An 88,196-nucleotide genomic window follows, 5' to 3' on the forward strand; every position below is an offset into this window, starting at 1 on the left:
GCGGGCCGGGTGGGCCCCGGGTGGGCCCAGGGCGGGCCGGGCGGAGGCCCGGTGTGGGGCGGCGGCGCCACGGACGGGCGGCCCGGGTACCGGCGGCGAGTCCGAGATGGCAGGCTTGTGCCCGTGACCGAGATTGACGCAAAGATCGATGCCCTTGTCCCCGCATGGCTGTACCTCCCCGACATCGCCGAGATGCTCAACGTCGAGGTGACCCGGGTCCGCCAGATGGTCAAGGAAGGTCAGCTGCTCGCCGTGCGCCGCGGCGAGAACCGCTCCCTCCAGGTGCCCGCCCCCTTCATCGACGGCGACAAGGTCGTCAAGGGCCTGGTCGGCCTGCTGACCGTGCTCCGGGACGACGGCTTCTCCGACGGCGAGATCCTGGAGTGGATGTTCACCGCCGACCCCACCCTGCCCGGCACCCCCGTGCAGGCACTGAGCGAGAATCGCGGCACGGAGGTGAAGCGCCGCGCTCAGGCGCTCGCCCTCTGACCTGATCCGCATCCGCTCCATCAGCGGTGTACGGGCCGAGAGCCCGGCCCGTACACCGCCACCACCCCGGGGGTACACCCATGCAGCAGCTGTCCGATGCCCGGCTCTACCTCTGCACGGACGCCCGCAAGCGGCAGGGTGACCTCCCCGAGTTCCTCGACGCCGCCCTGGCCGGCGGCGTGGACATCGTCCAGCTCCGCGACAAGGGCATGGAGGCGGGCGAAGAGCTGGAACACCTCCAGGTCTTCGCCGAGGCGGCCCGCCGCCACGGCAAGCTGCTCGCCGTCAACGACCGCGCCGACGTCGCCCACGCCATCGGCTCCGACGTGCTGCACCTCGGCCAGGGCGACATCCCCGTACCCGCCGCCCGCGCCGTCCTCGGCAAGGCCGTGCTCATCGGGCGCTCCTGCCACGCCGAGGCCGAGGTCGACGCCGCCGTCGCCGAGCCCGGCGTGGACTACTTCTGCACCGGCCCCTGCTGGCCCACCCCCACCAAGCCCGGCCGCCACGCCCCCGGCCTCGGGCTCGTCCGGTACACCGCCTCGCTCGCCCAGGACCGGCCCTGGTTCGCGATCGGCGGTATCGACGGCACGAATCTGGACGAGGTGCTCGACGCCGGCGCCACCCGCGTCGTCGTGGTTCGCGCCATCACCGAGGCCTCCGACCCGGGTGCCGCGGCCGCCGACCTGGCCAAGCGCGTACGGGCCCGCGTTTCCTCGTAAGTGTCCAAAAATGCGTCCAAGGGATGGACAGCACTTCGGAGTCCGTCGGCCCCCGTCTAACCTGCCCGTATGGCCCTTGGTACCGCTTCCACCTGGACGGATCGTGCACGCACGGTCCGTGACCTGCTGGCGTCCGGGAGCTCCTACTCGTTCGAGTTCTGGGCCCCCAAGACCGAGAAGGGCCAGCGCAACCTCTGGGACGCGCTGCGCCGCGTCGAAGCGGTGGCCCCGAGCTTCGTCTCCGTCACGTACGGGGCCGGCGGCTCCACCCGCGACGGCACGGTCCGGGCCACCGAGCAGATCGCCGCGAACACCACCCTGACCCCGGTCGCGCACCTCACCGCCGTGGACCACTCCGTCGCCGAGCTGCGCCACGTCATCGGCCAGTTCGCCGACGTCGGCATCCGCAACATGCTCGCGCTGCGCGGAGACCCGCCGGGCGACCCCATGGGCCCCTGGGTGGCGCACCCCGAAGGCGTGCACTACGCCGCCGACTTGGTCCGCTTGCTGAAGGAGTCCGGCGACTTCTGCGTGGGCGTCGCGGCCTTCCCCGAGATGCACCCGCGCTCGGAGGACTGGGACACGGACATCTGTCACTTCGTGGACAAGTGCCGCGCCGGTGCCGACTATGCGATCACCCAGATGTTCTTTGATCCGGAGAATTATCTGCGGCTGCGCGACAGCGTCCAGAAGGCGGGCTGCGAGACCCCTATCATCCCCGAGGTCATGCCTGTTGTGGGGATCAAGCAGCTCGACCGGCTGCCCCAACTGAGCACCGCAGTCTTCCCCGCGGCCGTGAAAGAGCGCATGCTCGCCGTCAAGGACGATCCGGCCGCTGTACGCTCCATTGGCATCGAGTTCGCCACGGAGTTCTGCGCGCGGCTGCTGTCCGAGGGTGTCCCGGGGCTGCACTTCATCACGCTGAACAATTCCACGGCGACTCTCGAGATCTACGAGAACCTGGGCCTGCACCAGCGGGCCTGATCGGCCGTCCCCCCGTTCCCGCGCCGGCGGCCGTACCGAGAGGGGCCTTGCATGGGAATGACGGTCCTCTACATCGCGTTCGGTTTCGTCGCGTTGTGGCTGCTTGCCGAGGTCCTGATGCAGTACAAGGCCCGGCTGCGCTGGCGCCTGCTCGCCTTCGCCGGCTTCCTCGGCGTGGTCGCCGGGGTGGTGCTGCCCTCAGTGCTCGTCATCGGCGTCGGCGCGGCCGCTTTCGCCGTGGGCCAGACCCTGGTGACGCTCTCCTTCCGCAAGGGTTTCGAGGCCGGCTGGGCGCTGCGCCGCGGCGGGGAGCCCGTACGGCAGAACAGGCGGCGCCGCGCGGGCGGTCCGCGCCCGGCGCCCGTCCTGGAGGTGACCGGGCTGGAGTACGGGTCCCAGGCCCCGGACGGGGACGGCTCCGACGCCGACGAGCGGGATCAGCAGCCGCAGTTCCAGGCCGCCGCGGCCGAGGACGTCTACAGCCCTCAGCCGCTGCCCGACGACACCGGCTCGTACGGGATCCAGAGCTTCGCCCCCACCGCCGGCACGGGGGAGACGGCGGGCTTCGCCTCGCCCTACACCACGGCCGAGCAGGACGCCCACCAGTACGCCGCGTACTACGACCCGCAGTCCCAGTCGCAGGGCGCCGGCTACGACTACACCACCGGCTACCCGGCGGGCGAGCAGCAGGTCTACGCCGCCTACTCGGACCCGTACATCGGCACCGGCGGCGCGGTCTCCCCGCAGCAGCCCGCCAACTACGACGACTACGCGGCCTACACGGCCTACACGGCTTCCTCGTACACCGACTACACCCCGGACCCCTACGCGACGCCCGCCGGGCAGCAGCAGTACTCCATGGACACCCCGCCCGGCGGGGTCTGGGTCCCGCACCAGCGGGATGTCGCGCAGCCCTACCCGGGCGAGGAGCAGGGTCAGTACCCGCAGCAGCAGCCGCAGGGGTACCCCTACCAGGGCGGCACGGGCGAGTACGAGCAGTACCGCTACTGAGAGCCACCGAGAGCTACTGACGCCGTCGGCGGTTACCGGCGGCTACGGCGGCTCACCGGCGCCTCACCGGCCGCTCACCGGGAGCCGCGGAAGTCCGCGCCCTCCACGATCAGCCCGGCCACCAGCGCCCCCGTCATCCCGGCGTGCGGGAGCCCGCCGCCGGGGTGCGCCCAGCCGCCCGCCAGGTACAGCCCGGGCAGGGCCGTGGTGTTCGCCGGGTGGAGCAGCCGGCCCCCGGCCCCCGCGAGGGCGGGCGCGGGGACGGAGCCGTCCACCGCGCCCGTGGCCTCGGCGATGTCGCCGGGGGTGCGCAGCTCGTGCCACAGCAGCCGCTCCCGGAGCCCGGGGACAGCACGGGCGGCCGTGGTCAGCAGCTCCTCGGCGGAGGGCGCCGGCGACCCGGAACGCACGACGGCGTGCACGGTGACCGCCTCGTGCTCCGCGTCGGGCCGGGTGGCCGGGTCGTCGGGGCGCAGCACGGTGACCGAGTCCAGCAGGGTGCGGTGCACGGCGTCCCCTGGACGGGCGCCGCGCAGGGCGAGGAACAGGGTGTACCAGTCGGCGAGGCCCGTGTTCCGGGCGGGCGGGGAACCGGGTACCGGCGGGATCGACGGCGCGATCGGCAGCTGCCTCGGGTCCACCCCGCAGACCACGGCGTCGGCCGCCGCCTCGGTACCGTCGGCCAGCAGCAGCCCGGCCGCCCGGCCGCCCCGCGCGAGCACCTCCCGTACCTCCGCGCCGAAGACGAAGGCCACCTTCCGCTCCAGGCACCGCTCGTACACGGCGGTGGCCAGCGCCCGGATGCCGCCGCGCACGTACCAGCTGCCGAAGGTCTGCTCCATGTACGGCAGTACGGCCGCCGAGGCGGGCGCGGTCGCGGGATCGAGCCCGTACGCGCCCACCCGCGCGGTGAGCAACTGCGCGAGCGGTCCGCCCAGCTCGCGGTCGGCCACCTCCGCGAGGGTCGGCGGCCGGCGGCGCAGCAGCCCGCTCTTGCGCAGCGCGGGGTACGGGTCGCCGCCCAGCGCCTGCCAGTCGGGGCGCAGCGGCTCCTCCAGCAGCGGGCGGCGGGTGGCGTCCCAGGCGTCCCGGGCGCGGCCCAGCACCGCGCTCCAGCGCTCCCCGGCGCCCGCGCCGAAGGTCTGGTCGAGGACGGCGGCGGCGCCGCCGCGCGAGGCGTTGGGGAGGGTGACCACCGTGGCGTCGGCCAGGACGTGCCGGACGGCCGGGTCCACCTGGACCAGCTCGACGCAGTCCTCCAGCGGCCGCTTGCCGGTCTTCACGAACAGGTCGCGGTAGACGGCGGGCAGATGCAGCAGCCCGGGCCCCGTGTCGAAGGCGAAGCCGTCGCGCTCGTACCGGCCGACCGCGCCGCCGTACGTCGTCCCGCGCTCGTACACCGTCACCTGGTGGCCTGCCACGGCCAGCCGGGCCGCCGTCGCCATCGCGCCCATGCCGGCGCCGATCACCGCAATTCGTGCCATGCGGCTGAGCCTACCGAGCGGGACCGAGCGGGACCGAGCGGGACCGAGCGGGACCGAGCGGGACCGGTGGGGGATCGAGGGAGGTCAGAAGGGCCGGCCGGGTGGTGGCGCCCCCGTGACGGCGCGGGCCTCGGCGGCCAGCCTCCTCTCCTCGCGACGCTGGGCGCGGCGGCGCAGGAACCGGCGGATCCGGCTCCAGAGGTAGATCATCAGAGCCAGGCCGATGGCCAGCAGGACACCCGCGATGATCGCGGCGGCCTCGGGGTTGAATATCGCGAAGGTGATCAGCCCGGCCACGCCGAGGTCCTCGGCGATGCTCACCGCCACGTTGGTGAACGGCTCGGGCGAGCTGTTGATCGCCATCCGTGTGCCGGCCTTGACGAAATGGCTGGCCAGCGCCGTGGAGCCGCCGACCACCCCGGCCGTGATGTCGGAGAGCGAGCCGCTCTGCCCGGCCAGCAGCGCGCCGATCACCCCGCCGGACACCGGACGGATCACCGTGTGGACGGTGTCCCATATCGAGTCCACGTACGGGACCTTGTCGGCCACCGCCTCGCAGAGGAAGAGCACGGCGGCGATGATCAGCACGTCGGTACGTTGCAGCGACGCGGGGACCTCGTCGGTCAGACCCGTCCTGCCGAAGATGCCGAGCAGGAGGACCACGGCGTATGCGTTGATCCCACTGGCCCAGCCGCTGGTGAAGACCAGAGGGAGCACACTCACCGGATCATCATGCCCGTAGAACGGGTGATCCAGTAGGCCCTGCGGAAAAGAAGAACGAGGGGACGGGCGCCTGGCGGCGGCCGTCCCCTCATCCACATCCTGTGGGGCTCACTGCCCCTGTTCATCGCGGCGGCGCTGCCACCGTTCCTCGATTCGGTTCATCATCGACCGACGCTGCCGGTTCTGGCCGTGGGCCGAACCGCTTGCACTGCCGGAGACGGGCTGCTCGCCAGGCTTGGGCGCCTTGCGCCAACCGGTGACCACGAGAACGGTGCAGCCCAGCATGACGAGGAAGCCCACCACGCTGATCCAGAGCACGTTCGGAATGATCACACCGGTCATGAGGAGCGCGATACCCACCACAATGCCTGCGACTGCCATGTAGACCCGTCGCCGGGTGTACGTGCGCAGTCCGCTTCCCTCAAGCGCTGTCGCGAACTTGGGATCTTCGGCGTACAGCGCTCGCTCCATCTGCTCGAGCATTCGCTGCTCGTGCTCCGAGAGCGGCACGGGAGTCCTCCTCATCCGTCGGTCGCGGGGGTAGCGACCAGGGGTCCCCTTCAGGATAGGCGGGGAATCGCCCCCGTGACACCCGCCCTCTACGCCACGTTTCGAAAACCGGCCTTGCCTGAAAACAAGCACGGCCTGAAAACAAGCACGGCCTGAAAACAAGCACGGCCTCAAAACAAGCACTGCCTGAATCCAGGTACTGCCTGAATCCAGGTACTGCCTGAATCCGGGTGCTGCGCCAAACCGTACCGCCGCAGGCGCGGTCACTGAGGCGCTTATTCCCCAATGACCCGGTCACCATGCCGGTCGGTGCCCCCGATCATACGGGGCGGACCGCCGGTTCGGCGGGTCTCCGGCCGACTGGCTCCCGGCATGCGTCGCAGATCAGGCGGGCTTCTCGCCAAGGACGTGCAGCTGCGTGGCGACCGCGTGGAAGGCGGGCAGCTCGGCGGCGGCCTCCTCCAGGCGCAGCAGTGCCTCGACGGCGCCCGGCTCGGTGTCCACCAGGACGCCGGGGACCAGGTCGGCGAAGACCCGGACGCCGTGCACCGCGCCGACCTCCAGGCCGGCCCCGCCGACCAGTTCGGCGAGCTGCTCGGCGGTGAAGCGGCGCGGCATCGGGTCGCCGGAGCCCCAGCGGCCGGCCGGGTCGGTCAGCGCGGTACGGGCCTCGGTGAAGTGGCCGGCCAGCGCGCGGGCCAGGACGGCCCCGCCGAGGCCGGCGCCGAGCAGGCTGAGGATGCCGCCGGGGCGCAGGGCGGCGACCGCGTTGGCCACACCCTCGGCCGGGTCGTCCACGTACTCCAGCACGCCGTGGCAGAGCACCACGTCGTAGGCGTCCCGGTCGACGACGTCCAGCAGGCCCTGGGCATCACCCTGTACACCGCGGACCAGGTCGGCCACGCCTGCCTCGGCGACGCGGCGTTCCAGCCCGAACAGCGCGTTCGGGCTGGGGTCGACCACGGTGACCCGGTGGCCCAGCCGGGCCACCGGCACCGCGAACTTGCCTGTGCCGCCGCCGGTGTCCAGCACGTCGAGCACATCCCGCCCGGTCGCCTTCACCCGGCGGTCGAGGGCCTCCTTGAGGACCTCCCACACCACGGCGGTGCGAAGGGAGGCGCGGGGGCGGGAAGTGTCCGACACGGCTGATGGCTCCTCGGCGCGGTAAGGGTGAGCGGTCCGAGCCCCACCCTATTGCCTCCGGCAGCCGGGCATCTCATCCCGCGTTCGGACGCTCCGGACGCGGCTGCGGCAAGGCCTGGGCGGCCGTCGGACGGAGGGCCAGCATCCGCTCCACCAGGCGCACGAACATCGCCACCTCGCGCACCAGGTCGTCCGCGTCCCGGCTGCTCGCCGCATCCCGTATGCCTGCCTCGGCCCGGGCCCGGCGGGCGGCGCCGGAGGCGAACAGGGCGCTCCACTCGGTCAGCTCCGGCGCTATCTCCGGGAGGACCTCCCAGGCGCTGCGGATCCGGGGCCGCCGCCGCGGGTTCACCGGTTCGGGCCGCCCGCGCGCGGCCAGCACGGCCGCGGCGGCGCGCAGCGCGGCGAGATGGGCGGTGGCGTACCGCTCGTTGGGCCGGGGCAGTCCCGCGGCCTCGGCCAGGCCGCTGCGGGCTTTGGCGAGCAGGTCGAGGGCAGCCGGCGGGGCCACCGACTTCCGGGGGACGGGGTGGACAGGGGACGGGGACGGTGTGGCCATGACGAACCTCCTGTCGTTGCGGTGTTGCTGTCGCGTTGTCCTGACTTGTCGTGGTGCGTGGATCCATCGTGACGGCCCCCACTGACAATCGCGCTGACCTGCGGTTTTGATCTCGCTGTCCGGGTAACTGCCCCCTTGCGCGCGGCGGGTTCGGACGGGGATGCTAGTTTTTGAACTGACCAGTCAGTTCAAAAGGGAGGGGACGGCGTGGACAGCCCGCACGGCGCGGCCGTCAAAGCCGAGGACTTCGGACTCAAGGGGCCGCGCGGCTGGGTCTTCCGGGGCGTCGGGATCGACGTGGCGCCCGGCTCGCTCATCGCGGTCGAAGGGCCTTCCGGCAGCGGCCGGACCTGCCTGCTCCTCGCCCTGACCGGCCGGATGAAGGCCACGGCGGGCCACGCCGAAATCGCCGGCCACCGGCTGCCGAAGCACATGGCCGCGGTCCGCCGGATCACCGCCCTCGGCCCGGTCCCCGGCGTCAACGACCTCGACCAGGCGCTCACCGTCGCCGAACAGCTCCGCGAGGGCGCCCTGCTCCAGCGCCACTACGACGGCCCGGTCCGCGCCCTGCTGCGCCCCCGCGCCGAGCGCCGCACCTCCAGCGAGGCCCGGATCGATGCCGCGCTGGCTGCCGCCGGCTTGGACCTCGCGACCCTGCCCAAGGGACCCCGTACCTCCGTGCGCGACCTGGAGCGCCTGGAAGCCCTGCGGGTCTCCGTGGCCATCGCGCTGCTGGGCAGCCCGCAGCTGCTGGCCCTCGACGACCTGGACCTCAAACTCTCGGACGCCGAGCGCGCCGAGGCCTGGGCCCTGCTCCACTCGATCGCGGCCCGCGGGATCACGGTCATCGCGGTGTGCAGCGAGGCCCCGGACGACGTGACGGTCCTGCGCACGGCCGAGGCCGACGAGCCGGCCCCCGAGCCGGCCGCGGAGACCGTCTCCGAGGACACCGGCGACGACACCGCCGAGGACACCGGGGAAGACACCGGGGAAGACACCGGCGACGACAACGCCGACGACACCGGGGAAGACACCGGCGACGACAACGCCGACGACACCGACGACGAAGACGAAGACGAAGAAACGACCACGAAGGGGGCGGACGATGCGCTCGCCGAAGCTCGCCGCGCTTGAGCTGAAGCGGTTCGGGCGGGGGAAGCTCCCCCGGGCCGCTCTCGTCGCGCTGCTCCTGCTGCCGCTGCTGTACGGCGCGCTGTACCTCTGGTCCTTCTGGGACCCGTACAGCCGCCTCGACAAGGTGCCCGTCGCCCTCGTCAACGCCGACAAGGGCGCCACCGTGGACGGCAAGCACCTCGACGCCGGCGGCGAGATCACCAAGAAGCTGCACGACAGCAAGACCTTCGACTGGCGTGAGGTCAGCGCCCAGGAGGCGGCGAAGGGGCTGGAGAACGGGACGTACTACCTGTCCCTCACCATGCCCGCCGACTTTAGCGAGAAGATCGCCTCCAGCTCGGGCGAGGACCCCGCCACGAGCGCCCTCCAGGTCCGCACCAACGACGCGAACAACTACATCGTCGGATCGATCTCCCGCACCGTCTTCTCCGAGGTCCGCTCGGCCGCGTCCACCAAGGCCTCCCGCGGTTTCCTCGACAAGATCTTCGTGTCCTTCTCCGACCTGCACGATAAGACGGCCGAGGCCGCCGACGGCGCCGACAAGCTGAAGGACGGCGCCGACAGGGCCCAGCAGGGCGCCAAGGCCATAGCCGACGGACTCGACACCGCCAAGGAGAAGAACGGCGAGCTCACCGGCGGGCTGAAGAAGCTCAACTCCGGCGCCGGCGAGCTGGAGACCGGTACGAGGGACGTCGCGAACGGCACCCAGATCGTCGCCGACAAGGTCAACGCCGCCGCCTCCAAGGCCCGCCCCTTCCTCAAGGACCCCAAGCAGCTGGCCGACACCGCCGAACTGGTCGCGGACACCGCCAAGGTCGTCAACAACCACCTCGACACCTTCTCCGACAAGGCCCCGAAGGCCGCCCGGCTCAGCAAGCAGGCCTCGGCCCTCGCCGACCGCGTCTACACCAAGACGTGCGTGACCCCCCTCATCAAGCCGCTCCCCGCGACCTGCCCCGACCTCAAGAAGCTGAAGGACACCACCGCCGAGGCCGCCGAGCTCTCCGGTGACGTCGACACCCTGGCCAAGGACTCGAACGGCGACCTCCGCAAGCTCAAGAGCCAGCTGGCCGACCTGGAGAAGGACGCCCGCGACCTCGCCGAGAAGGCCCCCGGCCTCTCCGGTGACCTCGAAACGGCCGTCGCCAAGGCCAACGCCCTCAACACCGGCGCCCACAAGGTCGCCACCGGCATGGCCCAGCTCCACACCGGCCTGACCAGCGCCTCCAAGGGCTCCGCGGCCCTCGGCGAGGGCGTCGGCAAGCTCGGCGACGGCGCGCACCGCCTCGACGGCGGCATGTACAAGCTCGTGGACGGCACCGGCGAACTCGCCGGCGGCCTGCACGACGGCGCCGAGAAGATCCCGGACTACGACGACCAGCAGCGCGACGCCCGCACCGAGGTCATGGCCGACCCGGTCAAGCTCGCCAACCAGTCCCTGCACAAGGCGCCGAACTACGGCACCGGTTTCGCCCCGTACTTCATCCCGCTCTCCCTGTGGGTCGGCGCGATGGTCGCCTACATGCTGATCGCGCCGCTGAACCGGCGGGCCCTGGCCGCGGGCGCCTCGCCCTGGCGGATCGCGCTCGCGGGCTGGCTGCCCGTGGCCGGCCTCGGCGCCGCGCAGGTGGCCGCGCTGATGTCCGTACTCCACTGGGGCCTCGGCCTGGAGATGGCCCGCCCGGCCCTCACCATCGCCTTCCTGATGCTGGTCACCGGCTGCTTCGCGGCCATCGTCCAGTGGCTCAACGCCAAGTTCGGCGCGGCCGGGCGGATCCTGGTGCTGGCCGTCCTGATGCTCCAGCTGACCTCGGCCGGCGGCACGTACCCCGTTCAGACCAGCCCGGACTTCTTCAACGCCATCCACCCGTACCTGCCGATGTCGTACATCGTCGAGAGCCTGCGCCGGCTCATCACGGGCGGCGGTCTCGGCCCGGTGTGGCAGGGCTGCGCGGTCCTGGTGGCCTTCACCGCGGGCGCCCTGGCCCTCACCGCTCTCGCCGCCCGCGGCAAACAGGTGTGGACGATGGACCGGCTGCATCCGGAACTGAGCCTGTAGGAAGCGGTTGACCTGTGAGAATCAGCGCCATGGAACGCAGCAGCACCGGTACGGGTACCGGGACCGGCGGCAGCCGCCGGCAGGCCACCCGGCAGAAGCTCTACGAAGCGGCCGTCACCCTCATCGCCGAGCAGGGCTTCTCCGCGACCACGGTCGACGAGATCGCCGAGCGGGCGGGCGTCGCGAAGGGCACCGTCTACTACAACTTCGCGAGCAAGAACGAACTCTTCGAGGAACTGCTCCGGCACGGCGTCGGCCTGCTGTCGGCGTCGCTGCGGACGGCGGCCGAGGAGACCGAGGCACGGGGCGGCAGCCGGGTCGAGGCCCTGGACGAGATGATCCGGGCGGGTCTGGTCTTCATCGACCGGTACCCGGCCTTCACCCAGCTGTACGTCGCGGAGCTGTGGCGGACCAACCGGGCGTGGCAGTCCACGCTGATGGTGGTCCGGCAGGAGGCGGTCGCGGTGGTGGAGACCGTGCTGCGGGAGGGTGTGGAGCGGGGTGAGCTGAGCGCGGAGATCGATGTGCAGCTCACCGCCGCCGCGCTGGTGGGGATGGTGCTGGTCGCCGCGCTGGACTGGCAGTCGTTCCAGAGCGAGCGCTCGCTGGAGGACGTGCACTCGGCGCTGTCGCTGCTGCTGCGGGGCCGGGTCAGCGGGAGCCGCTGACCCCCCAGTCGGCGGTGCCGCGCCGGGGCGGGGCCGAGTAGAACTGAGTATCCGTACCCAGGCGCGGAAATGAGTACGCGTACGGATGGGCTCCCACCTGCGGAAACGGCAGACTGGGGGTACGGGCGGGGGCGCTCGGCCCGCACCGCGGACACGGGGCCGCGGAGCGGGCCGGGTACCTCGTCCCTCACCGGGAGGGCAGGAGTACGGGCCACCCCGGTCGCGCGATACGCCGGTGCGGCGGGGCTCAGGAGGAACGAGCCCCGCCGCACCGGCGTTTTCGCGCAAGGGACGGGCCGCGCGGACAGGCCGCCCCGGTCAGCCGCACCCCCGCCCGCGCCCGAGTCACACCCGTCCGCGCCCCGTCACCCGCGCCCGCGGGACGGCAGCCGCAGCCGCATCGCGGCCACGCGGGCGGAGACCGCCGAGGCCAGGTTCGCCCACCAGGCGGAGACCGCCCAGGACACCCGCGCCGCCGACCGCGGGAAGAGCAGCGCCCGCAGCCTGCCCCCGCGCGACGCACCCGCCAGCAGGCCCGCCCGCGCCCGCAGGACATCGTCCGCGAGGTCCCCGTACACCGGCTCCGCGCCGCCCGCAGGGGCGTACAGCGCCCGCTCCACGGCGCCCGCGACCCGGTGGACCGCCTGCGCCGCGTCCGGCTCCAGCCGGCCCAGCTCCACCACACGCCCGGCGGCACGCCGCGGTGACAGCGCCTCGTCCGGGGCGATGCCCACGTCCCACGCCGCGTCACCCAGCTCCAGCCAGGCGGGCAGCACCGCACCCGCCGCCAGCCGCCGCGCACGCACCCGCGTCCGCCACAGCAGGGGGAGCAGGGGCAGGGACAGGACCACGAGGGCCGCCCCCGTCCAGCCGAGGAGCGTCAGCAGGAACTGCCCGCCCCCGCCGTCCCCGGTGTTCTGCTTGAGGGCCGTGCCGCCGCACTCACCCAGCTTCTTCAGCTCCGGCGGGCAGTCCTCGGCCTTCGACGGCTCCGCCGCCGGCTCCGAGGCGTTCTGCGAAGGCAGCGTCGACGGGGTGGACGGCTGGGCCGTCGGCGCCTGCGCCCGGCTGTAGTCGGGGATCGAGATCCCCGACCGGGGCGTCGGCTCGAAGCGGGTCCAGCCCACGCCCTCGAAGTACAGCTCCGGCCACGCGTGAGCGTCCCGCATCGACACGTTCCAGGTGCCGTCCGACTGCTTCTCGCCCGGCGTGAAACCGACCGCCACCCGCGCCGGGATGCCCAGGGAGCGCGACATCGCCGCCATCGAGAACGCGAAGTGGATGCAGAAGCCCTCCTTGTCCTCCAGGAAGCGGGCGACGGCCTGCGGACCCGTACCCGAGGCGGTCCGCGTGTTGTAGCTGAATCCGCCGCTCACGGCGAAGAAGTCCTGAAGCTTCACCGCACGCGTGTAGTCGTCCTTCGAGCCCCGCACGACCTTGCGGGCCGTCTCCGCGACGACCGGCGGCAGATTGTCCGGCAGCTTCGTGTACTCGGCCTGGATCGCCGGATCCGGCTCGGGGGCGCTCTGGAGCTGGCGCACCGTCGGCTTCAGCAGCAGGCTGCGGACCGTGTACTGCGCGCCCTGGACGTTCTGGTACTTGTCCTTGCCGAGCTGGTCCCCGACCAGGGTCCGGCCGGCCTGCTCGAACCGCCACTTCCCGGCGATGTCCACACCCGTCGCCGGGTACGGCATCGGCAGGTAGCGCTGCACATAGGTGTCCGCCGCCGAGAAGGTGGTGCGCACCTCGGTCGCGGTCGTCCGGATCTGCCCGTTCAGCCCGGGAGGGCTGGGCAGCCGCTCCGGGACATCGGTCAGGGGCCGCCCGGAGGCCTCCCACTTGACCCCGTTGAACTCGTCCAGCGCCAGGATCCGCACGTACTGGTCGCCGATCTGCGGGCTGTCCGTCCGGTACTTCAGGACCACCCGGTTGTCCTGCGCGTTCAGGCTGCTCTGCAGCGAGACCAGCGGGTTGACCGCCGAGATCGTCCCGCCCGTACCGCTGCCGCTGCCGTCGCTCGCGCCCTGGTCGCCCAGCAGGCCGCCGCCGAGCGCGGGCAGCGCCGCCGGCACCGCGAGTGCCAGCCCCAGGGCCACCGCGCCGATCCGGCGCCCGGTGCGTACGGGGGCCACCGCTTCGCCGCCGCCCCCGTAGCCGGAGGCGGCCGACACCCGGCCGCTCGGGGCCGCGCCGAAGACCCGGCCCCACTGGGCGAGCCGGTCCCGGCCCTCGGCCAGGAGCAGCAACAGGTAGCCGCAGCCGGCCAGCAGGAACGAGAACCAGGAGTCCCCCTGACCGGCGGACAGCCCGGCGGCCACCGAGTACAGCGCGAGCAGCGGCAGCCCGGCCGCGGCGGCCGTCCGCATGGTCACCGCCAGCATGTCCACCAGCAGCCCGATCAGCAGCACCCCGGTCAGCAGCAGCAGCCGGATGCCGTCCGTCAGCGGGGCCGGTATCGCGAACTCGCCCACGTCCGAGACGCCCTGCTCGAACAGCGCGCCGAAGTCCGTGACCAGGTATGCCAGCGGCCCGCTCCCGGTGGACTCGCCCTTCCCCGCGAACAGGAACGCCAGGATCAGCAATGACACCAGCAGCTGCGCCGCCACGGTCAGCGACCGCGCCAGCGGCACCCGCCGGGCCCCGGCGCCCACCGTGCTCTGCACGGCGAGCAGCAGCGCCGCCTGCCCGATCCAGCTCTTCGACTCGACCAGTCCGAGCAGCGACCACGAGGTGAGCAGCGTGGCCAGCAGCGCGAAGAGCGTCAGTCTCGCCCGCCCGCTCATCCCCAACCTCCGGAAGTACCCGTGCCCGTGGGGGCGTTGCCGGCCTGCCGCCACAGCTCCGCGAAGGCCACCCCGGGCGGGGCGGCCAGCGCGGTCCAGCCCGCGTCGCGCAGCCTGCTCAGCCGCTCCTCCAGCGGCGGCAGCGCGTGCCCCTGCGCGGGCCGTCCGGCCCACGTCGCGGAGTCCAGCAGGAAGGCCACCGCACCGCCGGCGCGTTGGCGCATCTTGGCCGTCAGTTCAGTCTGTACGTCGTCCAGATCGCCGAAGAAGCCGATGAGGAGCCCGTCGGACCCGGCTCCTCCGAAGGCGCCGCCCCCGCCCCGGACCGCGTCGTACGCCCGCGACAGCCCCGCCCCGTCGGAGTGCCCGACCACCGCGAGGGTGTCCATCATCAGTCCGGCGGCCTCCGCGGACTCCTGCCCGCCGGAGGAGAAGCCACCGCCGCCCTCGCCGGGCACCGAGTCGCCGGTGTCGGTCAGCAGCCGCACCGAGAAGCCCTGCTCCAGGAGGTGCACCAGGGCCGAGGCGGCCCCCGACACGGCCCACTCGAACGCGGAGTCGGGGCCGGCGCCCTCGAAGGCGAGCTGCCGGGTGTCCAGCAGGACGGTGGCCCTGCTGCGCTGCGGCTGCTCCTCGCGGCGCACCATCAGCTCGCCGTACCGGGCGGTGGAGCGCCAGTGCACCCGGCGCAGGTCGTCGCCGCGCCGGTAGCCGCGCGGGATCACGTCGTCGTCGCCGGCCAGGGCCAGCGAGCGGCGGCTGCCGTCCCCGTAGCCGGAGGCCTCGCCGGCCAGCCGGACCGGGGGCAGCGGCTCGGTGCGCGGTATCACGGTGAGGGTGTCGTACGTACTGAACGAGCGGGTCAGCTCGACCAGCCCGAAGGGGTCGCTGAGCCGCAGCTGGAGCGGGCCCAGCGGGTAGCGGCCGCGCAGGTCCGAGCGGACCCGGTAGGACACCTCGCGGCGCCCGCCGGGCTCGACCCGGTCCAGGACGAAGCGGGGCCGGGGGCCGAGCACGTAGGGCACCCGGTCTTGGAGCATCAGCAGCCCGGTCGGCATCCGGGAGGTGTTGTCCATCCGCAGCTGTACCCGGGCCTCGGCGCCGGCGGACACCCGCATCGGGGTCAGCCGGCGGCTGCCGGAGACCCGGTGGCGGGTGCGGTGCAGGGCGTAGACGCAGATCAGCGGCAGCACGGCGAGCAGCAGCCCGACCCGCAGCAGCTGGTCCTGGCCGAGGACGTAGGCGCACGCGGCGGCGGCGACTCCGGCGGCCAGGAAGGAACGGCCGCGGGTGGTCAGCCCGGCCAGCGACGCGCGCAGCCCGCCCCGGCCACCGCCCTGGCCTGCCTCGCCTGCCTCGCCTGCCTCGCCGCCGGCGCCGCGCGGGGCACCGGCACTCATCAGAAGCTCCGGATGCCGGCGCCGGGCGGCGTCTCGCCGCCGCGGGGGTGTGCGGCCGGGACGGGGGTGCGCTGGAGGATGTCGTGGACGACCTGCTCGGCGGTGCGCCGGTTCAGTTGGGCCTGCGCGGTGGGCAGCAGCCGGTGCGCGAGGACCGGGGCGGCCAGCGCCTGGACGTCGTCGGGCAGCACGTACTCCCGGCCGGACAGCGCGGCGGAGGCCTTCACGGCGCGCAGGAGGTGCAGGGTGGCACGGGGCGAGGCGCCGAGGCGGAGGTCCGGGTGGCTGCGCGTGGCGGAGACCAGGTCGACGACGTAGCGCCGGACGGGCTCGGCGACGTACACCTCGCGGACGGCCTCTATGAGCTTGACGATGTCGTGGGCGTGCGCGACGGCCGTCAGGTCGTCGAGCGGGGAGAGCCCGCCGTGCACGTCGAGCATCTGGAGTTCGGCTTCGGGGCTGGGGTAGCCGACGGAGACGCGGGCCATGAAGCGGTCGCGCTGGGCCTCGGGGAGAGGGTAGGTGCCCTCCATCTCCACCGGGTTCTGGGTGGCGACCACCATGAAGGGGCTCGGCAGCGTGTACGTCGTGCCGTCGATGGTGACCTGGCGCTCCTCCATCGACTCCAGCAGCGCGGACTGGGTCTTCGGCGAGGCGCGGTTGATCTCGTCGCCGATGACGATCTGCGCGAAGATCGCGCCAGGCTTGAACTCGAACTCGCGGCGCTGCTGGTCGTAGATGCTGACGCCGGTGATGTCGGAGGGCAGCAGGTCCGGCGTGAACTGGATGCGCTGCACCGTGCAGTCGATGGACTTGGCGAGGGTCTTGGCCAGCATGGTCTTGCCGACGCCCGGCACGTCCTCGATCAGCAGGTGGCCCTCGGCGAGCAGCACGGTCAGCGCGAGGCGTACGACCTCGGGCTTGCCCTCGATCACGCTCTCGACCGAGCGGCGGACCCGCTCCGCCGTGCTGGTCAGATCCGCGAGGCTCGCTCGGTCGTCATACGTCGTCACCTGGTTCTCCTAGGCCCTTTCTCAGGGCCCAACGCCTTTGGCGCATGCATGGCCCACCCCAACACCTCAACAACGCGGACGCCGGCCCGGAGGCTTTCCGGGTGACGTCTCCCCGCATTCTTGACGGCGCTACGGCCTTGTGTCACTCAAGAGGCGGGGTCGATCTCCCGCAGGAGCCCGGTGTGCACGTCGAAGACGAAGCCTCGCACATCGTCCTTGTGGGGCAGGAAGGGGTTCGTCCGGACCCGCTGCATGGACTGGCGCACGTCCTGGTCCACGTCGCGGAAGGCCTCGACGGCCCAGGCGGGGCGCTGGCCGACCTCGTCCTCCAGCTCGTGCCGGAAGTCCTCGGTCAGGGTTTCGAGACCGCAGCCGGTGTGGTGGATGAGTATCACCGCGCGGGTGCCCAGTGCCCGCTGGCTGATGGTGAGCGAGCGGATGGTGTCGTCGGTGACCACACCGCCGGCGTTGCGGATGGTGTGGCAGTCGCCGAGCTCCAGGCCGAGGGCGGCGTGCAGGTCGAGGCGGGCGTCCATACAGGCCACCACGGCCACCCGCAGGACCGGGCGGGCGTCCATGCCGGGATCGGCGAATTCCGAGGCGTAGCGCCGGTTCGCCTCGACCAGCCGGTCGGTGACGGAACCGCCACCGGACACCGGGGGCGCGGACTCGGCAGGCAGGGATGCGGAAGTCGTCATGGATACGACGTTAGTGGTCACAGCTCGGGGAGGCATGGAGTGAGGGTGGACAAAGAACGTCAACAGGACTTGTTGTGAGCTAACCCACAGGGGTGGGGCGGGGGAGGCTATTCGGGTGGTTCGCGGCTTTTGGGGGTTCGCCGGGAGAGGGGGAGCCCGGCGCGCGGGGCGGTTCGTTGACCGCGGCGACCGTTGCACTAAAGTGACGCGAACCGGCCGGAGCCCGGCCCTCACCGGCCGCCCGGCCCCCTGGTAAAACTCCGCGTGCGCGGCGCGGCGTACGCCTGCCGCGCCGTTATCTGAGAGGGCGCTTTGACTAGCGAGTCCCGACATGTCCCGGTGATGCTCCAGCGGTGCCTGGACCTGTTGGCCCCGGCGCTGGAGAGGCCGGGGGCCGTCGTAGTCGACTGCACCCTCGGCCTCGGAGGCCACAGCGAGGCCCTGCTGACCCGGTTCCCCGAGGCGCACCTGATCGGCCTCGACCGCGACAAGGAGGCCCTGCGGCTCTCCGGCGAGCGGCTCGCGCCCTTCGGCGACCGGGCCACCCTGGTCCACGCGATCTACGCCGACCTGGCCGAGGTGCTGGACAGCCTCGGCATCCCCACCGTCCAGGGCATCCTGTTCGACCTGGGCGTCTCCTCCATGCAGCTGGACGAGGCCGACCGCGGCTTCGCCTACGCGCAGGACGCGCCGCTGGACATGCGGATGGACCAGACGACCGGCATCAGCGCGGCGGAGGTCCTCAACACGTACGCGCCGGGCGAGCTAGTCCGGATCCTGCGCCAGTACGGCGAGGAGAAGCAGGCCAAGCGGATCGTGTCCGCGATCGTGCGCGAGCGGGAGAATGAGCCGTTCACCAACAGCGCGCGGCTGGTCGAGCTGATCCGGGACTCGCTGCCGCAGGCGGCGAAGCGGACGGGCGGCAACCCGGCGAAGCGGACCTTCCAGGCGCTGCGGATCGAGGTCAACGGGGAGCTGTCGGGGCTGGAGCGGGCGATCCCGGCGGCCGTGGACCGCATCGCGGTCGGCGGCCGGATCGCGGTGCTCTCCTATCACTCCCTGGAGGACCGCCTGGTCAAGCAGGTCTTCGCGGCGGGCGCGGCCTCGACGGCGCCGCCGGGGCTGCCGGTGGTTCCGGAGAAGTACCAGCCGAAGCTGAAGCTGCTCACGCGCGGGGCGGAGCTCCCCACCGAGGAGGAGATCGCCGAGAACCGACGGGCCGCCCCTGCCCGCTTCCGCGGGGTGGAGCGCATCCGGGAGGCGCGACTGTGAGCAAACGCGGGCCACGGTTCGGGCAGCGGGCCGCCGGACAGGCGGCCCGGATGCCGTTCGTCCTGCTGGTGGTGGCCCTGCTCGGCGGCGGTCTGATCAGCCTCCTGCTCCTGAACTCGGCGCTGAACCAGGGTTCCTTCCAGCTGACCAAGCTGAAGAAGGAGACCACCGCGCTGACGGACGAGGAGCAGGCGCTGCAGCGGGACGTGGACGGCTACTCGGCCCCGGACGCGCTCCAGCGCCGGGCGCACGAGCTGGGCCTGGTCCCGGGCGGCAGTCCGGTCTTCATCGGCCCCGACGGCAAGATCACCGGCACCGCGGCAGCCGCGTCCGAACCCCCGCCGCCGTCCGCCCCGCCGACGGCTGCCCAGAGCCCAGCCGGCCCCGCCGCCCAGGCCGCTCCCCCGTCCGGCTCGGCTGCCCAGGCCGCCCCGTCCGGTGGCGGTGCCGGGACGGCCACCCCGTCGCCCGCGCAGAACGCCCCCCAGAGCGCAGCCCCGGCCGACTCCCCGCAGGGCGCCCCGGCTGCGCCCACCGCAACCCCCCAGCCCAGCCAGACCCCCGGAAGGTGACGACGCCGTGACGCGGACCCCTGCGGGGCCTTCCCCCACCCCGCCCTTCCCCCGTTCCCCGGGCCCCGCCCGAACCCGCGCCTCAATCTCCGGCGGGGCCGAAGGCGCCCCGGCCCGGACAGATCCAGCCCCGTCGGCGTTCGTACGGCTCGGCGGGGTGGTGGCGTGAGGCCGTCAGAGCCGCGGCGGCGGGTGCCGGGGCCCGGGCGGGCCCGGGCGGCCACCGGCGCGCGGACCCCGGCGACCCGGCCCGCCACGCGCAGGCCCGCCCCCGCGAGGAAACCGCACACCATCCGGCTCGGGAGCCCCCGGCCCCGGCTGCGGCTGGTCAGCGTCGGGCTGACCCTCGTGATGCTGGCCTTCGTCGTGCGGCTGCTCCAGGTACAGGCCGTCGACGCCTCCTCGTACTCCGCCAAGGCCTCCGAGAACCGCTTCGCGAGCTACACCCTGGCCGCCGAGCGCGGCGAGATCACCGACCGCAAGGGCGTCGCCCTCGCCACCAGCGTCGACGCGTACGACATCACCGCCGACCCCAAGATGTTCACCCCCCAGGAGAGCAAGGCCCCCGACGCCCCCGAGCAGGCCGCCGCCCTCCTCGCGCCCATCCTCGGCAAGGACGCCAAGGAGCTCACCGGGCGCCTGAAGACCAAGAACACCCGCTACGTCGTCCTCGCCCGCCGCCAGACCCCCCAGGTCTGGAACCAGATCAAGGACCTCAAGCGGGTCTTCGCCGACAAGGCCGCCGCAGACCGCAAGAACAACGGCCCCGGCGCCAACGTCCTCGCCGGCGTGTTCAACGAGAACAGCAGCAAGCGCGTGTACCCGGGCGGAGACCTGGCCGCCGGGATACTGGGCTACGTCAACGCCGAAGGCAAGGGCGGCGGCGGACTGGAGTCCTCCCTCGACAAGAAGCTCGCCGGCAAGGACGGCGAGCTCACCTACGCCCAGTCCGGCGGCCGCCGCGTGCCCACCGCGGGATCCAGCGAGAAGCCCGCCGTACCCGGCGACGACATCGAGCTGACCATCGACCGCGACATCCAGTGGGCCGCGCAGAGCGCCATCACCGAACAGGTCGAGAAGTCCGGCGCCGACCGCGGCTACGTCATCGTCCAGGACACCCGCACCGGCGAGGTGCTGGCCATGGCCAACGCCCCCGGCTTCGACCCCAACGACCTGACCAAGGCGCGATCCACCGCCATGGGCAACGCCGCCCTCCAGGACGTGTACGAGCCCGGCTCCACCGCCAAGGTGATGTCAATGGCCGCCGTACTGGAGGAGAAGAAGGCCACCGCCGACACCCACGTGGAGGTCCCCAACCGGCTGCACCGCGGCGACCGGCTGTTCAAGGACGACGTCGACCACCCGACCTGGTACCTGACCCTCAACGGGGTCCTCGCCAAGTCCTCCAACATCGGCACCATCCTGGCCACCGGCCAGCTCGGCCCCACCCAGCCCGAGGCCAACAAGGTCCTGCACTCCTACCTGACCAGATTCGGCATCGGAGCGCCCTCAGGCCTGAACTACCCCGGCGAGTCCCGCGGCATCCTCGCCAAGCCCGAGGACTGGTCCACCTCCCAGCAGTACACGATTCCTTTCGGCCAGGGCCTGTCCCTCAACGCCATGCAGGCGACCTCCGTGTACTCGACCATCGCCAACGGCGGGGTCCGCATCGAGCCGACCCTGGTCCGCGGCACCAAGGGCCCCGACGGCCGGTTCACCCCGGCCCCCGCGCCCGGGAAGCACCGCGTGGTCAGCGAGGAGACCGCCAGGACCCTCTCCGCGATGCTGGAATCCGTGGTCGACGACCAGGAGGGCACCGGCACCAAGGCCCGCATCCCCGGCTACCGGGTCGGCGGCAAGACCGGCACCTCCAACCGGGTGGATCCGGCCACCGGCCGCTACAAGGGCTACACCGCCTCCTTCGCCGGATTCGCACCCGCCGACAACCCCCGCGTCACCGTGTACTGCGCCATCCAGAACCCCACGAAGGGCAGCTACTTCGGCGGACAGATCTGCGGCCCCATCTACAAGCGGGTCATGGAGTTCGCCCTCAAGACCCTCCAGGTCGCCCCCACCGGAACCGCCCCCGCCGGGCTGCCGGTCACTTTCGAACCGGGCACCCAGCCCGCTCGGTGACCCGCCCGTCCGGCCGGCCCGCCAGAAGAACCGTGAGGCACCATCAGTGACAACGATCACCCCGAAACCCGGGAACCAATCGGCCGCCGGCTCCGCGGCCGGGCCCTCGCTTCGCAACGGGCCCGCTGCGCCCGGTACGCTCACCGCCGTGCCCCACGCTGATCAGCCCAGAACCACCCAGAAAGACGCCCCGGCAGCGCCGCCGGGAGCGCCCCGGCCCGTGTCCGCGCGTCCGACACCCCTCGGCGAGCTGGCCGCCCTGCTGGGAGTCGAAGCCCCAGGCGCGGCCACCGCGGCGGAGTCCCCGCAGATCACCGGCATCACGCACGACTCCCGTGCCGTGCGCCCCGGCGACCTGTACGCGGCCCTGCCCGGCGCCAAGCTGCACGGCGCGGACTTCGCCGCCCAGGCGGCCGCCCTGGGCGCCGCCGCCGTGCTGACCGACCCCGCGGGCGCCGAACGGGCCGCCGCGACCGGGCTCCCGGTCCTGGCCGTCGCCGAACCGCGCGGCCGGATGGGCGAGCTCGCCGCCGCGATCTACGGGCACCCGGGCGAAGGCCTGCTCCAGCTCGGCATCACCGGCACCTCCGGCAAGACCACCACGGCCTACCTCGTCGAGGGCGGCCTGCGCGGGGCCGGACGTACGACCGGGCTGATCGGCACGGTCGAGATGCGCATCGGCGACGAGCGCATCAAGTCCGAGCGCACCACCCCCGAGGCCACCGACCTCCAGGCCCTGTTCGCCGTCATGCGCGAACGCGGCGTCGAGGCCGTGGCCATGGAGGTCTCCAGCCACGCCCTGGTGCTGGGCCGGGTCGACGGATGCGTCTTCGACGTGGCCGTCTTCAACAACCTGAGCCCGGAGCACATGGAGTTCCACTCCGACATGGAGGACTACTTCCAGGCCAAGGCGCAGCTCTTCACGGAGCGCCGCGCCCGCCTCGGCGTGGTCAACATCGACGACGAGTACGGCCGCCGCCTCGCCAAGGAGTCGGCGATCCCGGTCCTCACCTTCTCCGCCGCCGGCGACCCGGCCGCCGACTGGCGCGCCGAGGACGTGGTCTCCGGGCAGATGGACTCCACCCTGACGCTGGTGGGCCCGGAAGGACAGCGCGTGCGGGCCACCGCCCCGCTGCCCGGCCCGTTCAACGTCGCCAACACCGTCGCCGCGATCGTCACGCTCGCCGCGGCCGGCCTCGACCCGCAGACCGCCGCCGACGGCGTCGCCGCCGTGCCCGGGGTCCCCGGCCGGCTGGAGCGGGTGGACGCGGGCCAGCCGTACCTCGCCGTAGTCGACTACGCGCACAAGACGGACGCCGTCGAATCGGTCCTGCGCGCCCTGCGCGAGGTCACCACCGGCAAGCTGCACATCGTGATCGGCTGCGGCGGCGACCGCGACACCACCAAGCGCGCCCCGATGGGCGCCGCGGCCGCCCGGTTCGCCGACACCGCCGTCCTGACCTCCGACAACCCGCGCTCCGAGGACCCGCTCGCGATCCTCGCCGCGATGTTCGAAGGGGCCGTGTCCGTACCGCCCGCCGAGCGGGGCACCGTGCTCGTCGACGCCGACCGGGCCGCGGCCATCGCCGCCGCCGTCGCGCGCGCCGAGCCCGGCGACACCGTCCTGGTGGCCGGCAAGGGCCACGAGCAGGGCCAGGACACGGCCGGCGTCGTACGTCCCTTCGACGACCGCGCGGTGCTCCGCAGCGCCATCGAGACCCGAGCGCTCCATGCCCGACAGGCCGAGGTGAACCAGTGATCGACCTCTCCCTGGCCGAGATCGCCGACATCACCGGCGGGCGGCCCCACGACATACCGGATCCGTCCGTGCGGATCAGCGGACCGGTCGTCATCGACTCCCGCAAGGTGGAGCCCGGCAGCCTGTTCGCCGCCTTCGACGGCGAACACGTCGACGGCCACGACTACGCCGGGCGCGCGGTCGCCGCCGGGGCCGCCGCCGTCCTCGCGGCCCGGCCCGTCGGTGTCCCCGCGATCGTCGTCCCCGATGTGGAGAAGGCGCTCGGCGCCCTCGCCCGGGCCGTCGTCGAACGCCTCGGCACCGACGTGGTGGCGCTCACCGGCTCGGCCGGCAAGACCTCCACCAAGGACCTCATCGCGCAGGTCCTCCAGAGCCACGCGCCCACCGTGTGGACCCCCGGCTCCCTCAACAACGAGATCGGCCTGCCCCTCACCGCCCTCCGGGCCACGGCCGGAACCCGGCACCTGGTACTGGAGATGGGCGCCCGCGGCATCGGCCACATCGCCTACCTCGCCGGCCTGACCCCGCCGCGCATCGGCCTCGTACTCAACGTGGGCACGGCCCACATCGGCGAGTTCGGGGGCCGTGAGCAGATCGCCCAGGCCAAGGGAGAGCTGGTCGAGGCCCTCCCCGCCGAGGCCGACGGCGGAGTCGCCGTACTGAACGCGGACGACCTGCTGGTGCGCGCCATGTCCGCCCGCACGAAGGCCCGTACCGTCCTGTTCGGCGAGGCCGAGGACGCCGACGTACGAGCCACGGCAGTGCGTATGACTCCCGGGGGACAGCCCGCCTTCACACTCCACACACCGACCGGGTGCAGCGATGTGACCTTGCGGCTGTACGGTGAGCACCACGTGTCGAACGCGCTCGCCGCGGCCGCCGTTGCCCATGTCCTGGGCATGTCCGTCGAGGAGATCGCCACCGCGCTCTCCGGAGCGGGCACGCTGTCCCGGTGGCGGATGGAGGTCACCGAGCGGGCGGACGGTGTGACGATCGTCAACGACGCCTACAACGCGAACCCGGAGTCCATGCGGGCCGCTCTGCGCGCGCTTGCCGCGATGGGGGGCGCCGCCAGGGCGAACGGGGGGCGTACGTGGGCGGTGCTGGGCCCCATGGCCGAGCTCGGTGACGCATCGCTGGCCGAGCACGACGCGGTGGGACGGCTTGCCGTCCGGCTCAACGTGAGCAAGCTCGTCGCAGTCGGGGGCAGGGAAGCGTCCTGGCTGCAACTGGGCGCATATAACGAGGGTTCGTGGGGTGAGGAGTCGGTGCTCGTGTCCGACGCGCAGGCGGCGGTCGACCTGTTGCGCAGTGAACTGCGCCCGGGGGACGTCGTGCTGGTGAAGGCTTCCAGGTCGATCGGACTGGAGCGGGTCGCGCTGGCGTTGCTGGAGCGCGAGGGCGAGGTCGCCGACCGATGAGGCAGATCCTGTTCGCCGGAGTCATCGGACTCTTCCTCACGCTCATCGGCACCCCGCTGCTGATCAAGGGTCTGGCCCGCAAGGGCTACGGCCAGTTCATCCGGGACGACGGGCCACGCGGCCACGCCGGGAAGAAGGGCACGCCCACCATGGGCGGTATCTCCTTCATCCTGGCGACGCTGATCGCGTACGTCCTGACGAAGGTGATCACCTCCAGTGAGCCGACCTTCTCGGGTCTGCTCGTGCTGTTCCTGATGGCGGGCATGGGCCTGGTCGGCTTCCTGGACGACTACATCAAGATCGTCAAGCAGCGTTCGCTGGGTCTGCGGGCCAAGGCCAAGATGGCCGGCCAGCTGATCGTCGGCATCGCCTTCGCCGTGCTCGCACTCCAGTTCTCGGACTCGCGCGGGCTGGCCCCGGCCTCCACCAAGCTGTCGTTCGTCACGGACTTCGGCTGGTCGATCGGCCCGGTGCTGTTCGTCGTCTGGGCGCTGTTCATGATCCTGGCCATGTCCAACGGCGTGAACCTGACCGACGGTCTGGACGGCCTGGCCACCGGCGCCGCCGTAATGGTCTTCGGCGCCTACACCTTCATCGGCGTCTGGCAGCACCAGGAGTCCTGCGCCAACGCGGACAGCCTGACCAACCCGGCGGCCTGCTTCGAGGTACGCGACCCGCTGGACCTCGCGGTCGTCGCCTCCGCCCTGATGGGAGCCTGCTTCGGCTTCCTGTGGTGGAACACCTCGCCCGCCAAGATCTTCATGGGTGACACCGGTTCGCTCGCGCTCGGCGGCGCGCTCGCCGGCCTCGCGATCTGCTCCCGCACGGAGTTCCTGATCGCGCTGCTCGGCGGCCTCTTCGTCCTCATCACCATGTCGGTGGTCATCCAGGTCGGCTCGTTCAAGATGACCGGGAAGCGCGTCTTCCGGATGGCCCCGTTGCAGCACCACTTCGAACTCAAGGGGTGGTCCGAAGTCCTTGTGGTGGTCCGCTTCTGGATCATCCAGGGCATGTGCGTGATCGTGGGTCTCGGTCTCTTCTACGCAGGATGGGCAGCCGACAAGTGACCGCCTGGCAGGGCAAGAACATCACCGTCGCCGGCCTCGGCGTGAGCGGCATCAGTGCCGCCCGCGCCCTGGCCGGCCTCGGCGCGCGGGTGACCGTCGTCGACAACGGAGACGGCGATGCGCACCGCGCGCGGGCCGCCGAGCTGGCGCAGCAGGGCATCGAGGTCCGCCTCGGCCACCTGGACGGCGGTGCCCCGGCGGGCGAGGTCCTGCCCGAGGGCACCGACCTCGTGGTCACCTCGCCGGGCTGGAAGCCCGACAGCCCGCTGTTCGCGGCCGCCGCCGCGGCCGGCGTGGACGTCGTGGGCGACGTCGAGATCGCCTGGCTGCTTCGCGAGGTCGGCGAGGACCTGCGCGCAGCACGGTCCGGGGAGGCCGCGGCCGGTGCGTCCCGCAGGGAACCGGCGCCGTGGCTCGCCATCACCGGGACGAACGGCAAGACCACCACCACCCAGATGCTGGCGTCGATCCTGAAGGCCGCGGGCCTGAGGACCGCCGCCGTCGGGAACATCGGCACCCCGATCATCGACGTGGTCCTCGGCGAGGAGCAGTACGACGTACTCGCCGTCGAACTCTCCAGCTACCAGCTGCACTGGGCGCCCTCGCTGCGCGCCCACTCCGCGGTCGTGCTCAACCTGGCCCCGGACCACCTAGACTGGCACGGCTCGATGGAGGCGTACGCCGCCGACAAGGGCCGGATCTACGAGGGCAACCGGGTCGCCTGCGTCTACAACGTCGCCGACCCGGCCACCGAGGCCCTGGTGGTCGAGGCCGACGTGGAGGAGGGCTGCCGGGCGATCGGCTTCACCCTCGGCGCCCCCGGCCCCTCGATGCTCGGCGTGGTGGACGGCATCCTCGTCGACCGGGCCTTCGTGGAGAACCGGCAGAAGAACGCCCAGGAGCTCGCCGAGGTCAAGGACGTCAACCCGCCGGCCCCGCACAACATCGCCAACGCGCTGGCCGCGGCCGCGCTGGCCCGCGCCTTCGGCGTCGAGCCGCGTGCGGTCCGCGACGGCCTGCGGAACTTCCGGCCGGACGCGCACCGGGTCGCCCACGTGGACGAGGTCGGCGGGGTCACGTACATCGACGACTCCAAGGCCACCAACACGCACGCCGCCGAGGCCTCGCTCGCGGCCTTCGAACCCGTCGTCTGGATCGCCGGCGGCCTCGCCAAGGGCGCGACCTTCGACGAGCTCGTACAGAAGTCGGCGAAGCGGCTGCGCGGTGTGGTGCTGATCGGCGCCGACCGGGCGCTGATCGCCGATGCGCTGGCGCGACACGCCCCCGAGGTCCCGGTGGTCGACCTCGAACGGACCGACACTGGGGCGATGCTCGCAGCGGTCCGGGAAGCGGCCCGGATGGCCGAGCCCGGGGACACGGTCCTGCTGGCACCCGCCTGCGCCTCGATGGACATGTTCGCGAACTACAACAAGCGTGGGGACGCATTCGCCGACGCGGTGCGCGAACTGGCCGCCGAGAGCGCCTAGGTCGATCCAGGGTACGTGGTTCCCTTCCGACCGGCTGCTCGCCTCGTACGAGTGGAGGGGAAGATCACAGATGCCGGCCAAGCAAGTGCTGCCGGGGCGGCGGCCGCCCGCCGTGAAGGCACAAGGCCGCAAGCGCCCGCCGGTGAGTGTAAAGCGGCCCGCCGGGCGCGGGCCGCTGGCCCGGTTCCGGCGTACGCAAAGACAGTTGAGCAAGGCCTGGGACCGGCCGCTCACCGCGTATTACCTGATTTTCGGCAGCTCGTTGCTCATCACCGTGCTCGGTCTCGTGATGGTCTACTCGGCCTCCATGATCAAGGCGCTCCAGCTGGGCCTGGGCGACGCGTACTTCTTCAAGAAGCAGTTCCTGGCCGCCCTGATCGGCACCGGACTGATGCTGGTCGCCTCCCGGATGCCGGTCAAACTGCACCGGGCGCTCTCGTACCCGGTGCTCGCCGGCACGCTGTTCCTGATGGTCCTGGTCCAGGTCCCCGGGATAGGGGTGGCGATCAACGGCAACCAGAATTGGATCTCCCTTGGTGGTCCGTTCATGTTGCAGCCCAGTGAGTTCGGCAAGCTGGCCCTGATCCTGTGGGGCGCGGACCTGCTGGCCCGCAAGGGCGACAAGGACCTGCTGAGCCAGTGGAAGCACCTGTTGGTGCCGCTGGTTCCGGTGGCGTTCCTGCTGCTCGGGCTGATCATGCTCGGCGGGGACATGGGTACCGCGATGATCCTCGGGGCCATCCTGTTCGGCCTGCTGTGGCTGGCGGGTGCGCCGACGCGGATGTTCATGGGAGTGCTGGCGTTCGCGGGTGTGATCGTCGCACTGCTCATCAAGACCAGCCCGCACCGGATGGACCGGCTCGCGTGCCTCGGCGCGACCGATCCCGGCAGGAACGACCTGTGCTGGCAGGCCGTCCACGGGATCTACGCCCTCGCATCCGGCGGATGGTTCGGTTCCGGTTTGGGTGCCAGTGTGGAAAAATGGGGCCAACTGCCAGAAGCCCATACCGACTTCATCTTCGCCATCACAGGGGAGGAACTGGGTCTGGCGGGGACGCTGTCGGTGCTCGCCCTGTTCGCGGCTCTAGGCTATGCGGGTATCCGCGTGGCCGGACGCACGGAGGACTCCTTCGTACGGTATGCCGCGGGAGGCGTGACCACGTGGATCACGGCGCAGGCTGTGATCAACATCGGTGCGGTGCTCGGTCTGCTGCCGATCGCCGGGGTCCCGCTCCCGCTGTTCTCCTACGGAGGGTCAGCCCTGCTGCCGACCATGTTCGCGGTCGGACTGCTCATCGCCTTCGCGCGGGAGGAGCCGGCGGCGCGCGCGGCGCTCGCGATGCGCCAGCCGAAGACCGGCTGGAAGCGGACCGGGCAGAGATGGAAGTCGATGAGACGGCGCGTCAAGAAGCGTCCGTCCGGAGAGCGGTGAATTTCGGTGCATGTCGTACTCGCCGGTGGGGGGACCGCCGGCCACATCGAGCCGGCGCTCGCCCTCGCGGACGCCCTGCGCAGGCAGGACCCTTCCGTGGGCATCACCGCCCTCGGCACGGAACGCGGACTCGAAACCCGCCTGGTGCCCGAGCGCGGCTACGAGCTGGGGCTGATCCCCGCCGTACCGCTGCCCCGCAAGCCAACCCCCGAGCTGATCACGGTCCCGGGACGGCTCCGGGGCACGATCAAGGCCGCAGAGGAGATCCTGGAGCGCACCAAGGCGGACTGCGTCGTCGGCTTCGGCGGCTACGTGGCCCTGCCCGGCTACCTCGCCGCCAAGCGGCTCGGGGTGCCGATCATCGTCCACGAGGCCAACGCACGGCCGGGACTGGCCAATAAGATCGGCTCCCGGTACGCGCACGCCGTCGCGGTCTCCACCCCCGACAGCAAGCTGCGCGGCGCCCGCTACGTGGGGATCCCGCTGCGGCGCTCGATCTCCACCCTCGACCGGGCCGCGGTCCGCCCCGAGGCGCGCGCCGCGTTCGGCCTGGACCCCAACCTGCCGACCCTGCTGGTCTCCGGCGGCTCGCAGGGCGCCCGCCGCCTCAACGAGGTGATCCAGCAGGTCGCGCCGACCCTCCAGCGCTCCGGGATCCAGATCCTGCACGCGGTCGGGCCGAAGAACGAACTGCCGCGTGTCGACAACATGCCCGGGATGCCGCCGTATGTGCCGGTACCGTACGTGGACCGGATGGACCTCGCGTACGCCGCCGCCGACATGATGCTGTGCCGTGCGGGCGCGATGACCGTCGCCGAACTCTCCGCCGTCGGGCTGCCCGCCGCCTACGTACCGTTGCCGATCGGCAACGGCGAACAGCGGCTCAACGCCCAGCCGGTGGTCAAGGCCGGCGGCGGCCTGCTCGTGGACGACGCGGAGCTGACCCCCGAGTGGGTGCTCAGCCAGGTCCTCCCGGTGCTGTCCGATCCGCACCGCCTGTACGAGATGTCCCGCGCCGCCGCCGAGTTCGGCCGCCGGGACGCCGACGACCTGCTCGTCGGCCTGGTCTACGAGGCGATCGCCGCACGCAGAGCCCGCTGAGGCGGAAAGCACTGACCCAGGAGGCACAGGAGTGGCCGGAGCGACGACCGCACAGCGCGGCACCCCAGGCTCTGACCGGTCTGCCCGAAAGGGCTCCGGCTCTCCCAAGCCCCCGAAGTCGTCGAAGAGGTCCGGCCCGCGGGGCCCCGGCAGCCGTCTGCGCCGGGGGCCCGTGCTGGCCGCCCTCGCCGCCGCGGTGATCCTCGCCGGGGGCGGCACCTGGGTGCTCTACGGCTCCTCCTGGCTCCGCGTCGAGAAGGTCACGGCGAGCGGCACCGAGGTGCTCACCTCCGAGCAGGTGCTGTCCGCCGCGGCCGTGCCCGTCGGCGCACCGCTGGTGAGCGTCGACACGGACGAGATCGCGGGCCGGCTCCGCGGCAGGCTGCCCCGCATCGATTCGGTCGATGTGGTGCGGGCGTGGCCGCACGGAATCGGGCTGAAGGTGACGGAACGCAAACCCGTACTTCTCGTCAAGAAGGGCGCCGACTTCGTCGAAGTGGACGCTTCGGGTATGCGATTCGACACGGTGGCGAAAGCACCCGGAGGCGTTCCGGTCCTCGAATTGTCAGCGGAGCACTCGCCGAGCGGCCGCCGCTTCGACGGGGAGCGGCTGCTGCGCGAGGCGGTGGGCATCGCCGGGAGCCTCCCGGAAGCGGTCGCCAAGGAGACCGTGCAGGTCAAGGTGCGGTCGTACGACTCGGTCGTGCTGGAGTTGACCGAGGGCCGGACCGTCGTGTGGGGGAGCGGCGAACTGGGTGAGGCCAAGAGCCGCGCGCTGACCGCTCTGCTGAAAGCCGCGCCCGGGGCTGACCGCTTTGACGTGAGCGTCCCCACCGCCCCTGCGGTGTCCGGGAGTTGACGTCGAGTCGAACAGCGACACACCCTGGTTGGCCAGCGATACGGGTGATCACATAGGGTGAAAAGAAAAACGGGAGGTTCGGCGTGTTCGTTGAACACGCGCTACTTGTCGACTTAGTGTCCTGTTCGGAAGAGTCCAAGGAACAGACACAGTCTTAACCCTAAACTTCAGGGTTAGGGTTCGGGTCGGCGCGTTCGGACCGTCCCTATTTCGGCATCAGTCGTCGCAACGCAGGCCCGCGAGGCGGCGACACGTAACTCGAGGCGAGAGGCCTTCGACGTGGCAGCACCGCAGAACTACCTCGCAGTCATCAAGGTCATCGGTGTCGGCGGCGGTGGTGTCAATGCCATCAACCGAATGATCGAGGTCGGTCTCAAGGGCGTCGAGTTCATCGCCATCAACACGGACGCCCAGGCGCTGTTGATGAGCGACGCCGACGTCAAGCTCGACGTCGGCCGGGAACTCACCCGGGGCCTCGGCGCCGGCGCCAACCCGGATGTCGGCCGCAAGGCGGCAGAGGACCACCGCGAGGAGATCGAGGAGGTCCTCAAGGGGGCCGACATGGTCTTCGTCACCGCCGGTGAGGGCGGCGGCACCGGCACCGGCGGCGCACCCGTCGTCGCCAACATCGCGCGCTCGCTGGGCGCCCTGACGATCGGTGTGGTCACCCGGCCGTTCACCTTCGAGGGCCGGCGCCGCGCGAACCAGGCCGAGGACGGCATCGCCCAGCTCCGCGAGCAGGTCGACACCCTCATCGTCATCCCCAACGACCGGCTGCTGTCCATCTCGGACCGCCAGGTCAGCGTCCTCGACGCCTTCAAGTCGGCCGACCAGGTCCTGCTCTCCGGCGTCCAGGGCATCACCGACCTCATCACCACCCCGGGTCTGATCAACCTCGACTTCGCCGACGTCAAGTCCGTGATGTCCGAGGCCGGCTCGGCCCTGATGGGCATCGGCTCGGCGCGCGGCGACGACCGCGCGGTGGCGGCGGCCGAGATGGCGATCTCCTCGCCGCTGCTGGAGGCGTCCATCGACGGCGCCCGCGGCGTACTGCTCTCCATCTCCGGCGGCTCGGACCTGGGTCTCTTCGAGATCAACGAGGCCGCCCAGCTGGTGAGCGAGGCCGCGCACCCCGAGGCGAACATCATCTTCGGCGCCGTCATCGACGACGCGCTCGGCGACGAGGTACGGGTCACCGTCATCGCCGCCGGGTTCGACGGCGGACAGCCCCCGGCCCGCCGGGACAACGTCATCGGCGCCGCGTCCACCAAGCGCGAGGAGCCGGCCCCGGCGCCGGTCCGCGCGGCCGAGCCGGTCCGCCCGGCCTTCGGTGGCCTGGGCACCGTCACCCCGCGTGAGGAGCCCCCGGCCCCGGCCGAGATCCCGGTCGAGGCCGCGGCCCCCGCGCCGCAGGTCCCGACGGCCCGTCCGTACCAGGACAGCCCGGCCGAAGAGCTGGATGTCCCGGACTTCTTGAAGTGACCCTGGGGCAGCACATCGAGAACGGCGCCCACTTCGCCTTCACCGACCGGTGGGGCGGGGTGAGCGCCGTTCCGTACGAAGGGCTCAATCTCGGCGGTGCGGTCGGAGACGACCCGGCCGCCGTTCTCGCGAACCGGGCGATCGCCGCGAAGTCACTGGGCATCGAGCCGGACCGGGTGGTCTGGATGAACCAGGTGCACGGCCGGGACGTCGCGGTGGTGGACGCCCCTTGGGATTCCGCTTCCGCGCAGGGGGGCGGGCCGATCCCGTCCGTGGACGCGGTGGTGACCGCCCGTCGGGGACTCGCCCTCGCGGTGCTCACCGCGGACTGCACTCCGGTTCTGCTGGCCGACCCCGTTGCCGGGGTTGCGGGGGCGGCCCACGCGGGGCGGCCCGGACTGGTCGCCGGAGTGGTGCCCGCCGCCGTCGAGGCGATGGTCGCCCTCGGCGCCGAACCGGGGCGGATCGTCGCCCGTACCGGACCTGCAGTATGCGGTCGCTGCTACGAAGTGCCCGCCGGGATGCGGGACGCGGTGGCCGAGGTCGTGCCGGCCGCGTACGCCGAGACCAGCTGGGGGACACCCGCGGTCGACGTGGTCGCCGGGGTGCACGCCCAGCTCACCGAGGCGGGGGTGACGAACCTGCACCGCTCGCCGGTCTGCACACTGGAGTCGCGGGACCACTTCTCGTACCGCCGCGACCGGGTGACTGGGCGGCTTGCCGGATATGTCTGGTTGGACTGAGGAATGACGGATCGTAAGTCGGAGCTCGCGGAGAACCTCGCGCGGGTGGAGGAACGTATCTTGTCCGCCTGCGCCGCCGCCGGGCGCGAGCGGGAAGAGGTGACGCTCATCGTGGTCACCAAGACCTACCCCGCGAGCGACGTACGACTGCTGGCGGACCTGGGCGTCCGTCATGTTGCGGAAAATCGCGACCAGGATGCCGCCCCCAAGGCCGCGGCCTGCGCGGATCTGCCGCTCAGCTGGCATTTCGTAGGTCAGTTGCAGACGAACAAAGTCCGTTCCGTGGCGGGATACGCGCATGTGGTGCAGTCGGTCGACCGGCCCCGGCTGGTCACCGCGCTCTCGGCGGCCGCGGAGGGCGCCGGGCGGGAGCTCGGCTGCCTCGTGCAGATCGCACTCGACGCCGGGTCGGGGGAGCGCGGGACCCGCGGCGGCGCGGCCCCCGACCTGCTCCCGGAGTTGGCGGACCTCGTGGCCGCCGCGCCCGGACTGCGGATCGACGGTCTGATGACCGTGGCTCCGCTGGCCGGTCCGTACGCGGGCCGCGAACAGGCGGCTTTCGAGCGGCTGATGGAATTGTCATCCAGCCTGCGCAGGGACCATCCGGCTGCCACGATGGTGTCGGCCGGGATGAGCGCGGACCTGGAACAGGCCGTTGCGGCCGGTGCGACACATGTACGCGTCGGCACTGCGGTACTCGGCGCGAGACCCCGGCTCGGGTAACGTCGCCAAGAAAGTCTGACCACAGCAGAAAATATGGTCATTCCCGCAGATGAGCGGACAGACCACGTGGATCGCGGGCAGTTGGTGACTTTGGTGACACAGCGACACCTGCGACAGGGCGATCCACCACAGAGCGGAGGACTCAGAGAATGGCCGGCGCGATGCGCAAGATGGCGGTCTACCTCGGCCTCGTGGAGGACGACCGGTACGACAACCCGGGGTACGACCCCGACGACGAGTTCGAGCCCGAGCCGGAGCCGGAACGAGCCCGGGACCGGGATCGTCGGCAGCAGCCCGCGCACCAAACGCCCGTAACGGACGAACCGGTACGAGTCGCACAGCCTCCGGCCCAGCGGGAACCCGTCCCGCTGCCGGTAGAAAACGGACGTCCAGCGCGAATCGCCCCCGTGGCGTCCATCACACCTGACCGCGCCAACCTGGAGAAGAACGCCCCCGTGATCATGCCCAAGGTCGTCTCCGAGCGGGAGCCGTACCGCATCACGACGCTGCACCCCCGGACCTACAACGAGGCCCGTACCATCGGGGAACACTTCCGTGAGGGCACTCCGGTGATCATGAATCTCACGGAGATGGACGACACGGACGCGAAGCGTCTTGTCGACTTCGCCGCCGGCCTCGTGTTCGGCCTGCACGGCAGCATTGAACGCGTGACACAGAAGGTGTTCCTGCTGTCGCCTGCTAACGTCGATGTCACGGCGGAGGACAAGGCCCGCATCGCGGAGGGCGGGTTCTTCAACCAAAGCTAGACCGATCCGTCAGACACGGGACCGGGTACCGAGCGGGAGCAGGGGAGAGGGAAGCGCGGGATGGGCGTCGCACTGCAGGTGGTCTACATCGTGCTGATGTGCTTCCTTATCGTGCTGATCTTCCGACTGGTGATGGATTACGTCTTCCAGTTCGCACGTTCATGGACACCCGGCAAGGCGATGGTGGTCGTACTGGAGGCCACCTACACTGTGACCGATCCACCGCTGAAGCTTCTCCGGCGTTTCATCCCGCCGTTGCGTCTCGGGGGCGTGGCACTCGACCTGTCCTTCTTCGTTCTGATGATCATCGTTTACATCCTCATCAGTTTCGTGAGCACCGCTGCGAGAAGCGTGTGAACGATGAGCTTCTCCGCGCGCGCGGGGACAGTCCCGATACGGTCTTGCCGACTGCCGACGACTACGTAGAGGTGAAGAAGACATGCCGCTGACTCCCGAGGACGTGCGGAACAAGCAGTTCACGACCGTCCGCCTCCGAGAAGGCTATGACGAGGACGAGGTCGATGCCTTCCTCGACGAGGTCGAGTCCGAACTGACGCGCCTGCTGCGCGAGAACGAGGACCTGCGCGCCAAGCTGGCCGCCGCCACGCGTGCCGCCGCGCAGAACCAGCAGCAGCAGGGGATGCGCAAGCCGGAACCCCAGGACCAGCGCGGCCCCGGCGGCCCCGGTGCCCCCGTGCCCGCGGCCATATCCGGCCCGCCGCAGCAGCAGCAGCCGCAGATGGGCCCGCCCCAGCTGCCGGGCGGCCAGCCGCAGCTCCCCGCCGGTCCCGGCGGACACGGACCGCAGGGTCCGGGCCCGATGGGCGGCCCCATGCAGCAGCACACCATGGGCGGACAGCCGGGTATGCAGCAGCCGGGTATGCAGCAGCCGGGTATGCAGCAGCAGGGTATGCAGCAGCAGCAGGGCATGCAGCAGCAGGGCATGCAGCAGCAGTCCATGGGCGGCCAGAACCCGCTCGGCCAGCAGATGCAGCCCATGGGCCAGCAGATGCAGCCGATGGGGCAGCAGATGCAGCCCATGGGTCAGCCGATGCACCAGCAGCAGCCGCAGCTCCCGCAGCAGGGCCCCGGTGGCGACAGCGCCGCCCGCGTCCTGTCGCTCGCGCAGCAGACCGCGGACCAGGCGATCGCGGAGGCCCGTTCCGAGGCCAACAAGATCGTCGGCGAGGCGCGGAGCCGCGCCGAGGGCCTGGAGCGGGACGCCCGCGCCAAGGCCGACGCGCTGGAGCGGGACGCGCAGGAGAAGCACCGCGTCGCGATGGGCTCCCTGGAGTCCGCCCGCGCCACGCTGGAGCGCAAGGTCGAGGACCTGCGGGGCTTCGAGCGTGAGTACCGTACGCGTCTGAAGTCCTACCTTGAGTCGCAGCTGCGTCAGCTGGAGACCCAGGCCGACGACTCCCTGGCCCCGCCGCGCAACCCGGCCGGCCCGGCCCTGCCGCCGTCGCCGTCTCCGTCGATGGCTCCGGCCGGTGCGATGGGGCACTCCATGGGCGGCCCGTCCCCCATGGGCGGTCCCTCCCCGATGGGCGGCCCGTCCCCGATGGGCGGAGGGCCGTCCTACGGTGGCCAGCAGCAGATGTCCCCGGCGATGACCCAGCCGATGGCTCCGGTCCGGCCGCAGGCTCCGCAGCCGATGCAGGCGCCGGCGCCGATGCGGGGCTTCCTGATCGACGAGGACGACAACTAAGCGCCGCCGGTCTGTCGGCAGCGAGCAAGTCCGGGCCGGGCCCGGGTTCCTTCGGGAACCCGGGCCCGGCCCGTTCCCGTAGCCGCCTGCGTCGGGGCCAGGCCTGGGTATATGGCTGCGGCGCCCCCCGGGCTGCGCCCGGCCTCTGGGGCTCCGCCCCAGACCCCGCGCCTCAAACGCCGGCGGGGCTGGATTGGGCTGCGCCCGGGCCCCTGGGGCTCCGCCCCAGACCCCGCGCCTCAAACGCCGGCGAGGCTGGATTGGGCGCCCAGACGCTGGCGGGGCTGGATTGGGCGGTGCCCAGACGTCGGCGGGGCTGGATTGGGCTGCGCCCGGGCCCCTGGGGCTCCGCCCCAGAGCCCGCGCCAACGTCGGCGGGGCTGAAATGGCCCGGCCGAGCGCATTCTGGCGGCGTCGGCGAAATCCAGCCCCGCCGGCGTTTGAGGCGCGGGGGTTCGGGGGCAGCGCCCCCGCAACGGCGCCGCAGACGACCGGGGCCGGGGCTCGCCTCTGGGATTCCGCCGGACGAGACAGCTGTGGCCCGGCACCCCCACGGGGGTGGACCGGGCCACAGAGCGGCAGGCGGTTACGCCTTGCGGAGGCGGAACGTCAGGCCGAGGGGCTCGTCCGTGAACGGGTCACCGTACGCGGGGTCGGCTTCGCCCGACGCGAAGTCCGTGGCCAGCACCTCGTCCGCGATCAGCGACGCGTGGTCCGTCAGGGCCGTCACGACCTCCGGGTCCGACGAGGACCACCGCAGGGCGATCCGGTCCGCGACATCCAGGCCGGAGTTCTTCCGCGCCTCCTGGATCATGCGGATCGCGTCACGGGCCAGGCCCGCGAGGCGCAGCTCCGGGGTGATCTCCAGGTCGAGGGCGACCGTCGCACCGGAGTCCGAGGCCACCGACCAGCCCTCGCGGGGGGTCTCCGTGATGATGACCTCCTCCGGGGTGAGGGAGACCGGCTCGCCGTTCACGGAGACGACCGCCGTGCCCGAGCGCAGGGCCAGGGACAGCTCCGCCGCGTCGGCCGCCGCAACCGCCTTCGCCACGTCCTGGACGCCCTTGCCGAAGCGCTTGCCCAGCGCCCGGAAGTTGGCCTTCGCCGTGGTGTCCACCAGGGACCCGCCGACCTCGGACAGGGAGGCCAGGGAGGAGACGTTCAGCTCCTCCGTGATCTGGGACTGGAGGGCGGGCGACAGGGCGTCGAAGCCCGCCGCGCCGACCAGCGCCCGCGAGAGCGGCTGGCGGGTCTTCACGCCGGACTCCGCGCGGGTCGCCCGGCCCAGCTCCACGAGGCGGCGTACCAGCTGCATCTGCTGGGAGAGGGTGGGGTCGATCGCGGCCGTGTCGGCGACGGGCCACGTGGAGAGGTGGACCGACTCCGGGGCGTCCGGGGTCACCGGGACGATCATGTCCTGCCAGACCCGCTCCGTGATGAAGGGGGTCAGGGGGGCCATGAGGCGCGTGACCGTCTCCACCACGTCGTGCAGGGTGCGCAGAGCCGCCGCGTCGCCCTGCCAGAAGCGGCGCCGCGAGCGGCGGACGTACCAGTTGGAGAGGTCGTCCACGAAGGAGGACAGGAGCTTGCCCGCGCGCTGGGTGTCGTACGACTCCATCGCCTCCGTGACCTCGGAGGTCAGGGCGTGCAGCTCGGACAGGAGCCAGCGGTCCAGGACCGTGCGGTCCGCCGGGGCCGGGTCGGCCGCCGAAGGCGCCCAGCCCGACGTACGGGCGTACAGGGCCTGGAAGGCGACCGTGTTCCAGTACGTGAGGAGGGTCTTGCGGACGACCTCCTGGATCGTGCCGTGGCCCACGCGCCGCGCCGCCCACGGCGAGCCGCCCGCCGCCATGAACCATCGGACCGCGTCCGCGCCGTGCTGGTCCATCAGCGGGATCGGCTGGAGGATGTTGCCCAGGTGCTTGGACATCTTGCGGCCGTCCTCGGCGAGGATGTGGCCCAGGCAGACCACGTTCTCGTAGGACGACTTGTCGAAGACGAGGGTGCCGACCGCCATCAGCGTGTAGAACCAGCCGCGGGTCTGGTCGATCGCCTCCGAGATGAACTGCGCCGGGTAGCGCTTCTCGAAGATCTCCTTGTTCTTGTACGGGTAGCCCCACTGCGCGAACGGCATCGAGCCCGAGTCGTACCAGGCGTCGATGACCTCCGGGACGCGGACGGCCGTGAGGGAGCAGCCCTCCGCCGTGCAGGGGAAGGTGACCTCGTCGATGTACGGGCGGTGCGGGTCCAGGGAGGAGTGGTCCCGGCCGGACAGCTCGCTCAGCTCCGCACGCGAGCCGACGCACGTGAGGTGGTTCTCCTCGCAGCGCCAGATCGGCAGCGGGGTGCCCCAGTAGCGGTTGCGGGACAGCGCCCAGTCGATGTTGTTGTTCAGCCAGTCACCGAAGCGGCCCTGCTTGACCGAGTCCGGGAACCAGTTCGTCTTCTCGTTCTCCCGCAGCATCGCGTCCTTGACGGCGGTGGTGCGGACGTACCAGGACGGCTGCGCGTAGTAGAGCAGCGCGGTGTGGCAGCGCCAGCAGTGCGGGTAGCTGTGCTCGTAGGCGATGTGCTTGAAGAGCAGGCCGCGCGCGTCGAGGTCGGCCGTCAGCTTCTCGTCGGCCTTCTTGAAGAAGACGCCGCCGACGAGCGGGACCTCTTCCTCGAAGGTGCCGTCGGGGCGGACCGGGTTCACGACCGGCAGGCCGTACGCGCGGCAGACCGCGAGGTCGTCGGCGCCGAAGGCGGGGGACTGGTGGACCAGACCGGTGCCGTCCTCGGTCGTGACGTACTCGGCGTTCACGACGTAGTGGGCCGGCTCGGGGAATTCCACCAGCTCGAAGGGGCGCTGGTAGTTCCAGCGCTCCATCTCCTTGCCGGTGAAGGACTCCCCGGTGGCCTCCCAGCCCTCACCGAGGGCCTTCTCCAGCAGCGGCTGGGCGACGACGAGCTTCTCTGAGTCCTCGCCGCTGGTACGGCGGGCGACGACGTACGTGACCTCCGGGTGTGCGGCCACGGCGGTGTTCGAGACCAGGGTCCAGGGCGTGGTCGTCCAGACCAGGAGGGCCGCCTCGCCCGCCAGCGGGCCGCTCGTCAGCGGGAAGCGGACGAACACCGAGGGGTCCACGACCGTCTCGTAGCCCTGCGCCAGCTCGTGGTCCGAGAGGCCGGTGCCGCAGCGCGGGCACCAGGGGGCGACGCGGTGGTCCTGGGTGAGCAGGCCCTTGTTGAAGATCTCCTTCAGCGACCACCACACGGACTCGACGTACTCGGGGTCCATGGTCCGGTAGGCGTCGTCCAGGTCGACCCAGTAGCCCATCCGGGTCGTGAGCTCGGCGAACGCGTCGGTGTGGCGGGTCACGGACTCGCGGCACTTGGCGTTGAACTCGGCGATGCCGTACGCCTCGATGTCCTGCTTGCCGTTGAAGCCGAGCTCCTTCTCGACGGCGAGCTCGACGGGCAGGCCGTGGCAGTCCCAGCCGGCCTTGCGGGCCACGTGGTAGCCGCGCATGGTGCGGAACCGGGGGAAGACGTCCTTGAAGACGCGGGCCTCGATGTGGTGCGCGCCGGGCATGCCGTTCGCGGTGGGCGGGCCCTCGTAGAAGACCCACTCGGGGCGGCCCTCGGACTGCTCCAGGGTCTTGGCGAAGGTCTTGCTCTCGCGCCAGAAGTCGAGGACGGCGTGCTCAAGGGCAGGCAGGTCGACCTGGGCGGGTACCGGGCGGTACTGCGGCGGTGTGGTCATGAGGCTGAACTCTTCCTCCGGCGGGGTGTCATTCCGTCCGGAGGGACGAGAGCCTTGGCTGCTCCCGCGGTACCACCCTCCTTGGCCTCCGGACGGGTCCGGGGGCCCCCTCATTGGGGTGCGAAGCCGGTTCTACTCGCCTCACGGGGATCCGTGCGGGCTTTCTTCCGGCGGCTCCGGGGTGATCCTTCGCATCGCGCTCGCCCCCGGGCTCTCACCGTCCCCGGGTCGCTCCTGGCTGCGTCCGACGCTACTCGTCCCCATCCATGCCTTTCGCTGGGCCCAGTGTACGGGCCGGGGGGCCGCTCGGCAGACCGGTTTAGGGGGGCCGCGGGCGTGGCGTGGGGTGGGCCCCGGTATGACCCGAATGGGCCGATGGGGCGGTCCGGGATCCGGTGGGGAGGTAGGACCGGGTTATCGGGCTTCCTGATGGGCACAACGGATGCAGGTTGGCAGCCAGGGACGCGTGCCCCGTTGCCGCGGGGCCGGAGGCGATTTATCGTTCCGGCACGATTCGCGAGCAAGATCACAGTATGTGAAGGGGCCGCGGCCATGGTGGCGAAGAAGACCGCCAGGAGTACTGCAGGGAGTACCGATCAGGCTGCCGCCAAGAACGCGGTTGAGGCGACGACCCCGGCCGGGAAGGCAACCACTGCCGGGAAGGCTCCGGCGAAGAAGGTGACGGCCGCGAAGAAGACACCGGCGAGGAAGGCGACTGCCACGAAGACACCGGCCACCAAGGCGTCGGCCAAGAAAGCACCGGCCACCAAGGCGTCTGCCAAGAGGGCACCGGCCACCAAGGCACCGGCAAGGAAGGCACCAGCCACCAAGGCACCGGCCACGAAGGCACCAGCCACCAAGGCGACGGCCAAGAAGGCGCCGGCCGTGAAGAAGGCGACCGCTGCCAAGAAGCCGACGGCCAAGAAGGCGTCGACGGACAAGGCACCGGCTACCAAGACGACGGCCGTGAAGACGGCGACCGCCGCCAAGAAGGCGTCGGCCGGCACGGCGACGGCCAAGAACGCGACTGCCGTCGGGAAGACGACCGCGAGGAAGGTCACGGCCAAGCCGGCCGTGGCCGAGGGGGCGGCCCAGGCCGCGGAAGAGACGGGAGCCCGGAAAGTGGTTGCCAAGAAGAGCACGGGTACGGCCAGGAAGACGGCTGCCGCCGCCACCAGCGGGCTGCCCAAGGCGCGGGTCACGGCGGTGGGCCTCACGCCGGGCGAGCTCGCCGTACGGGCCGGGGAGGACCCCTGGACCGAGCAGGAGGTCACCGAGGCCCGCGACGAGCTGTCGAGCGAGGTGCTGCGGCTGCGCAGCGAGCTGGAGTCCTCCGAGCAGGCCATCGCCGGCCTGATGCGGGACTCGGGTGACGGCGCGGGCGACGACCAGGCCGACACCGGCACCAAGAACATCACCCGGGAGTCCGAACTGGCCCTCGCCGCGAACGCCACGCTGATGCTGGAGCAGACCGAGCGGGCCCTGGAACGGCTGGACGCGGGCACGTACGGCCTCTGCGAGAACTGCGGGCAGCCCATCGGCAAGGCCAGGATGCAGGCCTTCCCGCGGGCCACGCTGTGCGTGGACTGCAAGCAGAAGCAGGAGCGGCGGCACTAGGGGGTGTCCGGCGGCTCAGGGCCGGACAGCCCCCAGCCGGGCACCGGGCGGGCGGCGGGCGGTGCCCTGACGTACCCTCGTGTCTCGTCAGGGTCCAGGAACCTGGCAGGGCGATGTCGTCGGAACCTGGTTCGAGCTAGTTCGAGGGACTCACGTGGCAGAGGCGGAGCGCATCATCGGTACGCCCGAGGTCGGGGACGACTTCCAGCCGGAACCGGAGCCGGAGCCCGCGCGGCCCACCGGGCGGCGGCGGATCGTGGCGCTGCTGGTGGTGGCGGTGCTCGCGTACCTGCTCGACCTGGGCAGCAAGATGCTGGTCGTCGCGAAGCTGGAGCACCAGGCGCCGATCGAGCTCATCGGCGACCTGCTGAAGTTCGAGGCGGTTCGCAACCCCGGTGCCGCCTTCGGCTTCGGCGAGGCCTTCACGATCATCTTCACGTGCATCGCCGCCACCGTGATCGTGGTGATCGTGCGGCTGGCCCGCAAGCTCTACAGCCTGCCGTGGGCGATCGCCCTGGGCCTGCTGCTGGGTGGTGCGCTGGGCAATCTGACCGACCGGATCTTCCGCGCGCCGGGTGTGTTCCGGGGAGCGGTCGTCGACTTCATCGCGCCGGCTCATTTCGCCGTCTTCAACCTCGCGGACTCGGCGATCGTGTGCGGCGGGATCCTGATCGTCCTGCTGTCGTTCAGGGGTCTGGACCCGGACGGGACCGTCCACAAGGACTGATCGCGGGAGGGCGCCGCGGCGGAGTCCTGCATACTCGACGGGTGAGTACGATTCCCGAGATCCGCACCCTGCCCGTTCCCGATGGCCTTGAGGGCGAGCGCGTCGACGCCGCCATCGCCCGTATGTTCGGTTTTTCCCGGACGAAGGCGGCCGAGCTCGCGGCCGCGGGGAAGGTGGCGGTCGACGGCAGCGTCGTCGGGAAGTCCGAGCGGGTGCACGGCGGTGCCTGGCTCGAAGTCGAGATGCCCGCGCCGCCGCGGCCGGTCGAACTCGTCGCCGAGCCCGTCCCGGGCATGGAGATCATCCACGACGACGATGACGTGGTCGTGGTGATGAAGCCGGTGGGCGTCGCCGCCCACCCGAGCCCCGGCTGGACCGGCACCACCGTCATCGGCGGCCTCGCCGCCGCCGGCTACCGGATCTCCACCTCCGGCGCGTCCGAGCGCCAGGGTGTCGTGCACCGCCTCGACGTCGGCACGTCCGGCCTCATGGCCGTCGCCAAGTCCGAGCGCGCGTACACCTCGCTGAAGAACCAGTTCCGCGAGCGGATCGTGGACAAGCGCTACCACGCGCTGGTGCAGGGGCACCCGGACCCGATGAGCGGCACGATCGACGCGCCGATCGGGCGGCACCCGAGCGCGGACTACAAGTGGGCCGTGACCCAGGAGGGCAAGCCCTCCGTCACCCACTACGACCTGATCGAGGCCTTCCGCGCGGCCTCGCTGCTGGACATCAAGCTGGAGACCGGGCGTACGCACCAGATCCGCGTGCACATGTCCGCGCACCGGCACCCGTGTGTGGGTGACCTGACGTACGGGGCCGACCCGACGGTCGCGAAGCGGCTGGGGCTGACCCGGCAGTGGCTGCACGCGGTGCGGCTCGGCTTCGAGCACCCGTCGGACGGGGGGTGGGTGGAGTTCGAGAGCACCTACCCGGCGGACCTCCAGCACGCGCTGGACGTGATCCGGGCCGAGAGCGAGTGACGGTGGGCGCGTACGCCGTCCGGGTCGTCGCCTCGGAGGCGGACCTGGCGGCGTGCTTCGCGGTGCGGACCGAGGTGTTCGTGGTGGAGCAGTCCGTGCCGGAGTCGATCGAGTACGACGCGTATGACGCGGGCGCGGTGCATGTACTGGCCGTGGACGCGGAGGGGGCCCCGCTGGGGACCGGGCGGCTGCTGTACGGGCCTTCGGCCCTGGGCAAGACCGGCTCGGCGGACGTCGGGTCGCTGGGCCGGCTGGCGGTACGCCGCTCCGCGCGCGGGCTCGGGGTCGGCGTCGCGCTGGTCCGGGCCATCGAGGCGGAGGCGGCGCGGTTGGGCCTTGCGGCGGTCGACCTGGGGGCCCAGACGCAGGCGCTCGGCTTCTACGAACGCCTGGGGTACGTGGCGTACGGCCCGGAGTTCCAGGACGCGGGCATTCCGCACCGCGCCATGCGGCGCCCCCTCCCGTAGCCGCTGCGCGGCCTCTTCTCCCCGCCCCGCCCTTCCACCGTTCCCTGGGCTCCGCCCAGACCCGCGCCTCAAACGCCGGCGAGGCTGGGATGGCGCTGCCCAGCCGGATGTGGCCGGCCAGGGGCGTGGCCCGAGGGGGTTCGCCGGCGGATACGGCAGGGTGGGGGAGTGGATCAGCTAGCTCTGCTCTTCGTGCTGTTGCTCGGGGCCGTGGTGACCGTGCCGCTGGGGGACCGGCTCGGGTTGCCGGCACCCGTGCTGATGGCCATCGTCGGGGCGGCCCTGGCGTTGGTGCCGGTGGTGCCGAATGTCGATGTCCCGCCCGAGTACATCCTGCCGCTGGTGCTCCCGCCGCTGCTCTACGCCTCCGCGCAGCGGACCTCCTGGCGGCAGTTCGCCGCCAATCTCCGGCCGATCTTCCTCCTCGCCGTCGCGCTCGTGTTCGTCACCACAGCCGCCGTGGCCGCCGTGGCCAACGCCGTAGTGCCCGGGCTGCCCCTCGCCGCAGCCGTCGCGCTCGGCGCGCTCGTCGCCCCGCCCGACCCCGTCGCGGCCACCGCCGTCGCCGGGGCGCTCGGGCTGCCGCGCAGGATGGTGTCGATCCTGGAGGGCGAGGGGCTCTTCAACGACGTCACCGCCATCGTGCTCTACCACGTGGCCATCGCCGCCGCCGTCAGCGGGAGTTTCTCCTGGCCGGCCGCCCTCGGACAGTTCGTGCTCTCGGCCGTGGTCGCCGTCGTGGTCGGCCTCGCGCTGGGGTGGACCGCGAACCGGCTCATGGGGCGGCTCGGCGATGCCACGCTGCAGATCGGTCTGACGCTCCTCGTGCCGTTCGTGGCGTACGTGGTGGCGGAGGAGCTGGAGGGGTCGGGGGTGCTCGCCGTGCTGACCACCGCCCTGTTCCTCGCCGAGTACGCGAGCGACGCCGACGACGTGCTCGGGCGGCTGGCCGGCCACACCTTCTGGGAAGTCGTCGACACACTCGTCACCGGCGTCGCCTTCGGGCTGATCGGGCTGGAGCTGCACAACGTGTTCGGCGTGGCCCGCGGGCGCGAGTGGGAGATGGCCGGGTGGGCGGCGGCCGTGATCGCCGTCGTGGTCGGCGTACGGCTGCTGTGGCTGCTGCCGGCGAGCTGGCTGGCGAAGAGGCTGCACAAGCGGCGGGACTACGACGAGGAGATCCCGCTGAGCTGGCGGGAGTCCGTGGTCATGTGGTGGGCGGGGATGCGCGGGGTGGCCTCGGTCGCCCTGGCGCTGGCCATTCCGCTCAAGGTCGATGACGGCGGCCCGTTTCCCGGACGCGACCAGATGATCTTCATCGCCTTTGCCGTGATCATGGTGACCCTGGTGTGCCAGGGGCTGACCCTGCCCTGGCTGGTGCGGCGGCTCGGGGTCGAGGCGGACCCGGACGCGGAGCGGGAGACCGAGCGGCAGCTCGCGATCCGCGCCGCCAAGGCCGCCAAGCGGCGGCTGAAGGAGATCGAGGAGGTGGAGGAACTGCCCGAGGACCTGGTGGAGACGCTGTACCGGCGTGCCTACGACGTGGGCGCCCGCATCAGCCCCGACATGGTCGACGAGGAGCGGCGGGAGGCCTACGCGAAGCGGGTGGAGCGGATCCGGGACATCCAGCGGATCCAGCGCGAGATGATGTCCGCCGCCCGGCACGAGGTGCTCGCGGCGCGCAGCGAGCCGGGCGCCGACCCGGAGATCGTGGACCGGGTACTGCGGCACCTGGACGTACGGAGCCTGCGCGCGACCTGAGGGGCGGCTACTCCGGCTGCCGGGGCGCTTCGGGGAGCGGGGGCGCCGGCTCGGAGGGCATGCGGGGAAGGGCGTCGGGGTGCTGCGCCGTGAGCCAGCCGATCAGCTGCTCGCGGACCGCGCAGCGCAGGGTCCAGAGGTCGTCGGCGTCCTTCGAGGTGACCGTTGCGCGGACCTGGATGGTGTACGGGGTGGTGTCGGTGACGACCAGGCCGCTGGAGCGGCCGTCCCACTCCGGGGCGTCCTTCAGGATGTCCTCCAGCTTCTCCCGGATCAGGGGGACCGGCGCCGAGTGGTCCAGGTGCAGGAAGACGCTGCCCGTCATCTCGGCGCCGCCGCGCGACCAGTTCTCGTAGGGCTTGCTTGTGAAATACGACACAGGCATCGTGATCCGGCGTTCGTCCCAGGTGCGGACGATGAGGAAGGTGAGGGTGATCTCCTCGACCGTGCCCCACTCCTTGTCCACGACCACGGTGTCCCCGATGCGGACGGTGTCGCCGAAGGCGATCTGGAGGCCGGCGAACAGGTTGCCCAGCGTGGACTGGGCGGCGATGCCCGCCACGATGCCGAGGACACCCGCGGAGGCCAGCAGCGAGGCGCCGACCGTACGCATCGCCGGGAAGGTGAGCAGCATCGACGCCGCGGCCACCGCGATCACGATGGCCGTCACCACCCGGTGGATCAGCGTGACCTGGGTGCGCACCCGCCGGACCCGGGCGTCGTCCGGGGCGCCGGCCGCGTAGCGGGCGTAGCCGGCGTCGACGACGGCGGCCGCGATCCGCACCAGCAGCCACGCCGTCGAGGCGATCAGCACGAGGGTGAGGAACCGGCCCACGCCGAGGGTGTGGCCGGGGAGGATGTGGGCCTGGCGGTACGAGCCCCGCAGGAGGCTCGTGCACAGCGTGACCTGGAAGGGCACCCGGCAGTGGCGCAGCAGGCCCCACAGGGGGGTCTCGCTGTGCCGGGCATCGGCCCGGCGCAACAGCAGGTCCAGCAGCCACCCCGCGAGAAGCGTGACGACGACCGAGCCGCCGATGACGGCCAGTGGACGCAGGACGGTCTCCATCTCCATGGGTTCAACGTAGCCGGAAGGTGCCCTCGGAAACTGGCACGATGGAGGGTATGAACATCATGCTTTTCCACTCGACGTACGGGTTGCGGCCCGCGGTGCACGCGGCGGCCGACCGGCTGCGCGCGGCCGGGCACCAGGTCCAGGTGCCGGATCTCTTCGAGGGACGCACCTTCGACACCGTCGAGGAGGGCATGGCCCACCAGGAGGAGATCGGCCGCGACGAGTTGCTCAAGCGCGCGGTGCTGGCCTCGGCCCCCTACTCCGACCAGGGCCTGGTCTACGCCGGTTTCTCCTTCGGCGGTTCCGTCGCGCAGCATCTCGCGCTGGCCGACGAGAAGGCGCGCGGGCTGGTGCTCCTGCACGGCACGGCGGACCTGGAGGAGAACGCCTCGGTCGACGATCTGCCGGTTCAGCTGCACATCGCCGATCCGGACCCGTTCGAGCCGCACGACTGGCTGACGGCCTGGTACCTGCGGATGCGGCGGGCCGGGGCGGACGTGGAGGTCCACAGTTACCCGGGCGCCGGGCACCTGTTCACCGACCCGGACCTCGACGACTACGACGCGGAGGCCGCCGAGCAGACCTGGAAGGTCGTCCTCGGGTTCCTCGAAACCCTGTAGCGGCGAGAGCGACGACAACGGGCACGTCCGGCGTTCGCCGGGCCGTGCCCGTTGCTGTTAAGAGGTCAGGCGTCAGGCGTCAGGCGTCAGACGTCAGGCGTCAGACGCGGTAGGCGGTCCACATGCTCTGCATGCGGGAGACCTGGCCGGCCGTGAACTGGTACATGCAGGAGTCGTACGTGTAGTCCATGAAGTTGTGGATCGGGTCGACGCCCGCCTTGCTGGCGCAGGAGTCGCGGCCGGTCGGGCACTCGAACGCGGCGCTCTTCTCGGCCGGGGTGTCGGAGACGGAGTCACCGCTTCCGCTACAGCCGCCCTGGAAGGTGTGGTACAGGCCCATCCAGTGGCCGACCTCGTGGGTGGCGGTGTCGCCCTCGTTGTAGTTGGCCGCGGAGCCGCCCGGCAGCGAGGTGTTGAGCAGGACCACGCCGTCCATGTTGGGCTGGGAGGCGTAGGAGCTCGGGAAGGTCGCCCAGCCGAGCAGTCCGCCGCCGAGGTTGGCGGTGTAGACGTTCAGCGCGTTCTTGCCGCCCTTGCGCAGCGCGGTCTTCATGTCCTTCTCGGCCTGGGTGCCGTCCGAGACGTTGTACCAGGTCGAGTTGTCCGTGTAGTCCGTACCGGCCAGAGTGAACTGGAAGTTGGTGTTCACGTTGCCGGTGCCCTGGCCGCCGTACGCCGCGTTCAGGACCGACATCTGGTTGCTGACGTCGGTGGCCGTCAGCTTGCCGGCGGTGCCGGAGGTGATGACGTGGAAGTACACCGGGATGCTCGTGGCCGCGGCGACGGCGCCGGCGCGCATGCTTTCCTGCTGCTGCGGGCCGAGCTGGGAGAGCTTCTTCTTCAGGTCGGCGTCCATGGCCTTGACCTGGGCGTCCGTCACCTCGTTCGGCTCGGCCGCGTGCTCCTTCTTGGGGCGGGCGACACGGGCGTTGGCGGAGGCTCCGGCGGTCTCCTCGGCGCAGACCTCGGCACCGGTCTTGGCGGCCGCGACGGTGGTGGGGGCCGTCAGGGGGGTCAGGGCCAGGGTTCCGGCCAGGACGGCAGCGCCCATGAGGCGGCGGCGAAGAAGGGGGGATATGCGGGCAACTGCGCGCACGTTGACTCCTCGCAAAGCGTGGTGGGGGGTGAGGGATTTCCTCACGCTGGCGCGCAGCTTACGTGCGCATGTCATCAAGTTGGCAAGATCTCGTAAGTAAAAGATTTGTTGCTTGAGAGCCGAAAGAGGCGCTTGGTATGCACCAAGCGCCTCTTTCGCCAGCAAAATTGACGGTCTGTCAGCGAATCCGCCGCGAAGCTCAGCGAATCGGCTGGTACACCCGCTCCACCTTCTGCGTCCCGTTGCGGGTCCGGTACGAGCGCGCCCACGCGGACGTCGCGTCCTGCCGGCGCTTGTCGGAGACGGCGTAGTAGTCCATCTGCGAGTGTTCCGCCGTGACGTCCAGGACGCCGTAGCCGTGCGCGTCCATGTCCAGCCACTTCACGTGCCAGTTGGCGGCCTTGATGGCCGTCTCGGCGACCAGCGAGGCGGTGTCCGCCGGCACGTGCAGCATGTCGTCGATGTTGTCGGAGGTCACCGAGGTGACCACGAACTCGGTCGCCGCCGTGCCCGATCCCGGGTAGGTCGCCATGTTCACCGGGACGTCGTTCGCCCAGGCCATGTGGATGTCACCGGTCAGGAACACCGTGTTCTTGATGTTCCGGTCCCTCAGGTGGCCCAGCAGCTCCTTGCGGTCGTCCGTGTACCCGTCCCACTGGTCCACGTTGATCGCGAGGCCGCCCTCGGGCAGGCCGAGCAGCTTCGTGAGCGGCTCCAGCAGGTGCGCGGGCAGCGAGGCGAAGGCCACCGGCGAGATCATCACCGAGGTGCCGACCAGCTTCCAGGTCGCGTTCGAGCTCGCGAGGCCCGACTTGAGCCAGTCCAGCTGGGCGCGCCCGGTGATCGTGCGCTCCGGGTCGTCCACCGCGCCGTTGCCGACCTTGACCTGCTCTGAGCGGAAGGAGCGCAGGTCCAGCAGGTGCAGGTCGGCGAGGGTGCCGAAGCGCAGCCGCCGGTAGACGGTGCCGGCGATGGAGGTGCGTACGGGCATCCACTCGAAGTACGCCTGCTTGGCGGCGGCCGCGCGGGCCGCCCACTCGCCCTCGGCGCCCGGCGTGTGGTTCTCGGCGCCGCCCGCCCAGGCGTCGTTGGCGAACTCGTGGTCGTCCCAGATGGCGACGATCGCGTGGGCCGCGTGCAGCGCCTGGAGGTCGGCGTCCGTCTTGTACTTGCCGTGCCGGGTGCGGTAGTCGGCCAGCGAGACGATCTCGTTCTTCGGCTCGTGCTGGCGCACGACGTACTTCGCCTCCGGGTACCCGCCGGTCTGGTACTCGTAGATGTAGTCGCCCAGGTGCAGGATCGCGTCCAGGTCGGTACGGGCCGCCAGGTGGCGGTACGCCGAGAAGTAGCCGGACTCCCAGTTGGCGCAGGAGACCACGCCGAACCGGACGCCGGGGGTGGTCACATCGTGGCCCGGGGCGGTGCGGGTGCGCCCGGCCGGGGAGACGGTGGCGCCGGCGGTGAACCGGTACCAGTACGCGGTCGCCGTCCGCAGCCCGCGCACGTCCACCTTGACCGTGTGGTCGGAGCCGGCGCTCGCGGTCACGGCGCCGCTCGCGACGACGCGGGAGAAGGCCTTGTCCTCGGCGACCTCCCAGGCCACCTCGGTGGCCGGGCCTATGCCGGAGCCGGGCACGGCCTCGGGGGTCGGGGTGACGCGGGTCCACAGCAGGATCCCGTCGGGCAGCGGGTCGCCGGAGGCCACGCCGTGCAGGAACGCCGGGGCGCCCTCCGCCGCGTGGGCGGCCGAGGCGGTCAGCGAGGTGAGCGGGGCCAGCGCGGCGGTGGCCGCGGCGGCCAGGACGACCGTTCGGCGGCGCGGAGTCGCCGCCGCGGTGGGGGAGGAAGAGAGATGACTGGTCACGGCCGATCATATTACTGACGGGTATAACCGTGGGTACACCCCTGGAAACACAACGGGCGGGCGAACTCTTGGAGTTCGCCCGCCCATCGGCCCGCAGGGACCGGAAAGACCGGCCCGGGATGGCCTGCATTGGCCGGTATTGGCCGCTATTGACTGGTGTTGACAGGGGTCAACCCTGGAGAGCCTTGTCGATCGCGGCCGTGAAGGCCTCCGGGCCCGACGGGGTCTCGATCTTCTTGCCGTCCATCTTCAGCGTCGGAGTACCCGTCACCCCGGACTTGTTGAAGGCCTTCGACATCTCCATCGCCCACCGGTCGTACGTACCGTCCTCGACGGCCTTCTTGAACTCGGCGTTCCCCTTGAGTGCCGGGACCGTGTCCGCGACCTTGATGAGGTAGTCGTCCTTGGCGAAGCTGTCGACGGTCTCCTCGGGGTGCAGCTCCTTGGAGTACAGGGCGGCCTTGTAGTCGAGGAAGGCCTCCGGGCTGACGTTCAGCGCCGCGCCCAGCGCGCTCAGCGCGTTCTTCGAGCCCTCGCCCTTGGCGGCGTTGTCGATGAACGTCGCGCCGAAGTACTGGAGCTTGTACTTGCCCGCGTCGATGTCCTTCTTGACCTGCTCGCCCGCGGACTGCTCGAACGCCGCGCACGCCGGGCAGCGGGAGTCCTCGTACAGCTCCAGGGTCTTCTTCGCGTCGGCCTTGCCGATGACGACCGTGGTGCCGTCGTCGCCCGTGGTGTTCTTCGGCTTGACCAGCTCGGCCTTGGCGGCCTTCTCCCAGTAGCCCGGCTGATTGGCCTGCACGACCGCGTAGCCGACGCCGCCGGCCAGGGCCAGGACGGCGACGACCGCCCCGGCCACGATCACCTGGCGGCGCACCTTGTCCTTCTTGGCCTGCCGCTCACGATCGGCGCGCAGCCTCTCGCGGGCCGCCGCCTTGTTCGCCTGGCTGTTGCGTGAACTCATCGTGATCTCCGTGGTGTGAAAAAAGAGGGGGGACTGCCGTGACTGCCGTACGTGTGTCAGGCGCTCGCGAGCGCACCGCGTACAGGAGGTCCCCGCCGTCCCACGGAGTGTGCGGGGAATCGGGTACGGGCTCCCGCGCCCGGAAGGACCGGCCGCAGCGCCCGCCGCGCGGGCCGGGCGACCACCGTCACCGAGGCCGCCGCCAGCACCAGCGGCCGGAACGCGAACGCGGCCACCGCCCGCAGCAGCCGGGCCAGCGCCCGCTCCCCGTGCCGCAGCCACACCGCGGCGAGCAGCCCGACCGAGACGTGCGCCCCCAGCAGCAGCCAGGGCGTCCACGGCCCGGGCGAGGCCAGCAGCGCCGCCGGGTCGCCGGCCCGCCCGGCCGCCCCGGCCAGCGGGCCGCCCAGTGGGGTCCCGCCGCACAGCTCGTCCAGGCCCAGCGCGTGCAGCGGACCGGAGACCGGGCCGCCCGCGGGGCCGTAGCAGACGTGCTGTCCGGCGGTGAAGACGGTGTCGGCCGCCAGCTCCAGCGGCACCAGCAGCCCGGCGATCGGACCCAGGCCCCGCTCCCGGCCCGCCAGCGCGAAGGCGATCGCGAACACGGCGGCGAAGGCCCCGCCGACCAGCACCGGCGGCAGCGCCACCTGGGACATCAGGACATGGGAGCCGGCCGAGAGCAGCACGAGGAGCGCGCTGAACAGCGCGGCCCGCAGCCCTCGAAGCCCTACAGCTGATATGTCCATCGCCGCGAGTTTGCCATGAGTACCTGTGAAAACGGGCCCGGGTCCGCGGAGCGCGGGACTTTATGGCGTGAGACGGCCGTTGCGGAACAGGTCCACGAAGATCTGGTGGTCGGCGCGCGCCCGGGCTCCGTAGGCGTGGGCGAAGTCGACCAGCAGGCCCGCGAAACCCTTCTCGTCGGCGGCGATGGCCGCGTCGATGGCCCGCTCGGTGGAGAAGGGGACCAGCGTCTGCCCGCTCTCGGCCGCGTCGGCCGCCCCGTGCATGGTCGCCGTCGCCCGGCCCAGGTCCGCGACCACGGCCGCGATCTCCTCCGGGTCGTCGAGGTCCGACCAGTCCAGGTCCACCGCGTACGGGGAGACCTCCGCCACCAGCTGCCCGGCCCCGTCCAGCTCCGTCCAGCCCAGCCACGGGTCGGCGTGCGCCTGAAGGGCCCGCTGGGAGATCACCGTGCGGTGCCCCTCGTGCTGGAAGTAGTCGCGCACCGACCGGTCGGTGATGTGCCGGGACACGGCCGGGGTCTGCGCCTGCTTGAGGTAGATCACGACGTCGTTCTCCAGGGCGTCGCTGTGCCCCTCCAGCAGGATGTTGTACGAGGGCAGGCCGGCCGAGCCGATCCCGACGCCCCGGCGGCCCACCACGTCCTTGACCCGGTAGGAGTCGGGCCGCACCAGGGACTCGTCGGGCAGGGTCTCCAGGTACCCGTCGAAGGCGGCCAGCACCTTGTACCGGGTGGCCGCGTCCAGCTCGACCGAGCCGCCGTCGGGGGTGAAGCGGCGCTCGAAGTCCCGGATCTCGGTCATCGAGTCCAGGAGGGAGAAGCGGGTGCGGGCGCGGGCCGAGCGCAGGGCCCCCAGCAGCGGGCCCTCGGCGGTGTCCAGGGTGAAGGAGGGCAGCTCCGACATGTCACAGGTCTTCGCCCCGGTGGCCAGCGCGTGGATCCGCTCGCGGTAGGCGCCCGCGTAGACCCGTACCAGCTCGCTGATCTGGCCGTCGCTGAGCGCCTTGGTGTAGCCGATCAGGGCGACGGAGGCGGCGAACCGCTTCAGGTCCCAGGTGAAGGGGCCGACGTAGGCCTCGTCGAAGTCGTTGACGTTGAAGATCAGCCGGCCGTTGGAGTCCATGTACGTGCCGAAGTTCTCCGCGTGGAGATCGCCGTGGATCCACACCCGGCCGGTCTGCTCGTCCAGGTACGGGCCGCCGTGCCGTTCCCGCTCCAGATCCGCGTAGAAGAGGCAGGCCGTGCCCCGGTAGAAAGCGAAGGCGGAGGCCGCCATCTTCCGGAATTTGACCTGGAAGGCAGCGGGGTCGGCGGCGAGCAGCTCACCGAACGCGGTGTCGAACACATCGAGTATCTGCTCGGCGCGCTGCTCGTCGGTCGTCTCGGGAACCGCCATGGCGGATGCCTCCTGGTGGTGCGGGGGTGGATCGGTTTTCGGACAGCCGTCCTTGGCTCTGCAACGGATGACCGTACCCGTCGGTGCCCAGGAATTGTCACCCGGTCGACGTAGGATTCAGAGCTGCCGCCCCTCTCTCCCCGCCCACCCGTCACCCGGCCACCGCCCCTCACCGAGGCGCTGCGCGCCACCGTGATCTTTCAGGAGACTCCCACCGTGACCAAGCCGCCGTTCACGCACCTGCACGTCCACACCCAGTACTCGCTGCTGGACGGTGCCGCGCGGCTGAAGGACATGTTCAACGCGTGCAACGAGATGGGCATGACGCACATCGCCATGTCCGACCACGGCAACCTGCACGGGGCCTACGACTTCTTCCACACCGCCCAGAAGGCCGGGATCACCCCGATCATCGGCATCGAGGCGTACGTGGCCCCCGAGTCCCGGCGCAACAAGCGGCGCATCCAGTGGGGCCAGCCCCACCAGAAGCGCGACGACGTCTCCGGTTCCGGCGGTTACACCCACAAGACGATCTGGGCGGCGAACGCCACCGGTCTGCACAACCTCTTCCGGCTGTCCTCCGACGCGTACGCCGAGGGCTGGCTCACGAAGTGGCCGCGCATGGACAAGGAGACCATCAGCAAGTGGTCCGAGGGGCTGATCGCCTCCACCGGCTGCCCCTCCGGCGAGCTGCAGACCCGGCTGCGCCTCGGCCAGTTCGACGAGGCCCTGAAGGCCGCCTCCGAGTACCAGGACATCTTCGGCAAGGACCGCTACTTCCTGGAGCTGATGGACCACGGCATCGAGATCGAGCGCCGGGTCCGCGACGGGCTGCTGGAGATCGGCAAGAAGCTCGGCATCCCGCCGCTGGTGACGAACGACTCGCACTACACGTACGCGAGCGAGGCCGGCGCCCACGACGCCCTGCTCTGCATCCAGACCGGCAAGAACCTCTCGGACCCGGACCGCTTCCGCTTCGACGGCACCGGCTACTACCTGAAGTCCACGGACGAGATGTACGCCATCGACTCCTCCGACGCCTGGCAGGAGGGCTGCGCCAACACGCGGCTGGTCGCGGACCAGATCGAGACCGAGGGCATGTTCAAGTTCCGGAACCTGATGCCGAAGTTCGACATCCCGGACGGCTACACCGAGGTCACCTGGTTCCGCGAGGAGACCATGCGCGGCATGCACCGCCGCTACCCCGGGGGCATCCCCGAGGACCGGATGAAGCAGGCCGAGTACGAGATGGACACGATCATCTCGATGGGCTTCCCCGGCTACTTCCTCGTGGTCGCCGACTTCATCATGTGGGCCAAGAACCAGGGCATCGCGGTCGGCCCCGGCCGAGGCTCCGCGGCCGGCTCGATCGTCGCGTACGCCATGGGCATCACCGACCTCGACCCGCTCACCCACGGTCTGATCTTCGAGCGCTTCCTGAACCCCGAGCGCGTCTCCATGCCCGACGTCGACATCGACTTCGACGAGCGCAGGCGCGTCGAGGTGATCCGGTACGTGACCGAGAAGTACGGCGCCGACAAGGTCGCCATGATCGGTACGTACGGCACCATCAAGGCCAAGAACGCGATCAAGGACTCCGCGCGCGTCCTGGGCTACCCGTACGCCATGGGCGACCGGCTCACCAAGGCCATGCCCGCCGACGTCCTCGGCAAGGGCATCCCGCTCTCCGGCATCCTCGACCCGCAGCACCCGCGCTACGGCGAGGCCGGCGAGATCCGCGGGATGTACGAGAACGAGCCCGACGTGAAGAAGGTCATCGACACCGCCCGCGGTGTGGAGGGCCTGGTCCGCCAGATGGGCGTGCACGCGGCCGGCGTGATCATGTCCAGCGAGACGATCACCGACCACGTACCCGTCTGGGTGCGGCACACCGACGGCGTCACCATCACCCAGTGGGACTACCCGAGCTGCGAGTCGCTCGGCCTGCTGAAGATGGACTTCCTCGGCCTGCGCAACCTCACGATCATGGACGACGCCGTCAAGATGGTGAAGGCCAACAAGGGGATCGACATCGATCTCCTGGCCCTCCCGCTCGACGACCCCAAGACCTTCGAACTGCTCGGCCGCGGTGACACCCTCGGCGTCTTCCAGTTCGACGGCGGCCCCATGCGCTCGCTACTGCGCCTGATGAAGCCCGACAACTTCGAGGACATCTCCGCCGTCTCGGCCCTGTACCGGCCGGGCCCGATGGGCATGAACTCGCACACGAACTACGCCCTGCGAAAGAACAAGCAGCAGGAGATCACCCCGATCCACCCGGAGCTGGAGGAGCCCCTCGAAGAGGTGCTCGCGGTCACCTACGGCCTGATCGTCTACCAGGAGCAGGTCCAGAAGGCCGCCCAGATCATCGCCGGGTACTCGCTCGGCGAGGCCGACATCCTGCGCCGAGTGATGGGCAAGAAGAAGCCCGAGGAGCTGGCGAAGAACTTCGTCATCTTCCAGGAGGGCGCGAAGAAGAACGGCTACAGCGACAAGGCCATCCAGGCCCTGTGGGACGTCCTGGTCCCCTTCGCCGGCTACGCCTTCAACAAGGCCCACTCGGCCGCGTACGGCCTGGTCTCCTACTGGACCGCCTACCTCAAGGCGAACTTCCCGGCCGAGTACATGGCCGGCCTGCTCACCTCGGTCAAGGACGACAAGGACAAGTCCGCGATCTACCTGAACGAGTGCCGGCGCATGGGCATCAAGGTCCTGCCGCCGAACGTGAACGAGTCGGAGCCGAACTTCGCCGCCCAGGGCGACGACGTGATCCTCTTCGGCCTCACCGCGGTGCGCAACGTCGGCCAGAACGTCGTCGAGTCGATCATCAAGACCAGGAAGGCCAAGGGGAAGTACTCCTCCTTCCCCGACTTCCTCGACAAGGTCGAGGCCGTGGTCTGCAACAAGCGGACCGTCGAGTCGCTGATCAAGGCCGGGGCCTTCGACGAGATGGGCCACACCCGCAAGGGCCTGGTCGCCCACCACGAGTCGATGATCGACAACGTGGTCGCCGTGAAGCGCAAGGAGGCCGAGGGACAGTTCGACCTCTTCGGCGGAATGGGTGACGAGGGCGCGAGCGACGAGCCGGGCTTCGGCCTCGACGTGGAGTTCTCCGACGTGGAGTGGGAGAAGTCCTACCTGCTCGCCCAGGAGCGCGAGATGCTCGGCCTCTACGTCTCCGACCACCCGCTGTTCGGCCTGGAACACGTCCTGTCCGACAAGACGGACGCCGGCATCTCCCAGCTGACCGGCGGCGAGCACTCCGACGGCGCCGTCGTCACCATCGGCGGCATCATCTCGGGCCTCCAGCGCAAGATGACCAAGCAGGGCAACGCCTGGGCCATCGCCACCGTCGAGGACCTGGCCGGCTCCATCGAGTGCATGTTCTTCCCCGCGACCTACCAGCTCGTCTCCACCCAGCTGGTCGAGGACACCGTCGTCTTCGTCAAGGGCCGCCTCGACAAGCGCGAGGACATCCCCCGGCTGGTCGCCATGGAGATGATGGTCCCCGACCTGTCCTCGGCCGGAACGAACGCCCCGGTGGTCCTCACCATCCCGACCGTCAAGGTCACTCCGCCGATGGTGACCCGTCTGGGGGAGATCCTGCGCCACCACAAGGGCAACACCGAGGTACGGATCAAGCTGCAAGGGCCGCGGACCACGACCGTGCTGCGGCTCGACAAGCACCGGGTCCAGCCCGACCCCGCCCTCTTCGGCGACCTCAAGGTGCTGCTCGGGCCGTCCTGCCTGGCCGGATAGCGTGAAGCGTGAAGAGGGGCGCACCCGGACGACTCCGGGTGCGCCCCTCTTCGTACGATCGCGGAGGCCCGTCAGTTGTGGCCGAACTTCTTCTGCTTGCTCTTGTGGGCCATATCCATCGGACTCGGGGCCTGCGACGAGGTGTCGGGCTGGGACTCCGCCGAGCTCTTCGAGGTGTCCTGCGCGGACGTGCGGGGCTGCTGCTTGGCGGGCTGCTGACGGTTCTTGTTCTTGGCCATGGTGGAGCCTCCGTGAGGGTCTAGGGGCCAGGACCGCCTTCACCCTCACACACCACCAGAAAGCGCGCATTTTGGATCTTTGCCGCGCGTAGCCGTCAGCCCTTTCCTGAAAGCCGCCGGATCCGCCACGCCGATGATCGAGTTCCGGCCGTGCGCGCCGTTGCGGTCGGGCAGACTCGGGGCAACCGCGAAAAACACAGAGGACCCCCAGGGAAGAGGGTGGAACGCGTGGACCGCTGCGTCGTCCTGGTGGACGCCGGCTATCTGCTGGGCGCCGCCGCAAGCCTTCTCGCGGGGGAGCCCTCCCGCTCCCGCATCACCGTCGACCATGCCGCCCTCATCCAGGGCCTGCGCGAGCGGGCCGAGGCCGACACCGAACAACCACTGCTGCGCATCTACTGGTTCGACGGCGCGCCCGACCGGGTGCCGCAGCCCGAGCACCGGCGGCTGCGCGTCATGCCCCGCGTCACCGTCCGGCTCGGGGCACTGACCCGCAGCGACGGCCGCTGGGCGCAGAAGGGCGTGGACGCCGCGATGCACGCCGAACTCACCGAGCTGGCCCGCAACCGCGCCTGCTCGGACGTCGTACTGGTCACCGGCGACGGGGACCTGCTGCCCGGCCTGATGTCCGCCAAGGAACACGGGGTCGCCGTCCACCTGTGGGCCGTCCAGGCCGCCGACGGGGACTACAACCAGTCCGAGGACCTCGTCGCCGAGGCCGACGAACGCCGGGTCCTGGACCGGGCCTGGATCACCCGGGCCGTCCGGGCCAAAGACCTCGCCGGACTGTGCGCCCCGCCGCCCGCCCCGCGCCCCGAGATCGCCGCGATCCTCTCCGCCCCGCTGCCCGAGGCGGCGCTGGCCGAAGCCGCCCGCAACGGCTCCCCCGCCGCCACGGAGAGCGCCGGGCACAGCGCACCCGTACCGGCGCCCGCCACCGAGGGGACCAAGCCCGTACCCACCCCCAAGGACCTCGCCTCCCTGCGCGCGCCCGGGCAGCCCGCCGCGCCGCAGAACGGCCAGCACGGCGCGGCCCCGGCCGGCAGCGCCCTGCGCTGGTCCTCCGACAAGGGCTGGATCGACCGGGCCGGACCCCTGGGCGAACCCGCCGAGACCGCCTCCCTGCCCACCCTCGCCCAGCTCACCAGCGCCGAACAGCGCTGGGCCGACCGGGAAGAGGACATCACCACCGTCGGCGGAGACCCGTTCGAGGTGGGCCAGGTGTTCGCCCGGCGCTGGATGGAGCGGCTGCCGGAGAGCGTGCACCTGCAGAGGCTGGCCACGATGTACCCGCGCATCCCGCACCGGATCGACGGGGAGCTGCTGCGGTACGCCGCCCGGTTCGGGCTGCTCGCGCACAAGGACGACCAGATCGACGAGCACGACCGCTACGCCATCCGGGCCGGCTTCTGGCGGGAGATCGACGTCCGCGCGGCCGCCGAGCACGTGGCCGGGGCACCGGCCGCCGTGCCGTCGGCGCCCGTGACCCCGACGCCCGAGTAGGGGTGGAAGCCGCGTAGGCTGCTCCCTCGTGAGTACGGGCACAGCACCAGCAGAACCGAGCACGGCAGTGGCCGCGGACGCGGCTTCCGACGTGGTCTGCGCGGTGCGTGACCTGGTCAAGACGTATCCCGCCGTACGCGGCCGGCGCGGGGCTCCCGCCCTGCCCGAGACCCGCGCCACCGACGGAATCTCCCTGGACGTCCGGCGCGGCGAGATCTTCGGCCTGCTCGGCCCCAACGGCGCCGGCAAGTCCACCCTGGTTCGCCAGCTCACCGGCCTGCTGCGGCCCGACGCGGGCAGCGTGACCCTGCTCGGCCACGACCTCGTACGCCACCCCGAGCGGGCGGCCCGGCTGCTGGCCTACCTCGGGCAGGAGTCCACTGCCCTGGACGAGCTGACGGTGGCACTGGCCGCCGAGACGACGGGACGGCTGCGCGGGCTCGGCGTACAGGCGGCGCGGGCCGCGCGGGACGCCGTACTGGAGGAACTCGGGCTGACCGGGATCGCCGGCCGGCCCCTGAAGAAGCTTTCCGGCGGGCAGCGGCGGCTGGCCTGCTTCGCCGCCGCGCTGGTCGGGGAGCGGCCGGTGCTGGTCCTCGACGAGCCCACCACCGGCATGGACCCGGTGGCCCGCCGCGCGGTGTGGTCGGCCGTGGACCGGCGGCGCGCACAGCACGGCGCCACGGTCCTGCTGGTCACCCACAACGTCATCGAGGCCGAGACGGTCCTCGACCGCGTCGCCGTCATCGACCAGGGCAAGGTCATCGCCTGCGACACCCCGGCCGGGCTCAAGGCCAAGGTCTCCGACGAGGTCCGGCTGGAGCTGGTGTGGCGGACCGCCGCGCCCCGGGAGGTGCCGGAGGTCGCGGCGCTGGCTCCGCTGGCCACCGAGGCGGGGCGCCGCTGGGTGCTCCGGCTGGCGCCGGACGAGGCGCGGGCGGCGGTGGCCGCGGTCACCGGCGGGCCGGCCTTCGCCGCGCTCGACGACTTCACCCTGGCCACGCCGAGCCTGGAGGACGTGTACCTCGCACTGGGCGGACGGATGACGGGGCTGGTGAAGGCATGAGCCTTGCTCCTACTACTGCCGCCGCTGCCGTGCTGGCGCCGCGGGCCCGGTTCTTCCCGGCGCTGGCCGCGGTGTACCGGGCGCAGCTGTCCCGGGCACGGGTCGCGCGGATCCCGCTGCTGTTCGTGGCCACCTTCCAGTCCATCGGGATCATGATCCTGATGCGGGGTGTGGTGGACGGCGGCTCGGAGGCCCGGGCCGTCGTGGCCGGGTCCTCGGTGCTCGTCGTCGCCTTCGTCGCGCTGAATCTCCTCGCGCAGTACTTCGGGCAGCTCCGGGCGAGCGGGGGGCTGGACCACTACGCCACCCTGCCGGTGCCGCCCGCGTCGGTGGTGCTGGGCGCGGCCGCCGCGTACGCCTCCTTCACGCTGCCGGGGACGCTGGTGACGGCGGTGTTCGGGTGCGTGCTGTTCGGGCTGCCGATGGGCGGGCTGTGGATCCTGGCCGCGGTGGTGCCGCTGGCCGGGGCCGCGCTGGCCGGGCTGGGCGCGGCGCTCGGGCTGCTGGCGCCGCGGCAGGAGCTGGCCACACTGGCCGGGCAGCTGGGCATGTCGGCCGCGCTGCTGCTGGGCGTACTGCCGCCGGAGCGGATGCCGGACGTGATCGTGTGGGCGCGGGACCTGCTGCCGTCGACGTACGGGGTGGAGGCGTTCGCGCGGACGTTCGCGCCGCATCCCGACTGGGCGGCGGTCGTGCTCGATCTGGGTGTGTGCGGGGCGGTGGGGGTGCTGTCCCTGGCCGCCGCGACGTGGGCGTACCGGCGGGCGGCGGTCCGCTGACGCCGGCGGCGCGGGTACCTGGCACGATGTGGGGGTGACCGAAGCCGTGACCCCGCCGCCCCCCTCTCCGACCGACCCGCCGTGGCCCCCTCCGGAGAAGCCGGGTGACGCCTCCGGCGCGGCCATTACGGCTGCGGACATCCGCGACGGGGCCGCCGTTGCCCTGGCGGTGGGTGTGGCCGGGGTGCTGCTCGGTGTGCTGTGGGCGTGGCTGGCGCCGCGGGTGCAGTACGTCTCGAACGGGGAGGCCCTGTTCCTGCGGAACACCGAGAGCGAGGCGCGGATCGGGGCTGACGGGACGTTCCTGCTGCTGTCGGCGGCGCTGGGCGCGGTGAGCGCGGTGGGCGCGTTCGTGTGGCGGCGGCGTGGGGGCATCCCGCTGGTGATCGGGCTGGCGGTGGGATCCGGCTTCGCCGCGTTGGTGGGGTGGCGGCTGGGGCTGTGGCTCGGGCCGTCCGGGGATCTTCTGGCCGCGGCGGTCAAGGCGGGGAAGGGCGTTCCGTTCGATGCGCCGTTGCAGTTGCTGGCGCACGGGGCGTTGCTGGTGTGGTCTGTGGTGGCTGTGCTGGTGCATTTGGTGTTGACGGCGGTGTGGGGTCCGCGGGATCCCGAGCCGGGGGGTTCCGGTTGGGGCGGCTACTACGCGGCGCCGTCGGCTGTGCAGCCGGCTGTGCAGGGCGGGGAGCCGTCTGACGCCCCGGGGGCGCCGCCGCAGGGCTGACGCCGGCCCGTGCTGCCGCTGCGCGGGGCCCTCTCCCCGCCCCGCCCTTTCTCCGTTTCTCCCCCAGACTCCGTCCGGGGGGACCCCCAGGGGCTCCGCCCCAGACCCCGCGCCTCACACGCCGGCGGGGCTGGATTGATTCAGCCCCGCCGGCGTTTGAGGCGCGGGGGTCCGGGGGCTGGCCCCCGGCGGCGGTGCCGCACCCGGCACACCTCGGGCGCCGCAGGCTACGGGCGGGCGATGGGGGCCAATGTGGCCTCGGTGAGGGTGGTCAGGGTGGTGGGGGTGAGTTCGACTTCCAGGCCGCGGCGGCCGGCCGAGACGCAGATGGTGGGGTGGGCGGCGGCGGAGGCGTCCAGGACCGTGCGGAGGCATTTGCGCTGGCCCAGGGGGGAGATGCCGCCCAGGACGTAGCCGGTGGTGCGTTCCGCCAGGGCGGGGTCGGCCATCGTCGCGCGTTTGGCGCCAAGAGCCGTGGCCAGGGCTTTCAGGTCCAGGGTGCCCGAGACCGGGACCACCGCCACCGTCAGGACGCCGTCCACCTCGGTGACCAGGGTCTTGAAGACCTGCGTCGGGGAGACGCCCATGGCCTGCGCCGCTTCCTCGCCGTACGAGGGATGCGCGGGGTCGTGCTCGTAGGCGTGGGTGGTGAACTCCGCGCCTGCCGAGGTGAGGGCGGCGATCGCGGGGGTGCCCGCCGGTTTCTTCCTGGCCATCGGTTCGGGCCCGTCAGTTCGGGCTTGTCGGGGTGCGTGTCAGGTCCACCGCCGGGAGGGACGGCAGGTGGCGGATCACCGCTGTTTCGGTGCGGAGCAGTTTCAGTTCCTCCGCGAGGCGGGTCGCCGTGTCCGGGGCCTGGAGCAGGCGCTGCTTCGCCGGGATGTCCAGGACGGCCGCCGCCGCCACCAGGTAGGAGACGACCGAGGGGTCATCGGGCAGTTCGGCGGCCGTGGCCAGGGAGCGTTCGCGGGCTCCGGCCAGGCGCTTCTGGTAGTTGCGGAAGGCCCGGAGTACACCCTCGGCCAGCGCGCCCGCGCCCTCGCCCGCGTCCTCGGGGAGTTCTTCGAGTTCCGCGACCAGGTAGGGGCCCGAGGAGTCGACCGAGAGCAGCCGGACGCGGCTCGTGCCCGTGGAGAGCACCTCGAAGCTGCCGTCCTCCCGCTCCCGGATCGTCGCCGCGTCCGCGATGCAGCCCACCCGGTGGAAGGCCTGGATCGGGTCCGCGCCGAAGCCCGCGGCCGGGCTCCGCTCGGGCAGGGCCGTCTGGTCCGGCAGACCCGGGGCGGTCGGCGCGACCTCCCAGCCGTCGCGGATCGCGACGACCGCGAAACGCCGCGGCTGGTCCTCGCCCGCCTTCAGCAGTTCGCGCATCATGGCGCGATAACGCTCCTCGAAGATGTTCAGCGGCAGCACGAGGCCCGGGAACAGCACCTGGTTGAGCGGGAAGAGGGGCAGGCGAACGGTGGTCACGACGCACAGGGTAATGGCCCGGGGCCCGAGGCCGTCACCCCCGCCTCAGCAGCCGTGAGGCCCCCGCCGCCACCGTCGTGGCCAGGATCCACCCCAGCATCACGAGGGCCGTCGCCCCCCACTGCCAGGCGCCCACGAGCTTCCACTGGCCCTCCTGCCCCAGGTCGATCACGGGCAGGAGCAGGTCCAGGGCGTAGAGGGCGGGGTCCCACTCGGGGTGCTCGTCCGGCTTGATCGCCTCCGGGTGGAGGCGGGAGAACAGCACCGCACCCGCCGCCCACAGCACCGCCATCCACAGGGCGGCCCGGCCCGGCCGGTAGCCGTACACCACCGTCCAGTCCTGGAGGTGGCCCCAGGCCTTCGCCGCCGGGGGCAGGGTCGCCCGGCGGCGGCGCTGCTTGGCCAGCAGGACCTCCCGGGCGTCCGCGTCCTCGCCGCTGGCGCGCAGTACGGCCGCCAGCCGTTCGTACGGTTCCGGCGAGTACTCCGGGGTGGCCGCCTCCACCCAGTCCAGCCGGCGCGACAGCGGGAAATGGCCGCGGGGCGCGAGATTCTCGTAGGCGAATCCCTCTATGGACACCCCGCCCGGCCCCGGCCAGCTGGTGGAGGTGTCGACCAGCTTGACCACCTTCGCCCCGGACAGCACCACCCGGCCGTGCTCCGGCCGCTCCCCCACGAACCGCAGCTCCGGCGTCTGGATCCGGCGCAGGGACACCTCCTGCTCGGCCGTGAGCGTGAACCGCGCGCCGTAGAAGTCGACGGCGTCCCCGAAGCGCCCGTCGTCCAGACGCAGCCCGCCCCGGCATTCGAAGCGCTGCGCCCGCTGCCCGCGCGTGGGCGTGGGCGTCTGGGCGATGCCGTACGGGGGAGTGGAGGAGCCCGCGCCGCCGGGCACGTAATCCATCGCGATCGAGGTCAGGTACAGCGTCCGCTCGACGGTCAGCTGCGGCGCGTTGAGCGCGCGCCGCCCGTACGGGTTCCGCAGCCGGGCCCCGCGCAGGTTCATCGACACGCCGATCTTGGCACCGCGCAGGCTGACCTCGCCATACGTCTCCAGCAGCTCGCCCTGGAAGTCCTGCGCGACGGACAACCCGTCGGCCGCGATCGCCCGCCCCTTGTTGTCCCGCTGCACCACGGCCTGGCTGACCAGCAGGTCCGTGCCGATCTGCGCGTCGGTCAGCCGGATCCCGCGCGCCACCCGGCAGCGCGGCAGGTGCAGATCACCCTCCGTGTGCAGCCGGGCCGCCTCCAGCCGGGGGATGGCGCAGTTGACCATGCGGAGCGTGCCGAACCGGGTCTCGGACAGCTGGATCTCGCTGTCGAAGCGGCAGGACTGGAGCTCCACGTACGGCTGCACCGTGCCGCCGGACAGATCGAGGCGCCCGGTGATCCGCACGCCGCGCAGCTTCAGCGAGGCCACCCGGCCCGGCACCGGGCCCGGCCCGTGGAGCAGCAGCAGCGCCACGATCTCGGCGCGGACGCTGCGCTCGGGGCCCCAGACCAGGTCGGAGTGCGGGTTGTCGAGGTCCCCGGAGCGGGTGCTGAGGTCGCAGACGCTGCCCGTGCGGTAGGACCGCCACATGAGGAGCTCGGCATTGCCGAGATCCGACGGTTCCCCCTCCGTGCGCACCTCGGTCATGGCGGCCCCCCTCCGCTTCACATGCGTGTACGGGAACGCTAATGGGCGCCAGTGACATCCGGGGCGTGTATCAGCCAGTGATACAGGCGAACGGGGGCGGGAGGCGGTCTGAGAGAATTGGGAGGTGATCTCTCGTATCGACCTGCGCGGTGACGCCCTCCCCGAGGGTGGCGCCCTGCGCGATCTGCTGCCCCGTGCCGAGTTCGACGTAGAAGCTGCCCTGGAGAAGGTGCGGCCCATCTGCGAGGACGTCCATCATCGTGGCACGGCGGCGCTGATCGAGTACGCGCAGAAGTTCGACGGGGTGACGCTGGAGCAGGTCAGGGTGCCCGCCGAGGCGCTCAAGACCGCTCTCGACGAGCTCGACCCGGCCGTCCGCGCCGCCCTCGAGGAGTCGATCCGGCGCGCCCGGATCGTGCACCGCAACCAGCGCCGCACCGAGCACACCACCCAGGTGGTCCCCGGCGGCACCGTGACCGAGAAGTGGGTTCCGGTCGAGCGCGTGGGGCTGTACGCCCCGGGCGGCCGCTCCGTGTACCCGTCCTCCGTCGTCATGAACGTCGTACCCGCGCAGGAGGCGGGCGTCGAGTCGATCGCGCTGGCCTCTCCGCCGCAGGCCGAGTTCGACGGCCTGCCGCACCCGACGATCCTCGCCGCGTGCGCGCTGCTCGGCGTCGACGAGGTGTACGCCGCGGGCGGCGCCCAGGCCGTCGCGATGTTCGCGTACGGGACGGACGAGTGCGCCCCCGCAAACATGGTGACCGGCCCCGGCAACATCTGGGTCGCCGCCGCCAAGCGCTACTTCACCGGCAGGATCGGCATCGACACCGAGGCCGGCCCGACCGAGATCGCGGTCCTCGCGGACTCCACGGCCGACCCGGTGCACGTGGCCGCCGACCTGATCAGCCAGGCCGAGCACGACCCGCTGGCCGCGGCCGTCCTCGTCACGGACTCCGAGGAGCTCGCGGCAGCCGTCGAGAAGGAGCTGGAGCCGCAGGTCGCGGCCACCAAGCACATCGAGGACCGGATCAAGCCCGCGCTCGCAGGCCGCCAGTCCGCGATCGTGCTGGTCGCCAGCCTGGAGGACGGCCTCAAGGTCGTCGACGCGTACGGCGCCGAACACCTGGAGATCCAGACCGCCGACGCGGCCGCCTGGGCCGCCCGGGTGCGCAACGCCGGCGCGATCTTCGTCGGCCCCTGGGCCCCGGTCTCCCTCGGCGACTACTGCGCCGGCTCGAACCACGTGCTGCCCACCGGCGGCTGCGCCTGCCACTCCTCCGGCCTGTCCGTGCAGTCCTTCCTGCGCGGGATCCACATCGTCGACTACACGCGGGACGCCCTCGCCGAGGTCACCCACCACGTGGTGACGCTGGCCGAGGCCGAGGACCTGCCCGCGCACGGCGCGGCCCTGAAGGCGCGCTTCGGATGGAAGGTTCCACAGGCATGACCGGCACCATCGGAATTGACGACCTCCCCATCCGGGACGAGTTGCGCGGCAAGACCCCGTACGGCGCCCCGCAGCTCGACGTGCCCGTCCAGCTGAACACCAACGAGAACCCGTACGAGCTCCCCGAGGAACTCGTCCGGCGTATCGCCGAGCGCGTCGCCGACGCGGCCCGCACCCTCAACCGCTACCCCGACCGGGATGCGATCGAGCTGCGGACCGAGCTGGCCGCCTACCTCACCCGTACGGGCAAGCACGCCGTCGCGCGGGAGAACGTATGGGCCGCCAACGGCTCCAACGAGGTGCTCCAGCAGCTGCTGCAGACCTTCGGCGGGCCCGGGCGGACGGCCATCGGCTTCGAGCCCTCGTACTCGATGCACGCGCTCATCGCCCGCGGCACCGGCACCGGCTGGATCTCCGGCCCGCGCCGCGAGGACTTCACCATCGACGTGGCGGCGGCCGAGCAGGCCATCGCCGAGAACGCGCCCGACGTCGTCTTCATCACCTCGCCCAACAACCCCACGGGTACCGCGGTCGAGGCGGAGACGGTCGTCGCCCTCTACGAGGCAGCGCAGGCGGCCAAGCCCTCGCTCGTCGTCGTGGACGAGGCGTACGTCGAGTTCAGCCACCGGGACTCCCTCCTTCCGCTGATCGAGGGCCGCCCGAACCTGGTGGTCTCCCGGACCATGTCCAAGGCCTTCGGCGCCGCCGGCCTGCGGCTGGGCTACCTGGCCGCGCACCCGGCCGTGGTCGACGCCGTGCAGCTCGTACGCCTGCCGTACCACCTGTCGGCCGTCACCCAGGCGACCGCGCTGGCCGCCCTGGAGCACACCGACACCCTGCTCGGCTACGTCGAGCAGCTCAAGGCCGAGCGGGACCGCCTCGTCGTCGAACTGCGGGCCATCGGCTACGAGGTCACCGAGTCCGACGCGAACTTCATCCAGTTCGGCAAGTTCGACGACTCCCACACCGCCTGGCAGAAGATCCTCGACCAGGGTGTCCTGGTCAGGGACAACGGCGTACCGGGCTGGCTGCGGGTCACCGCCGGCACCCCGGCCGAGAACGACGCGTTCCTGGAAGCGGTTCGCGCACTGAAGAAGGAGCAGCAGGCATGAGCCGCATCGGACGGGTCGAACGGACCACGAAGGAGACCTCGGTCGTCGTCGAGATAAACCTCGACGGCACCGGCAAGGTCGACGTCTCGACGGGTGTGGGCTTCTACGACCACATGCTTGACCAGCTCGGCCGCCACGGCCTCTTCGACCTCACGGTCAAGACGGACGGCGACCTGCACATCGACACCCACCACACCATCGAGGACACCGCCCTCGCGCTCGGCGCCGCCTTCCGGCAGGCCCTCGGCGACAAGGTGGGCATCTACCGCTTCGGCAACTGCACCGTGCCGCTCGACGAGTCGCTCGCACAGGTGACCGTGGACCTGTCCGGCCGCCCCTACCTCGTGCACACCGAGCCCGAGAACATGGCGCCGATGATCGGCTCGTACGACACGACGATGACCCGGCACATCTTCGAGTCCTTCGTCGCGCAGGCCCAGATCGCGCTGCACATCCACGTCCCGTACGGCCGCAACGCCCACCACATCGTGGAGTGCCAGTTCAAGGCCCTCGCCCGGGCTCTGCGGTACGCCGCCGAGTTCGACCCGCGCGCGGCCGGCATCCTGCCCTCCACGAAGGGCGCCCTCTAGCCGTGACCGGCCTCAACACCATCCTGATCGTCCTCGGCCTCTTCCTGGCCGGTGGTGTCTACTCCTTCCACAAGCAGCAGATGCCCAAGTCGGTCGTCATTCTGCTCGCCATCGGCTCCGCGATGTGTCTTGCCGCCGGAGTCCTGCGAATCCAAGGAATCTGGCAATGAGCGCAGCCAGCCCCACCAAGTCCGTCGTCGTCTTCGACTACGGCTTCGGCAACGTCCGCTCCGCCGAGCGCGCCCTCGCGCGCGTCGGCGCGGACGTCGAGATCACCCGCGACTACGACAAGGCCATGGACGCCGACGGGCTCCTGGTCCCCGGCGTCGGCGCCTTCTCCGCCTGCATGCGGGGCCTCAAGGACGTCCGCGGCGACTGGATCATCGGCCGCCGGCTCTCCGGCGGCCGCCCGGTCATGGGTATCTGCGTCGGCATGCAGATCCTCTTCGAGCGCGGCATCGAGCACGGCGTCGAGACCGAGGGCCTCGACGAGTGGCCCGGCACGGTCGGCCCGCTCAAGGCCCCGGTCGTCCCCCACATGGGCTGGAACACCGTCGACGCCCCGGCCGACAGCCAGGCCTTCGCCGGCCTCGATGCCGACGCCCGGTTCTACTTCGTGCACTCCTACGCGGCGAAGGACTGGAGCCTGGAGGTCACCAACCCGCTGATCCGCGCCCCCAAGGTCACCTGGGCCACCCACGGCGAGCGTTTCGTCGCGGCGGTGGAGAACGGGGCCCTGTGGGCCACCCAGTTCCACCCCGAGAAGTCCGGCGACGCCGGAGCCCAGCTCCTCACCAACTGGATCGAGACCCTGTGATGACGGCACCCACACTTGAGCTCCTCCCCGCGGTCGACGTCCGCGACGGGCAGGCCGTCCGCCTCGTGCACGGGGTGTCCGGCAGCGAGACCTCCTACGGCTCCCCGCTGGAGGCCGCCCTCGCCTGGCAGCGCTCCGGCGCCGAATGGCTCCACCTGGTCGACCTGGACGCCGCCTTCGGCACCGGCGACAACCGCGCCCTGGTCGCAGAGATCACCGGTGCCATGGACATCAAGGTCGAGCTGTCCGGCGGCATCCGCGACGACGCCTCGCTCGCCGCGGCCCTGGCCACCGGCTGCACCCGCGTCAACCTCGGCACCGCCGCCCTGGAGACCCCCGAGTGGGCCGCCAAGGCCATCGCCGAGCACGGGGACAAGATCGCGGTCGGTCTCGACGTGCGCGGCACCACCCTCAAGGGCCGCGGCTGGACCAGCGAGGGCGGCGACCTGTACGAGACCCTCGCGCGCCTGGACTCCGAGGGCTGCGCCCGCTACGTCGTCACCGACATCGGCAAGGACGGCACGCTGACCGGCCCCAACCTGGAGCTGCTGCGCAACGTCTGCGCGGCCACGGACCGGCCGGTCGTGGCCTCCGGCGGCATCTCCTCGCTGGACGACCTGCGGGCGCTGTCCGAGCTGGTGCCGCTGGGCGTGGAGGGTGCGATCGTGGGTAAGGCCCTGTACGCCAAGGCCTTCACGTTGGAGGAGGCCCTGAAGGTGGTCTCCGCATGAGCTCCGACGCAGTTCGCCGTATCTCTTCCGGCGGCGCCTACGAGGACGTCATCGGCTACTCGCGCGCCGTCCAGCTCCCGAACGGCCTCGTCCTGGTCTCCGGCTGCACCGCGGCCGACGCCAACGGCCCGTACGACCAGGCCATCGGCGCCTTCGGCGTCGCCTTCAAGGCCCTGTCCCAGGCCGGTCTCGGCCCCGAGCACGTGGTCCGCACCCGGATGTACCTCACGCACGCCCGGGACGTGGAGGAGGTCGGCCGCGCCCACAAGGAGCTGTTCGACGCCGTCCGCCCCGCCGCATCCATGATCATCGTCTCCGGCTTCGTCGACCCCAGCATGGTCGTCGAGGTGGAGGTGGAAGCCTTCGGTCCGACAGGAGCCACCGCATGACCCTCGCCGTACGGGTGATCCCCTGCCTGGACGTGGACAACGGCCGGGTCGTCAAGGGCGTCAACTTCCAGAACCTGCGGGACGCCGGCGACCCGGTGGAGATGGCCAAGCTGTACGACGCCGAGGGCGCCGACGAGCTGACCTTCCTCGACATCACCGCGTCCTCCGGGAACCGCGAGACCACGTACGACGTGGTGCGGCGGACCGCCGAGCAGGTCTTCATCCCGCTGACCGTGGGCGGCGGTGTCCGCACCGCCGACGACGTGGACAAGCTGCTGCGGGCGGGTGCCGACAAGGTGGGCGTGAACACGGCCGCCATCGCGCGGCCCGAGCTGATCCAGGAGATCGCGGAGCGGTTCGGTCGGCAGGTGCTGGTGCTGTCGGTGGACGCGCGGCGGACGCCGTCCGGCTCCTTCGAGGTCACCACGCACGGCGGCCGTCAGGGCACGGGCATCGACGCCGTCGAGTGGGCGCACCGGGCGGCCGAGCTGGGCGCCGGGGAGATCCTGTTGAACTCGATGGACGCCGACGGCACCAAGGACGGCTACGACACCGAGATGATCACGGCTGTGCGCAAGCACGTCACGGTCCCGGTGATCGCCTCCGGCGGCGCCGGCAAGCTGGAGCACTTCCCCCCGGCGATCGCGGCGGGCGCCGACGCGGTTCTCGCGGCGTCGGTGTTCCACTTCGGCGACCTGCGCATCGGCCAGGTCAAGGACACCCTCCGCGAGGCGGGGCATCCCGTTCGGTAGTTCGGGGCGCCCCTCGTGGTAGTGAAGCCGGTAGCGGTACGGGTAGCGGCGGATCTAAGCTGACCGTATGCCTGGAATCACGATCGATTTCACCGACGACGAACTGGCCGAGCTGCGCGCCGAGGCGAAGGAGCAAGGCGTCGCGATCAAGCGTCTGGCGCACGACATACTCACCGAGGATGTCGTGCGCCGACGGCAGCGGCAGCGGTTCATCGAAGGGGCGAGCACGAAGTTCGCGCTGCTCGCCCCGGAGTTCCTGGACGCCTTCGCGGAGGGCGACCGGTGAATCTCCGCATCGATGCCGGCTGGATCCTGGGCATCCAGTACAGCCGTGTTCCGGCGGATCCGGCACTGAGGGACTGGGGAGCGCTGCACGCGGCCGTGGAGCGGCACGCGTTCGAACGCTTCGCGGGTGAGCCGTACTACGAGGAGGCCCCGACCCGGGCGGCGGCGTTGCTCGAGACCATCGTGCGCCTCAGGCCGTTCGAGGACTACAACGGCATCATCGGCGCGATGTGTGCCTGGGAGTACATGGAGCAGAGCGGCACACCGATCGCTCCGCCACCGGGTGCCATGGTGCAGCTGGTGCGGGACATCCGCACCGAGAAGGCCACCTTGCAGGTGGCCGCCCGCCTCCTGCGCGACTGGGCGGCCTGACGCCGCCGACCGGGGTCCGGACGCGTCACTAGATGCCCAGCTGGGCCACGGTCAGCTTCGCGACCGCCTCCGGCGGGCCGTCCAGTTCCACGGCGGCGGCGTCCTGGCGGCCGAAGCAGAACAGCGTCAGCTCACCCGGCTCGCCCGTGACCGTCACCACCGGGGTCCCCTTGTGCGCGACCGCCGTCTGGCCGTTCGGGCGGCGCAGTACCAGGCCCACCGGGGAGCGGCGGCCCGTCAGGCGGGCCAGTTTCTCCAGGCGGGACCACAGGGAGTCCGAGAACACCGGGTCCAGCTCCCGCGGGGACCAGTCCGGCTGGGCGCGCCGTACGTCCTCGGCGTGGACGTAGAACTCCACCGCGTTCGCGACCTCGTCGATCTGCTTCAGCGAGTACACCGACATCTTCGGCGGGCCGGTCCGGATCAGCTGGATCAGTTCCTCGTACGGCTTGGCCGTGTACTCCTCCATCGCCTTGTCCAGGCGGGCCTTCAGCACGTTCAGCAGGAGCCCGCCCGCCGCGTCCGGGCGACGCTCCCGGACGACCACGTGCGCGGCCAGCTCCCGCGTGCGCCAGCCCCCGCACAGCGTCGGCGCCTCCGGCCCCGCCGCCTCCAACAGGTCCGCCAGCAGCAGGCGTTCACGCTTCGCATGGGTAGACATGGGGGCCAGCCTACGGCTGGAACCCGGCCGGTGCCTGCTCATCAGGCGGACAGAGATCCAGAACCGCCCCCGTCTCGCGGCACAATGTCCCCCATGAGTACGTCCTCCCTCGACCCCGCCGTCGCCGCCCGCCTCAAGCGCTCCCCGGACGGTCTGGTACCGGCCATCGCCCAGCAGTACGACACCGGTGAGGTGCTCATGCTCGGCTGGATGGACGACGAGGCCCTGCACCGCACGCTGACCACCGGTCGCTGTACGTACTGGTCGCGCAGCCGCCAGGAGTACTGGGTCAAGGGGGATACGTCCGGCCACTTCCAGCACGTGAAGTCCGTAGCCCTCGACTGCGACGCCGACACCGTGCTCGTCAAGGTCGACCAGGTCGGAGCCGCCTGCCACACCGGCGCCCGCACCTGCTTCGACGCCGATGTCCTTCTCAGCGACGCCGACTAGGTAGGGACCCACGTCATGGATCTTGAGACGTTCCGCAAGCTCGCGGTCGACCGCCGCGTCATCCCCGTCAGCCGCAAACTGCTGGCCGACGGGGACACCCCGGTGGGGCTCTACCGCAAGCTGGCCGCCGAACGCCCCGGTACCTTCCTGTTGGAATCCGCCGAGAACGGCCGCTCCTGGTCCCGCTACTCCTTCATCGGCGTGCGCAGCGACGCCACCCTGACCGTCCGGGACGGCCAGGCCCACTGGATCGGCACCCCGCCCGTCGGCGTACCCACCGGCGGCGACCCGCTCGACGCCCTGCGCGCAACCGTCGAGGCCCTCCACACTCCCCGCGACCTCGCGGCCGGCGCCCCGCCCTTCACCGGCGGCATGGTCGGCTACCTCGGCTATGACATCGTGCGCCGCCTGGAGCGCATCGGCGAGCACACCGAGGACGACCTCCAGCTGCCCGAGCTGACCATGCTGCTCACCTCCGACCTGGCGGTCGTGGACCACTGGGACGGCACGGTCCAGCTCATCGCGAACGCCATCAACCACAACGACCTCGACACGGGTGTGGACGAGGCCTACGCCGACGCGGTCGCCCGCCTCGACGCCATGGAGGCCGACCTCGCCCGGCCCGCGCCCTACGCCCCCACCCCGCTGCCCACCTCCGAGCTGCCGGACTTCTCCGCGCTGTGGGGCGGCGAGGAGTACCAGGACGCCGTCGAGGACGTGAAGGAGCGGATCCGGGCCGGCGAGGCCTTCCAGGTGGTTCCGTCGCAGCGGTTCGAGACGCCCTGCACCGCCTCCGCGCTGGACGTCTACCGGGTCCTGCGGGCCACCAACCCCTCCCCGTACATGTACCTCTTCCGCTTCGAGAACGGCTTCGACGTGGTGGGGTCGAGCCCGGAGGCGCTGGTCAAGGTCGAGGACGGGCGGGCCATGGTCCACCCCATCGCCGGCACCCGGCACCGCGGCGCCACCCCGCAGCAGGACCACGAGCTCGCCGAGGAGCTGCTGGCCGACCCCAAGGAGCGCGCCGAGCACCTGATGCTCGTCGACCTGGGCCGCAACGACCTCGGCCGGGTCTGCGAGCCGGGCTCCGTCGAGGTCGTCGACTTCATGAACATCGAGCGGTACTCGCACGTCATGCACATCGTGTCCACGGTCACCGGCCGGGTCGCCGAGGGCAGGACCGCGTTCGACGTGCTCACCGCCTGCTTCCCGGCCGGCACCCTCTCCGGCGCGCCCAAGCCGCGCGCCATGCAGATCATCGAGGAGCTGGAGCCCACTCGTCGCGGCCTGTACGGAGGCTGCGTGGGTTATCTGGACTTCGCCGGGGACTCCGACACGGCCATCGCCATCCGCACCGCGCTGCTGCGCGACGGGACCGCGTACGTGCAGGCAGGCGCCGGAGTCGTCGCCGATTCGGTGCCCGAGCTGGAGGACGCCGAGTGCCGCAACAAGGCGGCCGCGGTGCTGCGCGCGGTGGGAGCGGCCCACCGCCTCCACGGCGTTTGAGGACGTAGGGGATAGTGGGGTACGTGAGTGCCGTACCCCCACCCCGAAACGATGCCGCGCCCGAGCCCGCGTCCCCGTCCGAACCAGAGGACGCGGGCAGCCGCGCCGGCCGCCGCAGTGTGGCCGTCGCCCTGCTGCTCGGCGCCCTCGGCGCCACCGTCGTGCTGCTCGCCTCCGGCCGGGTCTGGGCCCGGGGCACCGCGGCCATCGGGGGCGGCTCGCTCCCGCTGACCGCGGACGGGCGGGCCGTCACCGGACTGCCGGCGGCCCTGGCCATCGTGGGGCTCGCTGCCCTGGTCGCCGTGTTCGCCGTACGCGGCAGGAGCCGGCTGCTGGTGTCGGCGCTGCTCGCGCTGAGCGGCCTGGGCGCGGCCCTGGCCGCGGTGGCCACCGCCGGCGACCGGAAGGCGCTGGACGCGGAGGCCGCCCGTACCACCGCGGACACCGCGGCGCAGGTGGCCGGGCTGACCCATACGGCGTGGCCGTACATCACGGCCGGCGGAGCGGTGCTGATCCTGCTCGCCGGACTGCTGGCCCTGCGCTTCGGCCGCAGCTGGCCCGCGATGGGCGGCCGCTACGAGCGCGACGGCAGCCCCCGGCCGCGCAAGGCCGCGCCGGTGGACCCGGACCGGCCCGAGGACCTGTGGAAGGCTCTGGACCGGGGCGAGGACCCGACCCGGTAGCGCCACACTGACCGCCACCCCCCTGAACGGCGGCCCCGCCCGGTGCGGGACAATGGTCATCGAGCGTTCGACACAGCACGTGCGACAGAGCAAACGAGGAGCAACTCATGGCGGGCACTAGCCACGGACACACCCCGGCCGCCTGGACCGGTGTCATCATCGCCTTCATCGGTTTCAGCGTCTCCGGCGCCTTCATGGTGATCGCGAACCCGATTGGCGTCTGGGCCGGTCTCGTCGTCGTCGCGCTCGGCGGGGTCGTCGGCATGGCCATGAAGGCCGCGGGCATGGGCGCGCCGAAGGCCGCCCACGACGACCTGGCCGTGGTGATCGCCGCCAACAAGGCCGCCAAGGCCTGAGGACCGATGCGAGCCTTCAAAAGGCGCGGCCCCGCCGGGCTGCGCCTTTTGTCATGACCGGAGAGAATCAGCTGGTGGACGCCGATCGCACGCCCTCTGCCGTTCCCCTCACGCCCGTGCCTGCCGTTCCCCTCACGCCCGTGCCCGCCGTTCCCCTCGCGCCCGCGCCGCCGGTACCGGCTTCCCGGGGCCGGAGGCTGGCCACCCCGGCGCTGAGCCTGGCCGGGGTCGCGGCGGCCTTTGCGTATGTGGGCACCGTGGACCCCAATGAACCGGGCCACTATCCGGTCTGCCCGCTTTTTCGGCTGACGGGAATCCTGTGCCCGGGCTGTGGCGGACTGCGCAGTGCGCACGCGTTCGCCCACGGCGATCTCGCCACTGCTTTCGGGGCGAATGCCATGGCCGTGATCGGCTATTTCTTCTTCGCCGGATTCATGGCCCTGTGGCTGGTTCGCGCCTACCAGGGCGGGCGGGTCCCCAGGCTCGCTGTGAAACCACAGTACTGGTGGGGAATCGGGGTGGTGGCCCTTGCTTTCACCGTTGTCCGGAACTCGCCCATCGGTGCGGCCCTGGCGCCCTGAGCCGCTGACCGGGCTCTGACAGGTCCCTGATGAAGCTCTGATTCCGAATGTCCAGCCATTGGGAAACCGTCCCGTCCGTGCTGAGGCCGTGGCGACCTGCGGATATCATTTGATTGCTGACCTTGCAGTTGTACGTGTCTGCAAGGCGGCCGACCGTCATCAACCCGGAAGGGGGCCGCTCGCGTGAGTGTGCTCGACGAGATCATCGAAGGGGTCCGCGAAGACCTTGCCGAACGGCAGGCTCGCGTCAGCCTCGACGAGCTCAAGGAGCGTGCCGCCAAGGCGCCCCAGGCCAAGGACGGTGTCGCAGCCCTGCGCGGCGACAGCGTCAAGGTGATCTGCGAGGTCAAGCGTTCCAGCCCCTCCAAGGGCGCGCTGGCCGCGATCGCAGACCCGGCCGGGCTTGCCGCCGACTACGAGGCGGGTGGGGCGGCGGTCATCTCCGTCCTGACCGAGCAGCGCCGTTTCGGTGGCTCGCTGGCCGACCTGGAGGCCGTCCGCGCCCGCGTGGACATCCCGATCCTTCGCAAGGACTTCATCGTCACGGCGTACCAGCTGTGGGAGGCCCGCGCCTACGGCGCCGACCTCGCCCTGCTGATCGTCGCGGCCCTGGAACAGGAGGCCCTCGTCTCCCTCATCGAGCGGGCCGAGTCCATCGGCCTCACCCCGCTCGTCGAGGTCCACGACGAGGAGGAGGTCGAGCGCGCGGTCGCCGCCGGTGCCAAGATCATCGGCGTCAACGCCCGCAACCTCAAGGATCTCAAGGTCGACCGCTCCACCTTCGAGCGCGTCGTCGGCGAGATCCCGGCCCACATCGTCAAGGTTGCCGAGTCCGGCATCCGCGGGCCGCACGACCTGATCGCCTACGCGAACGAGGGCGCCGACGCCGTCCTCGTCGGGGAGTCCCTGGTCACCGGACGCGACCCGAAGGCGGCCGTGGCCGACCTCGTCGCCGCCGGTGCCCACCCCGCCCTGCGCCACGGGCGGAGCTGACCCGTCCCATGGCCCCCAACCGCCCCTCCGTCCGCACCCGATCGGGCCACGGCCCGGCCGGCGTGCCGACGGCGCACGCGCCGCTGGCGCGCGGCTGCCGCCCTCGCGGCTGCCGCGCCCCGGCCCGGCGCGTACACGGGCGGCGGGTCCGGTACGTGATCGGCTCCGAGCCCGGTCAGGTCAACGGCATGCGATGGCGTACCACAGGCGCGCTGTAACGAGGGCTGTCCCGGTCCGGTACGTCTGACGTACCGCCCCGCGCGCTCTCGCACGGCCTGCCGCCCCGAGCCGCCGGCTCCGGGCGCGGGCCGATCCGTCCGCACACGCGTACCCCAGCGGGGTGCGCGTGCCACGGGCCGACGGCGCAATACGGTGCATCCATCCCATCGCACCCGTAGGAGTACTGGGCATGTCCAGCAGCTCGTTCTTCATTCCGGACCCGGAGGGTCACGTCCCCAACGCCGAGGGCTACTTCGGCGACTTCGGCGGCAAGTTCATCCCGGAGGCGCTCGTCGCCGCCGTGGACGAGGTCGCCGTCGAGTACGAGAAGGCCAAGGGCGACCCGGCCTTCGCGGCCGAGCTCAATGAGCTGATGGTCAACTACACGGGCCGGCCGAGCGCCCTCACCGAGGTGCCCCGGTTCGCCGAGCACGCGGGCGGCGCGCGGATCTTCCTCAAGCGCGAGGACCTCAACCACACCGGCTCGCACAAGATCAACAACGTACTGGGCCAGGCGCTGCTCACCAAGCGCATGGGCAAGACCCGCGTCATCGCCGAGACCGGCGCCGGCCAGCACGGCGTGGCCACCGCCACCGCCTGCGCGCTCTTCGGCCTCGACTGCACCATCTACATGGGCGAGATCGACACCCAGCGCCAGGCCCTGAACGTGGCCCGCATGCGCATGCTGGGCGCCGAGGTCATCGCGGTGAAGTCCGGCTCCCGGACCCTCAAGGACGCCATCAACGAGGCGTTCCGCGACTGGGTCGCCAACGTGGACCAGACCCACTACCTCTTCGGCACGGTCGCCGGCCCGCACCCGTTCCCGGCCATGGTCCGCGACTTCCACCGGGTCATCGGCGTCGAGGCCCGCCGCCAGATCCTGGAGCGCGCCGGCCGGCTTCCCGACGCCGTCGCGGCCTGCGTCGGCGGCGGCTCCAACGCCATCGGCCTCTTCCACGCCTTCATCCCGGACGCCGACGTCCGCCTGGTCGGCTTCGAGCCCGCCGGGCACGGCGTCGAGACCGGCGAGCACGCGGCCACGCTGACCGCCGGCGAGCCCGGGATCCTGCACGGCTCCCGGTCCTACGTCCTCCAGGACGAGGAGGGCCAGATCACCGAGCCGTACTCGATCTCGGCCGGCCTGGACTACCCGGGCATCGGCCCGGAGCACTCCTACCTCAAGGACACCGGCCGCGGCGAGTACCGCGCGGTCACCGACGACGCGGCGATGCAGGCCCTGCGCCTCCTGTCCCGCACGGAGGGCATCATCCCGGCCATCGAGTCGGCGCACGCCCTCGCCGGAGCCCTGGACCTGGGCAAGGAACTGGGCAAGGACGGACTGCTCGTGGTCAACCTGTCCGGCCGCGGCGACAAGGACATGGACACGGCGGCCCGCTACTTCGGGCTGTACGACGGCACGGAGGGGGAGTCGAAGTGAGCGACGCCGGCAACATCCAGGGCAACATCCAGCTGCTGAGCGACACCCTCGCCAAGGCGAAGTCAGAGGACCGCGCGGCCCTCGTCGCCTACCTCCCCGCCGGCTTCCCGACCGTGGACGGCGCCATCGAGGCGGTCAAGGCCGTCCTCGCGGGCGGCGCGGACGTCGTCGAGATCGGCCTCCCGCACAGCGACCCGGTCCTGGACGGCGCGATCATCCAGACCGCCGACGACATCGCCCTGCGCGGCGGCGTCAAGATCGCCGACGTGCTGCGCACCGTGCGCGAGGCGCACGAGGCGACCGGGGCCCCGATCCTGGTGATGACGTACTGGAACCCCATCGACCGCTACGGCGTCGAGCGGTTCACCGCCGAACTGGCGGCGGCGGGCGGCGCGGGCTGCATCCTGCCCGACCTGCCCGTCCAGGAGTCCGCGCTGTGGCGTGAGCACGCGGAGAAGCACGGCCTGGCGACCGTCTTCGTCGTGGCCCCCAGCAGCCAGGACGCGCGTCTGGCGACCATCACGGCGGCGGGCTCCGGCTTCGTCTACGCCGCCTCCCTGATGGGTGTCACCGGCACCCGGGAGTCGGTCGGCAACCAGGCCCAGGACCTGGTGCGCCGCACCCGCAACACCACCGAGCTCCCGGTCTGCGTGGGCCTGGGCGTGTCCAACGCCGCCCAGGCCAAGGAGGTCGCGGGCTTCGCCGACGGCGTGATCGTCGGCTCGGCGTTCGTGAAGCTGCTGCTCGACGCGCCGGACCTGCCGGCCGGGCTGGCCGCGGTACAGGCGCTGGCGGGCGAGCTTGCGGAAGGCGTACGCAGGAACTGACTCCGGGGGGGTTCCGGGATGGTTCTGTAGCCCGATCGGGTGGAATCGGGAGCAGGGAGGCACGCGAGTGCCTCCCTGCTTCGTTTGGCCGAACGTGAGCGAGAAGAACGACGGTGCGAACCGCGATGCGACGAAACGATCGGCCCGCGAGCGACTCCTCGTGGAGCGCGAGCGGCAGAAGGCCCGGGAGAAGCGCCGGCGGACCCTCATCGTGTCGGCGGCGGTGGTCGGCGTACTCGGCCTGGCCGCCGTCGTCGGCCTGATCGCGGCCAACACCGGCAAGAGCGGCTCCGACAAGGCGGGCCCGGTGGTCGCCCCCTCCGGGGCCACCGGCAAGGACGCGCTCGCGATCCGGACGGGCAAGGACGAGGCCAAGTCCACCCTGACGGTGTGGGAGGACTTCCGCTGCCCGGCCTGCAAGGCCTTCGAGGACAACTACCGGACCACCGTCCACGAGCTGGAGGCCAAGGGCCTGCTCAAGGTCGACTACCACCTCGTCACCCTGATCGACGGGAACATGGGCGGCACCGGCTCCCTGAAGGCCGCGAACGCGGCGTCCTGCGCACAGGACGCCGCCAAGTTCCCCACGTACCACGACGTGCTCTTCCAGAACCAGCCTCAGGAGACCGACGACGCCTACGGCAACAACGCCAAGCTGCTGGAGCTGGCGGCCAAGGTGCCGGGGCTGGACACCCCGGGGTTCCGCTCGTGCGTCGAGGACGGCACGCACAACAGCTGGGTGGCCAAGTCGCAGGAGGCCTTCCGGAACGGGAACTTCAAGGGGACCCCGACGGTGCTGCTGGACGGGAAGAACATCTTCGCCGACCAGGCCAACCCCCTGACCCCGCAGAAGCTGAAGGAGACGGTGGAGGCCGCGGCGAAGGGGTCCGGGGGCACCGCTTCGAAGGGGACGCCGAAGGCTTCCGCGTCGGCTTCCCCGTCGGCTTCGTCGTCGGCCGCGAAGACCTCGTCGAGGTCTCTGTCGAAGGAGTCGTCCAAGGAGTCGTGGAAGCAGTCGGCCAAGGTCTCGTCCACGGATTCGTCCACGTCGGGGTCGAAGACGGTTTCAGGCTCGGGTTCGGGCTCCGGTTCCGGTTCGGGCTCGGGTTCGGGTTCGGCAGGAGCCTCGAAGGGGGCTTCGCAGGACTGAGCGCCCGTCTCGATTCAGCAGCAGCTTGCCGGGCGGGTTGCGGTCCGTACCGCCCGGCAGGGTAGCGTCGGCTCTGCCATGAACCTTGCTTATATCCCCAGCCCGTCGACCGGCGTGATCCATCTCGGACCGATCCCGCTGCGCGGCTACGCGTTCTGCATCATCATCGGCGTCTTCGTCGCCGTCTGGCTCGGCAACAAGCGGTGGATCGCGCGCGGCGGAAAGCCGGGCACGGTCGCCGACATCGCCGTGTGGGCGGTGCCGTTCGGCCTCATCGGCGGTCGCCTCTACCACGTGATCACCGACTACCAGCTCTACTTCGGCGAGGGCCGCAACTGGGTCGACGCCTTCAAGATCTGGGAGGGCGGCCTCGGCATCTGGGGCGCGATCGCGCTGGGCGCGGTGGGCGCCTGGATCGGCTGTCGCCTGCGCGGTATCCCGCTGCCGGCCTGGGCCGACGCCCTGGCACCCGGGATCGCGCTGGCCCAGGCCTGCGGGCGCTGGGGCAACTGGTTCAACCAGGAGCTGTTCGGCCGCGCCACCGACCTGCCGTGGGCGGTGAAGATCAGCGAGGGCCCGAACCGGGTCGCCGGGACGTACCACCCGACCTTCCTCTACGAGTCGCTGTGGTGCCTCGGCGTCGCCGCGCTGGTGATCTGGGCCGACCGGCGCTTCAAGCTCGGCCACGGCCGGGCGTTCGCCCTGTACGTCGCCTCGTACTGCGTGGGCCGCAGCTGGATCGAGTACATGCGGGTCGACGAGGCCCACCACATCCTGGGCGTTCGGCTCAACGTGTGGACCTCGATCGTGGTCTTCCTGCTGGCGGTGACCTACCTGGTGCTGTCGGCGAAGCTGCGGCCGGGCCGCGAGGAGGTCGTGGAGCCGGACCGCGGACCCGCGGCGTCGGACCCCGGGGCGAAGGACGCGGACGGCAACGACACGGAGGCCAAGGACGCGGACGCTCCGGCCGATGCCGATGCCGATGCCGATGCCGATGCCGACGCCAAGGACGCCGGCCCCGAGGCCAAGTCCACTGAAAAGGCCGGGGAAAAGGCCGAGTCCGAGGACGAGCCGAAGGACTCCGGCGCGACGGCGGAAGCCGAGGTCGGTGAGGTCGCCGAGGACGCCAAGGCCGCCGAGGCCAAGAAGCTCTGACCGGGGCAGCCGAACCTGCCGTGAGGGCGCCGCGCATCCGCGCGGCGCCCTCACGTTTCACCGCGCCTCGTCGCTCAGGACAGCACCGCGGACTCCCGTCGGGACAGCGCGAGGACCCGTTCGGCGCCGGCCAGGACCGCCGGGTCGACGAAGCGGCCGTCGGGGAGTGCGACCGCGCCCGGGGTGCGGCGGGCCGCCGTCACGATCTCCTGGGCGGCGGTGACCTCCGCCGGTCCCGGGAGGTAGGCCCGCTCGATCACGGGGAGCTGGCGGGGGTGGATCGCGGCCCGGCCCAGGAAGCCGAGGGCGCGGCCGCGGGCGCAGGAGACGGCCAGCGCCTCCAGGTCCCGGATGTCGGGGAACACGGACTGGGCCGGGGGTGCCAGGCCCGCCGCACGGGCCGCGACGACCACCCGCGACCGCGGCCAGTCCAGCCCCGCCTCCGCGCTGACGCCCAGGTCCGCCCGGAGGTCCGACTCGCCGAGGGAGAGCCCGCGCAGCGCGGGGTGCGCGCGGGCGATCTCGTAGGCGCGCTCCACGCCCAGCGCCGATTCCAGCAGGGCGTACAGGGCCACCCCGCCCGTACGGTCGGCGACGGCGGCGATCTGCTCGGGGGCGCTGATCTTGGGCAGCCGGAGCCCGGCGAGGCCGCGGAGGCGGGCCAGGGCGGTGAGGTCGGCGCCGGCCCAGGGGGAGTCCAGGGCGTTGACGCGTACGTACACGGGGGCCGGGGGCCGCTCGGTGAGCAATTCGGCGGTGGCGGCGCGGGCGTACTCCTTGCGGGAGGCCGACACGGCGTCCTCCAGGTCCACGATGACGGCGTCGGCCCCGGCCCGCAGGGCCTTGGCCACCACCTCCGGGCGGTCGCCGGGCACGTACAGCCAGGTCAGGATCACAGGGCCCCCTCGGTCCGCAGCGCGCTGATCTCGTCCTCGGTCAGGCCGAGTTCGGTGAGCACGGCGTCGGTGTCCGCCCCGTGCGGGCGGCCCGCCCAGCGGATCCCGCCGGGGGTCTCGGACAGGCGGAACAGGACGTTCTGCATCCGGAGCGGGCCGAGCTCCGGGTCCTGTACCTCGGTGAGCGTGTCCAGCGCGGCGTACTGCGGATCGGCCATCACATCCCGCACGTCGTAGACCTGGGCGACCGCCGCCTGGGCGTCCTCGAAGGCGGCGACCACGTCCTCGGCCTTGTGGCGGGCGATCCAGCCGCCGACAGCATCGTCGAGCACATGCGCGTGGGCGGCCCGGCCCGAGCCGGTCGCGAACCAGGGTTCGGCGATCAGCTCGGGCCGTCCGACCAGCCGCATCACGCGCTCGGCGATGGACTGGGCCGAGGCGGAGACCGCCAGCCAGCGCCCGTCCGCGCTGCGGTAGGTGTTGCGGGGGGCGTTGTTGGTGGAGCGGTTGCCGGTGCGCGGCTGGACGTAGCCGAGCTGGTCGTACCAGAGCGGGTGCGGGCCGAGCACGGTGAGGATCGGCTCGATGATGGCCAGGTCCACCACCTGTCCGTGCCCGGTGCGGTCGCGGCCGGCGAGCGCGGTCATCACGGCGTACGCGGCGGTCAGCGCGGCGATCGAGTCGGCGAGCCCGAAGGGCGGCAGGGTCGGCGGCCCGTCCGGCTCGCCGGTGATGGCCGCGAAGCCGCTCATCGCCTCCGCGAGGGTGCCGAAGCCGGGACGGTGGGCGTACGGGCCCTGCTGGCCGAAGGCCGTGACGCGGGCGAGGATCAGCCGCGGGTTGGCGGTGGACAGCTCGGGCCAGCCCAGGCCCCACTTCTCCAGGGTGCCGGGGCGGAAGTTCTCGATGACCACGTCGGCGGTGGCGGCCAGCCGCAGCAGGGTGTCCCGGCCGCCGGGGGTGGACAGGTCGAGGGTCATCGTCCGCTTGTTCCGGCCGAGGAGCTTCCACCACAGGCCGATGCCGTTCTTGGTGGGGCCGTGGTCGCGGGAGGGGTCGGGGCGGTCGGGGTGCTCGACCTTGACCACGTCGGCGCCGAAGTCGCCGAGGAGGGTGGCGGTGAGGGGGCCGGCGAAGAGGGTGGCGAGGTCGAGGACGCGCAGCCCGGCGAGGGGGGCGGTCATGAGGGGCTTCCCGCGAAGGCGTCGGTCTCGGCGCGGGCCGGCATCGAGTCCTGGGCGCCGGGCCGCTGGACGGAGAGCGCGGCGGCCGCCGAGGCCCAGGCCAGGGCTTCGGGCATGGGGCGGCCCTCGGAGAGGGCCACGGCGAGTGCCCCGACGAAGGTGTCCCCGGCGGCGGTGGTGTCCACGGCCCTGACGCGGGGCGCGGGCACGGTCAGCGGCTCCCGCCCGCGGGCGGCGTAGAGCGCTCCGGCCGCGCCGAGGGTGACCACCACCTCCGGTACGTCGTGCAGGAGGGCTTCGGCGGCCTGGAGCGGATCGGTGAGCCCGGTGAGGGCGGCGGCCTCGTGCTCGTTGGGGACGAGGAGGTCGGTGGCGGCGAGGAGTTCGGCAGGCAGGGGCTGGGCGGGGGCCGGGGTGAGAACCGTACGCACGCCGTGCGCGCGGGCGGCGCGGGCGCCCGCGAGGACGGCGGGGAGGGGGAGTTCGAGCTGGAGGAGGAGGGAGTCGGCGGCGCCGATGCGGCTGTCGTCGCCCGCCTCCAGACCGGTGACGTGGGCGTTGGCGCCCGGGATCACGATGATGCTGTTGGCGCCCTCGTCGTCCACGGTGATGTGGGCGGTGCCGCTGGAGCCCTCGACGGTGCGCAGGGCGGCCGTCTCGACCCCGGCCGCGGTGAGCGCGGAGCGCAGCCGTACGCCGAACTCGTCGGCCCCGACCGCGCCGATCATCACCACCTCCGCGCCGAGCCGGGCGGCGGCCACCGCCTGATTGGCGCCCTTGCCGCCTGGGACGGTGCGGAACTCGCGGCCGGTGACGGTCTCCCCGAGGCGGGGGGCCTTGGGGACGTAGGCGACGAGGTCCATGTTGGTACTGCCGAGCACGGCGATGGCCGTCATGAGCGGGCTGCCTCCTGTGCGGTGAGGTGGGCGAGGGTGTCGAAGCCGATGCCGTCGAAGCCGGGGACGGTGGTGGCGAGGCGGTTCTTGAGGGGTGCGGTCCAGCGGTGCGGGAGGTTCTCGGGGGCTCCGGCCAGGATTCCGGCGAGGGAGCCGGCGGTGGCGCCGTTTGAGTCGGTGTCCCAACCGCCGGACACCGCACGGCAGATGGAGTGGGTGAAGTCGCCGTCGGCGTGGGTGAGGGCGGCGGCGATGAGGGCGGTGTTGGGGACGGCGTGGACCCAGTGGTAGTGGCCGTAGCGGGCGTGCAGCTGGTCGACGACGGTGTCGAAGTCGGCGTCGAAGCCAGTGTCGACGTCGGTGTCGACGTCGGACTGCGGGTGCGGGTGCGGGTGCGGGGGAGGGTGCGAGTGCGAGTGCGAGTGCGAGTGCCTGTGGCGATGGGCGGTGGCGATGGCGAACCGCACCGCTTCGGCGAGGCGGGAGCGGGGCGGTACGACGGCCAGCCCGGCCTGGAGGGCGGTGTGGATGTCGGCCCGGCCGCTGGCCGCCTCGGCGATGGCGGCGGCGGTGAAGAGGGCGGCGTAGACGCCGTTGCCGGTGTGGGTGAGGGCGGCGTCGCGGTACGCCTGGGCCGCGGCGGCGGCCGGGTCGCCGGGGTGGGTCCAGCCGTGGACGTCGGCGCGGATGAGGGCGCCGATCCACTCGCGGAAGGGGTTGTGGTGCGTGGCGGTGGCCGGGGGCTCCAGCCCGAGCAGCAGATTCCGGTACGCGACGCGCTCGGCGGTGAAGGTCCGCCCGGCGGGCAGCTCGTCGAGCCAGAGCCGCCCGACGTCGGCGGTGGTGAAGTGCTTGCCGTACCGCTGGAGGAGCAGGAGCCCGAGGACCGGGTAGTTGAGGTCGTCGTCCTCGGGCGTGCCGTCGATGTTCTCGGCGAGGGAGGTGGGCGCGGAGCGGCGGTTCCACGGGTACGCGGCCAGTAGCTCCGCCGGGACGCGGCGGGCGGTGAACCAGCTGTCCAGCGGCCAGTTCCGGGCCGCGCGGGCGAGCGCCCGGATCCCGTCGAGCGGCAACTTCTCGACGGGCTTCCCGAGCACACAACCGACGGCCCGCCCCACCCACGCGGCCTCCAGCCGCGCCCGCAGCGCCGGGTCCGGGACGCGCCGGTCCAGGGGCCTGGCCCTGGTCTCGGGAAGGGGCGGCGCGGGGGAAGTGTCCCCGTCGCCGCGCGGGGGCGGGGTGGGCCAGGTGGCTGTGATGGCCCGCCAGGAGTGCGGCTCGTGCGGCGCCAAGGGGGAGGGAAGTTCCGCGAGTTCGGCCAGGAGGCGGGATGCCAGGGCGCGGAGCTCCGGTGGGGCCGGGGTGGGAGAGGCGCCGGCTCGGGCGGGGGCCTCGTGGCCGCCCGCCGCCAGCCAGGCGCGGAGCAGGGGGGCCGGGTCCCGGCCGTCTTCCGCCGCCTGGCGGAGTTCATGGCCGACGAGGTCCTCCGGCTGGACCCAGGTGAGGCGCACCGGCGCGGCCGGATGCGCCGGGGGCCGCGTCACGGGTCCGCCGGGGGAGGCCGTCGCCGGGCCGGCGGGCGGTGTCCCGGTGCCGGGGGCGTCCGGTGCCGCGGGGGCCTGCCGGGGTGCCGGCCTGGGGCTCGGGGCGGGGGTGCCGGGGTCGACTGGTGGCGTGGGGGGTGTCATCGGGGTGTGGCGATCGCGCTGAAGGCGGCTTCGTGGGTGCGGCGGCGGGTCCGGTCGCGGGTGAAGACCTCCGTGGCTACCGCGGACAGCGCGGCCGCGGGGGCGTGGAGGTCCAGCCTGCTGGCTTCCGCCACCTGTTTGGCCCAGGCGGCGGGGACCGTGGCCTCACCGCCCAGGGCGCCGGCGATCGCCCCCGCCATGGTGGCGATGGAGTCGCAGTCCCGGCCGTAGTTGACCGCTCCGAGCACGGAACCCTCGTAGGACCCGTCATGGATGAGGAGCATGCCGAGGGCGATCGGGAGTTCCTCGATGGAGTGCAGCCGGGAGGGCCGCCGGGCACCCAGCGACGGCTTGCGGTAGTCCGGGCCGACCGAGTCGTACGGGCTCACTGCCGCCCGTAGCGGGGTGAGGGCGGATTCGAAGTCCCGGTGTGCCGCCGCGACTTCGCGGACGGACGAGATCGCCGCCCGCGTGCCGTCCTTGGCCAGGGACAGGGCCGTGTCCACCACCGAGGCGGCCGTCGCCCCCGGCACGCACGCGGCCGCCACCGCCGCCGCGAAGACGCCCGCTGCCTCCCGCCCGTACGAGGACTGGTGCGCCCCGGCGATGTCCAGCGCCTCCGCGTACGCGCCCGCCGGATTACCGGCGTTGACGATGCCGACCGGCGCCATGTACATCGCCGCGCCGCAGTTGACGATGTTGCCGGCGCCGGCCTCGCGGGGGTCCACGTGCGCGTAGTGCAGCCGGGTCACGATCCACTTCTCGGCGAGGAAGACCCGCTGGAGGGGGAGCGCCTCGGCTTCGAGCTCCGGGATCCAGCGGGGGTTCGTCATCAGGTCCGGGACGAGGTGGTCGGCGATCGCGTACGCGTCCAGGTGGTCCCGGACCGTCTCGTAGACCCGTACCAGGGCGTGTGTCATGAGGGTGTCGTCGGTGACGTGGCCGTCGCCCTTGTGGTACGGGGCGATGGGGCGGGCGGTGCGCCAGTTCTCGTGCCACGGGCCGACGATGCCGTGCACGCGGCCGCCGTGCCGTTCCACGATCTGGTCCGGGGTCCAGCCCTCCACCGGCCCGCCGAGCGCGTCGCCGACGGCGGCCCCGATGAGGCAGCCGGCCGCCCGGTCGTCGAGGGTGAGGGGAGTGAGGGTCATGTCCGAATCATCCCTTGGGGGTTGGGGCTTTTGGGGGAGGTGAGTTCCGTACGGGTGAGCAGCGCGGCGAGTTCGACGAGATCGGTGCCGGCGAGGCGGGGGAGCGCGCAGCCGGAGAGGGTGCGGCAGGCCTCGCGCCAGGCGGCGGGGATCGAGTCGCCGCCGCCGAGCGCGCCGGTGAGCGCGCCGGCCAGGGCGGGGGCGGAGTCCGCGACGCGGGAGAGGCAGGCGGCGGCCGGGACGGCCTCGGCGACCTTGCCGCGGGCGGCGGTGGCGAGGGCGAGGGCGACGGGGACGGTTTCGGCGGCGGCGATTCCGTAGCTGTAGACGTGGTCGACGATCTGGTGTTCGAGGAGGGGGACGAGGGCGAAGGCGCCGCCGCCGTCGGCTTCGGCGCGGGCGAGTTTGACGGCGTGGCGGGCGTTGCGGCCGATCTCGGTGGCGGCGGGGAGCTGTTCCAGGGCGGCGTCGACGGCGGCGTCGACGTCGGTGCCGGTGCCGGTGCCGGTGCCGGCGAGGGCGGTTGCGATGGCGGCGGCCATGGCGCGGGCGCCGTGGACCCCGTCGCCGTCCTGGGTGTAGCGGGCGTCGAACTCGGCGAGGTCCGCGGCCGCGGCCGGGTCGCCGGGGTGGACGACGGCGAGGACGCAGGCGCGGATGCAGGCGGCGTCGTCGAAGTAGTGGGGGTTGTCGTGGCCGGTGGCGGGCGGGCGGAGGCCGGCGGCGAGGTTGCCGAGGCCGGCGCGGACGGAGATCCGGGCACGCAGGGGCAGTACGGCCGACTCGACCTCGGGCGCGCGTTCCGCTGCCGCGGCGATTTCGGAGGCGAGGGCGTTCCACGCCAGGTCGATGGCGGCGCGCATCCGTCGGGAACGGGAGAGGTCGCTGAGCAGGGCCCCGGCGGCGGTCAGTACGGACTCGGCGGCGAAGGCGGCCCATTCGGCGTCGTCGGAGGGGCCGAGGCGGAGGGGTTCGGGGGGCTGGTTGAGGGCGATGGGGACGGGGAGGGTGGTGGTGGCGTTCTGCTCGGCGAAGGTGTCGAGCTCGCGGGTGAGGCGGCGGGTCCACTCGGGCATCCGGCTGGCCCGGTGCCGGGCGGCGGGCCAGCCGGCGGCGTCGCCTGCGGCGAGCCCGAGGAGGAGGCCCTCGATGCGGCGGGGGCCGGGGGGTTCCGGTGCGGGCCGTTGGGTGGCCTCGGGGGGCGCGGTACGGGCATCCGTGCGCGGGGTTCGCCCGAGGAGGGAGAGTTCCCCCACCCCGCCCCTTCCCGAAACCGGGGGCAAGCCCCCGGCCCCCGCCCCGGGCGGCGGGGCCACCGCGGTCCCGGCTTTCAGCCCGCCGGACCCGACCGGGGGCAGCCCCCGGAACGCGTGAGCCACCGCTGACCCGTTCGGGTGGCCCCGCCCGGCCCCCCGCCCCGCGGCAACGGGCCCGGCCGGTGCGGCGGCTCCGGTCACGGGGCCGGGGGCGGGCGGGGCCGGTGCGGCGGCTCCGAGCCTGGGGCCGGTGGCAGGGACGGGGGGCAGGGTGACCGCCCCGAGCCCAGGGCCGGCGAGGGACACCGGGGCCGGTGCGGCGGCTTCGGTGGTGGCCGGGGCGGCAGATCCGGGCGTAGCGGCGAGGGACACCGGGGCCGGGGCGGCGGCTTCGATGGTGGCCAGGGCGGCGGAGCCGGGCGCGGCGGTGAGGGAGACCGGGGCCGGTGCGGCGGCTTCGGTGGTGGCC

Annotated in this window: 82 protein-coding genes and 1 pseudogene; 55 read left to right on the forward strand and 28 right to left on the reverse strand. The window is 71.9% G+C overall.

Annotated elements, in window-relative coordinates; genetic code table 11:
• Positions 1-123: 123 nt before the first annotated feature.
• From J7I97_RS09525 to J7I97_RS09540, 4 genes are all read left to right on the forward strand, one after another.
• Positions 124-489 carry an Rv2175c family DNA-binding protein gene (locus J7I97_RS09525; protein WP_214932771.1) on the forward strand — a complete coding sequence of 122 codons (366 nt, stop codon included), beginning with the start codon at positions 124-126 and terminating at the stop codon, positions 487-489.
• 80 nt (positions 490-569) lie between these two features.
• On the forward strand, positions 570-1,211 hold the full coding sequence (gene thiE / locus J7I97_RS09530) for a thiamine phosphate synthase (RefSeq protein ID WP_214932773.1): 642 nt from the start codon (positions 570-572) through the stop codon (positions 1,209-1,211).
• 69 nt (positions 1,212-1,280) lie between these two features.
• Positions 1,281-2,195: a methylenetetrahydrofolate reductase [NAD(P)H] gene (metF, locus tag J7I97_RS09535; protein WP_214932775.1), complete on the forward strand. Its 915-nt coding sequence runs from the start codon at positions 1,281-1,283 to the stop codon at positions 2,193-2,195.
• 51 nt (positions 2,196-2,246) lie between these two features.
• Positions 2,247-3,206 (forward strand): hypothetical protein, encoded by a 960-nt coding sequence (locus J7I97_RS09540; protein ID WP_214932777.1) that lies wholly within the window; start codon positions 2,247-2,249, stop codon positions 3,204-3,206.
• Between the two features lie 74 nt (positions 3,207-3,280).
• Here J7I97_RS09540 and J7I97_RS09545 read toward each other — a convergent pair whose 3' ends face one another.
• The 5 genes from J7I97_RS09545 to J7I97_RS09565 form a co-directional block, all read right to left on the reverse strand.
• Positions 3,281-4,690 (reverse strand): NAD(P)/FAD-dependent oxidoreductase, encoded by a 1,410-nt coding sequence (locus J7I97_RS09545; protein ID WP_214932779.1) that lies wholly within the window; start codon positions 4,688-4,690, stop codon positions 3,281-3,283.
• An 84-nt stretch (positions 4,691-4,774) separates the two neighbouring features.
• The gene (locus J7I97_RS09550) at positions 4,775-5,413 is read right to left on the reverse strand and encodes a DUF4126 domain-containing protein (protein ID WP_214932780.1); all 639 of its coding nucleotides are present in this window, start codon (positions 5,411-5,413) and stop codon (positions 4,775-4,777) included.
• Between the two features lie 108 nt (positions 5,414-5,521).
• Complete coding sequence (locus J7I97_RS09555; RefSeq protein WP_214932782.1) at positions 5,522-5,923, reverse strand: DUF3040 domain-containing protein; 402 nt, start codon at positions 5,921-5,923, stop codon at positions 5,522-5,524.
• 384 nt (positions 5,924-6,307) lie between these two features.
• Positions 6,308-7,066 carry a methyltransferase gene (locus J7I97_RS09560; protein ID WP_214932784.1) on the reverse strand — a complete coding sequence of 253 codons (759 nt, stop codon included), beginning with the start codon at positions 7,064-7,066 and terminating at the stop codon, positions 6,308-6,310.
• A gap of 73 nt (positions 7,067-7,139) precedes the next feature.
• Positions 7,140-7,625 (reverse strand): SAV_6107 family HEPN domain-containing protein, encoded by a 486-nt coding sequence (locus tag J7I97_RS09565; RefSeq protein WP_214932786.1) that lies wholly within the window; start codon positions 7,623-7,625, stop codon positions 7,140-7,142.
• Positions 7,626-7,832: 207 nt separating this feature from the next.
• Here J7I97_RS09565 and J7I97_RS09570 point away from each other — a divergent pair, with 207 nt between their 5' ends.
• The 3 genes from J7I97_RS09570 to J7I97_RS09580 are packed head-to-tail and all read left to right on the forward strand — an operon-like array spanning position 7,833 to position 11,486.
• Entirely contained in the window at positions 7,833-8,759 is a 927-nt protein-coding gene (locus tag J7I97_RS09570) for an ATP-binding cassette domain-containing protein (RefSeq protein WP_214932788.1), read from the forward strand.
• The gene (locus tag J7I97_RS09575; RefSeq protein ID WP_214932790.1) at positions 8,731-10,818 is read left to right on the forward strand and encodes a YhgE/Pip family protein; all 2,088 of its coding nucleotides are present in this window, start codon (positions 8,731-8,733) and stop codon (positions 10,816-10,818) included. The genes J7I97_RS09570 and J7I97_RS09575 overlap by 29 nt, the downstream gene beginning before the upstream one ends.
• 29 nt (positions 10,819-10,847) lie before the next feature.
• The gene (locus tag J7I97_RS09580) at positions 10,848-11,486 is read left to right on the forward strand and encodes a TetR/AcrR family transcriptional regulator (RefSeq protein ID WP_214932792.1); all 639 of its coding nucleotides are present in this window, start codon (positions 10,848-10,850) and stop codon (positions 11,484-11,486) included.
• Positions 11,487-11,851: 365 nt separating this feature from the next.
• On the opposite strand, the gene J7I97_RS09585 is transcribed toward J7I97_RS09580, so the two are convergent.
• The 4 genes from J7I97_RS09585 to J7I97_RS09600 all read right to left on the reverse strand — a co-directional run bounded on the left by J7I97_RS09585 (position 11,852) and on the right by J7I97_RS09600 (position 17,416).
• A complete protein-coding gene (locus J7I97_RS09585; RefSeq protein WP_214932794.1) occupies positions 11,852-14,269 on the reverse strand; it encodes a DUF3488 and transglutaminase-like domain-containing protein in 2,418 nt (805 codons plus the stop codon).
• Positions 14,266-15,669: a DUF58 domain-containing protein gene (locus J7I97_RS09590; RefSeq protein ID WP_214932796.1), complete on the reverse strand. Its 1,404-nt coding sequence runs from the start codon at positions 15,667-15,669 to the stop codon at positions 14,266-14,268. The genes J7I97_RS09585 and J7I97_RS09590 overlap by 4 nt, the downstream gene beginning before the upstream one ends.
• The gene (locus tag J7I97_RS09595; protein WP_214932798.1) at positions 15,669-16,682 is read right to left on the reverse strand and encodes a MoxR family ATPase; all 1,014 of its coding nucleotides are present in this window, start codon (positions 16,680-16,682) and stop codon (positions 15,669-15,671) included. The genes J7I97_RS09590 and J7I97_RS09595 overlap by 1 nt, the downstream gene beginning before the upstream one ends.
• Positions 16,683-16,828: 146 nt before the next feature.
• The gene (locus tag J7I97_RS09600) at positions 16,829-17,416 is read right to left on the reverse strand and encodes a carbonic anhydrase (RefSeq protein WP_214932800.1); all 588 of its coding nucleotides are present in this window, start codon (positions 17,414-17,416) and stop codon (positions 16,829-16,831) included.
• A gap of 306 nt (positions 17,417-17,722) precedes the next feature.
• Between J7I97_RS09600 and rsmH the strand changes: the two genes are divergently transcribed.
• From rsmH to J7I97_RS09680, 16 genes are all read left to right on the forward strand, one after another.
• Complete coding sequence (gene rsmH, locus J7I97_RS09605; protein WP_251049389.1) at positions 17,723-18,652, forward strand: 16S rRNA (cytosine(1402)-N(4))-methyltransferase RsmH; 930 nt, start codon at positions 17,723-17,725, stop codon at positions 18,650-18,652.
• Positions 18,649-19,224: a hypothetical protein gene (locus J7I97_RS09610; protein WP_374195450.1), complete on the forward strand. Its 576-nt coding sequence runs from the start codon at positions 18,649-18,651 to the stop codon at positions 19,222-19,224. Before rsmH ends, J7I97_RS09610 begins: the two co-directional genes overlap by 4 nt.
• Before the next feature lie 165 nt (positions 19,225-19,389).
• Complete coding sequence (locus tag J7I97_RS09615) at positions 19,390-21,360, forward strand: penicillin-binding protein 2 (RefSeq protein WP_214932804.1); 1,971 nt, start codon at positions 19,390-19,392, stop codon at positions 21,358-21,360.
• 46 nt (positions 21,361-21,406) lie between these two features.
• On the forward strand, positions 21,407-23,119 hold the full coding sequence (locus tag J7I97_RS09620) for a UDP-N-acetylmuramoyl-L-alanyl-D-glutamate--2,6-diaminopimelate ligase (protein WP_214932805.1): 1,713 nt from the start codon (positions 21,407-21,409) through the stop codon (positions 23,117-23,119).
• Complete coding sequence (gene murF / locus J7I97_RS09625) at positions 23,116-24,540, forward strand: UDP-N-acetylmuramoyl-tripeptide--D-alanyl-D-alanine ligase (protein WP_214932807.1); 1,425 nt, start codon at positions 23,116-23,118, stop codon at positions 24,538-24,540. The genes J7I97_RS09620 and murF overlap by 4 nt, the downstream gene beginning before the upstream one ends.
• Complete coding sequence (gene mraY / locus J7I97_RS09630) at positions 24,537-25,607, forward strand: phospho-N-acetylmuramoyl-pentapeptide-transferase (protein WP_214932809.1); 1,071 nt, start codon at positions 24,537-24,539, stop codon at positions 25,605-25,607. Before murF ends, mraY begins: the two co-directional genes overlap by 4 nt.
• Positions 25,589-27,094 (forward strand): UDP-N-acetylmuramoyl-L-alanine--D-glutamate ligase, encoded by a 1,506-nt coding sequence (gene murD / locus J7I97_RS09635; RefSeq protein ID WP_214932810.1) that lies wholly within the window; start codon positions 25,589-25,591, stop codon positions 27,092-27,094. Before mraY ends, murD begins: the two co-directional genes overlap by 19 nt.
• A gap of 70 nt (positions 27,095-27,164) precedes the next feature.
• Complete coding sequence (gene ftsW / locus J7I97_RS09640) at positions 27,165-28,526, forward strand: putative lipid II flippase FtsW (RefSeq protein WP_214932812.1); 1,362 nt, start codon at positions 27,165-27,167, stop codon at positions 28,524-28,526.
• Between the two features lie 6 nt (positions 28,527-28,532).
• The gene (gene murG / locus J7I97_RS09645) at positions 28,533-29,627 is read left to right on the forward strand and encodes an undecaprenyldiphospho-muramoylpentapeptide beta-N-acetylglucosaminyltransferase (protein ID WP_214932813.1); all 1,095 of its coding nucleotides are present in this window, start codon (positions 28,533-28,535) and stop codon (positions 29,625-29,627) included.
• A gap of 31 nt (positions 29,628-29,658) precedes the next feature.
• Positions 29,659-30,486 (forward strand): FtsQ-type POTRA domain-containing protein, encoded by an 828-nt coding sequence (locus J7I97_RS09650; RefSeq protein WP_214932815.1) that lies wholly within the window; start codon positions 29,659-29,661, stop codon positions 30,484-30,486.
• A gap of 279 nt (positions 30,487-30,765) precedes the next feature.
• The gene (ftsZ, locus tag J7I97_RS09655; protein ID WP_214932817.1) at positions 30,766-31,968 is read left to right on the forward strand and encodes a cell division protein FtsZ; all 1,203 of its coding nucleotides are present in this window, start codon (positions 30,766-30,768) and stop codon (positions 31,966-31,968) included.
• A complete protein-coding gene (gene pgeF, locus J7I97_RS09660) occupies positions 31,965-32,711 on the forward strand; it encodes a peptidoglycan editing factor PgeF (protein ID WP_214932819.1) in 747 nt (248 codons plus the stop codon). Before ftsZ ends, pgeF begins: the two co-directional genes overlap by 4 nt.
• Positions 32,712-32,714: 3 nt before the next feature.
• A complete protein-coding gene (locus tag J7I97_RS09665; protein ID WP_214932821.1) occupies positions 32,715-33,434 on the forward strand; it encodes a YggS family pyridoxal phosphate-dependent enzyme in 720 nt (239 codons plus the stop codon).
• A 149-nt stretch (positions 33,435-33,583) separates the two neighbouring features.
• Positions 33,584-34,201 carry a cell division protein SepF gene (locus J7I97_RS09670; protein WP_214932823.1) on the forward strand — a complete coding sequence of 206 codons (618 nt, stop codon included), beginning with the start codon at positions 33,584-33,586 and terminating at the stop codon, positions 34,199-34,201.
• A 60-nt stretch (positions 34,202-34,261) separates the two neighbouring features.
• Positions 34,262-34,558: a YggT family protein gene (locus J7I97_RS09675; protein WP_053689581.1), complete on the forward strand. Its 297-nt coding sequence runs from the start codon at positions 34,262-34,264 to the stop codon at positions 34,556-34,558.
• Positions 34,559-34,640: 82 nt separating this feature from the next.
• Positions 34,641-35,909 carry a DivIVA domain-containing protein gene (locus tag J7I97_RS09680; protein WP_214932825.1) on the forward strand — a complete coding sequence of 423 codons (1,269 nt, stop codon included), beginning with the start codon at positions 34,641-34,643 and terminating at the stop codon, positions 35,907-35,909.
• Between the two features lie 586 nt (positions 35,910-36,495).
• On the opposite strand, the gene ileS is transcribed toward J7I97_RS09680, so the two are convergent.
• Together ileS and J7I97_RS39860 are read right to left on the reverse strand one after the other, a co-directional pair.
• Positions 36,496-39,654, reverse strand: coding sequence for an isoleucine--tRNA ligase (gene ileS, locus J7I97_RS09685; protein WP_214932827.1), 3,159 nt, complete (start codon positions 39,652-39,654; stop codon positions 36,496-36,498).
• Positions 39,655-40,250: 596 nt separating this feature from the next.
• Positions 40,251-40,715 carry a hypothetical protein gene (locus tag J7I97_RS39860; RefSeq protein ID WP_308369300.1) on the reverse strand — a complete coding sequence of 155 codons (465 nt, stop codon included), beginning with the start codon at positions 40,713-40,715 and terminating at the stop codon, positions 40,251-40,253.
• Between the two features lie 61 nt (positions 40,716-40,776).
• Between J7I97_RS39860 and J7I97_RS39865 the strand changes: the two genes are divergently transcribed.
• The 5 genes from J7I97_RS39865 to J7I97_RS09710 all read left to right on the forward strand — a co-directional run bounded on the left by J7I97_RS39865 (position 40,777) and on the right by J7I97_RS09710 (position 45,209).
• A complete protein-coding gene (locus tag J7I97_RS39865) occupies positions 40,777-41,271 on the forward strand; it encodes a TraR/DksA family transcriptional regulator (protein ID WP_308363298.1) in 495 nt (164 codons plus the stop codon).
• 154 nt (positions 41,272-41,425) lie between these two features.
• Positions 41,426-41,998, forward strand: coding sequence for a signal peptidase II (lspA, locus tag J7I97_RS09695; RefSeq protein ID WP_214932831.1), 573 nt, complete (start codon positions 41,426-41,428; stop codon positions 41,996-41,998).
• A 41-nt stretch (positions 41,999-42,039) separates the two neighbouring features.
• Complete coding sequence (locus J7I97_RS09700) at positions 42,040-42,981, forward strand: RluA family pseudouridine synthase (protein ID WP_214932833.1); 942 nt, start codon at positions 42,040-42,042, stop codon at positions 42,979-42,981.
• Between the two features lie 2 nt (positions 42,982-42,983).
• The gene (locus J7I97_RS09705) at positions 42,984-43,448 is read left to right on the forward strand and encodes a GNAT family N-acetyltransferase (RefSeq protein ID WP_214932835.1); all 465 of its coding nucleotides are present in this window, start codon (positions 42,984-42,986) and stop codon (positions 43,446-43,448) included.
• A 168-nt stretch (positions 43,449-43,616) separates the two neighbouring features.
• Positions 43,617-45,209, forward strand: coding sequence for a Na+/H+ antiporter (locus tag J7I97_RS09710; protein WP_214932838.1), 1,593 nt, complete (start codon positions 43,617-43,619; stop codon positions 45,207-45,209).
• 7 nt (positions 45,210-45,216) lie between these two features.
• Here J7I97_RS09710 and J7I97_RS09715 read toward each other — a convergent pair whose 3' ends face one another.
• Positions 45,217-46,275, reverse strand: coding sequence for a mechanosensitive ion channel family protein (locus J7I97_RS09715; protein WP_214932912.1), 1,059 nt, complete (start codon positions 46,273-46,275; stop codon positions 45,217-45,219).
• Positions 46,276-46,331: 56 nt separating this feature from the next.
• Here J7I97_RS09715 and J7I97_RS09720 point away from each other — a divergent pair, with 56 nt between their 5' ends.
• Positions 46,332-46,901 carry a dienelactone hydrolase family protein gene (locus tag J7I97_RS09720; protein WP_374195451.1) on the forward strand — a complete coding sequence of 190 codons (570 nt, stop codon included), beginning with the start codon at positions 46,332-46,334 and terminating at the stop codon, positions 46,899-46,901.
• 100 nt (positions 46,902-47,001) lie between these two features.
• Here the strand turns inward: J7I97_RS09720 and J7I97_RS09725 are convergent, their stop codons facing one another.
• The 5 genes from J7I97_RS09725 to J7I97_RS09745 all read right to left on the reverse strand — a co-directional run bounded on the left by J7I97_RS09725 (position 47,002) and on the right by J7I97_RS09745 (position 52,966).
• Entirely contained in the window at positions 47,002-47,952 is a 951-nt protein-coding gene (locus tag J7I97_RS09725; RefSeq protein ID WP_214932914.1) for a zinc metalloprotease, read from the reverse strand.
• Positions 47,953-48,196: 244 nt separating this feature from the next.
• Entirely contained in the window at positions 48,197-49,861 is a 1,665-nt protein-coding gene (locus J7I97_RS09730) for an alkaline phosphatase (protein ID WP_214932842.1), read from the reverse strand.
• Positions 49,862-50,030: 169 nt separating this feature from the next.
• Entirely contained in the window at positions 50,031-50,825 is a 795-nt protein-coding gene (locus J7I97_RS09735) for a DsbA family protein (protein WP_214932844.1), read from the reverse strand.
• A gap of 56 nt (positions 50,826-50,881) precedes the next feature.
• The gene (locus J7I97_RS09740) at positions 50,882-51,571 is read right to left on the reverse strand and encodes a hypothetical protein (RefSeq protein ID WP_214932846.1); all 690 of its coding nucleotides are present in this window, start codon (positions 51,569-51,571) and stop codon (positions 50,882-50,884) included.
• Between the two features lie 60 nt (positions 51,572-51,631).
• Positions 51,632-52,966, reverse strand: a complete 1,335-nt coding sequence (locus J7I97_RS09745) for a DUF2252 domain-containing protein (RefSeq protein ID WP_214932848.1) — start codon at positions 52,964-52,966, stop codon at positions 51,632-51,634.
• Positions 52,967-53,182: 216 nt separating this feature from the next.
• Between J7I97_RS09745 and dnaE the strand changes: the two genes are divergently transcribed.
• A complete protein-coding gene (dnaE, locus tag J7I97_RS09750) occupies positions 53,183-56,725 on the forward strand; it encodes a DNA polymerase III subunit alpha (RefSeq protein WP_214932850.1) in 3,543 nt (1,180 codons plus the stop codon).
• 71 nt (positions 56,726-56,796) lie between these two features.
• On the opposite strand, the gene J7I97_RS09755 is transcribed toward dnaE, so the two are convergent.
• Entirely contained in the window at positions 56,797-56,964 is a 168-nt protein-coding gene (locus tag J7I97_RS09755; RefSeq protein ID WP_214932852.1) for a hypothetical protein, read from the reverse strand.
• 219 nt (positions 56,965-57,183) lie between these two features.
• On the opposite strand from J7I97_RS09755, the gene J7I97_RS09760 reads away from it, so the two are divergent.
• The 4 genes from J7I97_RS09760 to J7I97_RS09775 all read left to right on the forward strand — a co-directional run bounded on the left by J7I97_RS09760 (position 57,184) and on the right by J7I97_RS09775 (position 61,033).
• Positions 57,184-58,467 (forward strand): NYN domain-containing protein, encoded by a 1,284-nt coding sequence (locus J7I97_RS09760; RefSeq protein WP_214932854.1) that lies wholly within the window; start codon positions 57,184-57,186, stop codon positions 58,465-58,467.
• 67 nt (positions 58,468-58,534) lie between these two features.
• Positions 58,535-59,533: an ABC transporter ATP-binding protein gene (locus J7I97_RS09765; protein ID WP_214932916.1), complete on the forward strand. Its 999-nt coding sequence runs from the start codon at positions 58,535-58,537 to the stop codon at positions 59,531-59,533.
• The gene (locus J7I97_RS09770) at positions 59,530-60,312 is read left to right on the forward strand and encodes an ABC transporter permease (protein ID WP_214932856.1); all 783 of its coding nucleotides are present in this window, start codon (positions 59,530-59,532) and stop codon (positions 60,310-60,312) included. The genes J7I97_RS09765 and J7I97_RS09770 overlap by 4 nt, the downstream gene beginning before the upstream one ends.
• A gap of 34 nt (positions 60,313-60,346) precedes the next feature.
• The gene (locus J7I97_RS09775) at positions 60,347-61,033 is read left to right on the forward strand and encodes a DUF2567 domain-containing protein (protein WP_251058641.1); all 687 of its coding nucleotides are present in this window, start codon (positions 60,347-60,349) and stop codon (positions 61,031-61,033) included.
• A gap of 227 nt (positions 61,034-61,260) precedes the next feature.
• Here the strand turns inward: J7I97_RS09775 and ybaK are convergent, their stop codons facing one another.
• The 3 genes from ybaK to J7I97_RS09790 are packed head-to-tail and all read right to left on the reverse strand — an operon-like array spanning position 61,261 to position 64,142.
• Positions 61,261-61,749, reverse strand: coding sequence for a Cys-tRNA(Pro) deacylase (gene ybaK, locus J7I97_RS09780; protein ID WP_214932858.1), 489 nt, complete (start codon positions 61,747-61,749; stop codon positions 61,261-61,263).
• A 13-nt stretch (positions 61,750-61,762) separates the two neighbouring features.
• Entirely contained in the window at positions 61,763-62,503 is a 741-nt protein-coding gene (locus tag J7I97_RS09785; protein WP_214932860.1) for an LON peptidase substrate-binding domain-containing protein, read from the reverse strand.
• Positions 62,504-62,537: 34 nt separating this feature from the next.
• The gene (locus J7I97_RS09790; RefSeq protein WP_214932862.1) at positions 62,538-64,142 is read right to left on the reverse strand and encodes an oxidoreductase; all 1,605 of its coding nucleotides are present in this window, start codon (positions 64,140-64,142) and stop codon (positions 62,538-62,540) included.
• Between the two features lie 124 nt (positions 64,143-64,266).
• On the opposite strand from J7I97_RS09790, the gene hisD reads away from it, so the two are divergent.
• From hisD to J7I97_RS09840, 10 genes are all read left to right on the forward strand, one after another.
• Positions 64,267-65,589 carry a histidinol dehydrogenase gene (hisD, locus tag J7I97_RS09795; protein WP_214932864.1) on the forward strand — a complete coding sequence of 441 codons (1,323 nt, stop codon included), beginning with the start codon at positions 64,267-64,269 and terminating at the stop codon, positions 65,587-65,589.
• Entirely contained in the window at positions 65,586-66,701 is a 1,116-nt protein-coding gene (locus tag J7I97_RS09800) for a histidinol-phosphate transaminase (protein WP_214932866.1), read from the forward strand. Before hisD ends, J7I97_RS09800 begins: the two co-directional genes overlap by 4 nt.
• On the forward strand, positions 66,698-67,291 hold the full coding sequence (hisB, locus tag J7I97_RS09805; RefSeq protein ID WP_008738630.1) for an imidazoleglycerol-phosphate dehydratase HisB: 594 nt from the start codon (positions 66,698-66,700) through the stop codon (positions 67,289-67,291). Before J7I97_RS09800 ends, hisB begins: the two co-directional genes overlap by 4 nt.
• Positions 67,292-67,293: 2 nt before the next feature.
• The gene (locus tag J7I97_RS09810) at positions 67,294-67,461 is read left to right on the forward strand and encodes a hypothetical protein (RefSeq protein ID WP_214932868.1); all 168 of its coding nucleotides are present in this window, start codon (positions 67,294-67,296) and stop codon (positions 67,459-67,461) included.
• Positions 67,458-68,108: an imidazole glycerol phosphate synthase subunit HisH gene (gene hisH / locus J7I97_RS09815; RefSeq protein WP_214932869.1), complete on the forward strand. Its 651-nt coding sequence runs from the start codon at positions 67,458-67,460 to the stop codon at positions 68,106-68,108. Before J7I97_RS09810 ends, hisH begins: the two co-directional genes overlap by 4 nt.
• Positions 68,108-68,839 (forward strand): bifunctional 1-(5-phosphoribosyl)-5-((5-phosphoribosylamino)methylideneamino)imidazole-4-carboxamide isomerase/phosphoribosylanthranilate isomerase PriA, encoded by a 732-nt coding sequence (gene priA / locus J7I97_RS09820; RefSeq protein ID WP_214932871.1) that lies wholly within the window; start codon positions 68,108-68,110, stop codon positions 68,837-68,839. Before hisH ends, priA begins: the two co-directional genes overlap by 1 nt.
• Positions 68,836-69,228: a RidA family protein gene (locus J7I97_RS09825; protein WP_214932873.1), complete on the forward strand. Its 393-nt coding sequence runs from the start codon at positions 68,836-68,838 to the stop codon at positions 69,226-69,228. The genes priA and J7I97_RS09825 overlap by 4 nt, the downstream gene beginning before the upstream one ends.
• A complete protein-coding gene (gene hisF, locus J7I97_RS09830) occupies positions 69,225-69,980 on the forward strand; it encodes an imidazole glycerol phosphate synthase subunit HisF (protein WP_214932875.1) in 756 nt (251 codons plus the stop codon). The genes J7I97_RS09825 and hisF overlap by 4 nt, the downstream gene beginning before the upstream one ends.
• Positions 69,981-70,047: 67 nt before the next feature.
• The gene (locus J7I97_RS09835; RefSeq protein ID WP_214932877.1) at positions 70,048-70,266 is read left to right on the forward strand and encodes a hypothetical protein; all 219 of its coding nucleotides are present in this window, start codon (positions 70,048-70,050) and stop codon (positions 70,264-70,266) included.
• Positions 70,263-70,637, forward strand: coding sequence for a hypothetical protein (locus tag J7I97_RS09840; protein WP_214932879.1), 375 nt, complete (start codon positions 70,263-70,265; stop codon positions 70,635-70,637). Before J7I97_RS09835 ends, J7I97_RS09840 begins: the two co-directional genes overlap by 4 nt.
• A gap of 28 nt (positions 70,638-70,665) precedes the next feature.
• Here J7I97_RS09840 and J7I97_RS09845 read toward each other — a convergent pair whose 3' ends face one another.
• A complete protein-coding gene (locus J7I97_RS09845) occupies positions 70,666-71,298 on the reverse strand; it encodes a TIGR03085 family metal-binding protein (protein WP_214932881.1) in 633 nt (210 codons plus the stop codon).
• Between the two features lie 84 nt (positions 71,299-71,382).
• On the opposite strand from J7I97_RS09845, the gene hisI reads away from it, so the two are divergent.
• The 11 genes and pseudogenes from hisI (at position 71,383) to lgt (ending at position 80,656) form a co-directional block, all read left to right on the forward strand.
• Complete coding sequence (hisI, locus tag J7I97_RS09850) at positions 71,383-71,748, forward strand: phosphoribosyl-AMP cyclohydrolase (RefSeq protein WP_214932883.1); 366 nt, start codon at positions 71,383-71,385, stop codon at positions 71,746-71,748.
• A 15-nt stretch (positions 71,749-71,763) separates the two neighbouring features.
• Positions 71,764-73,254, forward strand: a complete 1,491-nt coding sequence (locus tag J7I97_RS09855; RefSeq protein ID WP_214932885.1) for an anthranilate synthase component I — start codon at positions 71,764-71,766, stop codon at positions 73,252-73,254.
• A gap of 14 nt (positions 73,255-73,268) precedes the next feature.
• Positions 73,269-73,937 (forward strand): TIGR02234 family membrane protein, encoded by a 669-nt coding sequence (locus J7I97_RS09860; protein ID WP_214932887.1) that lies wholly within the window; start codon positions 73,269-73,271, stop codon positions 73,935-73,937.
• Between the two features lie 107 nt (positions 73,938-74,044).
• Positions 74,045-74,293, forward strand: coding sequence for an HGxxPAAW family protein (locus J7I97_RS09865; RefSeq protein WP_214932889.1), 249 nt, complete (start codon positions 74,045-74,047; stop codon positions 74,291-74,293).
• Positions 74,294-74,346: 53 nt separating this feature from the next.
• Complete coding sequence (locus J7I97_RS09870) at positions 74,347-74,874, forward strand: DUF2752 domain-containing protein (RefSeq protein WP_214932891.1); 528 nt, start codon at positions 74,347-74,349, stop codon at positions 74,872-74,874.
• A gap of 183 nt (positions 74,875-75,057) precedes the next feature.
• On the forward strand, positions 75,058-75,867 hold the full coding sequence (trpC, locus tag J7I97_RS09875; RefSeq protein ID WP_214932893.1) for an indole-3-glycerol phosphate synthase TrpC: 810 nt from the start codon (positions 75,058-75,060) through the stop codon (positions 75,865-75,867).
• Positions 75,868-75,875: 8 nt separating this feature from the next.
• Entirely contained in the window at positions 75,876-76,085 is a 210-nt protein-coding gene (gene trpM / locus J7I97_RS38275; RefSeq protein ID WP_251049365.1) for a tryptophan biosynthesis modulator TrpM, read from the forward strand.
• A 191-nt stretch (positions 76,086-76,276) separates the two neighbouring features.
• Positions 76,277-77,524, forward strand: coding sequence for a tryptophan synthase subunit beta (gene trpB / locus J7I97_RS09880; RefSeq protein WP_214932895.1), 1,248 nt, complete (start codon positions 76,277-76,279; stop codon positions 77,522-77,524).
• Between the two features lie 14 nt (positions 77,525-77,538).
• Positions 77,539-78,351: a tryptophan synthase subunit alpha gene (gene trpA, locus J7I97_RS09885; RefSeq protein ID WP_214932918.1), complete on the forward strand. Its 813-nt coding sequence runs from the start codon at positions 77,539-77,541 to the stop codon at positions 78,349-78,351.
• A gap of 94 nt (positions 78,352-78,445) precedes the next feature.
• Positions 78,446-79,237: pseudogene (locus J7I97_RS09890) on the forward strand (DsbA family protein); the annotation flags it as partial.
• A gap of 342 nt (positions 79,238-79,579) precedes the next feature.
• On the forward strand, positions 79,580-80,656 hold the full coding sequence (gene lgt, locus J7I97_RS09895; protein ID WP_214932899.1) for a prolipoprotein diacylglyceryl transferase: 1,077 nt from the start codon (positions 79,580-79,582) through the stop codon (positions 80,654-80,656).
• 74 nt (positions 80,657-80,730) lie between these two features.
• Here lgt and J7I97_RS09900 read toward each other — a convergent pair whose 3' ends face one another.
• From J7I97_RS09900 to J7I97_RS09925, 6 genes are all read right to left on the reverse strand, one after another.
• Complete coding sequence (locus J7I97_RS09900; RefSeq protein WP_214932900.1) at positions 80,731-81,552, reverse strand: CoA ester lyase; 822 nt, start codon at positions 81,550-81,552, stop codon at positions 80,731-80,733.
• On the reverse strand, positions 81,549-82,736 hold the full coding sequence (locus J7I97_RS09905) for a CaiB/BaiF CoA-transferase family protein (RefSeq protein ID WP_214932902.1): 1,188 nt from the start codon (positions 82,734-82,736) through the stop codon (positions 81,549-81,551). Before J7I97_RS09905 ends, J7I97_RS09900 begins: the two co-directional genes overlap by 4 nt.
• Positions 82,733-83,632 carry a ribokinase gene (gene rbsK, locus J7I97_RS09910; protein WP_214932904.1) on the reverse strand — a complete coding sequence of 300 codons (900 nt, stop codon included), beginning with the start codon at positions 83,630-83,632 and terminating at the stop codon, positions 82,733-82,735. Before rbsK ends, J7I97_RS09905 begins: the two co-directional genes overlap by 4 nt.
• On the reverse strand, positions 83,629-85,176 hold the full coding sequence (locus J7I97_RS09915; protein ID WP_215076783.1) for an ADP-ribosylglycohydrolase family protein: 1,548 nt from the start codon (positions 85,174-85,176) through the stop codon (positions 83,629-83,631). The genes rbsK and J7I97_RS09915 overlap by 4 nt, the downstream gene beginning before the upstream one ends.
• 140 nt (positions 85,177-85,316) lie before the next feature.
• Positions 85,317-86,471, reverse strand: a complete 1,155-nt coding sequence (locus J7I97_RS09920) for an ADP-ribosylglycohydrolase family protein (protein WP_214932908.1) — start codon at positions 86,469-86,471, stop codon at positions 85,317-85,319.
• Positions 86,468-87,850: an ADP-ribosylglycohydrolase family protein gene (locus J7I97_RS09925; RefSeq protein ID WP_374195452.1), complete on the reverse strand. Its 1,383-nt coding sequence runs from the start codon at positions 87,848-87,850 to the stop codon at positions 86,468-86,470. Before J7I97_RS09925 ends, J7I97_RS09920 begins: the two co-directional genes overlap by 4 nt.
• Positions 87,851-88,196 lie beyond the last annotated feature (346 nt).

Source organism: Streptomyces sp. ISL-87 (assembly GCF_018614095.1).
Lineage (GTDB): Bacteria > Actinomycetota > Actinomycetes > Streptomycetales > Streptomycetaceae > Streptomyces.

Coding starts and splice junctions, on each gene's coding strand:
- thiE (WP_214932773.1), top strand. CDS start 570: ATGCAGCAGCTGTCCGATGCCCGGCTCTACCTCTGCACGGACGCCCGC.
- metF (WP_214932775.1), top strand. CDS start 1,281: ATGGCCCTTGGTACCGCTTCCACCTGGACGGATCGTGCACGCACGGTC.
- J7I97_RS09540 (WP_214932777.1), top strand. CDS start 2,247: ATGGGAATGACGGTCCTCTACATCGCGTTCGGTTTCGTCGCGTTGTGG.
- J7I97_RS09545 (WP_214932779.1), bottom strand. CDS start 4,690: ATGGCACGAATTGCGGTGATCGGCGCCGGCATGGGCGCGATGGCGACG.
- J7I97_RS09565 (WP_214932786.1), bottom strand. CDS start 7,625: ATGGCCACACCGTCCCCGTCCCCTGTCCACCCCGTCCCCCGGAAGTCG.
- J7I97_RS09575 (WP_214932790.1), top strand. CDS start 8,731: ATGCGCTCGCCGAAGCTCGCCGCGCTTGAGCTGAAGCGGTTCGGGCGG.
- J7I97_RS09580 (WP_214932792.1), top strand. CDS start 10,848: ATGGAACGCAGCAGCACCGGTACGGGTACCGGGACCGGCGGCAGCCGC.
- J7I97_RS09585 (WP_214932794.1), bottom strand. CDS start 14,269: ATGAGCGGGCGGGCGAGACTGACGCTCTTCGCGCTGCTGGCCACGCTG.
- J7I97_RS09590 (WP_214932796.1), bottom strand. CDS start 15,669: ATGAGTGCCGGTGCCCCGCGCGGCGCCGGCGGCGAGGCAGGCGAGGCA.
- J7I97_RS09600 (WP_214932800.1), bottom strand. CDS start 17,416: ATGCCTCCCCGAGCTGTGACCACTAACGTCGTATCCATGACGACTTCC.
- rsmH (WP_251049389.1), top strand. CDS start 17,723: ATGCTCCAGCGGTGCCTGGACCTGTTGGCCCCGGCGCTGGAGAGGCCG.
- mraY (WP_214932809.1), top strand. CDS start 24,537: ATGAGGCAGATCCTGTTCGCCGGAGTCATCGGACTCTTCCTCACGCTC.
- murD (WP_214932810.1), top strand. CDS start 25,589: ATGGGCAGCCGACAAGTGACCGCCTGGCAGGGCAAGAACATCACCGTC.
- ftsW (WP_214932812.1), top strand. CDS start 27,165: ATGCCGGCCAAGCAAGTGCTGCCGGGGCGGCGGCCGCCCGCCGTGAAG.
- J7I97_RS09665 (WP_214932821.1), top strand. CDS start 32,715: ATGACGGATCGTAAGTCGGAGCTCGCGGAGAACCTCGCGCGGGTGGAG.
- J7I97_RS09670 (WP_214932823.1), top strand. CDS start 33,584: ATGGCCGGCGCGATGCGCAAGATGGCGGTCTACCTCGGCCTCGTGGAG.
- J7I97_RS09675 (WP_053689581.1), top strand. CDS start 34,262: ATGGGCGTCGCACTGCAGGTGGTCTACATCGTGCTGATGTGCTTCCTT.
- J7I97_RS09680 (WP_214932825.1), top strand. CDS start 34,641: ATGCCGCTGACTCCCGAGGACGTGCGGAACAAGCAGTTCACGACCGTC.
- ileS (WP_214932827.1), bottom strand. CDS start 39,654: ATGACCACACCGCCGCAGTACCGCCCGGTACCCGCCCAGGTCGACCTG.
- J7I97_RS09715 (WP_214932912.1), bottom strand. CDS start 46,275: ATGGAGACCGTCCTGCGTCCACTGGCCGTCATCGGCGGCTCGGTCGTC.
- J7I97_RS09720 (WP_374195451.1), top strand. CDS start 46,332: ATGAACATCATGCTTTTCCACTCGACGTACGGGTTGCGGCCCGCGGTG.
- J7I97_RS09725 (WP_214932914.1), bottom strand. CDS start 47,952: ATGGGCGCTGCCGTCCTGGCCGGAACCCTGGCCCTGACCCCCCTGACG.
- J7I97_RS09735 (WP_214932844.1), bottom strand. CDS start 50,825: ATGAGTTCACGCAACAGCCAGGCGAACAAGGCGGCGGCCCGCGAGAGG.
- J7I97_RS09740 (WP_214932846.1), bottom strand. CDS start 51,571: ATGGACATATCAGCTGTAGGGCTTCGAGGGCTGCGGGCCGCGCTGTTC.
- J7I97_RS09745 (WP_214932848.1), bottom strand. CDS start 52,966: ATGGCGGTTCCCGAGACGACCGACGAGCAGCGCGCCGAGCAGATACTC.
- J7I97_RS09755 (WP_214932852.1), bottom strand. CDS start 56,964: ATGGCCAAGAACAAGAACCGTCAGCAGCCCGCCAAGCAGCAGCCCCGC.
- J7I97_RS09770 (WP_214932856.1), top strand. CDS start 59,530: ATGAGCCTTGCTCCTACTACTGCCGCCGCTGCCGTGCTGGCGCCGCGG.
- ybaK (WP_214932858.1), bottom strand. CDS start 61,749: ATGGCCAGGAAGAAACCGGCGGGCACCCCCGCGATCGCCGCCCTCACC.
- J7I97_RS09790 (WP_214932862.1), bottom strand. CDS start 64,142: ATGACCGAGGTGCGCACGGAGGGGGAACCGTCGGATCTCGGCAATGCC.
- J7I97_RS09800 (WP_214932866.1), top strand. CDS start 65,586: ATGACCGGCACCATCGGAATTGACGACCTCCCCATCCGGGACGAGTTG.
- hisB (WP_008738630.1), top strand. CDS start 66,698: ATGAGCCGCATCGGACGGGTCGAACGGACCACGAAGGAGACCTCGGTC.
- hisH (WP_214932869.1), top strand. CDS start 67,458: ATGAGCGCAGCCAGCCCCACCAAGTCCGTCGTCGTCTTCGACTACGGC.
- priA (WP_214932871.1), top strand. CDS start 68,108: ATGACGGCACCCACACTTGAGCTCCTCCCCGCGGTCGACGTCCGCGAC.
- J7I97_RS09825 (WP_214932873.1), top strand. CDS start 68,836: ATGAGCTCCGACGCAGTTCGCCGTATCTCTTCCGGCGGCGCCTACGAG.
- hisF (WP_214932875.1), top strand. CDS start 69,225: ATGACCCTCGCCGTACGGGTGATCCCCTGCCTGGACGTGGACAACGGC.
- J7I97_RS09835 (WP_214932877.1), top strand. CDS start 70,048: ATGCCTGGAATCACGATCGATTTCACCGACGACGAACTGGCCGAGCTG.
- J7I97_RS09845 (WP_214932881.1), bottom strand. CDS start 71,298: ATGTCTACCCATGCGAAGCGTGAACGCCTGCTGCTGGCGGACCTGTTG.
- hisI (WP_214932883.1), top strand. CDS start 71,383: ATGTCCCCCATGAGTACGTCCTCCCTCGACCCCGCCGTCGCCGCCCGC.
- J7I97_RS09855 (WP_214932885.1), top strand. CDS start 71,764: ATGGATCTTGAGACGTTCCGCAAGCTCGCGGTCGACCGCCGCGTCATC.
- J7I97_RS09865 (WP_214932889.1), top strand. CDS start 74,045: ATGGCGGGCACTAGCCACGGACACACCCCGGCCGCCTGGACCGGTGTC.
- J7I97_RS09870 (WP_214932891.1), top strand. CDS start 74,347: ATGACCGGAGAGAATCAGCTGGTGGACGCCGATCGCACGCCCTCTGCC.
- trpM (WP_251049365.1), top strand. CDS start 75,876: ATGGCCCCCAACCGCCCCTCCGTCCGCACCCGATCGGGCCACGGCCCG.
- trpB (WP_214932895.1), top strand. CDS start 76,277: ATGTCCAGCAGCTCGTTCTTCATTCCGGACCCGGAGGGTCACGTCCCC.
- lgt (WP_214932899.1), top strand. CDS start 79,580: ATGAACCTTGCTTATATCCCCAGCCCGTCGACCGGCGTGATCCATCTC.
- J7I97_RS09905 (WP_214932902.1), bottom strand. CDS start 82,736: ATGACCGCCCCCCTCGCCGGGCTGCGCGTCCTCGACCTCGCCACCCTC.
- rbsK (WP_214932904.1), bottom strand. CDS start 83,632: ATGACGGCCATCGCCGTGCTCGGCAGTACCAACATGGACCTCGTCGCC.
- J7I97_RS09920 (WP_214932908.1), bottom strand. CDS start 86,471: ATGACCCTCACTCCCCTCACCCTCGACGACCGGGCGGCCGGCTGCCTC.